Annotated in this window: 110 protein-coding genes (1 of these 110 only partly in view); 56 read left to right on the forward strand and 54 right to left on the reverse strand. The window is 68.1% G+C overall.

Annotated features, from left to right (window positions below; genetic code table 11):
- The first annotated feature begins 16 nt into the window (after positions 1-16).
- The gene (locus HWX14_RS23320) at positions 17-304 is read left to right on the forward strand and encodes a hypothetical protein (protein ID WP_244130311.1); all 288 of its coding nucleotides are present in this window, start codon (positions 17-19) and stop codon (positions 302-304) included.
- Positions 305-325: 21 nt separating this feature from the next.
- Here HWX14_RS23320 and HWX14_RS23325 read toward each other — a convergent pair whose 3' ends face one another.
- Together HWX14_RS23325 and HWX14_RS23330 are read right to left on the reverse strand one after the other, a co-directional pair.
- The gene (locus HWX14_RS23325; RefSeq protein ID WP_175884744.1) at positions 326-2,551 is read right to left on the reverse strand and encodes a LamG-like jellyroll fold domain-containing protein; all 2,226 of its coding nucleotides are present in this window, start codon (positions 2,549-2,551) and stop codon (positions 326-328) included.
- 242 nt (positions 2,552-2,793) lie between these two features.
- Positions 2,794-2,976, reverse strand: a complete 183-nt coding sequence (locus tag HWX14_RS23330; RefSeq protein WP_175884745.1) for a hypothetical protein — start codon at positions 2,974-2,976, stop codon at positions 2,794-2,796.
- Positions 2,977-3,666: 690 nt separating this feature from the next.
- Here HWX14_RS23330 and HWX14_RS23335 point away from each other — a divergent pair.
- Positions 3,667-4,080 carry a DoxX family protein gene (locus HWX14_RS23335; protein ID WP_059241206.1) on the forward strand — a complete coding sequence of 138 codons (414 nt, stop codon included), beginning with the start codon at positions 3,667-3,669 and terminating at the stop codon, positions 4,078-4,080.
- A 98-nt stretch (positions 4,081-4,178) separates the two neighbouring features.
- Here the strand turns inward: HWX14_RS23335 and HWX14_RS23340 are convergent, their stop codons facing one another.
- Positions 4,179-4,361 carry a hypothetical protein gene (locus HWX14_RS23340; protein ID WP_175884746.1) on the reverse strand — a complete coding sequence of 61 codons (183 nt, stop codon included), beginning with the start codon at positions 4,359-4,361 and terminating at the stop codon, positions 4,179-4,181.
- A 51-nt stretch (positions 4,362-4,412) separates the two neighbouring features.
- Between HWX14_RS23340 and HWX14_RS23345 the strand changes: the two genes are divergently transcribed.
- The 12 genes from HWX14_RS23345 (at position 4,413) to HWX14_RS23400 (ending at position 17,079) form a co-directional block, all read left to right on the forward strand.
- A complete protein-coding gene (locus HWX14_RS23345; RefSeq protein WP_175884747.1) occupies positions 4,413-5,378 on the forward strand; it encodes an SDR family oxidoreductase in 966 nt (321 codons plus the stop codon).
- A gap of 125 nt (positions 5,379-5,503) precedes the next feature.
- Positions 5,504-6,487: a succinylglutamate desuccinylase/aspartoacylase family protein gene (locus tag HWX14_RS23350; protein WP_175884748.1), complete on the forward strand. Its 984-nt coding sequence runs from the start codon at positions 5,504-5,506 to the stop codon at positions 6,485-6,487.
- A gap of 490 nt (positions 6,488-6,977) precedes the next feature.
- On the forward strand, positions 6,978-7,838 hold the full coding sequence (locus tag HWX14_RS23355; RefSeq protein ID WP_175884749.1) for a transporter substrate-binding domain-containing protein: 861 nt from the start codon (positions 6,978-6,980) through the stop codon (positions 7,836-7,838).
- Between the two features lie 92 nt (positions 7,839-7,930).
- Entirely contained in the window at positions 7,931-8,653 is a 723-nt protein-coding gene (locus HWX14_RS23360; RefSeq protein WP_175884750.1) for an ABC transporter permease subunit, read from the forward strand.
- Positions 8,654-8,665: 12 nt separating this feature from the next.
- Positions 8,666-9,412, forward strand: coding sequence for an ABC transporter permease subunit (locus tag HWX14_RS23365; RefSeq protein ID WP_175884751.1), 747 nt, complete (start codon positions 8,666-8,668; stop codon positions 9,410-9,412).
- Between the two features lie 27 nt (positions 9,413-9,439).
- Positions 9,440-10,231: an ATP-binding cassette domain-containing protein gene (locus HWX14_RS23370; protein ID WP_175884752.1), complete on the forward strand. Its 792-nt coding sequence runs from the start codon at positions 9,440-9,442 to the stop codon at positions 10,229-10,231.
- 7 nt (positions 10,232-10,238) lie between these two features.
- Positions 10,239-11,732 (forward strand): histidine ammonia-lyase, encoded by a 1,494-nt coding sequence (hutH, locus tag HWX14_RS23375; RefSeq protein WP_175884753.1) that lies wholly within the window; start codon positions 10,239-10,241, stop codon positions 11,730-11,732.
- Between the two features lie 50 nt (positions 11,733-11,782).
- Complete coding sequence (hutC, locus tag HWX14_RS23380) at positions 11,783-12,538, forward strand: histidine utilization repressor (RefSeq protein WP_175884754.1); 756 nt, start codon at positions 11,783-11,785, stop codon at positions 12,536-12,538.
- A 205-nt stretch (positions 12,539-12,743) separates the two neighbouring features.
- The gene (locus tag HWX14_RS23385) at positions 12,744-13,316 is read left to right on the forward strand and encodes an Osa protein (protein WP_175884755.1); all 573 of its coding nucleotides are present in this window, start codon (positions 12,744-12,746) and stop codon (positions 13,314-13,316) included.
- 253 nt (positions 13,317-13,569) lie between these two features.
- Complete coding sequence (locus HWX14_RS23390; protein ID WP_175884756.1) at positions 13,570-14,919, forward strand: reverse transcriptase family protein; 1,350 nt, start codon at positions 13,570-13,572, stop codon at positions 14,917-14,919.
- A 297-nt stretch (positions 14,920-15,216) separates the two neighbouring features.
- Positions 15,217-15,546, forward strand: coding sequence for an H-NS histone family protein (locus tag HWX14_RS23395; protein WP_050016590.1), 330 nt, complete (start codon positions 15,217-15,219; stop codon positions 15,544-15,546).
- 285 nt (positions 15,547-15,831) lie between these two features.
- Positions 15,832-17,079 (forward strand): MFS transporter, encoded by a 1,248-nt coding sequence (locus HWX14_RS23400; protein ID WP_175884757.1) that lies wholly within the window; start codon positions 15,832-15,834, stop codon positions 17,077-17,079.
- Positions 17,080-17,337: 258 nt separating this feature from the next.
- Here HWX14_RS23400 and HWX14_RS23405 read toward each other — a convergent pair whose 3' ends face one another.
- Positions 17,338-18,318, reverse strand: a complete 981-nt coding sequence (locus HWX14_RS23405; RefSeq protein ID WP_175884758.1) for a helix-turn-helix domain-containing GNAT family N-acetyltransferase — start codon at positions 18,316-18,318, stop codon at positions 17,338-17,340.
- A gap of 177 nt (positions 18,319-18,495) precedes the next feature.
- Here HWX14_RS23405 and HWX14_RS23410 point away from each other — a divergent pair, with 177 nt between their 5' ends.
- Entirely contained in the window at positions 18,496-18,978 is a 483-nt protein-coding gene (locus HWX14_RS23410; protein WP_244130312.1) for a sugar ABC transporter ATPase, read from the forward strand.
- 22 nt (positions 18,979-19,000) lie between these two features.
- On the opposite strand, the gene HWX14_RS23415 is transcribed toward HWX14_RS23410, so the two are convergent.
- The 5 genes from HWX14_RS23415 to HWX14_RS23435 form a co-directional block, all read right to left on the reverse strand.
- Positions 19,001-20,176 carry an ABC transporter ATP-binding protein gene (locus tag HWX14_RS23415; protein ID WP_175884759.1) on the reverse strand — a complete coding sequence of 392 codons (1,176 nt, stop codon included), beginning with the start codon at positions 20,174-20,176 and terminating at the stop codon, positions 19,001-19,003.
- Positions 20,173-20,826, reverse strand: a complete 654-nt coding sequence (locus tag HWX14_RS23420) for an ABC transporter permease (protein WP_175884760.1) — start codon at positions 20,824-20,826, stop codon at positions 20,173-20,175. The genes HWX14_RS23415 and HWX14_RS23420 overlap by 4 nt, the downstream gene beginning before the upstream one ends.
- 10 nt (positions 20,827-20,836) lie before the next feature.
- Entirely contained in the window at positions 20,837-21,748 is a 912-nt protein-coding gene (locus tag HWX14_RS23425) for a glycine betaine ABC transporter substrate-binding protein (RefSeq protein WP_175884761.1), read from the reverse strand.
- Complete coding sequence (locus HWX14_RS23430) at positions 21,745-22,461, reverse strand: ABC transporter permease (protein WP_175884762.1); 717 nt, start codon at positions 22,459-22,461, stop codon at positions 21,745-21,747. The genes HWX14_RS23425 and HWX14_RS23430 overlap by 4 nt, the downstream gene beginning before the upstream one ends.
- A gap of 585 nt (positions 22,462-23,046) precedes the next feature.
- On the reverse strand, positions 23,047-24,141 hold the full coding sequence (locus HWX14_RS23435) for an AraC family transcriptional regulator (protein ID WP_175884763.1): 1,095 nt from the start codon (positions 24,139-24,141) through the stop codon (positions 23,047-23,049).
- A 251-nt stretch (positions 24,142-24,392) separates the two neighbouring features.
- Between HWX14_RS23435 and HWX14_RS23440 the strand changes: the two genes are divergently transcribed.
- From HWX14_RS23440 to HWX14_RS23450, 3 genes are read left to right on the forward strand one after another with little or no spacing between them, the layout of a single operon-like run.
- Positions 24,393-25,781, forward strand: coding sequence for an APC family permease (locus tag HWX14_RS23440; protein ID WP_175884764.1), 1,389 nt, complete (start codon positions 24,393-24,395; stop codon positions 25,779-25,781).
- A gap of 50 nt (positions 25,782-25,831) precedes the next feature.
- A complete protein-coding gene (locus tag HWX14_RS23445; RefSeq protein ID WP_175884765.1) occupies positions 25,832-27,229 on the forward strand; it encodes an aspartate aminotransferase family protein in 1,398 nt (465 codons plus the stop codon).
- A 30-nt stretch (positions 27,230-27,259) separates the two neighbouring features.
- Positions 27,260-28,699, forward strand: a complete 1,440-nt coding sequence (locus HWX14_RS23450) for an aldehyde dehydrogenase family protein (RefSeq protein WP_175884766.1) — start codon at positions 27,260-27,262, stop codon at positions 28,697-28,699.
- A gap of 59 nt (positions 28,700-28,758) precedes the next feature.
- On the opposite strand, the gene HWX14_RS23455 is transcribed toward HWX14_RS23450, so the two are convergent.
- Complete coding sequence (locus HWX14_RS23455; RefSeq protein WP_175884767.1) at positions 28,759-29,616, reverse strand: FCD domain-containing protein; 858 nt, start codon at positions 29,614-29,616, stop codon at positions 28,759-28,761.
- Positions 29,617-29,845: 229 nt separating this feature from the next.
- Between HWX14_RS23455 and HWX14_RS23460 the strand changes: the two genes are divergently transcribed.
- The 8 genes from HWX14_RS23460 to HWX14_RS23495 all read left to right on the forward strand — a co-directional run bounded on the left by HWX14_RS23460 (position 29,846) and on the right by HWX14_RS23495 (position 38,623).
- Positions 29,846-31,054, forward strand: coding sequence for an ABC transporter substrate-binding protein (locus HWX14_RS23460; protein WP_175884768.1), 1,209 nt, complete (start codon positions 29,846-29,848; stop codon positions 31,052-31,054).
- A 70-nt stretch (positions 31,055-31,124) separates the two neighbouring features.
- Positions 31,125-31,985, forward strand: a complete 861-nt coding sequence (locus HWX14_RS23465; protein WP_027808159.1) for a branched-chain amino acid ABC transporter permease — start codon at positions 31,125-31,127, stop codon at positions 31,983-31,985.
- Positions 31,982-33,025, forward strand: a complete 1,044-nt coding sequence (locus HWX14_RS23470) for a branched-chain amino acid ABC transporter permease (RefSeq protein WP_175884769.1) — start codon at positions 31,982-31,984, stop codon at positions 33,023-33,025. The genes HWX14_RS23465 and HWX14_RS23470 overlap by 4 nt, the downstream gene beginning before the upstream one ends.
- Positions 33,022-33,789, forward strand: coding sequence for an ABC transporter ATP-binding protein (locus HWX14_RS23475; protein WP_175884770.1), 768 nt, complete (start codon positions 33,022-33,024; stop codon positions 33,787-33,789). Before HWX14_RS23470 ends, HWX14_RS23475 begins: the two co-directional genes overlap by 4 nt.
- On the forward strand, positions 33,786-34,487 hold the full coding sequence (locus tag HWX14_RS23480; RefSeq protein ID WP_050013633.1) for an ABC transporter ATP-binding protein: 702 nt from the start codon (positions 33,786-33,788) through the stop codon (positions 34,485-34,487). Before HWX14_RS23475 ends, HWX14_RS23480 begins: the two co-directional genes overlap by 4 nt.
- A 32-nt stretch (positions 34,488-34,519) precedes the next feature.
- Positions 34,520-35,809, forward strand: a complete 1,290-nt coding sequence (locus tag HWX14_RS23485) for a Zn-dependent hydrolase (RefSeq protein WP_175884771.1) — start codon at positions 34,520-34,522, stop codon at positions 35,807-35,809.
- Positions 35,806-37,308, forward strand: coding sequence for a M81 family metallopeptidase (locus HWX14_RS23490; RefSeq protein ID WP_175884772.1), 1,503 nt, complete (start codon positions 35,806-35,808; stop codon positions 37,306-37,308). The genes HWX14_RS23485 and HWX14_RS23490 overlap by 4 nt, the downstream gene beginning before the upstream one ends.
- 127 nt (positions 37,309-37,435) lie before the next feature.
- Positions 37,436-38,623 (forward strand): beta-propeller fold lactonase family protein, encoded by a 1,188-nt coding sequence (locus HWX14_RS23495; RefSeq protein WP_175884773.1) that lies wholly within the window; start codon positions 37,436-37,438, stop codon positions 38,621-38,623.
- 135 nt (positions 38,624-38,758) lie between these two features.
- Here HWX14_RS23495 and HWX14_RS36790 read toward each other — a convergent pair whose 3' ends face one another.
- Positions 38,759-38,893 (reverse strand): hypothetical protein, encoded by a 135-nt coding sequence (locus tag HWX14_RS36790; protein WP_006767081.1) that lies wholly within the window; start codon positions 38,891-38,893, stop codon positions 38,759-38,761.
- A gap of 393 nt (positions 38,894-39,286) precedes the next feature.
- On the opposite strand from HWX14_RS36790, the gene HWX14_RS23500 reads away from it, so the two are divergent.
- Both HWX14_RS23500 and HWX14_RS23505 read left to right on the forward strand, forming a co-directional pair.
- Positions 39,287-39,778 (forward strand): hypothetical protein, encoded by a 492-nt coding sequence (locus HWX14_RS23500; RefSeq protein WP_175884774.1) that lies wholly within the window; start codon positions 39,287-39,289, stop codon positions 39,776-39,778.
- Between the two features lie 70 nt (positions 39,779-39,848).
- Entirely contained in the window at positions 39,849-40,670 is an 822-nt protein-coding gene (locus tag HWX14_RS23505) for an alpha/beta hydrolase (RefSeq protein ID WP_175884775.1), read from the forward strand.
- Between the two features lie 55 nt (positions 40,671-40,725).
- Here the strand turns inward: HWX14_RS23505 and HWX14_RS23510 are convergent, their stop codons facing one another.
- The 3 genes from HWX14_RS23510 to HWX14_RS23520 are packed head-to-tail and all read right to left on the reverse strand — an operon-like array spanning position 40,726 to position 44,812.
- Complete coding sequence (locus tag HWX14_RS23510) at positions 40,726-42,714, reverse strand: DUF4034 domain-containing protein (protein WP_244130313.1); 1,989 nt, start codon at positions 42,712-42,714, stop codon at positions 40,726-40,728.
- A gap of 14 nt (positions 42,715-42,728) precedes the next feature.
- Positions 42,729-43,511, reverse strand: coding sequence for a DUF1266 domain-containing protein (locus HWX14_RS23515; protein ID WP_175884777.1), 783 nt, complete (start codon positions 43,509-43,511; stop codon positions 42,729-42,731).
- A complete protein-coding gene (locus HWX14_RS23520; RefSeq protein WP_175884778.1) occupies positions 43,505-44,812 on the reverse strand; it encodes a hypothetical protein in 1,308 nt (435 codons plus the stop codon). The genes HWX14_RS23515 and HWX14_RS23520 overlap by 7 nt, the downstream gene beginning before the upstream one ends.
- Before the next feature lie 609 nt (positions 44,813-45,421).
- Here HWX14_RS23520 and ampC point away from each other — a divergent pair.
- Positions 45,422-46,591, forward strand: coding sequence for a class C beta-lactamase (ampC, locus tag HWX14_RS23525; RefSeq protein WP_175884779.1), 1,170 nt, complete (start codon positions 45,422-45,424; stop codon positions 46,589-46,591).
- A 114-nt stretch (positions 46,592-46,705) separates the two neighbouring features.
- On the opposite strand, the gene HWX14_RS23530 is transcribed toward ampC, so the two are convergent.
- A complete protein-coding gene (locus HWX14_RS23530; protein WP_175885545.1) occupies positions 46,706-47,050 on the reverse strand; it encodes a DUF4148 domain-containing protein in 345 nt (114 codons plus the stop codon).
- Between the two features lie 331 nt (positions 47,051-47,381).
- On the opposite strand from HWX14_RS23530, the gene HWX14_RS23535 reads away from it, so the two are divergent.
- Positions 47,382-48,401, forward strand: a complete 1,020-nt coding sequence (locus HWX14_RS23535) for an aldo/keto reductase (protein WP_175884780.1) — start codon at positions 47,382-47,384, stop codon at positions 48,399-48,401.
- 17 nt (positions 48,402-48,418) lie between these two features.
- On the forward strand, positions 48,419-48,835 hold the full coding sequence (locus HWX14_RS23540) for an SRPBCC family protein (RefSeq protein ID WP_175884781.1): 417 nt from the start codon (positions 48,419-48,421) through the stop codon (positions 48,833-48,835).
- Positions 48,836-49,066: 231 nt separating this feature from the next.
- Here the strand turns inward: HWX14_RS23540 and HWX14_RS23545 are convergent, their stop codons facing one another.
- The 5 genes from HWX14_RS23545 to HWX14_RS23565 form a co-directional block, all read right to left on the reverse strand.
- The gene (locus HWX14_RS23545) at positions 49,067-49,978 is read right to left on the reverse strand and encodes a LysR substrate-binding domain-containing protein (protein ID WP_175884782.1); all 912 of its coding nucleotides are present in this window, start codon (positions 49,976-49,978) and stop codon (positions 49,067-49,069) included.
- Positions 49,979-50,056: 78 nt separating this feature from the next.
- Positions 50,057-50,839: an ABC transporter substrate-binding protein gene (locus HWX14_RS23550; RefSeq protein WP_175884783.1), complete on the reverse strand. Its 783-nt coding sequence runs from the start codon at positions 50,837-50,839 to the stop codon at positions 50,057-50,059.
- A gap of 40 nt (positions 50,840-50,879) precedes the next feature.
- Positions 50,880-52,316 (reverse strand): (2Fe-2S)-binding protein, encoded by a 1,437-nt coding sequence (locus HWX14_RS23555; protein WP_175884784.1) that lies wholly within the window; start codon positions 52,314-52,316, stop codon positions 50,880-50,882.
- Positions 52,313-52,612, reverse strand: a complete 300-nt coding sequence (locus HWX14_RS23560; protein ID WP_175884785.1) for a (2Fe-2S)-binding protein — start codon at positions 52,610-52,612, stop codon at positions 52,313-52,315. Before HWX14_RS23560 ends, HWX14_RS23555 begins: the two co-directional genes overlap by 4 nt.
- Entirely contained in the window at positions 52,605-53,729 is a 1,125-nt protein-coding gene (locus HWX14_RS23565) for an FAD-dependent oxidoreductase (RefSeq protein ID WP_175884786.1), read from the reverse strand. Before HWX14_RS23565 ends, HWX14_RS23560 begins: the two co-directional genes overlap by 8 nt.
- A 149-nt stretch (positions 53,730-53,878) precedes the next feature.
- Here HWX14_RS23565 and HWX14_RS23570 point away from each other — a divergent pair, with 149 nt between their 5' ends.
- Positions 53,879-54,793 (forward strand): LysR substrate-binding domain-containing protein, encoded by a 915-nt coding sequence (locus HWX14_RS23570; RefSeq protein ID WP_175884787.1) that lies wholly within the window; start codon positions 53,879-53,881, stop codon positions 54,791-54,793.
- 91 nt (positions 54,794-54,884) lie between these two features.
- Here HWX14_RS23570 and shc read toward each other — a convergent pair whose 3' ends face one another.
- Complete coding sequence (shc, locus tag HWX14_RS23575) at positions 54,885-56,945, reverse strand: squalene--hopene cyclase (RefSeq protein WP_175884788.1); 2,061 nt, start codon at positions 56,943-56,945, stop codon at positions 54,885-54,887.
- Between the two features lie 53 nt (positions 56,946-56,998).
- Here shc and HWX14_RS23580 point away from each other — a divergent pair, with 53 nt between their 5' ends.
- The gene (locus HWX14_RS23580; RefSeq protein ID WP_175884789.1) at positions 56,999-57,682 is read left to right on the forward strand and encodes a TetR/AcrR family transcriptional regulator; all 684 of its coding nucleotides are present in this window, start codon (positions 56,999-57,001) and stop codon (positions 57,680-57,682) included.
- Positions 57,683-57,884: 202 nt separating this feature from the next.
- Here the strand turns inward: HWX14_RS23580 and HWX14_RS23585 are convergent, their stop codons facing one another.
- Positions 57,885-58,787, reverse strand: a complete 903-nt coding sequence (locus HWX14_RS23585) for a LysR family transcriptional regulator (RefSeq protein ID WP_175884790.1) — start codon at positions 58,785-58,787, stop codon at positions 57,885-57,887.
- 130 nt (positions 58,788-58,917) lie between these two features.
- On the opposite strand from HWX14_RS23585, the gene HWX14_RS23590 reads away from it, so the two are divergent.
- From HWX14_RS23590 to HWX14_RS23600, 3 genes are all read left to right on the forward strand, one after another.
- Positions 58,918-59,328: a cupin domain-containing protein gene (locus HWX14_RS23590; RefSeq protein ID WP_175884791.1), complete on the forward strand. Its 411-nt coding sequence runs from the start codon at positions 58,918-58,920 to the stop codon at positions 59,326-59,328.
- A gap of 205 nt (positions 59,329-59,533) precedes the next feature.
- Entirely contained in the window at positions 59,534-60,235 is a 702-nt protein-coding gene (locus tag HWX14_RS23595) for a carboxymuconolactone decarboxylase family protein (protein WP_244130315.1), read from the forward strand.
- 81 nt (positions 60,236-60,316) lie between these two features.
- Positions 60,317-60,544, forward strand: a complete 228-nt coding sequence (locus HWX14_RS23600; protein WP_023476728.1) for a tautomerase family protein — start codon at positions 60,317-60,319, stop codon at positions 60,542-60,544.
- 87 nt (positions 60,545-60,631) lie between these two features.
- Here the strand turns inward: HWX14_RS23600 and HWX14_RS23605 are convergent, their stop codons facing one another.
- Together HWX14_RS23605 and HWX14_RS23610 are read right to left on the reverse strand one after the other, a co-directional pair.
- Positions 60,632-61,687: an aldo/keto reductase gene (locus tag HWX14_RS23605; RefSeq protein ID WP_175884792.1), complete on the reverse strand. Its 1,056-nt coding sequence runs from the start codon at positions 61,685-61,687 to the stop codon at positions 60,632-60,634.
- Positions 61,688-61,761: 74 nt separating this feature from the next.
- Positions 61,762-62,352, reverse strand: coding sequence for a flavodoxin family protein (locus HWX14_RS23610; RefSeq protein WP_175884793.1), 591 nt, complete (start codon positions 62,350-62,352; stop codon positions 61,762-61,764).
- Between the two features lie 116 nt (positions 62,353-62,468).
- Here HWX14_RS23610 and HWX14_RS23615 point away from each other — a divergent pair, with 116 nt between their 5' ends.
- On the forward strand, positions 62,469-63,374 hold the full coding sequence (locus tag HWX14_RS23615) for a LysR family transcriptional regulator (protein ID WP_175884794.1): 906 nt from the start codon (positions 62,469-62,471) through the stop codon (positions 63,372-63,374).
- A 57-nt stretch (positions 63,375-63,431) separates the two neighbouring features.
- Here the strand turns inward: HWX14_RS23615 and HWX14_RS23620 are convergent, their stop codons facing one another.
- Complete coding sequence (locus HWX14_RS23620; protein WP_175885547.1) at positions 63,432-64,325, reverse strand: LysR substrate-binding domain-containing protein; 894 nt, start codon at positions 64,323-64,325, stop codon at positions 63,432-63,434.
- Positions 64,326-64,474: 149 nt separating this feature from the next.
- Here HWX14_RS23620 and HWX14_RS23625 point away from each other — a divergent pair, with 149 nt between their 5' ends.
- From HWX14_RS23625 to HWX14_RS23640, 4 genes are all read left to right on the forward strand, one after another.
- Entirely contained in the window at positions 64,475-65,005 is a 531-nt protein-coding gene (locus tag HWX14_RS23625) for a sugar ABC transporter (protein WP_175884795.1), read from the forward strand.
- Entirely contained in the window at positions 64,998-65,324 is a 327-nt protein-coding gene (locus tag HWX14_RS23630) for a hypothetical protein (protein ID WP_175884796.1), read from the forward strand. The genes HWX14_RS23625 and HWX14_RS23630 overlap by 8 nt, the downstream gene beginning before the upstream one ends.
- A gap of 18 nt (positions 65,325-65,342) precedes the next feature.
- Entirely contained in the window at positions 65,343-66,188 is an 846-nt protein-coding gene (locus HWX14_RS23635) for an MBL fold metallo-hydrolase (protein WP_175884797.1), read from the forward strand.
- A gap of 410 nt (positions 66,189-66,598) precedes the next feature.
- The gene (locus HWX14_RS23640) at positions 66,599-68,164 is read left to right on the forward strand and encodes a methyl-accepting chemotaxis protein (protein ID WP_175884798.1); all 1,566 of its coding nucleotides are present in this window, start codon (positions 66,599-66,601) and stop codon (positions 68,162-68,164) included.
- Between the two features lie 9 nt (positions 68,165-68,173).
- On the opposite strand, the gene HWX14_RS23645 is transcribed toward HWX14_RS23640, so the two are convergent.
- Complete coding sequence (locus tag HWX14_RS23645; RefSeq protein ID WP_175885548.1) at positions 68,174-68,581, reverse strand: DUF3224 domain-containing protein; 408 nt, start codon at positions 68,579-68,581, stop codon at positions 68,174-68,176.
- A gap of 235 nt (positions 68,582-68,816) precedes the next feature.
- On the opposite strand from HWX14_RS23645, the gene HWX14_RS23650 reads away from it, so the two are divergent.
- Both HWX14_RS23650 and HWX14_RS23655 read left to right on the forward strand, forming a co-directional pair.
- Positions 68,817-69,734: an acetoacetate decarboxylase family protein gene (locus tag HWX14_RS23650; RefSeq protein WP_175884799.1), complete on the forward strand. Its 918-nt coding sequence runs from the start codon at positions 68,817-68,819 to the stop codon at positions 69,732-69,734.
- A 43-nt stretch (positions 69,735-69,777) separates the two neighbouring features.
- Complete coding sequence (locus HWX14_RS23655) at positions 69,778-71,034, forward strand: saccharopine dehydrogenase NADP-binding domain-containing protein (protein ID WP_175884800.1); 1,257 nt, start codon at positions 69,778-69,780, stop codon at positions 71,032-71,034.
- A gap of 49 nt (positions 71,035-71,083) precedes the next feature.
- Here the strand turns inward: HWX14_RS23655 and HWX14_RS23660 are convergent, their stop codons facing one another.
- Positions 71,084-71,968 (reverse strand): LysR substrate-binding domain-containing protein, encoded by an 885-nt coding sequence (locus HWX14_RS23660; RefSeq protein WP_175884801.1) that lies wholly within the window; start codon positions 71,966-71,968, stop codon positions 71,084-71,086.
- Positions 71,969-72,101: 133 nt separating this feature from the next.
- Here HWX14_RS23660 and HWX14_RS23665 point away from each other — a divergent pair, with 133 nt between their 5' ends.
- Entirely contained in the window at positions 72,102-72,734 is a 633-nt protein-coding gene (locus HWX14_RS23665) for an NAD(P)H-dependent oxidoreductase (RefSeq protein WP_175884802.1), read from the forward strand.
- A 63-nt stretch (positions 72,735-72,797) separates the two neighbouring features.
- Here the strand turns inward: HWX14_RS23665 and HWX14_RS23670 are convergent, their stop codons facing one another.
- Positions 72,798-73,415 (reverse strand): LysE family transporter, encoded by a 618-nt coding sequence (locus tag HWX14_RS23670; RefSeq protein WP_175884803.1) that lies wholly within the window; start codon positions 73,413-73,415, stop codon positions 72,798-72,800.
- 67 nt (positions 73,416-73,482) lie between these two features.
- Between HWX14_RS23670 and HWX14_RS23675 the strand changes: the two genes are divergently transcribed.
- On the forward strand, positions 73,483-74,406 hold the full coding sequence (locus tag HWX14_RS23675; RefSeq protein ID WP_175884804.1) for a LysR family transcriptional regulator: 924 nt from the start codon (positions 73,483-73,485) through the stop codon (positions 74,404-74,406).
- 443 nt (positions 74,407-74,849) lie between these two features.
- Positions 74,850-75,182 (forward strand): cupin domain-containing protein, encoded by a 333-nt coding sequence (locus tag HWX14_RS23680; RefSeq protein ID WP_175884805.1) that lies wholly within the window; start codon positions 74,850-74,852, stop codon positions 75,180-75,182.
- A 179-nt stretch (positions 75,183-75,361) separates the two neighbouring features.
- On the opposite strand, the gene HWX14_RS23685 is transcribed toward HWX14_RS23680, so the two are convergent.
- Complete coding sequence (locus HWX14_RS23685) at positions 75,362-75,661, reverse strand: H-NS histone family protein (RefSeq protein WP_027786420.1); 300 nt, start codon at positions 75,659-75,661, stop codon at positions 75,362-75,364.
- A 227-nt stretch (positions 75,662-75,888) separates the two neighbouring features.
- On the opposite strand from HWX14_RS23685, the gene HWX14_RS23690 reads away from it, so the two are divergent.
- Positions 75,889-76,377: a RidA family protein gene (locus tag HWX14_RS23690; protein ID WP_175884806.1), complete on the forward strand. Its 489-nt coding sequence runs from the start codon at positions 75,889-75,891 to the stop codon at positions 76,375-76,377.
- 45 nt (positions 76,378-76,422) lie between these two features.
- Here HWX14_RS23690 and HWX14_RS23695 read toward each other — a convergent pair whose 3' ends face one another.
- Positions 76,423-77,412, reverse strand: a complete 990-nt coding sequence (locus tag HWX14_RS23695; protein ID WP_175884807.1) for an AraC family transcriptional regulator — start codon at positions 77,410-77,412, stop codon at positions 76,423-76,425.
- Positions 77,409-78,467 (reverse strand): NAD-dependent epimerase/dehydratase family protein, encoded by a 1,059-nt coding sequence (locus HWX14_RS23700; protein WP_175884808.1) that lies wholly within the window; start codon positions 78,465-78,467, stop codon positions 77,409-77,411. Before HWX14_RS23700 ends, HWX14_RS23695 begins: the two co-directional genes overlap by 4 nt.
- Before the next feature lie 195 nt (positions 78,468-78,662).
- On the opposite strand from HWX14_RS23700, the gene HWX14_RS36795 reads away from it, so the two are divergent.
- The 4 genes from HWX14_RS36795 to HWX14_RS23715 all read left to right on the forward strand — a co-directional run bounded on the left by HWX14_RS36795 (position 78,663) and on the right by HWX14_RS23715 (position 81,840).
- Positions 78,663-78,785, forward strand: a complete 123-nt coding sequence (locus HWX14_RS36795) for a hypothetical protein (RefSeq protein WP_279611833.1) — start codon at positions 78,663-78,665, stop codon at positions 78,783-78,785.
- A 104-nt stretch (positions 78,786-78,889) separates the two neighbouring features.
- Entirely contained in the window at positions 78,890-79,942 is a 1,053-nt protein-coding gene (locus HWX14_RS23705; protein ID WP_175884809.1) for an ankyrin repeat domain-containing protein, read from the forward strand.
- 362 nt (positions 79,943-80,304) lie between these two features.
- Positions 80,305-80,556, forward strand: coding sequence for a hypothetical protein (locus HWX14_RS23710; protein WP_175884810.1), 252 nt, complete (start codon positions 80,305-80,307; stop codon positions 80,554-80,556).
- 198 nt (positions 80,557-80,754) lie between these two features.
- Positions 80,755-81,840: a helix-turn-helix transcriptional regulator gene (locus HWX14_RS23715; RefSeq protein ID WP_244130317.1), complete on the forward strand. Its 1,086-nt coding sequence runs from the start codon at positions 80,755-80,757 to the stop codon at positions 81,838-81,840.
- 35 nt (positions 81,841-81,875) lie between these two features.
- On the opposite strand, the gene HWX14_RS36575 is transcribed toward HWX14_RS23715, so the two are convergent.
- Positions 81,876-82,070 (reverse strand): hypothetical protein, encoded by a 195-nt coding sequence (locus tag HWX14_RS36575; RefSeq protein ID WP_244130318.1) that lies wholly within the window; start codon positions 82,068-82,070, stop codon positions 81,876-81,878.
- 90 nt (positions 82,071-82,160) lie between these two features.
- Complete coding sequence (locus HWX14_RS23720; protein WP_175884812.1) at positions 82,161-84,314, reverse strand: glycosyl hydrolase family 28 protein; 2,154 nt, start codon at positions 84,312-84,314, stop codon at positions 82,161-82,163.
- 570 nt (positions 84,315-84,884) lie between these two features.
- Here HWX14_RS23720 and HWX14_RS23725 point away from each other — a divergent pair.
- The 5 genes from HWX14_RS23725 to HWX14_RS23745 all read left to right on the forward strand — a co-directional run bounded on the left by HWX14_RS23725 (position 84,885) and on the right by HWX14_RS23745 (position 90,679).
- Entirely contained in the window at positions 84,885-85,871 is a 987-nt protein-coding gene (locus tag HWX14_RS23725) for a TRAP transporter substrate-binding protein (RefSeq protein WP_027805969.1), read from the forward strand.
- A complete protein-coding gene (locus HWX14_RS23730) occupies positions 85,868-86,425 on the forward strand; it encodes a TRAP transporter small permease (protein ID WP_175884813.1) in 558 nt (185 codons plus the stop codon). The genes HWX14_RS23725 and HWX14_RS23730 overlap by 4 nt, the downstream gene beginning before the upstream one ends.
- Before the next feature lie 4 nt (positions 86,426-86,429).
- Positions 86,430-87,782 (forward strand): TRAP transporter large permease, encoded by a 1,353-nt coding sequence (locus HWX14_RS23735; RefSeq protein WP_126366246.1) that lies wholly within the window; start codon positions 86,430-86,432, stop codon positions 87,780-87,782.
- A gap of 99 nt (positions 87,783-87,881) precedes the next feature.
- Positions 87,882-88,973, forward strand: a complete 1,092-nt coding sequence (locus HWX14_RS23740) for a beta-propeller fold lactonase family protein (protein ID WP_175884814.1) — start codon at positions 87,882-87,884, stop codon at positions 88,971-88,973.
- Positions 88,974-89,119: 146 nt separating this feature from the next.
- Positions 89,120-90,679 (forward strand): methyl-accepting chemotaxis protein, encoded by a 1,560-nt coding sequence (locus tag HWX14_RS23745; RefSeq protein ID WP_175884815.1) that lies wholly within the window; start codon positions 89,120-89,122, stop codon positions 90,677-90,679.
- 245 nt (positions 90,680-90,924) lie between these two features.
- Here HWX14_RS23745 and HWX14_RS23750 read toward each other — a convergent pair whose 3' ends face one another.
- The 21 genes in view from HWX14_RS23750 to HWX14_RS23850 are tightly spaced (at most 58 nt apart) and all read right to left on the reverse strand, a layout consistent with a single transcriptional unit that may run on beyond the window.
- Complete coding sequence (locus HWX14_RS23750) at positions 90,925-91,176, reverse strand: hypothetical protein (protein WP_175884816.1); 252 nt, start codon at positions 91,174-91,176, stop codon at positions 90,925-90,927.
- Positions 91,177-91,208: 32 nt separating this feature from the next.
- Complete coding sequence (locus HWX14_RS23755; RefSeq protein WP_175884817.1) at positions 91,209-92,636, reverse strand: FAD-binding oxidoreductase; 1,428 nt, start codon at positions 92,634-92,636, stop codon at positions 91,209-91,211.
- 2 nt (positions 92,637-92,638) lie between these two features.
- Positions 92,639-93,181: a permease gene (locus tag HWX14_RS23760; RefSeq protein ID WP_175884818.1), complete on the reverse strand. Its 543-nt coding sequence runs from the start codon at positions 93,179-93,181 to the stop codon at positions 92,639-92,641.
- A 47-nt stretch (positions 93,182-93,228) separates the two neighbouring features.
- Positions 93,229-94,308, reverse strand: a complete 1,080-nt coding sequence (locus HWX14_RS23765; RefSeq protein ID WP_175884819.1) for an ABC transporter permease — start codon at positions 94,306-94,308, stop codon at positions 93,229-93,231.
- Positions 94,301-95,314 (reverse strand): ABC transporter ATP-binding protein, encoded by a 1,014-nt coding sequence (locus HWX14_RS23770; RefSeq protein WP_175884820.1) that lies wholly within the window; start codon positions 95,312-95,314, stop codon positions 94,301-94,303. The genes HWX14_RS23765 and HWX14_RS23770 overlap by 8 nt, the downstream gene beginning before the upstream one ends.
- An 11-nt stretch (positions 95,315-95,325) precedes the next feature.
- Entirely contained in the window at positions 95,326-96,399 is a 1,074-nt protein-coding gene (locus HWX14_RS23775) for a TauD/TfdA family dioxygenase (protein ID WP_175884821.1), read from the reverse strand.
- 3 nt (positions 96,400-96,402) lie between these two features.
- On the reverse strand, positions 96,403-97,065 hold the full coding sequence (locus HWX14_RS23780) for a class I SAM-dependent methyltransferase (protein ID WP_074808097.1): 663 nt from the start codon (positions 97,063-97,065) through the stop codon (positions 96,403-96,405).
- A 28-nt stretch (positions 97,066-97,093) separates the two neighbouring features.
- The gene (locus HWX14_RS23785; RefSeq protein ID WP_175884822.1) at positions 97,094-98,344 is read right to left on the reverse strand and encodes a citrate/2-methylcitrate synthase; all 1,251 of its coding nucleotides are present in this window, start codon (positions 98,342-98,344) and stop codon (positions 97,094-97,096) included.
- Between the two features lies 1 nt (position 98,345).
- Positions 98,346-100,196, reverse strand: coding sequence for an acyl-CoA dehydrogenase (locus HWX14_RS23790; protein ID WP_175884823.1), 1,851 nt, complete (start codon positions 100,194-100,196; stop codon positions 98,346-98,348).
- Positions 100,196-101,290, reverse strand: coding sequence for a hypothetical protein (locus HWX14_RS23795; protein WP_175884824.1), 1,095 nt, complete (start codon positions 101,288-101,290; stop codon positions 100,196-100,198). The genes HWX14_RS23790 and HWX14_RS23795 overlap by 1 nt, the downstream gene beginning before the upstream one ends.
- A complete protein-coding gene (locus HWX14_RS23800) occupies positions 101,287-102,864 on the reverse strand; it encodes an acyl-CoA ligase (AMP-forming), exosortase A system-associated (protein WP_175884825.1) in 1,578 nt (525 codons plus the stop codon). The genes HWX14_RS23795 and HWX14_RS23800 overlap by 4 nt, the downstream gene beginning before the upstream one ends.
- 16 nt (positions 102,865-102,880) lie before the next feature.
- Entirely contained in the window at positions 102,881-104,056 is a 1,176-nt protein-coding gene (locus HWX14_RS23805; RefSeq protein WP_175884826.1) for a PLP-dependent decarboxylase, read from the reverse strand.
- Positions 104,046-105,035, reverse strand: a complete 990-nt coding sequence (locus HWX14_RS23810) for a 3-oxoacyl-ACP synthase (protein WP_175884827.1) — start codon at positions 105,033-105,035, stop codon at positions 104,046-104,048. Before HWX14_RS23810 ends, HWX14_RS23805 begins: the two co-directional genes overlap by 11 nt.
- A 1-nt stretch (position 105,036) precedes the next feature.
- The gene (locus HWX14_RS23815; protein WP_175884828.1) at positions 105,037-106,020 is read right to left on the reverse strand and encodes a ferritin-like domain-containing protein; all 984 of its coding nucleotides are present in this window, start codon (positions 106,018-106,020) and stop codon (positions 105,037-105,039) included.
- Between the two features lies 1 nt (position 106,021).
- Entirely contained in the window at positions 106,022-106,651 is a 630-nt protein-coding gene (locus tag HWX14_RS23820) for a hypothetical protein (protein ID WP_175884829.1), read from the reverse strand.
- A 1-nt stretch (position 106,652) separates the two neighbouring features.
- Positions 106,653-107,528, reverse strand: a complete 876-nt coding sequence (locus tag HWX14_RS23825) for a hypothetical protein (protein WP_175884830.1) — start codon at positions 107,526-107,528, stop codon at positions 106,653-106,655.
- A 7-nt stretch (positions 107,529-107,535) separates the two neighbouring features.
- Positions 107,536-107,790 carry an acyl carrier protein gene (locus tag HWX14_RS23830; RefSeq protein ID WP_011350104.1) on the reverse strand — a complete coding sequence of 85 codons (255 nt, stop codon included), beginning with the start codon at positions 107,788-107,790 and terminating at the stop codon, positions 107,536-107,538.
- Between the two features lie 58 nt (positions 107,791-107,848).
- On the reverse strand, positions 107,849-108,934 hold the full coding sequence (locus tag HWX14_RS23835; protein WP_175884831.1) for a hypothetical protein: 1,086 nt from the start codon (positions 108,932-108,934) through the stop codon (positions 107,849-107,851).
- 13 nt (positions 108,935-108,947) lie between these two features.
- On the reverse strand, positions 108,948-110,294 hold the full coding sequence (locus tag HWX14_RS23840) for a hypothetical protein (RefSeq protein WP_175884832.1): 1,347 nt from the start codon (positions 110,292-110,294) through the stop codon (positions 108,948-108,950).
- On the reverse strand, positions 110,284-111,027 hold the full coding sequence (locus HWX14_RS23845) for an outer membrane lipoprotein-sorting protein (protein WP_175884833.1): 744 nt from the start codon (positions 111,025-111,027) through the stop codon (positions 110,284-110,286). The genes HWX14_RS23840 and HWX14_RS23845 overlap by 11 nt, the downstream gene beginning before the upstream one ends.
- Positions 111,024-111,543: the final stretch of an FtsX-like permease family protein gene (locus HWX14_RS23850; protein ID WP_175884834.1), read on the reverse strand. Its footprint extends 698 nt past the window's final position; 520 of the gene's 1,218 nt are visible here — the last part of the coding sequence; its start codon lies off the right edge, out of view — the gene reads right to left on this strand; the stop codon is at positions 111,024-111,026. Before HWX14_RS23850 ends, HWX14_RS23845 begins: the two co-directional genes overlap by 4 nt.

A 111,543-nucleotide genomic window follows, 5' to 3' on the forward strand; every position in this document is an offset into this window, starting at 1 on the left:
CACGACCTTCACGTCGGTGGATGCGCCGGGGCTGATCTACGACGCGATCACGGTCGCGCCGACGTGCCTTGCCGCGCGCGGGGCCGACTGGACGCACGACATGATCGAAAACGGCCATCGCCTGTTTTCGGATGACCTGAATGCGCCGGAGGGTCCCGGGCTCGACGCGGCCTGCGAACGCGTGTGCACGGCCCTGGATGACTGGTTGCCGAGTTGCGTCGTGCCGCTCAGCCAGGCGACGTTCTTAGCGGATCCCGAATCGCCAACTTCGCACAGTCCCCGCCGGCATTGCCGGCAGGGATGAGCGATGTAGCATCACATCACATCACATCACATCGCGGGCCAGCGCTGCAACTTCCGCGGCACTCAATGCGCCTGCGTACACGCGGAAGCCCTGGATGCGGCCGTTGAACGATGGATGCGCCCAATTGCGGCCCAAAAAAGTGACCTGGTCGCCAACCTGGCGCGGCGACAGCAGGATTTCGTCGGATTTCCCGGCCTTGGTACCGTCGACGTACAGGCGGCAGGTATTGCCCTGCAGCGTGACCGCGAGATGGACCCAGCGGCGAATCGGCAGAGCCCACGGCGCCGCCACCACCTGTGCATCCTTGAATGTCGCGCCAAAGATCGAGAAGCACAGCGTGCCTGAGCCGGTCTGGGGCGCGATGCACATCGCTGCGTTCGCGTCCAGCCCTGCGTAGAACACGCAGCTGTCCCAGTGCAACCCATTCGCGTAGACCCACAAGGAAAGGCTGAAGTCGTCGAGGTCGCCGAACACGCCCGACGGCAGCTGCAGGCCGGCCTTCTGACCGTCGAACACGATGGCCTTGTCGTTGCGGCGCCCGTCGCCCCAAGTCGCGCCGTCCAGCAGCTTGCCCTCGATCAAGGTCACGGTGCCAGCGGCGGTTCGCAGCATGCCGTGCGTGCCGGTGCCGTTCGGGTTGTTCAGCGGCAGGGACAGGCGGACCTCGCCGGGAACGGCGATACGAACCACATTGGAGCCGGTTCCCGGGGCGCCGGCGCCCTGCGCCGTGATCTGGTAGAACCAGACGCCGTTGGACGGTATATCGCTGTAGGTGAGCACCTCGCTCGCCGAAACCGTGCCCAGCAGGTTGAAGGGGCCGTTGGCCCGGCTTGCGCGCTTGATCTCGTACGAGGTCGCGCCGACGCTGCCCCACCACGACAGCACGACGCGGTTGCCGCGCAGGTAGGCCGTGAGGCCGGACGGCGGCTTCATGGAGCCGGCATAGTCCGGGCGGCGATGGATCAGCGTCGGCCACCAGACGTCGTCGCTGCTGCCCCCGTACTTCGGCTCGCACAACTTCACCATGCGCGCGACGTTCGGCGCCGCCAGCCCCAGGCGGTTGACGTAGTGGTTGTAGATGGGCTCCCAGCAGTTGCGGCCCATCTGACCATAGTTCACTTGCGTCCAGAAAGACGGGTGGGGCTGGGACGGATTGTTCTCGCGCACATAGGGCATCGGGTAGTTCTTGCCGTTCTCGGCGAGCAGGTTCGAGCGCGCCACATACTCTGCCGCTGCGAGGAAGCGGTTGTTGTATAGCCCGTAGAGATCGTCGCCCTGGTTCCAGGCGATCTCCAGCAGGTCGCCGCCCAGCGACATGCCCAGCGTGGCGTGGCCCTGGTCGCGGCCGCTTTCCTCCCACTGCCCAAAATGGCCCGGGTGCATGAAGTACACGCCATGCCCGATGGCGCCATTGCCGAAGTTCCGGAGCTTGCCGTGGTTGTTGCCCGCATAGCAGTCGCAGGCCAGCCGGTACAGGTCGGGCTTGTCGCAGAACACGCCGATGGCCATGGCGCCCACCATCGAAGCCATGTCCCAGTTGGCATGGGACCCGATGCGCCCGTCGCCGAGGAACCACGACGATATCGGGGCGAAGACGTTGAGCAGCATGTCCTGGAATCGCTTCAGGCTCGCCGGCGCCCAGCCCGAATAGGTGCGCAGGACTTCGCCGATCTGCGCCCACTGGTGGCCTTGTATACCGGCCAGGATGATGAAGGTGTGGTCGTCATGGGCGGTCGAGCCGGGAGGCACCGTTCCGACCACCTTCAGCGTGTTCGCCCAGGCGTCCACGAACTCCACGGCCTTGTCGGCATAGCGGTTGTCCTGCGGGTCGGACAGCTTCCATCGCAGGACCAGGGTCCAGGCGCGCCAGATGTCGACGTACATGTCCCGCGAGCTGCCATCGGCCCGGTAGACGCCCGCCAGCGGGAAAGGCCGGGCGTCAAGGGAAGCGAAGCGCTCGGCGCACAGCGTGCTCCACCAGTGCGTCCACGGCTCCTGGCCGGCTTTGATGAGCGCGCGGATGCGGGTGAAGTCGTCTTCGGTGACCAGCAGTCCCGGGTGACGGAAGACGCCACTCTCCGAAGCCGGCGCGCGCGCCGTACCTGCAAGAGCGGCCCGTGCCGCCTGGACTCCGAGTCCCGGCAGCAGCGGCAGCATAGGGAATAGCCCCAGGCCCAGCGACAACGCCCGACGCGCAGGATTCGGCAACTCCTCGAGGCCGGCACGCTCCACGAACCGTTTCGACATCTTTATTTCCTCTGTCGTCTTGTTGAACTGCGCAACAGTATGGATTGCGCGAGCCGCATCGGTGTCGACCTCCAAGTGACATATTTATTGCGCAATGGTGACAACTTTATTTCGGCCTACGGGTGCAGACGGGTTTCCGCCACCCTGCTGGCACCAGATTCGTTGAGCCCGCTGAACGAAAGCCAGCGGGCTTTTTACTTGGTCGGCAGGATCTAAACCACTTTTTAATAGACCACCCTTTTCTACAGGGCGTCTATTTCCTTGGCGATCTGGGCAACGGTTGCGCCGATAAATTTTCCGAGCTCCTCTCCATTTTTGGCAGGGTCCGTAAACCATCGGTCACCAGTGGCTGGTGCGACTAAACCGGATGCGAGTGCTGTTTTGACGAGTTCGACGGCCTGCTCTGTTGCTCGTGCTGTAGTCATTCATGCTCTCCTGTGTGCACTTATTAGGCTGGTGACCGCAATCGCTCTTTACGCTCGCGGCCATGCAGATATTGCGTTAATTGATTACTTATAGTCAATGTCGCTGAATTATCGCGATCGTTTCATTATTTGAATAATATTCACGGAATTAATTAGAGTGTTTCATTATTCGAATCAAATCGCAGATCTTGCAAAATGAGGGGATCTGCTGCGCCGGCTGGTCAAGCAAGCTCGCAGCACTCGCGTGGCTTGGCTTGTCGCGCAAGATACAGAGTTATGAAAGAGATTTATTTTCCTTGGCATGGCGAATATGGCGCCGGCATGGAACGGCTTTCTTTGCTCAAAAGGCCGTGGAACAAGTTTGTTTGCGTCAGTTCAAATTTTGTTTGCGATGAACCCCAGCCGTCGGAATGAGGGGCCGCTCTTTCCTAATTGTCCACTCAATCGAGACAGCGAATCATGTTTTGAAGGATTGATGATTATTGGCGGGACAGTAGACTGCACCCGTGCTTTGCCAGAACCGATCCGGCGTACGCCGCCAGGCGCGGCGTCACCTGACGGATTCTTCGGCGGCGGGCCATGCGGCTTGCCGTCCGATCGTGCGAAGAGTGGTCCGTTGCCGGCATCGCGCGCCGATTCGGTGCGCAGCGGCACTGGCTGCATCAAACCGTCAATTCAAGGGTGATTGTTATGCGTTACGTTTCGCTGGAATCGAAGAAGGACGAGCTGCTGCTGGCAGCTCGCGTGCTGATGATGATCCTGTTCGTGCTGTTCGGCTGGCAGAAGCTGAACGGTTTTTCGGGCACGGTCGCGTATATGGCGTCGACCGGGAACCCGGCGCCCGAGCTGGCGGCCGCGATCGCGGTGGCGGTCGAACTGGTGGGCGGCGTGCTGATCGCGATCGGCTTCTATACGCGTCCGCTCGCGCTGGCGTTCGCCGCCTATACGCTCGCGACCGCGCTGATCGGCCATCGCTACTGGGCGCTGCAAGGGATGGAGCAGTACATGGCGATGATCAACTTCTACAAGAACGTAAGCATCATCGGCGGGCTGCTGTTGCTCGCGCTGAGCGGGCCGGGGCGGTATTCGGTTGACCGGAAGTAACGCGGACGGCGTGTCCGTTCGGTATCGGGAGCCTGGTGCGCGCGAGCGTGCCGGGTTTTGCCTTTTGCGGGCGATGGACAGATCGGTGCGCGCGCCGATTACAGAACCGGTGTCGTGCCGAAGTACCGTGCGCGGCGCATGCGTTCGCGGCCGGCATCCGCACCGCGGATCACGCACTGCACGAAGCCGTTGACCGGCGCGAAATGGGCGAACGACGGGTCGATCATGTTGGCGACCGGATGCGAGCAGGCAGAGCGAAGCGTTGCGCGGCGATCGTTCATGTTATCCAATGGGCCTGATATTCCGTTCGTTTCCGTGATTGATCGCCACCCATGCCAAACCCATCCCCGTCGACCGTACGTCAAACCGTCCTCGTCATCGGCGCCTCCGGCCTGCTTGGCCGCGCGGTTGCCGCGTCCTTGTTTCGCGAACCGTCGTTGACGCTGCTCGCGACGATCCGGACCCCGCAAGGCGCCGGCGCGAAACTTCTCGCGTTACCGCCGCATAACATCGCCGAGCTCGACGTTCTCGACCAGCCGTCCCTCGAGCGCCTTTTCGAAACCCACCGGCCGGCTGCCGTCATCATTTGCGCTGCCGAACGCCGCCCCGACGTCTGCGAACGCGACCCGGCCGCGGCCCGCGCGATCAACGTCACCGCGCCGGCCCGCATCGGCGCGCTCGCCGCGCGATACGGCGCCTGGACGCTCGGCATCTCGACTGACTACGTGTTCGACGGCAAGGCCGCGCCGTACAGCGAAGACGCGACCCCGAACCCGCTGAACATCTACGGCCGCACCAAACTGGAAGGCGAGGCCGCGCTCCTCACCGCCTCGTCGCTGTCGTGCGTGCTGCGCCTGCCGCTGCTCTTCGGCCCGATCGCAGACTGGAGCGAATCGGCGGTCACGAGCCTCGTGCCGGCCGTCGTCGCGTCGGCGCGGCCGGGCGCCGACGCGGTCGGCATGGACGCATGGGCGATCCGTTACCCGACCTGGACGCCCGACGTCGCGCAGGTCATCCGCGACCTGACGCTGCGCCATCTCGCGGGTGAATCCGTCACGGGCATCCGCCATTGGTCGAGCGAGGAACCGATGACGAAGTACGACATCGCGCAGCGAATCGCGGCCGCGCTCGGCATCGACGCGTCGCTCGCACGGATCGACCAGCCGACCGACGCGACGCCGCGCCCGTACGATTGCCATCTGGACGCCGCGCGCGTGCGCGCGCTCGGGATCGACCATGCGACGCCGTTCGATACGGCGCTGCGGACCGTGCTGCGCGATGCGCCGCAGGCGCGGTAGGATCGACACACGCCGCGGCTCGCGGCGCCACGCCGGCCAGCCAAGCCGCCGCGCACGAACCCGATTCCGGCGCGGCCGGCCGCCGCCCGCCGCGCCTTCCCCGAACCCCGACGAATCCTTCCGACATGACCACGCTTGAAGCCATCCGCGCCGCGCTGCCCGCCTATCCGATCGAAGTGGACTTTCCCGACATCGCGCGCTGGCGCGCGGGCAACACCGGCATCGACTATCTGCACACGTTCGACAGCGGCAAGCCCGGCCGGCACGTGATGATCCTCGCGCTGACGCACGGCAACGAGGTGAGCGGCGCGATCGCGGTGGACGCGTTGCTGGCGGCCGGGCTGCGCCCGGTCGCGGGCCGGCTGTCGCTCGGCTTCGGCAACGTCGGCGCGTACGAGCATTTCAGCGCGGAGAACGCCGACGCGACGCGCTATCTCGACGAAGACATGAACCGCGTGTGGACGCCGGCCGCGCTCGACGGCACGCGCGACAGCCGCGAGCTCGCGCGTGCGCGGGCGATGCGGCCGCTGCTCGACACGGTCGACCTGCTGCTCGACATTCATTCGATGCACGAAGCATCCGTACCGCTGATGATGACGGGGCCGCTCGACAAGGCGATCGCGCTGGCGGCCGCGATCGGCACGCCCGAGCACGTGATCGTCGATCGCGGCCATGCGAACGGCACGCGGCTGCGCGACTACGGTGGCTTCGGCGATCCGGCGAGCGCGAAGAACGCGCTGCTGATCGAGACAGGCCAGCACTTCGCCGCGAGCGCGCGCGCTGTCGCGCTCGACAGCGCCGCGCGCTTCCTGCTGCACGCGGGCGTCGTCGCGCGCGACGATGTCGCGGCGTTCCTGACGCAAGTTGCGCCGGTGCGGCAGAAGTTCATCGAGATCACGGAGCCGGTCGTCGCGCGCTCGATGGATTTCCGGTTCTCGCAGCCGTTCACGGGGCTCGAGGTGATCGCGAAGGCGGGCACCGAGATCGCCCGCGACGGCGACGACACGATCGTCACGCCGTACGACAACTGCGTGATCGTGCAGCCGTCGATGCGCCATCTCGGCGTGAACGTCACGATGATGCGGCTGGGGCGGCTGCTCGAACGCTGAACCGGGCTGCCGGGTGCCGGCCCGTACCGGCATGTCGCGCGGCGGCGGTTGCGTGGGCCCAAGCGAGCGCGAATGGGGCGCCCCGTACAAAAACGGGCCGAGACGGCGTGTGTTCATGGCGATGCGACGGGAAACGCATTCGTGTGGGGATTGCGCGCCGCGAGCGGCCGCAGCACTCCGCCCGGACGAACCCGCGGAAATCGACGCGTGCGAGAGACGCGAACGGCGTAACCCGCAGACGCAATCGAATTCAAAATTTGTCTAGTCATCCTTGGGAATCGGCCACTCGAATTGCACCAAACATGTGCCGGAATTCCCCGTAACGATGCGCGCTAGACCCCTGAAATTAGGGGATTTCCCGCGTTTCCACGGTTTTTATTGATCACTGCTTGTCTCGCTGTTTTTCTTCTTGCATGCTTGTATAGACAAATTCCTGAGGCGGCTTGCTGCACCGAAGGGATGGCGAACCCTCAACGCAAGGAGAAATCTCGTGAACGGCAAGCGCATCAAGTGGGCAATCGGGACGATCGGCGTCATCGCGGCTGCGGCGGCCACGCTCGCGGCACCGGTACAGGCAAAGGAATGGAAGACGGTGACGGTCGCGCTGGAAGGCGGCTACGCGCCGTGGAACCTCACGCTGCCGGGCGGCAAGCTGGGCGGTTTCGAACCGGAGCTGCTCGCCAACGTGTGCGAGCGCATCAAGGTGCAATGCAACATGGTCGCGCAGGATTGGGACGGGATGATTCCCGGTCTGCAGGCCGGCAAGTTCGATGTCCTGATGGATGCGATTTCCATCACGCCGGAGCGCGAAAAGATTCTGCTGTTCTCGCGTCCGTATGCGGCGACGCCGGCGACGTTCGCCGTCACCGATACGAAGATCCTGCCGAAGGCCGCGCCCGGCGCGCCGATCGTCAAGCTCACAGGTGACGCCAATGCGGACAAGCCGACCGTCGACACGCTGCGCAAGCAGCTGAAGGGCAAGACGATCGGGATCCAGTCGGGCACCGTCTACACGAAATTCATCAACGACAGCTTCAAGGACATTGCGTCGATTCGCGTGTACAAGACGTCGCCCGAACGCGATCTCGACCTGGTCGCCGGGCGCATCGATGCTTCGTTCGACGACGTCACGTACTACGCGGCGAACAACACGAAGAAGGACACCGCATCGATCGTGCTCGCGGGGCCGAAGCTCGGCGGCCCGATCTGGGGGCCGGGCGAAGGGCTCGCATTCCGCAAGCAGGATGCCGACCTGAAGACGAAGTTCGATACGGCGATCGCCGCGGCGCTCGCGGACGGCACCGTGAAGAAGCTCGCCGACAAGTGGTTCAAGACCGACGTCACGCCGTAAGCGCGCGTTCGGCCGCCGCCGCGTGAGGTCGTCGAACGACGCGCGGCGGCACGCATCCAGCGGATTCAATCAACGCATGCAGGGAGGCACGCATGGAGATTCTTGAAATGCTCGGCTTCGGTACCGAAGGCTGGGGCGGTGTGCTGCTTCTCGCCGCATTGATGACGGTCGCGCTGACGCTCGCCGCGCTCGCGGTCGGCGCCGTGATCGGCGCGGCGATCGCGGCGGCGAAACTGTCGCGCTACCGCAGCCTGCGCCTGCTCGGCGATCTATATACGACGGTATTTCGCGGCGTGCCCGAACTGCTCGTCATCTATCTGTTCTACTTCGGCGGCTCGACGCTCGTGACGGCCGTCGGCCAGTGGTTCGGCGCGGAAGGCTTCATCGGCGTGCCGCCGTTCGTGGTCGGTGCGCTCGCGGTCGGGATGATCTCGGGCGCCTATCAGGCCGAGGTCTATCGCGCGGCGGTGCTCGCCGTGTCGAAAGGCGAGCTGGAAGCGGCGCGCTCGATCGGCATGCCGCGCAGCATGGTGCTGCGGCGCATCCTGGTGCCGCAGGTGCTGCGCTTCGCGCTGCCCGGTATCGGCAACGTGTGGCAACTGAGCCTGAAGGACTCCGCACTGATCTCGGTCACCGGTCTTGCCGAGTTGCTCCGCACGAGCCAGATCGCCGCCAATTCGACGCACCAGTACTTCGTGTTCTTCGTCGCGGGCGGTGCGCTGTATCTGCTGATGACGGGCTTGTCGAACCGCGTGTTCAACCGGGCGGAAGCGATCGTCGGCCGGTCGTTCCGCCGCAATTTCGCGCGCAACTGACGGGGAGCGTATATGTCCATCGATTTCGGTTTTCTCGTCGATACGCTGCGCCAGCTGCTCGCGGCCGTGCCGACCACGCTCGGCTTGTTCTTCGCATCGCTCGTGCTCGGCGGCCTGCTGTCGCTCGTGATCGTCACGATGCGCGTGTCGCCGCACTGGCTGCCGAACCGCTTCGCGCGTGCCTACATCCTCGTGTTTCGCGGCTCGCCGCTGCTGATCCAGATGTTTCTCGTGTACTACGGGCTCGGCCAGTTCGGCGTGATCCGTGAAAGCTTCATGTGGCCGGTGCTGCGCGAGCCGTACGTTTGCGCGGTGCTGTCGCTTGCGCTGTGCACCGCCGGCTACACGGCCGAAATCCTGCGCGGCGGGTTGATGGCCGTCCCGGTCGGGCAGATCGAGGCCGGGTATTCGATCGGCCTGTCGGGCTTCGCGCTGCTGCGGCGCGTGATCGGCCCGATCGCGCTGCGCCAGTGCCTGCCCGCGTATTCGACCGAGGCCGTGCTGCTCGTCAAGTCGACCGCGCTGGCGAGCCTCGTCACGGTGTGGGAAGTGACGGGCGTCGCGCAGCAGATCATCCAGCAAACCTACCGGACGACCGAGGTGTTCGTCTGCGCGGCCCTCATCTATCTGGGCCTGAACTTCATCGTCGTGCGCCTGCTCGGCGCGCTCGAATGGCGACTCTCCGGGCACCTGCGTGCGCCGAAGCCGTCCGGTGCGCCCGCCGCGGCGACGCGCAATGCCCAGCGCGTCGCTTCCTGAGCGCGCCATTCTTTCCAGGAGAATTCGATGAACACCGCTGCTCCCGTTGCGCTGTCGGTCAGAAACATTCACAAGTCGTTCGGCGATCATCATGTGTTGAAGGGCATTTCGCTCGACGCGCACGAGGGTGACGTCATCTCGATCCTCGGCGCGAGCGGGTCGGGCAAGAGCACGTTCCTGCGTTGCCTGAACCTGCTCGAGACGCCCGACGACGGCTCCGTCGCGCTCGCCGGGGAGGAACTGGCGATGAAGCGCGCGCGCGACGGCAAGCTGCATCCGAGCGACCGGCGCCAGGTCGACCGGATCCGCTCGCAACTCGGCATGGTGTTCCAGAACTTCAACCTGTGGTCGCACATGACGGTGCTCGACAACCTCGTCGAAGGGCCGCTGCGCGTGCAGAAGCGCAGTCGCGCGGAGGCGGTGGAGGAAGCCGAGGCGCTGCTCGCACGCGTCGGTCTCGCGGACAAGCGCGGCTACTATCCCGCGCACCTGTCGGGCGGCCAGCAGCAGCGTGTCGCGATTGCCCGCGCGCTGGCGATGCATCCGAAGGTGATGCTGTTCGACGAACCGACGTCGGCGCTCGACCCGGAGCTGGTCGGCGAGGTGCTGCGCGTGATGCGCTCGCTCGCGGAAGAGGGGCGCACGATGCTGGTCGTCACGCACGAAATGGGTTTTGCGCGCCACGTGTCGAATCGCGTGATGTTCCTGCATCAGGGCGAAGTCGATACGGACGGGAGTCCCGACGAAGTCTTCGGCGGGCAGACCTCCGAGCGCTTCCGGCAATTCGTGTCGAGCCACCACGACCGCACCACGAACTGAGGCTGCCATGACCGTATTCCGTGCGGCGCAGCCGCTCGACTGGCGACAGGTTGCGGCGGTGGCGGCCGGCGAGCCGCTGGCGTTGGCCGACGAGACGCGCGCGCGCATCGTGGCCGCTCGCGAACTCGTCGACGAGATCGTCGCGCGCGGGATTCGCGCCTACGGCGTCAATACCGGCGTCGGCGCGCTGTGCGACGTGATCGTGTCGCCGGCGCAGCAGAGCACGCTGTCGCACAACATCCTGATGAGCCACGCGGTGGGCGTCGGCATGCCGCTCGGCGCGGCCGAAACGCGCGCGATCATCGCGGCCGCGATCAACAACTATGCGCACGGCCATTCGGGCGTGCGTGCCGACGTCGTCGACCAGCTCGTTGCGCTGCTCGAGCACGATTGCCTGCCCGAAGTGCCGGCGCACGGCTCGGTCGGGTACCTGACCCACATGGCGCACGTCGCGCTCGTCTGCGTCGGGCACGGCCATGCGCGCCATCGCGGCGAACGCATACGCGGCGACGAAGCGCTGCGGCGCATCGGCCGCGAACCGCTCGTCCTCGGCGCGAAGGAAGGGTTGAGCCTCGTCAACGGGACGCCTTGCGTCACGGGGCTGGCCGCGTTCGCGCTGGCCCGTGCCGAACGGTTGCTCGACTGGGCCGACTGGATCGCGGCGATGAGCTTCGAGAACCTCGGCGGCCAACTCGCCGCATTCGATCCGGCGTCGCTCGCGCTGCGGATTTCGCCCGGTATCGGGCAGGTCGGCGCCCGGTTGCGTGCACTGCTCGCGGACAGCGGCATGCTTGCCGCGGCGAGCGGCCGGCATACGCAGGATCCGCTGAGCCTGCGCACGATTCCGCACGTGCATGGCGCGGCGCGCGACGTGTTCGACGTCACGTCGGAGGTCGTCGATCGCGAGCTTGCGTCCGTTACCGACAATCCGATCGTGGCCGGCACGCGAGAGGCGCCGGCCGTGCATTCGCAGGCGCATGCGGTCGGCGCGGGCATCGCGCTCGCGATGGACAGCCTCGCGGCGGCGATGGCTCAGGTCGCGGCGATCGCCGAGCGGCGTCTCGACCGGCTCGTGAATCCGCTCGTCAGCGGGCTGCCGGCGTTTCTCGCCGCGCCGGGCGGCAACTGTTCGGGTTTCATGATCGCGCAGTACACGGCGGTCGCGCTGGTCGCGCAGAATCAGCGGCTTGCCGCGCCGGCGAGCCTCGACGGCGGCATCACGTCGGGGCTGCAGGAAGATCACCTGTGTCATGCGACGCCGGCCGCGCTGAAAGCGCTCGACATCATCGAGAATACGACGCGCGTGCTCGCGATCGAGCTGCTGGCCGCCGTGCAGGCGTACGATCTGCAGCCCGGCGAAACGGGGCGCGCCGCATCGACCGACGCGCTGTGGCGGCACGTGCGCGAACGCGTGCCGGCGTATCACGACGACCGGCCGCTCGCGGACGATATCGCGATCGCGGCCGGCATCGTCGCCGGTGTGCCGCCGTCGTTGCAGTGACGACGGTCGAGGACGGGCCGATCACCCCACATTCATCCGGTCGAGGGCGCATGAGCGAAACGGAACGCAGACTTTCCGCCCGGCAGGCGTTGGCATCGGCCGACGCCGTGCCGGCGCGGGCATTGCCGGCCTATCAGCAGATCAAGCGTTACGTCGTCGAGCGGATCGCGAAGGGCGACTGGAAGCCCGGCGGCGCGATCCCGACCGAGGCGGAACTGGTCAAGGAATTCGGCGTGGCGCGGATGACGGTGTCGCGCGCGCTGCGCGAGCTGACGGCCGAGCGCGTGCTGACGCGCATCCAGGGGGCCGGCACGTTCGTCGAGCGCCGGCATTACGAGTCGACGGTGCTGGAGATCCGCAACATCGCGGACGAAATCGCCGAGCGCGGCCATCGGCACAGTGCGCGCGTGCTGCTGATCGAGCGCAGCGTCGATCCGGACGCGATCGATGCGCTCGGCCTGCGCGCCGGGCCCGTGTTTCATTCGCGTATCGTGCATTACGAGGAGGACGAACCGATCCAGTTCGAGGATCGCTACGTCAATCCGGCCTTGTTTCCCGCGTATCTGGAGCAGGATTTCACGCTCGAGACGCCGAATCATTACATGGTGCGACTGGCGCCGATCCAGCGCGCGGAGTTCCGGATCTACGCGGAAAAACCCAACGCGCAGGTGCGTCGGCATCTCGTGATGGAAATCGGCGAACCGTGCCTGCTGCTGCGACGCCGCACGTGGGTCGGCGAGCAGGTCGCCACGTCGGTCAGGCTGTGGCATCCGGCGTCGCGGTTTCATCTGGCGGGCAACATGTAGGGAAGCAGGGCGGCTGGGCGAAGCGGCTGTTTGCCGCGTCAGCCGGCGCTGGCCGGCGCCGCCGTATCGGCCGTGATGGACCTGCATCGAAAGGCGATACACTGCGCGGGTTCCCGATTCGGTCGGGAGCGTCGGGGAACCGGGCAGCCGCATCGCGCCACGGCCCCTGATTCATTCGAAAAAAATCGAGAGAAAGAGAGGGCCCATGCTGACACGTCTGCGTAACGGCATCCTGCGTGCACAAGACCTGCGCGACTCCGGATCCGCTTCATCCATCCAGCTCCGGCCGATGGCGTGCGAACTGGTCGACCTGAGCGCGAAGCGCGCGATGTGGCGCGTTCCCGTGCCGAACCAGGCGGACTGCTATCTGAAGGCCGAACCGGGTGGCGTGGAGCGTTTTGTCGTCCATATCGACGCGGAGAGGTTCTATCGCCGCTGGCTCGAGACGAGCCCCGCGTTCCCGAAACAGGATTCGCAGGACTGCGTACCGCGCCGGGCCATGTCGCTCGACAGCAAGTTCGCGACGGCTGCCGCGGCATTCAGGAGCGGCCGCGACGCACCGGTGACGCTGCCGTCGGTCGGCTACTGGGCGGCGACAAGCGGCTACGAGGTCGCGATGAGCGACGGCATGACGCGCACCTTCTGGCTGCTCGCTCATCGCGTGCGGTCGTTTCCCGTCAGCGTGGCCGACGCGAGCTGGGCGACGATACTGAACGGCATGACCGGCATCGGCGTGGCGCCGATCGCGTTCAGCGAACTGTTCAGCCGGCGCGCATAAGCGCGACGCCGCCGCGCAGCGCGCATCGTCCGGCTCGATTTGACACGTCGCGTCGCCGCCGATTAAAGTCGCGACGCGGGGCGGCGGGTCAAGCACACGCCCGGAACAGGCAGCCGATGTTCCAGGACTACGGGGCTACCCCGTGGATCAGATCGATACGCCGATGCGTCGCAAGCGCGCATGTTGCGCGTTGCGCAACGACTGCGCTCGCAGCACCAGCCACGTTGACTCATCGTCCCGCCCATCTTCGTCCATGCACGCATCCCTGCGCGACACCACCCGCACGATTGCCGACGCGATGCTCGCCGGTTCGCCCGACCGCGGCGGCATCGTCGCGCGGATGGCCGCCGTGCTCGGCGAAGCGCCGCCATGGACGCACGAATGCGCGGACGCCGCGCTCGTGCGCTTCGGCGCGAACTGGGCCGATACCGACACCGACGCGCTCGCGGCGGTGCTGGCCGAGGCGCCCGCGTTCGTGCGTGCATGGTATGGCGACCGTCGGCCTGCGGTGATCCGCATCGTGCGGCGGCCGCTGGTTCAGCGACCGCCGCCTTCGCCGCTCGCCGGCTGCGACCTGCCGCAGTGGCCGACGCCCGGCGATCTCGCCGGCTGGCTCGGCGTGAGCCCGCCGGAACTCGACTGGCTGGCCGATCACTGGCGCGTCGACGCAGGCAGCAGCGCCACGCCGCTGCATCACTACACATACGTCGCGCTCGACAAGCGCAGCGGCGGGTGCCGGCTCGTCGAGATCCCGAAGGGGCGCTTGCGCGAAGCCCAGCGCCGCATCCTGCACGGGCTGCTCGATCGCATTGCGCCGCACGGCGCGGTACACGGCTTTCGCAAGGGGCACGGGATCGTGTCGTTCGCGGCGCCGCATGCGGATCGCGATGTCGTCGTGCGCTTCGATCTCGCGGATTTCTTCGTGTCGGTGCGCGCCGCGCGCGTGCATGCGCTGTTCGCGACGCTCGGCTATCCGGCCGAAGTCGCGCGTACGCTCACCGGGCTGTGCACCAATCGCGTGCCGTCGGCGCGGCTGCTCGCACCGGACCTGCGCGACCGGTTCGACTGGATCGGCCGCCAGCGCTACCGCGAACGGCATCTGCCGCAGGGGGCGCCGACGTCGCCGGCGCTCGCGAACCTGTGCGCGTTCCGGTTCGACATGCGGCTTGCTGCGCTCGCGCGTTCGCTCGGTGCGACCTACACGCGCTATGCGGACGATCTCGCGTTTTCCGGCGGCGGCGCGCTCGCGCGCGACATCGAACGGCTGCGGATCCGGGTCGCCGCGATCGCACTCGAGGAAGGCTTCGCGCTGCAATTGCGCAAGACGCGTGTGATGCGCCGCGGCACGCGGCAGCAACTGGCCGGCGTGGTCGTCAACCGTCATCCGAATCTGGCGCGCGACGAATTCGATCGCCTGAAGGCCATCCTGACCAATTGCGTCCGGTGCGGCCCGGCGTCGCAGAATCGCGACGCGCATCCGGATTTCCGTGCGCATCTGGCCGGACGCGTCGCGCATGCGACCGCGCTGAACGCGGCGCGCGGCGCGAAGCTGCGCGCGCTGTTCGACCGGATTGCGTGGGATGCCGGCGGCGAAGACTGCTGAACCGCCGGGCCTGCATCGGCCCAGGTCTGCGACTTCTGCAACACGACGCCGCGCACTGCTATCATTCGCGCCATGCCGCGCCCGTGCCATGGCGAGGCGATCACTTGTCGCCGCCGCCGTCCGTTGCCGGCGCGGCCCTGTCTGTCAGTGACGCACGACGTCGACTAGTGCGCATCGCGCAAATCATGTCGGCTCAGATGGACGATTCACGTATTTGACAGCCCCGATCGGCGGAACTTCGTGGTAGGTTCGGCCATCGGAGTTTTTTGCAAAAACATGCCCAAAGAGGATGAATACATGACCCAGGCCCTGCAGGAACTCGAAGCACAACTTCGGGACCTGAACATCAAGCTGTCAGAGGCGAAGCAGAAGGAGAAGCAAGCCGCGCTCGCGGCTTTCAAGGAACAGGTCGAGCTGTTGGGCATTTCGCAGCAGGAAGTGTTGAGCGCGCTCGGCTACATCGTCCAGCGCAAGCGCAAGGCGCCTGCCAAGTACTACGATCCGTCGACCGGCCGCTCATGGTCGGGGCGCGGCCCGCGGCCGAAATGGCTCGAAGGCAAGGATCTCGATACGCTCGCCGTCGACCGCGAGGCCAGGACCTGGTGGCCCGGGGACGATCAGGGCTGAAGCCCGCCGCGCCGCAAGGCCATCCGGCGCCGTCCGGTTCGCGCACGCGGGCCGGCCGGCAATCCCCCGCCAGCCTGCTGTCTTTCATCCGGTGTCCGGCCTGATCGCGACATCGCCGGCCTCGCCGCCGCACCGGATCGACGTTTTTTCTTTCTCTTTTCCGTTTCCGCGCATTGCCCGCCGTTTCCCGCCCGCCGTCCGGCCAGCGCGGGCCGGCGCGCGTCCGCCTCCGTCGTTCGCGGGCACTGGCCTTAGAATGTCGCCGGACATTCGTGGCAGGACATCATGGCGGCAAACATCAAATCTTCGACGCTCGGCGGCCCGTCGGCCCCGCGCGTGGAGCAGGTCGACGCGTATGCGTGGAAAGCGCTGGCCGGGTCGGCGATCGGCTATGCGATGGACGGCTTCGACCTGCTGATCCTCGGCTTCATGCTGCCGGCGATCACGGCGGCGCTGCACCTGACGCCCGGGCAGGGCGGCGCGCTGGTCACGTGGACGCTGATCGGCGCGGTCGCGGGCGGCATCGTGTTCGGCGCGCTGAGCGACCGCTACGGGCGCGTGCGCGTGCTGACCTGGACGATCCTGCTGTTCGCGATCTTCACCGGCCTGTGCGCGTTCGCGCGCGGCTTCGAGGATCTGCTCGTCTATCGCACCATCGCGGGCATCGGCCTCGGCGGCGAGTTCGGGATCGGCATGGCGCTCGCGGCCGAAGCGTGGCCGGCCAGCAAACGCGCCCGCGTGTCGTGCTACGTCGCGCTCGGCTGGCAGGCCGGCGTGCTGCTGGCCGCGCTGCTGACGCCGTTTCTGCTGCTCCACATCGGCTGGCGCGGCATGTTCGTGGTCGGTGTGCTGCCGGCGCTGCTCGCCTGGGTGATGCGCAACAGGCTGCACGAGCCGGAAGCGTTCGTGCAGCGCGCGACGCAGCCGAAGTCCAACGCGTTCCGCATGCTCGTCGCCGACGGCCGCACCACGCGCACGAGCATCGGCATCGTGATCCTGTGTTCGGTCCAGAATTTCGGCTACTACGGGATCATGATCTGGCTGCCGACCTTCCTGTCGAAGCAGATGGGCTTTTCGTTGACGAAATCGGGGCTGTGGACGGCGGCGACCGTCGTCGGGATAATGATCGGCGTCTGGGTGTTCGGCCAACTGGCCGACCGCATCGGCCGCAAGCCGACGTTCCTGCTGTACCAGCTCGGCTCGGTCGTGACGGTCATCGCGTATGCGCGGCTGTCGGACCCGACGGCGATGCTGTGGGCCGGCGCGCTGATGGGGATGTTCGTCAACGGGATGGTCGGCGGCTACGGGACGCTGATGTCGGAAGGCTATCCGACGGCCGCACGCGCGACCGCGCAGAACGTGCTGTGGAACATCGGCCGCGCGGTGGGCGGCTTCGGCCCGGTCGCGGTCGGCGCGCTCGCCGCGCACTACTCGTTCCAGACGGCCATCGCGCTACTCGCCGGCCTCTACGTGCTCGACATGGTCGCGACGCTGTTCCTGATTCCCGAGCTCAAGGGCGTCGAGCTGGAATGAGCGCGCTGCGCGCACGCGCCGCCACGATTTCGCCGGAAACCACGATGCAGCGGAACAGCAGACCGTCGGCGCGATCGGCTCGGGCAAGGAACCGTGGCTCGCGTTTTCGGAACCGCTCGGTGTGCGGCGCGCGCAGGCCGGGTTCAACCTGCTGACGGGCGGCGGGTTGGCGATGCGGTTCGGCAGCGCCCGTATCGGGCTCGCGAGCGTCGCTGCGGGAACGACGGCGACCTGCGCGGCGACGGCTGGCCGCCGATCTCAACCGCCCGCCGGCCCGGCCCGGCTGAAGCGCTGCTCGACCACCTCGGTCCCCCACTGCGTGCCCGCGGACTCGCTCGTCAGCGCAAAGCCGAACGACTCGTACAGATGGCGCGCGGCATCGAGGCCCTTGAAGGTCCACAGGTAGGTCTCGCGAAACCGGTGTTCGTCGACGAAACGCATCGCCAGCGTCATCAGCTGACGCCCGACGCCCGAGCCGCGCAACGCGTCGTTGACGATGAACCAGCGCAGGTGCGCGACGCCCGTCGCCGGGTCGCCGTCGATCGCGAGCGACGCGAGCGTCCGGCCGTCTTCCTGGCACAGCCAGAGCGCCTTGCCGTCGGCCGGCAGCGCGCCCGCGAACGCAGCCAGCTCGGTCGCCACGCGCTGCTCGAAGAAGGCGCCGAAACCCCAGTGTTCCGCATAGAAGCGTGCATGCAGGCTCGCGATGTCGCCGATGCAGCCGGGCTGATAGCCCTCGCGAATCGACGGTGCATCGGCGGGCGCGACGCTCGCCCTGGCCGCGTTGTCCTGCGCGAGCGCATCGGCATACAGCGCGAGCGAACGCAGCAGCGCCTGCTGGTCGGCCGGGATCATGCGGCGTAGCGCATTCGACACCTGGTCGGTCGCGAACGTGTCGATGCGCTTCTGCAGCTTTTTGCCTTCGGCGGTCAGGTACAGCTCGATCGCGCGCGCATCCTCGCTCGACACGCGCCGCTCGACGACACCGGCCGCTTCGAGCCGCGCGAGTTGCCGGCTCGTGTTCGACTTGTCGAGCCGCAGGATCGCGCCGAGATCCTTCGCGTTGATGCCGGGCGCCATCCCGATCTCGAGGATCGCGTGCACGGCCGACGGCGCCCAGTCGCTGTCGGCCAGCGTCGCCCGCATGAAGCCGAGCTCGCGCACCAGTTTGCGCGAGAAGTCGCGCAGCTCGAGGATGGTCGCGTCGCGCGGCTTGGCCGGTGCGTCGATGAGATCCATGGTTGTTCCCGAAAGGTTGCGTATCGCAAGCAATAATAGTTGCGAGTCGCAACTTGAGCAAGGCGGATTTTCACGGGGGTCGATTGTTTCGGGGTGGGGCTTCCATGCGGCCGATGCCGGAGCGGGCGAGACACGGGGGCGAACGGGGATGGCGGGGCGCGACTGGTATTGAAGCGGATGGCCGTGCGCGGCGAAGCGGCCGCATACTGGGCGGCGCTGGCCGGCCCGCGGGCAGGATGTCGATCGATCGCCGATCGACGACCGCGGACCATGGAGATCACCATGAACAAGCTGCTGCCGATGACGATCGCGTTGCTTGCCGGGAGCGGCATCGGCGCGCCGCCGCTCCACGCGGCCGGCACCATGGATGCGCCGCCGTGCAGCGCCGCGCATGCGGCGGATCAGGGCGGCGGGAACGCCGCGATGCCGGGTGCGTCGGTCCGCAGCTTCTCGACCGCCGGCTGCTCGGGCGCGGTATTGCAGGGCGACCGGGCCACCGCGACCGTCAACGGCGACAGGGTCGAGTTGCGCGACGGCGTCGTCTACGTGAACGGGCAATCCTACGGCACGGTCACGCCTGCGCAGATGGTCGAATACGAGGCCGCGCGCGAGCGGCGCACGTTGAAGGTCGACGGAAAAATCCGCACGCCGCTGCGCTGATGCGTGCCGGCCCGGGCGCGACTCAGGACGTGGCGACCGCGGCCGCCGCGTCGGCCGGGCTGCCCGGCGGCTGGCCCGTTTGCCGGCGCGACCGGCCGGAGCTGAGATACGCGGCGATCGAATCCTGCGTGATCTCGCCGAGCCACGCACCGTCGGGGTCGAGCACCGGCATCCACGACGCACTGTACTGATACATCTTCGACAGCACGATGCGCAGGTTGTCGTCCGCCGCGACGCCGGCCGGGAACGGCGTCGCGCGTTCGCCGCACACGCCGCCGTCGGTGCGTGCCGCACGGCGCGTCACGTAGCCGAGCGCCCGGCCCGCGTCGTCGAGCACGGTCAGGTAGCGGCAGTCGGTTTCGTCCATTACCGCCAGCGCGTGCGCGAGCGGCGTATCGACGCGCGCCGTTTCGGGCTGCGTGGCGGCGTCGCCGGCCTTCACGAGCAGCAGGCGCTTGAGCGTGCTGTCCTGACCGACGAACTGCGCGACGAACTCGTCGCGCGGGCGGGCGAGCAGCGTGTCGGGGTGATCGTACTGAACGAGCTGGCCGCGCCGGAACACGGCGATGCGATCGCCCAGCTTGATCGCTTCGTCGATGTCGTGGCTCACCATGATCACGGTCTTGTTCAGTTGCCGCTGCATCTGGAAGAACTCGTTCTGGATCGACTCGCGATTGATCGGATCGACCGCGCCGAACGGCTCGTCCATCAGCAGCACGGGCGGATCGGCGGCCAGCGCGCGAATCACGCCGATGCGCTGCTGCTGACCGCCCGACAGCTCGCGCGGATAGCGTTTCAGGTACAGCTTCGGATCGAGCGCGACCATCGACATCAGGTCGCGCGCGCGCCCGGCGCAGCGCTTCTTGTCCCAGCCGAGCAGGCGCGGCACGACGGTGATGTTCTCCTCGATCGTCATGTTCGGGAACAGCCCGATCTGCTGGATCACGTAACCGATGTGGCGCCGCAGGTCGACTTCGTCGAGCTGCGCCGTATCCTCGCCGTTGATCAGCACGCGGCCCGATGTCGCGGCGATCAGCCGGTTGATCATCTTCAGCGTAGTGGTCTTGCCGCAGCCCGACGGGCCGAGGAACACGCAGATTTCCCCTTCGGGCACCGACAGGCTCACGGAGTCGACCGCGCGCACGGCCTGGCCGTCTTTCCGCGTGAAGGTCTTGGTCAGTTTGTCGAGTTCGATCATGTCTTCTGCACTCCCTTCGGTGTCAATGCACGTCGCAGCATCTGCAGCAGCCGGTCGGCGACGATCGCGAGCAGGCTCACGAGCACCGCGCCCACCAGCAGTTTCATCATGCTGCTCTGTCCGATCGCGCGCAGGATCAGCGTGCCGAGGCCGCCCGCGCCGATCACGGCGGCGATCGTCATCACGCCGATGTTCATCACGACCGCGGTGCGCACGCCCGCGAGAATCACGGGCACCGCCAGCGGCAGCTCGACGAGACGCAGGCGCTGCCACGACGTCATGCCGATGCCGGTGCCGGCTTCCTTGATCCCCGCATCCACGTTGTGCAACGCGAGGTAGGTGTTGCGCATGATCGGCAGCAGCGAGTAGAGGAACACGGCCGTGATCGCGGGCGCGGCGCCGATGCCCTGGCCGAAGCGCGAGAAGAACGGGATCATCAGGCCGAACAGCGCGATGGACGGCAGCGTGAGCACGAGCGTCGCGAGGCCGAGCAGCGGCCCGGCGAGCCAGTCGTGGCGATTGATCAGGATGCCGAGCGGTACGCCGGCGACGATCGCGCAGCCCACGGCGATCGCGACGAGCCACATGTGCTGCAGCGTGAGCTGCAGCAGCTCGGGCCAGCTCGAAGCGAGATAGTCGAATACGTTCACCGGTTCTCCTTCAAGGTAGCGGGTGGGTGCGCAGGAACGCATCGGCGACGTCGCGCGGCGATTGGCCGTCGAGGTCGACCGCCTTGGCCATCGCCTGCATCGCGTCGTTGTCGAGCGCGGCCGACAGCGCATTGAGCTGCGTCGCGAGCTTCGGATTGCTTTCAAGCGTGCCCTTGCGGACCACGGGCGTCGCGTTGTACGGCGGGAAGAATTGCCTGTCGTCCTCGAGCGGCACGATGCCGAAGCCCTTCACGCGCCCGTCGGTCGTGTAGACGAGGCCGATCTTCAACTGGTTGTTGTGCAGGGCCGTATAGACGAGCCCCGGATCCATCTGCTTCAGTTGCGCGCGGCTGAACTGCATGCCGTACGCGGCGAGCAGCGGCTTCAGGCCGTCGGGGCGATTCGCGAATTCCGCGTCCATGCCGAATACATAGTGCTTCGCGGCCGGATTGTTCTTCAGGTGCTCGGCGAGCTGCGACACCGTGCGGATGCCGGTGGCCTGCGCGAGCTCGCTCGGCAGGCCGATCGCGTAGGTGTCGTTGAGCGGCGACGCGTCGAGCCACACGAGCCCGCGCGGCACGTCGAGCGCCTTGACGCGCCGGTACATTTCGTCGGGCGACAGCTTGTCCTGGATCTTGTTGTAGACGAGCGCCGCGGTGCCCGTGTAATCCCACATCAGGTCGAACTGGCCGTTCTCCAGTGCGCTGCGCGCGAGCGTACTGCCGAGCCCGGCGCGGACTTCGACGTCGTAGCCGCGCGAGCGCAGGTATTGCGACGTGAGTTCCGCGAGCACGTATTGCTCGGTGAAGTTCTTCGCGCCCAGCACGAGCTTCGCGGCGAATGCGGGGGTGCAGGCCGCGATGCACAGTGCGCCGGCGGCGCCCGCGCGTGCGAGCGATCGAAGGAAGCGTTGAAGCGTCATGCGGCACCTCCGTGGCGTGCGAGCCAGTGACGGCTGCCGGCCGCGACGACGCCGTCCAGCGCCAGCGCGAGGATCGCGGTGAGCGATGCGCCGAGCAGCAGCAGCGGCTGGTTGTCGAGGTAGATGCCGGGGAAGATCAGCGAGCCGAGACTGTCCGCGCCGATCAGGTACGCGAGCGGCGCCGTCCCGACGTTGATCGCGAGCGCGGTGCGCACGCCCCCGACGATGATCGGCAGCGCGTTGGGCAGTTCCACGCGCACCAGCGACTGCCAGCCCGTCATGCCGATGCCCTTCGCGGCTTCGCGCAGCGCGGCCGGCACGTTCTTCATGCCTTCGTACGCGTTGCGCGTGACGGGCAGCAGCGATGCGAGGAACAGCGCGACGATCGCGGGCACGTCGCCGATGCCGAAGATGCCGAGCGCGATGGCCAGCACGGCGAGCGACGGGATCGTGTTGCCGATGTTGAAGACCTGCATGAAACGCTCGGCCTGGTGCTGGAAGCGCGGCCGGTTCAGCAGCACGCCGGCCGGCACGCCCACGGCGATGGCCAGCGTCATCGAATAGGCGACCAGCAGCATGTGCTGGCCCGCGTAGTAGGCGAGATCGTCCGAGCGCTGATGGAACGTGTCGGCGCCGATGCCGCGGGCCAATGCCCATCCCGCTGCGATGATTGCCACCAGGCTGCCCACCAGCTGGACAGTGCGTCGAGTCATGAAGATACGCCTCCTCGATTCGGTGCGGCGCGCGCAGGCGCACGCCGCGATGACGCCAATGGCGTCGCGATGGAAGTTCGTGATCCCGGCATGGCCGCGATTGAACTGACGGAAACAGTGCTGCCGGCTGCACCGAGGTGCGGCTGGCGGTCGGGTGAACGCTGCGACGCGTTCGTCTGATTGTCAGGTTCAGCCCGGCGGCGCCGTAACAACGAGGCGCGTTCGGGCAGGGCACCGTCCTGTGAAGACGGCATGGATGCGGACGGCTGGCAGCCGACCGCTGGGGCCGGTGGCCCCTTTGACGTGGCGAAACGGATGCATGCGCAACGAAGTGCGAAATGACATCACGTTGCGCGCGAGATCATGCGTTTTGTGATGAAGTTGACGCGAGTATAGAGCAATCGATTAATCGCGTCTACCCGGCGGACGATCGCGGCGATGCGTCGCCGGGCGTGCGGCAGCGAAGCACGGGGTGCGTCAAAATTGATTCGAAGACCGAATCAATCGGCAAAACCGTCGTCATCGCGCGCTCGTGCCGAACACGTGGTCGGCACGAGCGTGATCGCCGAATACCGCGCAGCGGATTCACGCGTCGGGGTCGGACTCCGCGCGCGGCGTCCTGCCGGTCCAGCGTCGGTACGCATGACGAAAGCTGCGCGGCTCGCTGTAGCCGAGCCGCTCCGCGATCGCGGCGACCGTCAGCGTGTGATCGTCGAGCAATCGCACGGCTTCGTCGCGTCGCACGTCGTCGAGCAACGACTGGAACGTGATGCCGTCCTTGTCGAGCCGGCGGCGCAGCGTGCGTTCGGTCAGGTGCAGCGCGTCGGCGAGCGCCGTCATCGACTTGAAGCGCACGAGGTCGCGCGCCATCAGCTCCTTCGCGCGATCGGCGAAGCGCGTGCCGACCGACGCGGCCCACTGCCGTTCGAGTATCTCGCACTGACCGTGCAATGCATTGAAGCTGACTTCGTTCGCGAGCCGCGGCGCTTCCGTGCCGTTCACCGACGTGAACACGAGCCGGTTGTCGTCCGCATTGAAGACGACCGGGCAGCCGAAGTGGCGCGCATAGTCGGCCGCGTTGCGCGGCGTGCGGCGCGCGAGCTGCACCTGTTCGGGCCATACCGGCTTGCCGACGAGATCGGACACGATCAGCCGCAGGCTCGACAGGCACATGTCGGCCTGGAATACCTCGAGATCGGGCTCGCCGTTGTAGCGGCCGATGGACACGCTCATGCCGCCCGCGTGCGTGTCGACGCGCACGTCGAAATACAGCCCCATGAACAGCGGAAACTGGCCCATGCAGCGGAACGCCTGCATGACGGAACCGCTGATCAGCATCGCGTAACCGGCGAGCCCCAGCGTCGACACATGCAGCCGCGCGCCGATCGACAACCCGATCGACGGCACGCCGCTGCGGCGCAGCAGGTTGCGGAAGCAACGTTGTTCCTGGCCGCGGTTCACGTGCAGGTTCGGCGACGCGACTTCGTCCGCGCCGAGCCCCGTGCCTTCGAGCAGCGCGGCGCCGTCGATGTGCCGCACGCGGCACTCGTCCAGCGCGACCGCGATCGCGTGGACCGTGGCGGGAATGTCTTCCTGGCGCCCGGCCGGGCGCGCGAGGCCGAGCGCCGAACGCAGGCTGCGTTCGGCCCGGCTCTGGTTTCGTGGGGAACGGCTGTCCATGGTGCCGAGGCGGTGACGGGGTCGCGTAGAACATAGCCGGAATGTCCGCAAAACGCCAGTGCGGCACAGCAGCATGCAAGGCCGGACGGCACGATGCACGACCACGTGTCCGGAAATATCCCTCGATTACGTCCGTTTTTCTCATTCGTTCTCGATTTTTTGACGCACCACACTTTCTTCCAGTCGTGCCCCGTCGATAGCGCCGGACGCACGCGTGTTGAAGTCATGGACGCCACCCACGTGAGGACAGCATGGACAACGACAGGCCAGGTCGACCCGCATCAACCGCCGCGACGCGAGACTTCGGCGAGACCACGCCGCGCAGCGACACGGACGCACGCAAGCCGCACCTGCTCGGGCTCTCGACGCTGGTGATCTTCGGCCTCGCGTACATGCTGCCGATGACGGTGTTCACGACCTACGGCCTCGTCACGAGCGAGACGAACGGGCATCTGACCGCCGCGTATGCGGTCACGCTGATCGCGATGCTGTTCACCGCGCGCAGCTACGGCCACATGGCGCGGCTGATGCCGAGCGCCGGATCGGCCTATACGTTCGCGAGCCGCAACTTCGGCACGTCGGCCGGCTTCATGGTCGGCTGGGCATTGCTGATGGATTACCTGTTCATCCCGATGATCAGCTACCTCGCGATCGGCATCTACATGAAGCAGATCTTTCCGGCGGTGCCGGCCAGCGTGTGGATCGTCGGCAGCATCGCGCTGGTCACCGGGCTGAACATCGTCGGCATCCGGCTCGTCAATCGCGTGAACCTGATCCTGATCGCGAGCCAGCTCGTGTTCATCGCGGTCTTCGTCATCGCGTCGGCGCACGTCGCGGCCGGCGAAGGGCTGTCGATGGCCGTCGCATGGCCGTCGTCCGGCGATGCGCGCGCGATCTTCGCCGGCTCCGCGATCCTGTGTCTGTCGTTCCTCGGGTTCGATGCGGTCACCACGCTGTCGGAGGAAACGCGCGAGCCGCGGCGCACGGTCCCGCGCGCGATCCTGCTCTGCACGCTCGCGAGCGGCCTGCTGTTCATGCTGATCGCGTATGTCGGTCAATGGGTGTTTCCCGACTGGCACGCGTTCAAGGATCTCGATTCGGCGAGCCTCGACCTGATGCGGCGGGTCGGCGGCCGCACGCTGTCGGCGTTCTTCGTCGCGGTGTACGTGGCCGGCTGCTTCGCGAGCGCGATGGCGGGCCAGGCGAGCGTGACGCGCGTGCTGTTCGCGATGGGCCGCGACCGCGTGCTGCCCGAATGCGTGTTCGGCCATCTGCATGCGCGGCTGCGCACGCCGGTGCGCGCGACGCTCGCGGTCGGCGTCGTGTCGCTGTCCGCGCTGTTCATCTCGCTCGATCTCGCGTCGACGATGATCAGTTTCGGCGCGCTCGTCGCATTCGCGATCGTGAACCTGTGCGTGATGCGCAGCTATCTGGGCCGGCCCGAGCATCGCGATGCCGCAGGCTGGATCGCGTACGGCGTACTGCCGGCGATCGGCTTCGCGATGAACGTGTGGCTCTGGTCGGGGCTGTCGCGCCAGACGTTCTACGTCGGCATCGGTTGGCTCGCGCTCGGCCTCGGCCAGCTCGTGTGGCTGACGCGCGGCTTCACGCGCCCGGCGCCGACGCTGTCGATGAACTGAATGGCCGGCTGCACGATGCCGGTTCTGAAACCCTGAAGGAGGAGTGATCCATGAACGCTGTTGACGTCAATCTCGAGGCGGACCTGCAGGCGCTCGGCAAGCGCCACCTGCTGATGCACTTCACGCATGCCGATGCATACCGCGAGAACGCGCTGACCGTGTTCGACCGCGGCGAAGGCTGCTGGCTCGTCGATCGCAACGGCAAGCGCTATTTCGACGGGCTGGCCGGGCTGTACTGCGTGCAGGTCGGCTACAGCCACGGCGCGGAGATCGGCGACGCGATCCGCGAGCAGATGGCGCGGCTGCCGTTCGCGACCAACTGGGGCGTGGGCCACGAACCGGCGATCCGGCTTGCGCACAAGCTCGCTGCGCTCGCGCCGGAAGGCTTGAACCGCGTGTTCTTCACGTCGAGCGGCTCGGAGTCGAACGAATCGGCGATCAAGCTGGTGCGCCAGTATCACCAGTCGCGCGGCGAGCCGCAGCGGCGCAAGTTCATCGCGCGGCGCGTCGCGTATCACGGCACGTCGTTCGGCGCGCTCGCGCTGAACGGGATGACGAACTTCCGCAAGCATTTCGAGCCGCTGATGTCGGGCGTGCGGCACGTAAGCAACACGAAGCGCTACGGCCGCCCGGTGGGCGAGACGGAAGCGCAGTTCACGCGCCATCTGCTCGACGAGATCGAATCGCTGATCGTGCAGGAAGGGCCGGACACGGTCGCCGCGATCGTCGTCGAGCCGCTGCAGAACGCGGGCGGCAGCCTGACGCCGCCGGCCGGCTACGCGGCCGGGCTGCGCGACATTTGCGACCGGCACGGCGTGCTGCTCGTGGCCGACGAGGTGATCTGCGGGTTCGGCCGGCTCGGCGAATATTTCGGGTCGGCGCGCTACGGGCTGAAGCCGGACATCATCACGTTCGCGAAGGGCATCGCGTCGGGTTACGTGCCGCTCGGCGGCGTGATCGCGAGCGACGCGGTGGTCGACACGGTGCTCGATGGGCCGCAGCAGATGTTCCTGCACGGCGCGACCTACGGCGGTCATCCGGTCGCGTGCACGGCCGCGCTCGCGAACCTCGCGATCATGGAGCGCGAAGGCGTGCTCGCGAACGTCCGCGACAACGAAGCGGTGTTCCGCCAGGCGCTCGACGCGCTGCTCGAACTGCCGTGCGTTGGCGACGTGCGCGGCGACGGCTATCACTATTCGCTCGAACTCGTGACCGACAAGGCCGCGCGCCGCTGGGCGGCCGGTATCGGCGCGCAGGCGTTCGTGTCGACGCTGCTCGCGCCGGCGATCTTCGACGCGGGGCTGCTGTGCCGCGCGGGCGTCGACCACGAAGGCACGCCGATCGTGCAGTTCTCGCCGCCGCTCGTGATGTCGCGCGACGAGATCGTGTGGTTCGTCGCGCGGATCCGCGACATCCTCGTCGAGTCCTATGCACGGGCGACGCGCTGAGCGCGCCAACCTTCCTTTCAGGAGCATTCGATGCGAACGTCACAACAGTCTTATATCGACGGCCAGTGGCTCGATCCGGTCGATGCGCGATCGATCGACGTGATCGATCCGGCTACCGCGCGGCCGTATGCACAGCTTGCGATCGGCGATGCGGCCGATGTCGATCACGCAGTCGGCGCGGCGAAGCGGGCCTTCGATACGTATGCGCGTTGGTCGGTGGAAGAGCGCGTCGCGTTGCTGACGCGCGTCCTCGAGATCTACCGGCGTCGCTACGAAGAAGTCGCGCAGACGATCAGCCAGGAGATGGGCGCGCCGATCGCGTTCGCGCGCGCGATGCAGGCCGCGGTCGGCACCGCGCACCTCGAACAGACGATTCGCGCGCTGCAGTCGTTCCGCTTCAGCACGCAGACCGGTTCGCTGCTGGTGTCGCACGAGCCGATCGGCGTGTGCGCGCTGATCACGCCGTGGAATTGGCCGATCAACCAGATCGTGTGCAAGGTCGCGCCGGCGCTCGCGGCCGGCTGCACGATGGTGCTCAAGCCGAGCGAGATCGCGCCGTTCAGCGCGATCCTGTTCGCGGAGATCCTGCACGAGGCCGGCGTGCCGCATGGCGTGTTCAACCTCGTGCACGGCTACGGACATGAAGTGGGCGATGCGCTGTCGCGGCATCCGGAGGTCGACATGGTGTCGTTCACGGGCTCGACGCGCGCGGGTGTGGAGGTCGCGAAGGCGGCGGCCGATACCGTCAAGCGCGTGCACCAGGAGCTCGGCAGCAAGAGCCCGAACCTGATCCTGCCCGACGCGGACATCGAGGATGCCGTCACGCGCGGCGCGCGCAGCTGCTTCAGCAACAGCGGGCAGTCGTGCAACGCGCCGACGCGGATGCTCGTGCACGTCGATGATCTGGCTCGGGCCGAGCAGGCGGCGCGCCGGGAAGCGGAACGCACCGTCGTCGGCGATCCGCGTTCGACGGAAACCGGCATCGGGCCGGTGGTCAGCCGCACGCAGTTCGATCGCATCCAGCACTTCATCCGGCTCGGGATCGATGAAGGCGCGACGCTCGTCGCGGGCGGCCCCGGCCGGCCGGAGGGGCTCGCGGACGGGTTCTACGTGCGGCCGACGGTGTTTTCGAACGTCACGCCGGCCATGACGATCGCGACCGAGGAGATCTTCGGGCCGGTGTTGTCGATCATGACCTACCGGACCGAGGACGAGGCCGTCGCGCTCGCGAACGATTCGGTCTACGGGCTCGCGGCCTACGTGCAATCGACGGATCTCGAACGCGCGCGCCGGATCGCGGCGCGGTTGCGCGTCGGCAACGTCCACATCAATTACCCGGCGTGGAACCCGGCCGCGCCGTTCGGCGGCTACAAGCGTTCGGGCAACGGGCGCGAATATGCAGAGTTCGGCCTCGTCGAGTATCTGGAAACGAAGGGGACGACCGGGTACACGGAAGGCGGCGCGCGATGACGGCCTGATCGCCCGGATGAATCGCGGCGCGAGTGCATCCGCGCCGCGCATGCCGCCGCTCAGCGTTCTTCCGGATCCGTTGCGGCCGCATCGAATCCCGTAACGGGCGCGGCGGCGGCCCGCCTGCGGATCTCGGAGTCGAGGATCAACCGCCCGCGCAGCTTGCCCTTCATCCGCTTCACGTGCTTGGGCGCCTCGGTCATGTGCTCGACCATCAGCGCACGGACGCGCTCGGCATCGCGCTCGCGCGCGGCCTGCAGGATCGCCTTGTGGATCGACACGTTCGCCTCGCCGAAGCGCTTGTGCTCGGCGAGCGGCGTATCGTTCCGGAACTCGATCAGCTGCCGGATCATCTCGTTGATCAGTTCGCAGCTGAAGCGCAGGAACGGATTCGGATTCGCGGCCGCGAGGATGTCGTGGAATGTCGTATCCTCCTGCCGCTGACGCAGCATGTGGCCGCGATCGTGCACGCCCGACGCGCCGTCGCAGCACGCGATGTTCGCTTCCAGCGCCGCGAAGTCGCGCTCCGTCAGGTGCGGCACGGCGCCGGCGGCCAGCTCGGGTTCGAGCAGCTTGCGAACCGTATAGATGTCGTCGATCGTCACGTCCTTGAAGAACAGGTAGTTCTGCAGCAGCTGAAGCGTGCGGTCGAGCGGCACCTCGACGACCATCCCGCCGCCCGACGGCCCCGTCGTGACCTTGATGAGCCCCTGCACCTCCAGTGACTTCAGCGCCTCGCGGATCGTGCTCTTGCTCACCGCGTAGAGCTGCTGCAGCTCGGCTTCGCGCGGCAGGCGGTCGCCCGGTTTCAGGTCCTTCTCGGTGATCAGCCGCTTGATCTCCTCGGCGACGAGGTCGGCCCGCTTCGGCTGCTTGATTTCGACCGCGAGGCCCGCCCTGGCTCGGTCCATGACCATCTTCACGACTCCTTTGTGTGGCTGCGCGCCGCGTCATCGTCGACGACCGGTCCCGGCGCGGGTACGGAATTTTGCCTGATTGACACCAATTTTGATCAACTCTAGCATCAGGTTCATTCTATTTATCATGATAAATAGGATCAACCGGCGGCGCGCATCCAGACATGGCGTGGGCACGGTTTGGCAGTCGGTCGTATCGCGTGTGTCCCCCATGATGAGGAGCGTCAACTTGAATCGCCGAGAACTGTTGAAACTGGCCGCGCTGTCGGCCGTGCCGGGCGCGCTCGGCAGCATGTCGTCCCGGGCCGCGTTCGCGCAGGGCTCGCCCATCCAGCTCGCATGCCCGGTGCCGATGTCCGGCCCGTTCGCGGCCAACGGCAAGTACGCCGATCTCGGCATGCAGCTCGTCGTCAAGCAATACGGCAAGGTGCTCGGCGCGCCGCTCGCCTATACGGCGCTCGACACCGAGGGCAAGCCCGCGACCGCCGTGCGGCGCGTGCAGGAAATTGCGCAGCAGAAGGGCGTGCGCTTCTTCGCGGGCGGCATCCTGTCGTCCGAATCGCTGGCGATGGGCAAGGAAGTCCAGAAGGCGGACGGCGTGTTCATCACGACGGCCGGCGCGGACGAGATCACCGGCAAGGATTGCAACGCGTCGACGTTCCGCTGGTCGGTGCCGACCTTCGGCGCGATCGAGCAGACGGTGCGCCCGTTGATCCAGATGCTGCCGAAGGCGAAGCGCTGGTACACGATCACGCCGCAATACGTGTTCGGCGACGGGCTGCTGTCGGCCGCGAAGGCGGTGTTCAAGGAGAAGGGCATCGAGCACGTCGGCAACAGCTATCACTCGCTCGCCGAGAAGGAGTTCAGCGGCTACCTGACGAATGCGGCGGCCGCGCAGCCGGACGTGCTGCTGATCCTGAACTTCGGTTCGCAATCGTCGGACACGCTGCGCCAGGCCGTCAGCTTCGGGATGAAGCGCAACTGCACGATCCTGCTCGCGTGGGCATCGGGACTCGAGCAGTTCGAGGCGCTCGGGCCGGACATCTGCGACGGCGTGTATTTCGGCGCGCAGTACTGGCACGGCATCGATTCGCCGCTGAACCGCGATCTCGTGAAGCGCGCGAACGCCGCGTTCAAGGCGAACCCGAACTACAGCCTCGCGGGTTCGTACATCTGCTCGAAGATCCTGATCGACGCGATGGTGAAGGCCGGCAGCGCCGATCCGAAGAAGGTCGTCGCGGCGATGGAAGGGATGAAGTACGACGGCCTCACGGGCCCGGAGGAAATCCGCAAGGGCGATCACCAGGTGCTGAAGAACTACTACCTGCTGAAGGGCAAGCCGAAGAGCCGGATGAAGAACGCGGACGACTACGCCGACATCGTCAGCTCCGGGCAGTCGTTCCTGCCGCTCGACAAGACGGGCTGCAAGCTCGCGTGACGCCGTGCATGCGTTCGCGGCGCCACGCGCGCCGCGGGCGTCCGTTACCTTCCTTTCCGACATGGAAGCCATGAACGTCTATCTGCTGCAGATCGTCAACGGCATCGGCGTGGGCATGCTGTATTTCCTGCTCGCCGTCGGCCTGTCGATCGTGTTCGGCCTGCTGCGCTTCGTGAATTTCGCTCACGGCGCGTTCTATCTGCTCGGTGCGTATCTCTGCTACCAGGCACTGCAATGGTCGGCGAATTTCTGGGTCGCGCTCGCGGTCGTGCCGCTCGTCGTCGGCGCGTTCGCATGGATCGTCGAGAAGCTGGTGCTGCGCCACGTGTACGCGCAGCAGCACGAATTCCACATCCTCGCGACGGTCGGGCTCGCGCTCGTGCTGCAGGAGTGCGCGATCCTCGCATGGGGGCCGCTCGGCGACAACGTGCCGCCGCCCGACGCGCTGAATGGCGTCGTGATCTGGGGCGGCTTCGTTTACCCGAAGTACCGGCTGTTCGTGATCGCGTTCACGGCCGTGCTCGCCGCGTTGCTGTGGTGGGTGCTCGAAGGCACGCGGCTCGGCAGTACGGTGCGCGCGGGCAGCGAGTCGACGGAGATGGTGTCGCTGCTCGGCATCAACGTGACCCGCGTGTTCAGCCTCGTGTTCGCGCTCGGCGCGGCGACGGCCGCGCTGGCTGGCGTGCTCGCCGCACCGATCCGCGGCGTCGATCCGTTCATGGGGATCGAGGCGCTCGGCGTCGCGTTCGTCGTGGTCGTCGTCGGCGGGATGGGGAATTTTCTCGGTGCGCTCGTCGGCGGGCTGCTGGTCGGCATCGTGCAGAGCCTGATGAGCACGCTGTGGCCGGAAGGCGCGCGGCTGATGATCTACGTTGCGATGGCGGCCGTGCTGCTGCTGCGTCCGAACGGTTTGCTGGGGAGGGCCGCATGATCGATTCGTCGAAACCGCTGCCGCCGGGCGCGGCGACGTCGCAACGCTCGCGGCCGTGGCGCGGCGTGCTGCAGCGGCCGGAAGGCTGGCTCGCGGTGGTGGCCGCGTGCGTGTTGCCGCTCGTGCTGAGCTCGGGCTCGCTCGCGACCGAAGTGCTGGTGTTCGCGCTCGCCGCGCTCGGCTGCAACCTGCTGCTCGGCTACACGGGGCTGCTGTCGTTCGGGCAGGGGATCTTCTTCGGGCTCGGCAGCTACGCGGCGGGGCTGGTGCTGACGCGCGGCGTCGCATCGGTGAGCGTCGCGCTGCTTGCGGCGGCGGTGCTCGGCGCCGTCGCGGCCGCACTCGTCGGCTGGTTCTCGATCCGGCAGCGCGGCACCTATTTTGTGATGCTGACGCTCGCGTTCGGGCAACTGTTCTATTTCCTCGCGTATACGACGCCGGATGTGACGGGCGGCGACAACGGGTTGCTCGACATCCCGCGCCCGGCGCTCGCCGCGTTCGGGCATCCGCTCGTGTCGCTCGATTCGCCGTGGCGCTACTACGGCTTCGTCGCGGTGCTGTTCGTCGCGGTGTTCTGGCTGCTGCTGCGCGTGTCGCGCTCGGTGTTCGGCCGCACGCTGCTCGCGATTCGCGACAACGAGGCGCGCGCGGCGGCGGCCGGCTACGACGTGAAGCGCTTCAAGCTCGCGGCGTTCGTGATCTCCGGCGCGGTCACGGGCCTGGCGGGCGCGCTGCACGCGTTGATGACGGGCATCGCGCCGCTGTCGAACATCGACTATCACACGAGCGAAATGATCCTCGTGATGACGGTGATCGGCGGCACGGGCAACCTGTTCGCGTCGGTGCTCGGCGCGGCGTTCTACGTGCTGTTCGCGGACTGGCTATCGACGCTGTGGCCGCGCTGGCTGCTGCTGCTCGGCCTCGTCCTGATCGCGGTCAGCCTGTTCATGCAGCGCGGGTTGTGGGGGCTGGGCGAACGCATCGTGGCGTCGCTGCGGCGTGGCGATCGCGCGGCGGCCACGGTCAAGGAGCGGCAATGAGCGAAGCGATTCTCGAAGCGCGCGGCATCGTCAAGCGCTACGGCAAGTTCACGGCGCTGGGCGGCGTCGATCTGCGCATCATGCCGCGCACCGTGCATTCGGTGATCGGCCCGAACGGCGCGGGCAAGACGACGCTGTTCCATACGCTGACCGGCACGCTGCCGATCACGTCGGGCTCGATCCTGTTCGACGGTCACGACGTGTCGCACGAACCCGATCACAAGCGCGTGCGGCGCGGGATCGCACGCTCGTTCCAGGTGACGAGCCTGTTTCCGAACCTGAGCGTGCGCGAGAACCTGCGCGTCGCCGCACAGGGCGTCGAATCGCGGCGGGCGCTGAATCCGTGGACGCCGCCGCGCGGCGCGCTTGCGCATGGCGGCATCGTCGACGACGTCCTCGAGCGGCTCGGCCTGCAACGCTTCGCCGACACCGTGGCCGGCGTGCTGTCGCATGGCCAGCAGCGCCGGCTCGAAGTCGGCATGGCGCTGGCGGCGCGGCCGCGCGCGATCTTCCTCGACGAGCCGACGTCGGGCATGGGCATCGACGATCTCGACGACATGAAGACGCTGATCCGCGGCCTGCGCGACGATTACACGGTCGTGCTGATCGAACACAACATGGGCATCGTGATGGACATCTCGGACACGATCACGGTGATGCAGCAGGGGCGCGTGCTGGTCGAAGGCAAACCCGACGCGATTCGCGGCGACGCGCGTGTGCGCAGCGCGTATCTCGGCAACATGATCACCGGAGGCCGTGCATGATGCTCGACGTGAAAGAGGTTCATGCGTGCTACGGCAAGAGCCACGTGCTGCAGGGCATTTCGCTGAACGTGAACGAAGGCGAGACGGTGACGCTGCTCGGGCGCAACGGCGCGGGCAAATCGACGACGCTGAAGACGATCGCGGGCGTCGTCGCGCCGACCGGCGGCACGGTGACGTTCGCGGGCCGGCCGGTGTCCGGGCAGCCGGCGCACCGCATCGCCGCGCGCGGCCTGTGCTTCGTGCCCGAGCATCGCGGGATTTTCCGGCTGCTGTCGGTCGAGGAAAACCTGCGGCTCGGCGCACGGCGCGATTCGCCGTGGCAGCTCGACGATATCTACCGGATCTTTCCGCGCCTGAAGGAGCGCCGCCGCAACGGCGGCGCGCAGTTGTCGGGCGGCGAGCAGCAGATGCTCGCGATCGGCCGCGCGCTGATGAATCATCCGCGGCTGCTGATGCTCGACGAGCCGGTCGAGGGGCTCGCGCCGGTGATCGTCGAGGAAATCGTCGAGCAGTTGAAGCGGATCAAGGCGGCCGGCGTCGCGATCCTGCTCGTCGAACAGAACCTCGAAGTGTGCACGCAGCTCGCGGATCGCCACTTCGTGATCGAACAGGGCGTGATCGTCTACGAAGGCAGCAACGCGGCGTTCGCGGCCGACCATGACGTGAAGGACCGGTACCTGGGCGTCGGCGTGGCATGAGCCGTGCCCTTTCAATGCGAGGAATGGCAACGATGCAAGTACAGGATTCGACTCCGGGCGTCGCGGCGTCCGGCTTGCGCGTCGACGGCGCGCGGCTGTGGGACAGCCTGATGCGGCTCGCGCGGATTGGCGCGACCGACAAGGGCGGCGTGTGCCGCCTCGCGCTCACCGAACTCGATCGCGACGCGCGCGACCTGTTCGTCGCATGGGCGAAGGACATCGGCTGCACGGTGCGCGTCGATGCGATCGGTAATATCTTTGCGCGGCGCGCGGGCGAACGGGACGACCTGCCGCCCGTCGCGACGGGCAGTCATATCGACACGCAGCCGACCGGCGGCAAGTTCGACGGCAACTACGGCGTGCTGGCCGGCCTCGAGGTGCTGCGCACGCTCGACGACGCCGGGGTGCGCACGCGCGCGCCGCTCGAGGTGGCCGTCTGGACCAACGAGGAAGGGTCGCGCTTCGTGCCGGTGATGATGGGTTCAGGCGTGTTCGCGGGCGCGTTCACGCTCGATCATGCACTGGCGCAATGCGACCGCGACGGCGTGTCGGTGCGCGATGCGCTGGCCGCGATCGGCTATGCGGGCAGTGCGGACGAGGGGCGCGGCGCGCATCCGGTCGGCGCGTATTTCGAAGCGCATATCGAGCAGGGGCCGGTACTGGAGGCGCACGACACGACGATCGGCGTGGTCGAGGGCGCGCTCGGACAGCGCTGGTACGACGTGACCGTCCACGGGATGGAGGCGCATGCGGGCCCGACGCCGATGGAACTGCGCCGCGACGCACTGCTGGTCGCAGCCGATCTCGTGCGCAAGGTGAATGAGATCGCGCGTGCGCATCCGCCGCATGGGCGCGGCACGGTCGGCTGGGTCGACGTGCATCCGAATTCGCGCAACGTGATTCCGGGCCGCGTGACGCTGACCGTCGACCTGCGCGCGGCCGACGACGCGACGCTGACGGCGATGGACGCGCAACTGCGTGCGGCATGCGCGGATCTGGGCGCGGCGGCCGGGATGCGGATCGACATCGAGCCGGTCGTGTACTTTCCGCCGCAGCCGTTCGATCCGGCGTTGGTCGAGCAGGTCCGCGCCGGCGCGCATGCGCTCGGGCTGTCGTCGATGAACGTGATCAGCGGTGCGGGCCACGACGCGGTGTATCTCGCGCGCGTCGCGCCGACCGCGATGATCTTCGTGCCGTGCAAGGACGGCATCAGCCACAACGAGATCGAGGACGCCGATCCGGTCCATCTGGAAGCCGGCTGCAACGTGCTGCTGCATGCGATGCTGGGCGCGGCCGGCATCGCGGAGGGCGCTGCGCGATGAAGATCCTGATTGCCCGGATGAACCACGAGACCAACACGTTCTCGCCGGTGCCGACGCCGCTCGCCGCGTTCGGCCGTCATGGCCCCGACTGGGGCGACGACGCGTATCGCGCGAATCGCGGGATGCGCACCGCGATGGCCGCGTTCATCGATGCGGCCGAACGCGAAGGCGCGGACATCGTGACGCCGGTATCGGCGGCCGCGAACCCGAGCGGGCCAGTCGCGGCCGACGCGTATGCGGCGATCTGCGATGCGATCGTTGCGGCCGCACCCGGTTGCGACGCGGTGATGCTCGACCTGCACGGCGCGATGGTCGCCGAGCAGAGCGCGGACGGCGAGGGCGACCTGCTCGCGCGCGTGCGCGCGGCGCTGCCCGATGTGCCGATCGCGGTCGCGCTCGATCTGCACGCAAACGTCACGCAGAAGATGGTCGACAACGCAGACGTGATCGTCAGTTTCAAGACCTATCCGCACGTCGACATGTATGAGACCGGCGAGCACGCCGCGCGGCTGCTGCTCGACCGGCTGCACGGCCGCGCGCAGCCCGTGCTCGCGTGGCGGCAGCCGCCGCTGATGACGTCGACGCTGCGCAGCGCGAGCGCCGAAGGCGCGATGCGGCGCGCGGTGGAGGCCGCGTTGGCGGCCGAGGCGGACGGCATGCTCGCGGTGTCGATCCTGCCCGGCTTCTCGCTCGCGGATATTCCCGCGCCGTGCATCAGCGTGGTCGTGGTGGCCGACGGCGACCGCGCTGCGGCCGATGCGGTGGCCGAGCGCATCGCGCGGCAGATCTGGGACGCGCGCGACGACTTCGTCTATCGCAGCGCGCCGCTCGCGGAGTCGGTCGCGCAGGCCGCGGCGCTCGCCCGCGGCGCGGACCGCCCGGTGCTGATGCTCGATCACGGCGACAACTGCATGTCGGGCGGCCCGTGCGACACGATGGACCTGCTCGAAGCCGCGCTCGCGCACGGGCTCGACGGGATCGTCAGCGGGCCGTTGTGCGACCCCGAAGCCGTCGCGGCGCTGATCGACGCGGGCGTCGGCGCCACCGTCACGGTGCCGGTCGGCAACCGGCTGCCGTCGCACGGCGGCGTGCGGCGCGAACCGTTTCGCGCGACGGGCATCGTGCGCGCGATCACCGACGGCGAATACGTGATCACCGGGCCGACGTACACCGGGCAGCGTGCGTACATGGGCCGCGCGGCCGTGCTCGATATCGGCACGGCCACGCTCGTCGTCACCGAGCGCACGCAGGAGCCGTGGGATCTCGGCGTGTTCGAGAGCGTCGGCGTCGATCCGCGCCGCGCGCGCTTCCTGCTGCTGAAATCGCGGATGTATTGCCGGCCGGTGTTCGTGCCGATTTCGTCCGCGCTGGTCGAATGCGACAGCCGCGGCGTGACCGGTTCGGACTTCGGGCTGTTCCGCTACGAACGGCTCGCGCGGCCGGTGTATCCGCTCGACGATATCGGCGAGTGCTCGGCGGGCACGCGACGCACGAATTGACGGAGCGGAACCGGGCGCGAGACGCCGGGTCGGCCCGCTTTCGGGCATCATCCGATGGCGCCGGCCCGTCGGGCAGCAGGGTCGGTCAAGCCATTGCGTCCGCAACCGATCCGGAGAACCGACCGCCATGCAATCGAATCCCTTCCGCCTGCGCAGCGCGCGCCTGCTCGCCGCGCTGACTCTCGCCACGACGGCCGTTGCCGTGCACGCCGCCGACTGGATCGTGTCCGGCAACGACGGCAAGTACCAGCGCGTCGAGGGCCGCGACACCTATCTGCCTTCTCCGCCCGCCGACACGCTGACGCTGCTCGACGCCAGCACGTTCCCGCCGAAGGTCGCGTTGCAGGTCGACGTCGAGAACGGCATCCAGGGGCCGCCGCAGGCCGTCGCGATCACGCCCGACGCGAAGCTCGCGCTGGTCGGCGCGCCGACGCGCTACGACACGGCCGCGAAGCAGCTCGTGTTCGATACGTTCCTGCAGGTCGTGAATCTGGACACCGCGCCGCCCGCGATCACGCGCATCGAGCTCGGCACGCATCCGCAGGGGATCGCGATCGACCGCTCGGGCCGGCTCGCGCTCGTCGCCAACGTCGACGGCAGCGTGTCGATCCTGCGCATCGACGGCACGCAGGTGACGCTCGACGGCAGCCTGAAAATCGGCAAGAAGCGGCTGGCGGGCATCAGCTTCACGCACGACGGCAAGCATGCGCTCGTGTCGCTGCGCGACGAGCAGGGCATCGCGGTGCTGAACGTCGACGACGGCAAGGTGACCGACAGCGGGACGCGCCTGAGCACGGGCGTCGCACCTTACACGATCGACGTGTCGAGCGACAACCGCTGGGCCGTCGTCAGCAACGTCGGCCTCGCGGGGCTGCCGGGCTATACCGGCACGCTCGCGGGCGACGCCGATTCGGTCGCGCTGATCGACGTGTCGCGCGTGCCGTTCCGCACGGTCCAGTATTTGACGGTGCCGTCGCTGCCGGAAGGCGTCGCGATTTCGCCGAACGGCAAGTGGATCGCAGTGCAGGCGATGGACGGCTCGAACCTGACGGCCGACAACCCGGGCCGCCACAAGATCGGCAAGGTGCTGCTGTTCGAGATCCGCGACGGGCAGGCGGTGAAGGTGAGCGAGGCGCCGGGCGGCGAAGCCGCGCAGGGCATCGTGTTTACCGCCGACAGCCGGCACGTGATCGTGCAGTTCAACGTCGAGCGGCAGCTTGCGTTGTATGCGGTCGAGGGCGGCAAGCTGCGCGATACGGGCAAGCGGATCGCGCTGACGGGCGGGCCGTCTTCGTTGAGGACGTTGCCGCGCTGACAGGCGAGGCGGGCGTTGTTCGCGGCTTGCGCGCTCCTTCAAGGGATGAAGGCGTAGGCGAATCGGCGGCGCGCTCGCGAGGATGCACGCGGAAAGAAGCGCCCGGTGCGGCCGCACCGGGTCGCACGCCCGCAGTTACGGACGCAGCAGATCGAACCCGCCGAACACCACGACACCGCTGAGCACGATCATCGCGACGGAGTGCTGGCCGAAGTAGAGAATCGCGGCGGCGAGCCACGTCGTGATGCAGAAGGCGCCGATGCGGGCCATCGTGTGTTCCTCGAATGTACGATGAGTTGAATGCATGCCGCGCGCGGCGTTGGCCGCTCGAACGGTGAACGGGGCACGCATGCAGGCGGACGGAAAAGGCGACTCGGAGGCTGAGAGGGCGTCGTTGGCATACGTTGCATGCCGCGCCTCGAAAGTCCGCGAGTCGGAGCCGGCGGTATCGCGCGATCGGGCCGAACGAGGCGTCCGACGTGCGCATACAGCCGGCGAAGCGGCGATTTTACCAGCGCCGTCATGCCGCCAATCTGGCCCTTTCGCGATCAATTGCGGTCATCGCCGGGCAATCCACCCGGCCCCGATATTCAAGTTTCGTGTGACGAATGCCGTAAACGTGCTGGAAGGCGATTCCCGCCCCTGTCAACACGGACCGACACGATGCAGATCGATTTCTCCACGACCACGCGCGCGCCGCTCGCGGACAGCGGCGTGACCGCGAACCCGAACCCGCCCGCCGCGACGTCGTCCACTGGCGGTACGACAGATGCCGCGGGCACGACGAGCACAACGGGCACCCCCGGCACCACCGCGGCGACCGGCACGTCGAGCACCACCGGCACGAAGGATTCGACCGGCGCCACCGGCGCAACGTCCGGCGCATCGGGCGCATCGGCGGAAGACCCGGCGGTCGCCCAGTTGAAGGCGCTGATCGAGCGGCTGCAGAAGCAGCTCGCGACACTGGAGCGGCAGATGGCCGCCGCGGCCCAGCGCGCAAAGGACGACCCGGCCGCGGCCGTCGAACAGCAGTCGCTGAGCGCGGAAGCCAGCGCGATTTCAGCCGCGCTCGCGACGGCGATCTCGCAACTCGCCGCGGCGCTGGAAAAATCCGGCGGCTCGCAGGCGGGCGGGCTGGTGTCGACGCAGGCCTGAGCTGTCACGGCGGCGTCTGCCGCCCGCATTACAATTGCCAGCTCGTCTCCCTCTCAAGGATGGCTGAACGATGAATGCGGAACTCGACGACGACGAACTCGTTCGCTTCGACGCGCACGGCGGCACGCCGCTGCCGGCAGCCGATGCCGAAGGATGGCTCGACCACGACGGCGCGCGCATCTGGCACGCGTCGTTCGGCCAGGGGCCGGCGGTCGTGCTGCTGCACGGCGGCCTCGGCCACGGCGGCAACTGGGGTAACCAGGTGCCGGCGCTGCTCGCGGCCGGTTACCGCGCGATCGTGATCGACAGCCGCGGGCACGGCCGCAGCACGCGCGACGATCGCCCCTATTCGTACGAACGCATGGCATCGGACGTGCTGGCCGTGCTGGCCGTGCTGGACGCGCTGCACGTCGACCGTGCACGCTTCGTCGGCTGGAGCGACGGCGCATGCATCGCGCTCGTGCTGGCCGCGCGCGCACCGGAACGCGCGGCCGGCGTGTTCTTCTTCGCGTGCAACATGGATCCGGGCGGCACGAAGGAGATGGTGCCGAGCCCGCTGATCGACCGCTGTTTCGCGCGGCATCGCAAGGACTACGCACAGCTGTCCGCGACACCGGGCCAGTTCGACGCGTTCGTCGCGGCCGTCAGCGAAATGATGCGCACGCAACCGAATTACACCGCGCAGGATCTCGCGGCGATCGCCGTGCCGGTTGCGATCGTGCAGGGCGAGCACGACGAATTCATCCGGCCCGAGCATGCGGCGTACCTCGCGCGGACGATCCCGGGCGCGACGCTAACGATCCTGCCCGACGTGAGCCATTTCGCGCCGCTGCAGCGGCCCGCGCGGTTCAACGCGGCGATGCTGGCGTTTCTCGACCGGCTGCCGGGGTGATGCGCGGGCAGGACGCACGGCCCGCCGCCGAGCGGGCGCGTGAGTCGGCCCGCGTTCAGACCATCGCGTTGTCGGCGCCGGGAATCTCGTGCGCCTTGATTTGCTTGCGCTGCAGCTTGTAGCGCAGCTTCCCGAGCATGCCGTCTTCGTGGCTGACGCGCGTGATGTTCAGCACGTATTCGTCGTCCGGCGCGATCGCCTGCGCGCCCATGATCCACCGCACGCTTTCGCGATAGTCGTACAGCGACTTGTCGTTGATGTCGGCAAGGAAGAACGACAACGCGGCCATCGCGGCCGGGTGGCCGCCTTGCGCATGTCGGCGCAGTTCGTCGACGTAGCGATGGCGCGACGGATAATCTTCGATGTCGCCGATGAACATCAGCATGCACTCGAGGCCGTCCGTATGCCCCATCTCGTGCGCCTTGCGCGCGGCCTCGACGGCCTCGACCTGCATGCGCACGCGTTCGGCCCGGTCCGTGCTGGTCTGCCCGATGTGATGGTATGTGTAGCCGAGCCGGTACGCTGCCATGTTGCCGCCGGCTTCCATCGATTCGCGGAAGTAGTGGGCGGCGCGGTACGGGTCGGCCTCGACATGCATGCCGTCCTTGTAGAAGCAGCCGAGCAGGTAGTCGCACGAATCGCCGCCCGCCTCGTAGCCGAGCTGGCAGATGGCGAGGGCATCGGCGGGGCGCCGGTTTTCATACTCGAATGCGGTGGCGATCTGGTTCCAAGCGAGCGAGCCGGGCTCGTTCTCGCGCGCGGCTTCGAGCCAGGCGTCGCCGCGCGCGTCGTCCTGCGCGAAACCGAACGTGCCCGTGCGGTGTCCGTAGCCGCGCAGGATCATCGCCGACGTGCATGCACGTGCGTCCGATGCACGCTCGATCGCGCGGGTCAGCCAGTCGCCATGCGGATCGAGGCCGAGGGCCAGCCGCACACCCATCGCCATCGCGCGGTTGTCGTCGATCGGCTCGTTGCGCTCGGCTTCCTGCAGCCGCGCGTAGGCCTGTTCGTACTCGCTGCGCTTGAAGTGGCTGTACGCGAGCCAGTGCAGTGTCTCCCAGCGGTGATACGGATGCAGCGCGGCCTGCGCACGCGCGAGCGTCGCGGTCATTGCGCGGCGTGCGTCGTCTTCGTCGTCATCCGCGTCGAGCGTGTTGCCGGCGTAGTCGTCGCGCCAGATCTCGTGCAGCAGCCGGTCCTTCTCGACCGCATCGAGGTGCGCGCATGCGTCGGACGCGACGAACGCGCGGATGTGATCGTGCGAGCCGCCCCAGCGCGGCTGCATGTACCAGATGAACGTGCGCATCGGGAAGAACAGCGCCGGGTGGATGTGCAGCGTCGCTTCCATCCAGTACCACTTCTCCTTGCGCAGCTTCTTGCCCTGGACCGGGCCGGGCAGCGCGTCCGGAAATTCCGGCGGGCAGGCGACCGGCACGTCGGGGTTCAGCCCCGAACGCGCGAACATGTGCTGCAGTTCGGCGCGCGTGGCTTCGTCTTCCGCGCCGGCGTTCAGATGCAGTTCGGTGACGGGCCAGCGGCGTTCGCGCACGAGCCGCGTGAGCCACTCGGGTTCGCCGAACGACGACACGCTCGTGAAGATCACCATCGGCGCGCTCCACATCGTCGGCGCGAGCACCAGCGCGCGCAGCGCGGCGACGAGCGTCAGCGTCGCGCATGCGTGCGCGCCGATCCAGCCGGCTTCGGTCACCGTTTCGGCCCAGCCGCTGCCGCGGTACTCGTAGGCCCAGTGGTGCCAGTAATGCGCTTCGCACAGCCACGCGTGCGCGGAGCGCGGGTTCGCGGCCTGCCACGCGCGCAGCCGCGCGAGGCCTTCGGCGCCGGCGTCGATGCACGGCTGCACGTCGGCCGGCAGCGCGTCGGCGTACCGCGCCTCGGCGGTGCGATCGGCGAAGCTGGCGGCGAGCGCGGCATCGAGTTGCGCGTCGAGCGCGGCGAACTCGCCTGCGCGCAGCAGCGCGTCGACGTCGCAAATGAACCAGCGGGATGGCGCGGGCGGAATCAGGTCGGCGCAAGCGGAGGACATGTCGGTATCGGCGGTCATGGCGAAACGGGTTGGGGATCGAAGATGCGGTAGCGCTTCCACGGCAGCGAAAGCCAGTTTCCGGACGGATTGCGCAGGTATTCGCGCACTTCCTGCGTGGCGCGCGACGACGCGGGACCATCCTGGCCGCTGCCGCGCAGCCACTGTTGGCGCGCCCGCGCATACGCGAGCCCGAAGTCTTCCCAGCTGTCGAAGCTGTCCTGCGCGCGCTGCGCGTTGAGCAGCAGCACGATCCACGCGTGCTGTTCGGACGTCCAGCCGAGCAGCGCGATGCAGCGCACGAGAAACGCGGTGCGCGCGCAATCGAACGCGAGTGCGTCGCGCACGCGCCCCACCGCGGCGAGCTGTTCGTAGAAGCCGTCGTGCGAGCGGCCGACGCCGCGGATCCAGCCCGCGAGAATCGTCGGCACGCGCTGCACGATCTGCCACTCGGGCAGATCGGCCGGCAGGTCGAGTTCGCGCCGCACCTGGCGCGCGAGTTGTTCGCGCTGCGAATCGGGCAGCGCATGGACGAGGTCGTCGCAATCGCAGCGCAGCCCGTTGCGGATCAGCAGGATGTCGGCCAGCGCGAGCGCCCAGCGGCGGCGGTTCGGCGGCGCCTGCTCGGCCTGCGTATGCGCGAGCCGGACGGCCATGGTTTGCCGCACCGGCACCGCGCTGTCGGCGCCCGCGGCCTGGTCGGCGTCGACTTCGCGCACCATCCGCGCGGCGACCCGGAACGAGCGCCACACGTACCACGCGAGCCACAGCACGACCGCGCCAAGCAGCAGTTTCAGCATGACGGGCTCCCGTCCGCCGGCGCAGGCCACGCGAACGCCGTGCACAGCGCGGGATCGATCGCGATGCCTTCGATCTCGAATGCGGCCGTGGCCGGCGGCGCGTCGGATGCGCGCGCGGCCGGCAGCGCATCGGCCGGCAATGCATGGCGCGCGGCCGCCGCGACGGCCGGATCGATCTGCCGCAACTGGCCGAGCGCATAGGGCGCGTTGCGCAGCAGCAGCCATTGCAGCACGGCCGGCGGCTGCTCGAAATGCTCGATCAGGTGGAAGTTGGCGCTCATCACGCTCAGCAGATGGTCGGGCGAGCGCACGTCGGTGACGAAGGTCCACGCGCCGGTGGTCGCGCCCGGCGCATCCGGTTCGAACACGAGGCCCATGCCCTCGCAATCGGGATGACGCTCGCCGCGCGGCGCGAGCGCGCGCAGGAACTGGCGGACGTCGTCGGCATAGCGTCGCACCGGATGGCGATTCTGCTTGCCCTTGATCTGGTCGATGCGCAGGCGGTCGCCGCTTGCCTGCAGGCTGATCGTCACGTGCGGCTGGTTGCCCGCGCCGCGCAGCGTGAACAGGCGCAGCCGGCCGTCCTGAACGGCTTGCGCGTACTGCTCGCCATAGCCGCCGCGCAGCCGGCGGCGATCCGCGAACTGGCCGAGGCAGTGCTGCATGCAGTACGACTCGTACGCGAGTTCCTCGCGCAGCGCCGCATGATCGCCGACGAATTCGAACACGATCCCGTTCGGCGTGCGCAGCACCTCGCGCAGCGCGAGGCCGCTGCTCGGCACCCAGCCCTTGTCGCGGCGCGCCTGCATCCGCTGGTGCTCGCGCTCCCACATGTCGAGCGCCATCGCGCAGGTGATGCGCTGCAGTTTCTGCGCGAGCCGCGTGCCGGCGCGCGAGCGCAGGAATTCGACCAGCACGCGTTCGCGGTCGATCAGCAGCATGTGGTCGGGATCGATGAAGTAGAGCGGCGCCGGTTCCGCGGCGGACGGCGGCGCCGCATCGGGCGTCCGGCCGGATGCCCCAGATGCCCCAGATGCCGGTTGCGCGCGGAACCGGCGCACGAGCCATTCGGGCGCCGGCCGATCGGCGCCGGCGAGCGCGCGGTAATCGGCGAGCGAATCGAGCGGCTGCGCCTGCTCGAACGCACCGACGACCCAGCGGAAGAAATGATTGCCGAGCCACGCGAGGATCTCGGCCGGATCGCCGCGCTCGGCGCTGCGGCGGGCGATGGCCGCCCTGATGTCGGGCGCATTGACGACGTCGCGCGGCCGATAGGCCGACGCGGCCACGGTTTCGGTCACGGGCTCATTCTCCGGTCGGGCAGGGCGTGCGCGGGCGGTGCGCGCGGGATCCTGGCAGTTCTTTTGGCTCAACGGCGAAACGGCGAACGTGCGCGCGCAGAAACGCGGCGGCGTCGCGTATTTCGGTTCAGGTCGGTCGGTGCGTGAAAATCACGCGACCGCGCGGGAGCCGATGACGCGGGAGCGGGCGATCGGGAAATGACGATTCATTGTTTCTCTCAGGTCAGATTTTATTTTTGGCTTCCGCGAGTCTACTTCGATCCATACGGATGAATCAATCGCGCGGCTGGCCGGCGCGCGCGGATCTGACAAGACTTATCTCTTTTTCGTCGATGGTCGACGCGACGCCATTCGGCCGCCGGATTCGATGCTGTTGAAACCGACAGGTTTTCCGGCAAACGGACGAGTGGCTTCGCAATGGCGGCACCCCCATCCGGCATGTCGCGTATCTCATAAGTTTTTCTTTCGGCTCGCGCAACATATCGTCGATTGTTGGCGGCCGGGCGGTAGCGGATAGTCCTGCTTCGACAGGCCGGCCACCGCCCTCCGCGCGCGGGGCGGCCGGATCTGTTGTCCATGCAACCATCAGGAATAGAAGGAACCGCACCCATGCGATTCAACGCGACACGCTTCGCCGCGACCCTGTTCGTCGCCGCATGCGCGACCGCCACGGCCGGTCGCGCGGCCGCCGTCACGCAGGACGACCTCCGCGACACCGTCACGGGCCATATCGCGCCGCTGATGAAGCAGTACGCGATTCCCGGCATGGCGATCGGCATCGTGGCCGACGGCAAGCCGTACGTGTTCGACTACGGCGTGATGTCGAAGCAGACCGGCCAGCCGGTGACCGGCGACACGCTGTTCGAGATCGGCTCGGTCAGCAAGACGCTGACCGCGACGCTCGCCGCGGACGCGCAGGAGGGCGGCGAACTGTCGCTCGCGGACCCCGTGGCCAGATATCTGCCCGAGATGCAGGGCAAGCCGTTCGGCGTCGTGACGCTGCTCCAGCTCGGCACCCACACGCCCGGCGGCACGCCGCTGCAGGTGCCGGGCAGCATCCGCGACGACGCGGGCCTGATCCGCTATCTCGACGCGTGGCGGCCGGAATATGCGCCGGGCACGCACCGCAAGTATTCGAACGTCGCGATCGGCATGCTCGGCTGGCTCACCGCGAAGGCGATGCACCAGGATTTCGCGACGCTGATGGAGCAGCGGCTCTTTCCCGCGCTCGGGATGACGCATACGTACATCGACGTGCCCGCCGCACGCATGGCCGACTACGCGCAGGGCTACACGAAGGACGGCAAGCCGGTCCGGATGACGGAAGGCATGCTGTGGCAGCCGGCATACGGCGTGCGGACCACGGCCGCCGACCTGTTGCGCTTCGTGCAGGCGAACATGGGGATGATCCAGACGGCGCCGCGCCTGCAGCGCGCGATCGAACGCACGCACACCGGCTATTTCCGCGCGGGGCCGCTGACGCAGGATCTGATCTGGGAACAGTATCCGTACCCGGTCGCGTTGCCGACGCTGCTTGCGGGCAACGCGCCGAAGATGCTGTTCGATGCGGTGCCGGCCAGCGCGATCCAGCCGCCGCTCGCGCCGAATCCCGCGACCTGGATCAACAAGACGGGTTCGACCGGCGGCTTCAGCACGTACGTCGCGTTCGTTCCCGCGAAGCGGCTCGCGATCGTGATGCTTGCGAACGGCAACGTGCCGATCGAGGACCGCGTGAAGGTCGCGTACCGGATTCTCGGGTCGCTCGGCGGCGCGCGGTAACGTCGGCATGCCCGCCCGTCGGGAAATGCTCATGAGGGGCGGACAATCCGGTGCGCGGCGAGCGTGTACGCGTATCGAGCGTCAGGCTCGCTTGCGCGCCGACGCGACTCGGACTCAATGACCGCGATAGATCGAGTCGCGGCCGTTGATCATCGTCGCGCGGCCGGATTCGCTGACGCTGCGGCCTTCGCTGCCGTAACCGGTCTTGTCCGCGGCCGGTGCGGCGTGCGGCGCTGCCTGCGCGACGGCGTCTTCGCTCACGCGCTTTTCGGCGGCAAGGATCGCGGCCGGATACTGGTTGTGGTCCATCGCCGGGGTGTAGCCGACGGCCGCGAGGCGGGCCATTTCCGCCTTCACTTCGGCGCGGGTCAGAGCGTGGTCGGCCTGTTGCGCGAACGACAGCGCCGGTGCGGAAAGGATCAGTGCGGCAAGGGTGGAGGAAACGAGCGTTTTCATCATGAGGACCTGTCTGGTTGAGTGCGCTGCAACCAACGTCGACCACGTCGATATCGTTGCGCGTGCAGCCAATATAGGTACGGCGCCGCCCGGGAAAAACGGCTGCCAGGCCAAATCATTTTTGATTCCGAGTCACTAATCGATCGGCAATTCGGTCGACAGCCTTGCCGGCCGGGCGTCCCGCCCGAACCGGGCGCCGGGGCCGGTGCTCGAAACAGGCCGCCGGTCAGCCAATCAGACCTCCAGGGACTCAAGTGTGTCGAATTCCGTCTTGGACAGACTTAACCTGCGTCCCTAGACTGAACTCGCTTTCCATCCTTCCCTGGAGAAAATCATGAGTCTCAAAGACAAGCTGCCCGGCAACAAGATCCTCGGTTTCGGTACCGCCCCGCTCGGCAACATGTTCCGCAACATCCCCGACGCGGAAGCCGCGGCCACCGTCGAAGCCGCGTGGCAACACGGTATCCGTTATTTCGATTCGGCCCCGTTCTATGGCGCCGGCCTCGCGGAAATCCGCCTCGGCGACGCGCTGGCGAACCATCCGCGTGACGAATACGTGCTGAGCACGAAGGTCGGCCGCGTGATCCTCGACGAAATCGAAGACGTGTCGGCGCGCGATCTCGGTGAAAAGGGCGGCCTGTTCGAACACGGCCGGCCGAACCGCATCGTCAACGACTACACGGCCGACGCGACGCTGCGCTCGATCGAGGACAGCCTGAAGCGCCTGCGCACCGACCGTCTCGATATCGTGTGGGTGCATGACATCGCGCAGGATTTCTACGGCGACGAATGGCTCGCGCAATTCGAAGTGGCGCGCAAGGGCGCGTTCCGTGTGCTGAGCAAGATGCGCGAAGAAGGCGTGATCAACGCATGGGGCCTCGGCGTGAACCGCGTCGAGCCGATCGAACTGGTGCTCGACCTCGCCGAACCGCAACCGGACGGCATGCTGCTGGCCGGCCGCTACACGCTGCTCGATCACGAGCGCGCGCTGCAACGCGTGATGCCGGCTGCGGCCGCGCAGAACGTCGGGATCGTCGTCGGTGGCCCGTACAGCTCGGGCGTGCTCGCGGGCGGCACGCACTTCGAATACCAGAAGGCTTCGCCGGACATCCTCGCGAAGGTCGAGCGGATCAAGGCGATCGCCGCGCGTTACGACGTGCCGATCAAGGCCGCCGCGCTGCAGTTCTCGATGTCGCATCCGGCCACCGTCGCGGTGATTCCGGGTGCGAGCCGTCCGGAGCGGATCGCGGAAGACCAGGCGGCGCTGAACGTCGCGATTCCGGCCGACTTCTGGCGCGAGATGCGCGAACAAGGTCTGATCGCGGCCAATGCGCCGCTGCCCACCGATCGTTGATCCTGACAGGTGGCGACATGGCACAGGCTCATGCAGGTATCGAGATCGCGGCGTCGGCCGATACGGTCTGGCAACTGATCGGCGGCTTCGGGTCGCTGCCCGACTGGCTGTCGTACATTCCGGCCAGCGAGCTGAGCGAAGGCGGGCGCGTGCGGCGTCTCGCGAATCCGGCGGGCGACGCGATCGTCGAGCGGCTGGTCGCGTTCGACGAAGCGGAGCGCAGCTATACGTATGCGATCCTCGCGGCGCCGTTCCCGGTCGTTGACTATCGCTCGACGCTGCGCGTGCGCGAGCACGGCCCGAACACTGCGAAAGTCGAATGGTCGGGCACGTTCACGCCGCACGGCGCGACCGACGAGGAAGCCGTCCGGCTGTTTCGCGGGATCTACGAAGACGGTCTCGCGGAGCTGGCGAAGCGTTTTGCGTCGGCTTGACGGCGGCACGCTGCATCGTGTGAGCACGAGCCTGGCGATATCGGGCTCCGTCAGCGCCTTCGTCGCGGGCTTCGGCCCGCTGCGAAGGCGTTGGCGCATCTGCGGTGCGCGTCGATCACAAGTCGTGCGCTATCCAAAGAAGATCAGGATTGCGAAGCAATCGGCACAACAGTCAGTCGCTGGTGGCGCGTAAGGCGTCGCGATACAACGACGCCCCGCGCGTTCATCGATTCACTTTCCGACTGCCGCGACGACGTCCTCGCCGGTCAGGATCTCGCGGAAGATGCCGACCAGCGGCCGCAGGTTGACCTTGTGCCATGCGGCCCACAGCGGCGTGCGGTAGCTGAACCACGGCAGCTCGCGCAGCACGACGCCTTCCGGCACCTGGTGACGCAGGCTCTGCTGGATCATCGTCACGCCGAGCCCGGCGGCGACGAGGCCGAGCGCGGCGAGCGGCTCGGTTGCTTCCACCGAAATGTCCGGCGAAAAACCGGCCTTCGCGCAGGCCGCGACGAACGCGCCGTGACGCGGCGCGCTTTCCTGCTGCGTGACGCCGATCCACGCCTGCGCGGCGAGATCGTCGGCCGCGAGTGTCTTCTTTTTCGCGAGCGGATGCCCGTCGGGCAGCGCAAGCAGCATCGGGTCGTTCAGCACCATCATCGAATCGAGTTCGGGATCGTCCGGCGCGGGCGGCTCGGTGACGAGCGCGATGTCGAGGCTGCGCTCGCGCAAGCCTTCGAGCTGCGCGGCGGATTGATAGTTATACAAAGCGATGTGAACGGACGGGCGCTCGACGCGCAGCGTTTTCAGCGCACGCGGCAGCACGCCCGAGTGCGTGGCCGTTTCGAGGTAGCCGATGCAGAGGCCGCCTTCGTCGCCGCGGCCGAGCCGGCGCGCGAGCGATTCGAGCCGGTTCGCATGGCGCAGGAACGCGTGCGCTTCGCTGAGGAACGTGCGCCCGTCACGCGTCAGACGAATGCGCTGCTGGCTGCGTTCGAACAGCGTGAGGCCGAGCTTTTCCTCGAGCTGCGCGATCTGGCGGCTGAGCGGCGATTGCGAAATATGCAGGCGTTCGGCCGCGCGGCCGACGTGTTCCTCTTCCGCGACCGCGATGAAATATTGAAGCTGGCGGATGTCGAGCATGTAAGACCTTCCGGGACTCAAGTTTTATGAATTATGTCCCGGAGAGACTTATTTGTCCAACCGTCATTTGTGCAACGGTCAATTCCCGTACATGTCGAAGTCGAAGTATTTCGACTGGATCTTGTCGTACGTGCCGTCGCTGCGGATCTGCGCGATGGCGCGATTGAGCGCGTCGCGCAGGTCGTTGTCGGCCTTGCGCACGCCGGCCGCGTCGCCGTTGCCCATGATCTTCGCGTCGTACACCACGCCGCCCGCGAACGAGAAGCCCTTGCCGCGCGGCGTCGCCAGGAACCCGAGCTGGCCTTGCACTGCGTCCATCAGCACACCGTCGACGCGCCCGGTGACGAGATCCGCATACGCCTGGTCGTAGCTCGGATACGGCACGACCTCGACCTTCGCAGCCGCCCACTTCTCGCGCGCATAGGTTTCCTGCACCGTGCCCTGTTCGACCGCGACGCGCTTGCCGGCGAGCTTCGCCGCGTCCGGCAGCAGCCCCGACCCGGTACGCGCGATCAGCCGCGTCTGGTTGCGGTACAGGCGATCGGTGAAGTCGATCTGCTGGCGCCGCTGTTCGGTCGCGGCCATCGACGACAGGATCACGTCGAACTTGCGCGCCTGCAGCCCCGGAATCAGCCCGTCGAAACTGCTCGACACCCACACGCATTTCGCGTTCAGCTTCGCGCACAGCGCGTTGCCGAGATCGATGTCGAAGCCCTTCACGCTGCCGTCGGTCGCGGTCGACTCGAACGGCGGGTAGGTCGGATCGACGCCGATGCGGATGGTCGTCCATTCCTTCGCCGACGCCATCGACGCGAAGGCCATCGCGGCGGCGGAAAGGAGAATCGTGAGGCGCGTCTTCATGGTCAGGCTCCGTTCGTGTGGGGAAGAGTGGGCGTGCGCGTCAGCTCGGAAATTCGCCGCGCTGAAAATCGTTCGACAGTTCGAGCGCGTCGGCCATGTCGTCGACGGTGACCGGCTTGATCGGCGCGCGGATCCGGTAGTGACCGACGTCGCCGACGCCGCGCTGCTGCACGTCGGCGATCAGTTCGCCGACCGTCGTGCCGCACCAGCGTCCCTGGCACGGGCCCATCCCGCAGCGCGTAAATGCCTTCATCTGGTTCGGCCCCTGGCAACCGAGCGCCGCGAGCTGGCGGATTTCGCCGGCCGTGACTTCCTCGCAGCGGCACACGATCGTGTCGTCGTCGGGGCGGCGCAGCGCGGCGGGCGGCGTGTACAGCGCATCGAGCAGCGGGCGCACCGCGAGGTGGCGGCGCAACGCGCGCAGCACCGGGCGTTCGCGTGCGGCCTGCCGTTGCGCGTCGAGCGCACCGAGTTGCACGGCGATGTCGAGCGCCGACACTTCGCCGGCGAGTGCGGCCGCCCGCGCGCCGCCGATGCCCGCGCCGTCGCCCGCGATCCACACGTGCGGCACGCTGCTGTGGCCGCGCGCGTCGCAGCGCGGCCGCCAGCATGCCGACGGTTCGTCCCATTCGTGTGCGCAGCCGAGCGAGCGCGCGAGCTGCGTCGACGGAACGACGCCTTGGTGCAGCAGCACGAGCGACGTATCGAGCGTCTGCACGACGCCTTCCGTGTCGCGAAAGCGAATGCGTTCGGCGCGTTTATCGCCGTCGATGCGGATGTCGGTCGCGCCGCGATACACCGGAATTCCGGCGTCGCGCACCGCGCGCAACATGCGCCAGCCCTTGATCAGATAGTCGGCACCGCGCAGCGCCGGCAGCGCATGCGGGAGCGCGCGGCGCCACGCGTCGCGCGGTGTCGTATCGATCAGCGCGCGCACGCGCCGGCCGGCATTCAGCAACTGCGCGGCGAACAACCACAGCAGCGGGCCGCTACCCGCGAGCACGGCGTCGGCGGACGGCGCGAGACCCGACGCTTTCAGCAGCGTCTGCGCGGCGCCGACGCCCATCACGCCGGGCAACGTCCAGCCGGGCACCGGCCACGGCCGCTCCTGCGCGCCGGTCGCGATCAGCACCCCGCGCGCGCCGATTTCGAGCGTGCCGCGCGACGGGCCGCTTTGCGTGAGCATCGCGACGGGCGACGGCTCGAACGCGATTTGCCACACGACGCTGCGCGGCAGGTAATGCGCGCCGCTGGCGAGCAGGTTGTCGACGAGCGGGCGGCCGGCCGTGTAGTCGGCGCCAAGCCATTGCGCGAGCGGCGCGGGCGCATCGGCCACGTTGCGGTAGATTTGGCCGCCGGGCGCGCGGCCTTCGTCCGCGACCACGACCGACAAGCCGGCCGCACGCGCGGCGGCCGCCGCCGCCATCCCGGCCGGCCCGGCGCCGACGATCAGCAGGTCGCACTGGCGGCGCGTCATGCGAGCCTCGCCTTGCCGTGCATCGTGCGCACCTGCATCCCGTCGGAAACGGGCGTCATGCAGCCTTGCACGTTCGGCACGCCGTCGATGTCGACGAGGCAGTCGAAGCACACGCCCATCATGCAGAACGGGCCGCGCGGCGCGCTGCTCACCGCGCTCGTGCGGCACGCGGCCGAACCGGCGGCGAGCATCGCGGCCGCGACGCTGTAGTGCGCGGGCACGTCGTGCGGCGTGCCGTCGATATGGATGCGCACGCGTTCGAGCGTCGCGGCGGCGGGAACGAGGGATTCAAACATGCCGGGCTTCCGTGGGCGCGGCGAAGCGCGCGGTGGTAAAGGCGGACAGGTCGGCCGGTGCGGCGCCGCCGGCGATCCACGGCGCGACGAGATCGGCGTGGGTCGCCGCGAGCGTCACGCCGCTATGGCAGATCGCGATGAACGCGCCGGGATACGTGGCCGACGCTTCGTAGACGGGCAGGCCGTCGGGCGTCATGATGCGCAGCGCCCCCCACGCGCGCACGATGCGCGCATGGGCCAGCGCCGGGAACGCGGTGCGCGCACGGCGCGCGATGTCGACCATCGCCGGGCGCGTCTGGCCGTCGTCGAAGCCGACGTCTTCGGCCGAATCGCCGAGCAGCACCGAGCCTTCCGGCGTCTGCCGGACGACGAGCGTCGGATAGTCGAGAAACGGCGCGAGGCGCTCGGTGACCATGATCTGGCCGCGCAACGGCGAGATCGGCGCGCGCAGGTCGACCATCGGTGCGAGCCGCGCGTTGTCGAGGCCGGCCGCGAGCACCACGCGCCCGGCTTCGAGCTGCGTGTTACGCGTGTCGATTTCGAAGCGCCCGGCGCGCGGGCGAATCTCGGCGACTTCGCTGCGCGGCAGGTAGACGCCGCCGCACTGCTGGAATGCCTGCAACATCGCGCGCAGCGTGGTGAGCGGATTCGCGTGACCGTCGTTCGGCGACCACAGCGCGCCGGCCAGCGACGGCGATGCCGCGGGAACGAGCCGGCGCAGCGCCGCCGGATCGAGCACTTCATACGACAGCGCGGCATCCTGCCGATGCAGCGATTCGAGCAGGTCGGTCGCGCCGTCGAGTTCCGCGCGATGCTCGAACAGCTCGATGCCGCCCGGACGTTCGAACGCGCAGTCCACGCCCGTTTCGCGCTGTAACTGCGCGGCGAATGCGTGCCAGCGCGCCGACGATTCGCACGACCAGCGCGCATACGGCAGGCAGCGGCCGCCCTTGCCCTGCACCCACACGAGCCCGAAATTGCCGCGCGCCGCGCGAAACGCGATGTCGTCGCCGTCGCACACCGCGACGCGTGGGCCGAGCCGCGCGATGCCCCACGCAATGGCCATGCCGACGAGGCCGCCGCCGGCCACGACGACGTCGAAGCGGCGCACGGTCATGTGCGGCTCCGGTGTCGCGGGTGAGGCGGTTGCGTGTTATATCCCATGGCGGCGCGGCTCCTTGCTTTCAATACGTTGCGGAACCGATGTTCGGACAGGCAAAATGGGCTGTCCAATACAGCTTGATCAACGATCCATAATCCAGTGTTATGACCACGCCCTCGCTCAGGATTCGCCAGATCGAAGCATTTCGCGCGGTGATGCAGCGTCATACCGTCACGCGCGCGGCGCGCGATCTTCATATCTCGCAGCCGGCCGTGAGCCGGCTGATCGCCGATCTCGAGGAGCGGGTCGGCTTCGTGCTGTTCGAGCGGCAGCAGGGGCGCTTCACGCCGACCGCGCAGGCGCGCGTGCTGTACGAGGAGGTCGAGCGCGCGTTCGTCGGCCTCGACCGCGTCGCGCAGGCCGCCGAGCAGATTCGCGCGATGCGGCGCGGCACGCTGCGCGTGGCCGGCTCGCCCGCCGTCGCGCTCGATCTTCTGCCGGAACTCGTCACGCGTTTCTCGCACGCGCATCCGGGCGTCGACATCACGCTGCTCGCGCACAGCGCGTCCACCGTCGTCGACAAGGTCGCGTCGGGGCAATGCGACGTCGGGCTGATCGCCGAACCCGTCCCGCATCCGGCCGTGCGCGGCGAGCGGCTCGCGGAAAGCGCGATGCGCTGCATCGTGCCGCGCGGGCATCGGCTCGCGCGCAAGCGCCTCGTGCAGCCGGCCGACCTGCGCAACGAATCGTTCATCTCGTTTCCGCCGAGTTTCGAGGCGCGCAGCGCGATCGACCGCGTGTTCGTCGAAGCCGGCGTGTCGCGCGTGCTGTCGATCGAGGCGCAACTGTCGCAGACGATCGTCGCGTTCGTCGCGAACGGCGCCGGCGTCGCGCTGATCGATCCGGTGACGGCCGCGTACGCGGGGCATCGCGTGGCCGTCAAGCCGTTCGAGCCGGCCGTGCCCGATCACTTCTATCTGGTGACGTCCGCGTCGCAGCCGCTGTCGATGATCGGCGACGCGTTCTGCGCGGATTTGCGGGATGCGTTCGCGCGGATGCGGGCGCCGCGCGACGCGTAAGCAGGAAGGGGACGGGAGTCGCTTTGAGCGCGCCGGACGCCGTCAGGCGTGCCGGCGCATTGCCGTTTCGGCCGGGGGCCAGGGTTCCGGCTCAGGCGAGGGCGCTGTCCGTTGCGCGTGTGGCGCGTACGCCGGACGCGGGCGACATGGTTGCGCCCGCATCCTTCGCGCCCGCCAGCCGTCGATAGCGCGCGAGCGCCCACAGCGGGAAGTACGCGGTATAGCCGTGATACTTCAGGTAGAAGATGCGCGGGAAGCCCGGCGCATTGTGCGAGCGGTGCCACCAGAAGCCGTCTTCCTGCTGCACCGACTGCAGATACGCGATGCCTCGCTTCACCGAATCGGATTCGCAGTCGCCGAACGCCATCTGCGCGAGCAGCGCCCACGCGGTGCAGTTCGACGTGCTCTCGCCGCCGTTCGTACCGGCCAGCTTCGGGTCGATGTAGCTGTCGTTCGTCTCGCCCCAGCCGCCGTCCGCATGCTGACGGGCGCGCAGCCAGTCGAGCGCGCGAGCGATATAGGGCTGCGACTTGTCTTCGCCGGCGAGCGCGAGGCCGGCCAGCACGCTCCACGTGCCGTAGAGGTAGTTCGTGCCCCAGCGGCCCCACCAGCTGCCGTCGGGCTGCTGCGTGCGCTTCACGTAGTCGATCGCGCGGGCGAGTGAAGCACGGTCGTCCGTGCGCTTCGTCACGCCGAAGCACAGCAGCACGCGGCCCGTTACGTCCTCGGTCGGCGGATCGAGCAGCGCGCCGTGATCGGCGAACGGAATCGCGTTCAGGTACAGGCGGTCGCAGTCGGCATCGAACGCCGCGAAGCCGCCGTTGCGCGATTGCAGCCCGCGCATCCAGTCGAGCGCGCGTGCGACGCGCGGCGCATACGGGTTCGTGCCGTCCGCATGGCGATGCATGCGGCCGCGGCGATCGAGCATCGCGGTGACGAGCGCCGTGTCGTCGATGTCCGGGTAGTACGGGTTCGCGTACTGGAATGCCCATCCGCCCGGTTCGACGTCGGCCGGGACGTTCTCGATCCAGTCGCCGCGCAGGTCGTTCACCTGCCGCTCGGCGAGCCAGTCATACGCGCGGGCGATGCGTGCATCGAGTTCGCGCAGCGCGCCGGCCGCTTCGTCGGTTTCCGGCGCCGCGACACCGCGCGCCTGCTCGAGCGCCATCGTGCTCCACGCGGTGTCCCACACCGGCGACAGGCACGGCTGGCAATACACGCTGCCGTCCGGCCGCGTCACCAGCAGCTTCTCCAGCGCGTTCTCGCAATCGCGCCGCAGCGGATGGTCGTCCGGATAGCCGAGCGCCTGCATCATCTGGTAGCTGTACACGATCGGCGGGAAGATGCCGCCGAGCCCGTCCTCGCCGTTCATCCGTTCCGCGCACCACGTCTCCGCATGCCGGATCGCGCGCTGCCGCAAACGCTTCGACAGCAGCGGCTCGACAGGGCGGACCATGCGATCGAGCGCGAGGAACAGCCGGCGCATGCCGCGCGCGGGCGGGAAGTACCGGCGTTCTTCTTCCGGCGGCGTGACGAACAGCTCGCGGATCGACACGTTGCGCGGATTGCGCGCACGCGCCTTCAGCGAGCACAGCACCAGCAGCGGCACCATCGTCGTGCGCGCCCAGTACGCGACCTTGTACATCGAGATCGGCACCCACTTCGGGAACAGCACGAATTCGATCGGCATGAACGGCGCCGCGCGCCACGGCACCTGGCCGAACGTCGCGAGCAGGATGCGGGTGAACACGTTAGAGCGTGCGGCGCCGCCGAGCTTCAGGATCGCGTCGCGCGCGCGGATCATGTGCGGCGCCTGTTCGCTGTCGCCGGCCGCTTTCAGCGCGAAGTACGCCTTCACGCTGCACGACACGTCCGGCGCGCCGTCGACGTACAGATCCCATGCGCCATGCGTGTCGAGCCGCTGATTCGCGCGCAGGTAGCGCGCCATCTTTTCCTGGCGCACGTCGTCGATCTTGTCCATGAAATGCATCATCAGGATGTATTCCGCGGTGATCGTCGCGTCGGATTCGAGTTCGAAACACCAACTGCCGTCGGGCTGCTGAAGGCGTACGAGTGCGTCGCGTCCACGGGCGATCGCCGTGTCGAGCGCGGACCAGGGAGAGGGGGCCGGTTTATTCATGCGGCGGATCATACCATCCAGACGGAATGTTTATCCGAAGACATCCGGGTGCTACCATCCGCACCATGAAAAAACGCCTCGAACCCACGCCGCGCGACGTGTCCGCGCCTGTCGAACCGGCTGGAAAGCCCGATACACGGGCCTCCGAAGGATCATCGGCGCCGGCCGCAGCCGTGGCCGGCGTGCGCCGAAAAAAAGCGCCGGAGCAGGTGCGCGCGCAATTGCTGGCGGCCGCGTCGGAGATCGCGACGCATCACGGCGTGGCCGCGTTGACGCTCGATGCGGTGGCCGAACGGGCTGGCGTGACGAAAGGCGCGCTGCAATATCATTTCGCGAACAAGCAGGGGCTGCTGGATGCGCTGTTCGGGCAGGCGACCGAGCGGTTCGGCGCGCAACTGGCCGCGCGGATGGCGGCCGATTCCAGCGGCGACGGTGCGGCGGCGCGCGCGTATCTGCATGCGGTGCTCGATGCGGCCAATCCTGCCGCGAGTATCGAGGTGCTGCGCGTGCTGGTCGCATCGATGATCACCGAGCAGGACACGCGTGCGCGCTGGTCGGTGCCGATGCGCGAATGGACGCGGCCCGATCCGGTGCCGCTCGAACAGGCCGCGACGCTGATGATCTGCCGGCTCGCGGCCGACGGGTTGTGGATTTCGGAACTGCTCGACAGCGTCGAGGTATCGGCCGAACTGCGTGCGGAAATCGTTCGGCAGCTCGATGCGATGAGCAAGGGCGTGTTTCCGAAGTGATGCGCGAGCGTGGACGATGTCGCCAGGCGAGATCCTGTCGCTCGACGGTGTTGTCCGACGTACCCCGCGTATCGGGGGCGTGATGGCCGATCGCGTCTGCCCGTGACTCGACGCAGTTCCGTTCAATCCCGTGGCGGCGTGCGCAGGGCCACGGCATTTCGAATGCTGTTGGCGGTCGACGCGTTGGCGTGACGGCCCGTGCTCACCGCGTGTTGCGTTGATACCCGGCCCGGAGCGCGTCGACCACGAGTTCGACGGCCCGCGACGACTTGCGCCGGCTCGGGTAATAGACGTGGTGTCCGACGAACGTCGGAAACCAGTCCTCCAGCACCCAACCGAGCCGGCCAGCTTCGACGTGATGCGCGACCAGGTCCTTCGGCACATAGGCGAGCCCGAAGCCGGCAAGCGCCGCGTCGACCATCTGATAGACGTTGTTGAACGTCAGCTGCCCTTCGACGCGCACCTGCAACTCGCGCCGCCCCTTGCTCAACTCCCACGACAGCAGCGCGTTTCTGGTCGGCAGCCGAAGATTGATGCAGTTGTGTTGCGTCAGATCCTGAGGCGTTTTCGTCGTGGGTCGGGACGCAAGGTAATCGGGAGAACCGACGATCGACATCGTCATGTCCGGCGCGATGCGCTGCGCGACCATGTCCTTGGCGACCTGGTCGCCGAGCCGCACGCCGATGTCGTAGCGGCCGGCGACGAGATCGGTCAGACCATAGTCGTTCACCAGCTCGACCTTGAGCGCCGGATACCGGCGCAGCAGCGGTTGCAGCCGCGGCCACACGTACTCGTTCGCCGCATAGTCCGTCGCGGTGATGCGGACGTTGCCGGCCGGCTGCGCCGTCATCGCGCGTAGCGCTTCCAGCTCCGCCTCGATTTCCTGAAAGCGCGGGGCGATCGATTCCAGCAAGCGCTCGCCGGCCTCGGTCGGCGATACGCTGCGCGTCGTGCGCGTCAGCAACGGAATGCCCATGCGCGTTTCCAGCGCACGCACCGTTCGACTCAGCGCCGATTGAGACACGCCGAGCTGCGCGGCCGCCCGCGTGAAATTGCGCTCGCGCGCGACGGCCATGAACGCCACCAGATCGTTGAAGTCTTCCATTGATTCATGCACCACAGCATAGGCCTATGCCGATTTTGCCACCTAGTCGCATGAATCGCGAGTCATTAAAGTGGGACGACTGGCCGCTGGAACGCTCCATGCGGCACCCTTTTCGGTAGAGGACGACATCATGGAACTGAAGCGCGCGGGCTCGCAGCCCTCGATCAAGGGCCCCGACGAATGGTTCACCGGCACGGTCCGGATCGACCCGCTGAACGCACCGCCGCCGCCGGCGCGCGTATCGTGCGCCAGCGTGACGTTCGAGCCGGGCGCACGCACCGCGTGGCATACGCATCCGCTCGGCCAGACATTGATCGTGACCGCCGGCTGCGGCTGGACGCAATGCGACGGCGAGCCGCGCGTCGAGATCCGCGCGGGCGACGTGATCTGGTGCCCCCCGGGCCACAAGCACTGGCACGGGGCGACGTCGACCACCGCGATGACGCATATCGCGATTCAGGAAGCGCTCGACGGCAAGAACGTCAACTGGCTGGACAAGGTGACGGACGAGGAATATCTCGGTGGCGGCGAACAGCAATGAACGCACGCGGCTGCGGCGGCGGATGTCGCGCACGTCGTGCTTCAGGAGGCGCTCGATGAGACCGACGTCAACTGGCTCGAACACGTCATCGATGCGCAGTACGACGCGCATTGACGATCGCACGCGTCGCCCGTTGCGACTCGTCGCCGCGACGAGCCTGGCACTGCTTGCCGCCGCGTGCGCCAACATGCAAAGGAGCGACACCATGCAGGAACCCCTGTCTCCCAATGATTTGAAAGCGGTTGCGCCGGCCTTCGAGCGCTATACAGCGCGCACCGTGTTCGACGGCTTGTGGAAGCGACCACAACTGTCGCCGCGCGATCGCAGCATCGTGACGCTGTCGGTGCTGATCGCTCGCGGCCAGACCGTCGAGATGCCGCTTCATGTGCGTCTCGCGCTGGATCACGGCGTGAAGCCCGCGGAAATATCGGAAATGATCGCGCACCTGGCCTTTTACGCGGGATGGACCAACGCGAGCGCCGCGTCGATCGTCGTCAAGCACGTCTATGACGAACGCGGCATCGGGCCCGATCAGCTCGCGCCCGCGGACGTCACGCCGCTGCCGCTGAACGAGGCGGCCGAGGCGCAGCGCGCGCGGACGGTCGCGGACAACTTCGGCGCCGTCGCGCCGGGCGTGGTCGAGTACACGACCGATGCGCTGTTTCGCGACTTGTGGCTGCGCCGGGGCCTCGCGCCGCGCGACCGCAGCCTCGTGACGGTGAGCGCGCTCGTCGCCAACGGCCAGGTCGCGCAGATCCCGTATCACCTGAACCGGGCGATGGACAACGGGCTTACGCAGGCCGAAGCGTCCGAGACGTTGACGCAACTGGCGTTCTACGCGGGATGGCCGAACGTCTTTTCGGCGATGCCGGTGTTCAAGGACGTGTTTTCACGGCGCGCGGCGTGACCGGCGCCCCGGCCAACGAGTCAGGCGTATTGAGCGCGGCCGCGCGCACGCCGTCATTGTTGAACTCTGGAGAAAGATGTCATGCCCCACGTCATCGTCAAAGCCTGGCCCGGGAAGACCGAGGAACAGAAGCAACGTCTCGCGGACGCCATCACGCGCGACGTGATGGACATACTCGGTTATGGTGAGGAATCCGTTTCAGTCGGTTTCGAGGAAATTCCGGCGGATAGATGGAAGGAGGAAGTCTATCGTCCGGATATCGACGCGCGTTCCGGGACGCTGTACAAGAAGCCGGGCTACCGGATGTAAGCGCGCATCGCACGCGCGCCTGGTTCGACACGAGCCGCTTCGCCACCGCCCGCGTCGAACCGCCGATGAGATGAAGTGCCGCCGTTCCTATTGCGACGCGGTGCGCGTGAACGGCCCGGGAATCCTGCCCGCTTCCTGACGCGCGATCATCCAGCCGGGATAGCAGGGCGGCAACGCGCTCACGGCATCGAGACGCGCCAGTTCGTCGTCGGTCAGGACGACATCGACCGCGCCGAGATTGTCGTCGAGCTGGTCGATCCGCTTGGCGCCGATGATGACGCTCGTGACCGCTGGCTTCGCGAGCAGCCACGCGAGCGCGATCCGCGCGACCGACACGTCGTGCGAGTTGGCGATCGCGCGCATTTCCGCCACGCACGGCCAAGCCCGATCCAGGTCGACCGGCGGAAAATCGAAATGGCCGCGCCGCGATCCCGCTTCGGTCGATGCACCAGGGCCGAACTTGCCTGACAGCAAGCCGCCGGCGAGCGGCGACCACACGAGCAGCCCCATCTGCTCGTCGACGGCGAGCGGAACGAGTTCGCGCTCCACGTCGCGCCCGGCGATCGAGTAGTAGGCCTGCAGCGTCTCGAAGCGCGTGGCGTGCAGCGCGGCACTCAGGCCGAGCGCCTTGCCGATCTTGCCCGCGCGCCAGTTCGACACGCCGACGTAACGAATCAGCCCCTGTCGCGTCAGATCGTCGAGCGCGCGCAGCGTCTCCTCGATCGGCGTGACGGGGTCGCTCGCGTGAATCTGGTACAGGTCGATATGGTCGACCTGGAGCCGTTCCAGGCTGCGCTGCACCGAATCCATGATGTGACCGCGCGACGCGCCCTGGTCGTTCGGGCCCGCGCCCATCACGCCGGCCGTCTTCGTCGCCAGCACGATCTCGTGGCGCGGAACGCCGAGATCGCGCAGCGCCTGCCCGACCACGCGTTCGGCCTGGCCGAACGCGTAAATATCGGCGGTGTCGATGAAGTTGATGCCTGCGTCGAGCGCGCGGGCGATCAAACGGTTCGCGTCGTCCTGGCCGACCGCGCCGATCGCCGCCCACATGCCGGCATCCGCATTGCCGCCCATCGTCATCGTGCCGAGACACAGCTCGGACACATAGAGGCCCGTGCGGCCCAATTGCTTGTATTTCATTTCGGCGCCCTTCAGAATCGGCCGGACACAATGCTGGGCGTCGGCCGGTGGCGCCCCGCATGAACATGGGAATGTCAGTTAGCGCGTGATTGGCCGGCCCGCAACTGCCCGGCAATCGCCGCGACGCGCGCGCCGTAGCGGCGGGCCGTTTCGAGATCGCCCGGTGACATTTCTTCCGGCGACGCATCGGCTGGCGTCTGCGCCATCGGCGCGATGTAGGCGCCCATGCGGTTCAGGTCGTCACGCGTCGATGCTTTCAGATTCGCCGGCTTGATGTCCATGCTGACCCAGATGCCGCCGTGCTGTCCGGCGAGCAGAAAGAAGTATTCGAGCGTATTGAGCTTGTCGCCGTTGATGCTTGCGCTATTGGTGAAGCCGCCGAAGATCTTGTTCTGCCATCCGCTTTCGAACCAGACCTTCGATGACGCGTCCGCGAACTTCTTGAACTGCCAGCTCGGGCCGCCCATGTAGGTCGGCGAGCCGAACAGGATTGCGTCGGCGCCGGCCAGCGTGTTCCACGCGTCGTCGGCGAGGTTGCCGTCGGCATCGATCGCGACGAGTGCGGCGCCGGCGCCGTCCGCGACAGCGGCGGCCATCCGTTGCGTATGGCCGTAGCCGGAGTGGTAGACGACGACCGTTCTCACCGGCGGGTTGAGTTGATCCATGAGGGTTTCCTTTCGTTCGGGTTGTCATTCAGACGACGTGGGAAGCCACTCTACCGAGCCGCAATCGGGTTATAAACGACGACAGATTGAACGTTCTGTTACTTTCCGGATGAACAATGCAGAACCTTGACGCGCTTTTGATTTTTGCCCGTGTCGCCGAAATGGCGAGCTTCACGCATGCCGCCGAAAGCCTCGGTATTCAGAAAGGACGGGTATCCACGGTTATCCGCGCGCTCGAACGGGATATGGGCGTCGCACTGCTGCACCGGACCACGAGACGCGTGCAGCTCACCGAAGACGGACGCGCGTTCTATGCGCGCGCAACCGATCTGCTCGCCGAAGTGCAGGAATTGCAGTCGATGTTCTCGGGGCGCGGTACATCGCTGCGCGGCAGGTTGCGCGTGGACATGCCCACGGAACTCGCGCGCAGCGTCGTGGTGCCGGCGCTGCCGCAACTGATGGCCGCGCATCCGGACCTGGAGCTGGAGCTTTCGAGCACCGACCGGCGTGTCGATCTCGTTCGGGAAGGGTTCGATTGCGTGATCCGGCTGGGCCCGATCGCCGACGAGACGCTGATTGCGCGGCCGCTGGGCAAGCTGCGCATGACGAATGCGGCGAGCCCCGACTATCTGGCGCGGCATGGCGTGCCGCATACGCTCGCCGATCTGCACAGCCAGGGGCACAGGATGATCCACTACACGCTGACGCTCGGCGCGCGGCATCCCGGATGGGAATACCCGGACGGCGACGGCTATGCGTGGCTGCCGTTGCCGAGCGCGATGCAGGTCAACAGTGTGCAGACCTATCACGCAGCGGGCCTCGCGGGCATCGGGCTGATCCAGGCCGGCTATTCGGCGCTCGCGCATCACATCGAAAGCGGCGCGCTCGTGGAGGTGTTGCCGGACTTGCGGCCCGAGCCGCTTGCCGCGTCGCTCGTCGTCGCGCATCGGCGCAATCTGTCGCCGCGCGTGCGGGCTTTCATGGACTGGATCGGGGGTGTGTTGGAGCCGTATCTGGATTAGTGGAGCGGCGGAGCAGGCCCTTCCGAATCCGTGTCGCGATGAACATCGGGCGCGGCATCAACGTACCCCATCTCGCGCCTCGCCCAGCACCCACTCCGCAAACGCCCGCACCGGCGCCGCGCTCAATTCGATCGGCTCGGGCATCACGAGGCAGAAGTTTTTCGTCACCGCTTCGCCGTCCGGCCAGGGCGCGACCAGACGCCCTTGTTCAAGCTCGGTCCCGATGTAAAGACGTGGCACCAGTGCGACGCCGAGGCCGGCCAGCGCGGCCTCGATCAGCATCGAATGGAGATCGTATCGCGGGCCGACCGCCGAATTGGTCAGCGCGATGCCGGTCTCCTCTGCATAGCGCTGCCACGCATCCGGATTCTGCCGCCGGTGAAGGCGCGGCAGCGCATCCAGCGACGGGTTCGCGCCCTCGCGTTCGAGAAGCGCCGGACTGCAGACCGGCACCAGCACCTCTTCCAGCAGCGGATGCACATGCATGCCGGCCCAGGCCGGATGCGCGAAATGAATGGCCGCGTCGAAGCCGCTGCCGGCCAGGAGGAACGGTTCCATCCGTTCGGCGATATGCACGGTGACGTTCGGATGGCGCGCCTGAAAGCGCTTCAGCCGCGGGATCAGCCAGCGGGTCGCGAAGGTCGGAATCGCGGCGATATCGATGCTCGCGCCTTCGACGGGCTGCCCCATCAGATACAGGCTGTCCCGTTCGAGCCGATCCAGAATTTCGCGCACCTGCGCCGCGTATCGCGTGCCGTTGGGCGCCAGCCGCACCCGGTTGCCGACGCGCTCGAACAGCGTCACGCCGAGAAACGCCTCCAGCCGGCCGATCTGGCGACTGACCGCGCCTTCGGTGCGCGCCAGCTCGTCGGCGGCGCGGGCGAAGCTGCCGTGTCGCGCCGCCGCCTCGAAGGCCAGAAGCGCGGAATTGCTCGGGATCTTGCGTCGCATCGGGATCTCGCCGGTCGGGGTGGGTTCAACGGTCAGCTTGATCAAATATCACTGAAGGCTGACTTTAAGTCGATTTCTACGCGGGAAACAGCAGATTAGCATTACGTCACTGCACCGAATATCCTGCATTCGAAGCCAAGGACAAGCCGATGATCTATACCGTGGAATGCAGCTTCGCCGACCTGGCCAGCGAAGCCGAATGGAACGACTTCTACAGCCTCGACAAGCTGCCGGCCCTCATCTCGGTGACGGGTTTCCACACGTCGCAGCGGTTCAGGGCGATCAGCGACGGCTGCCCCGTGTATCTGGCCGTTCACACGATCGACGGCCTCGACGTGCTGACCGGCGATGAATATCGGCAGAAGGGCGGCGGCAATTTCGCGCGGTGGCAGCAGCACATCACCGACTGGCACCGCAATCTCTATAGCGCTATCGGTCGTGCGCCGGCGGTCGATGCCGATGAACTGCTCGTGTTGAGCGCAAGCGGGCCCGACTCGCTGATCGAACTGGGCCTGACGCCGCTGGCCATGCAGGCCGTGGCGCTGGAGCAGTGTCCGGCGCGCCGCTGGCTCGCGGTCCTCCCGCGGCGCGATGCGCCGCTTGCCGGGAACGTGCCGGCCGGGCTTTACCTTTACGCACCGATGACCGAACAACTGACGAAGGCGGCCCGCGATGCCTAACGTGACTTTCCATATCGATGCGGAACGCATGCCGCAGGATGAGCGCCTTGCCGAATTGTCCGGCGACTGCATCGCACTCTGTACGGATGTCCTTCAGGCAGAACCGAGGAACGTGCATGTCATTTACGTGGCGGTTCGGCATGGATGCGGGCATCCCGTTTTCGCGGAAATCCAGTATCGCGTGGCGTCGTCTCGACCACCGGCGGTCATGAATGCGTTCATGGAAGCGCTGGACCAGGCGATCGTTCGCCGCACGGGGCTGACGGCACGCATCCGTTGCTTCGGTCATGCCGCGCCGACCCTTCACGCCAGAAACTAGCCGCTCCGGAGAAGCACGATGTCCAACGTTACGTTTCCCGGCCGGCGTGTCGGAGATTTCACGATCACCGCGATCAGCGACGGCTACCTCACGGCCAGCCTCGATTTCCTGTCGAATATCGACGTGACCGACGCTGCCGGGATGCAGCGTGCGGCCGGGCAGCAGGAGCCGTCCGCCGTGCATATCAACTGCTACGTGGTGCGCGGCGCGGGCCGCACGATTCTCATCGATGCCGGGGCCGGCGGCATCAGGCACTGGGGCGGCCGCCTGATGGACAATCTGCGGCTTGCCGGCATCGATCCTGTCGCGATCGACACCGTGCTGCTCACCCACGCGCATCCCGACCACGTCGGCGGGCTGGTGAATGCCGCCGGGCACGTTGCGTTTCCGAATGCGGAACTGGTCGCGCATCGACGCGAGGTCGCGTTCTGGCGGGACGACGGCAACCTGAGCCGCGCCAGCGAGCGCGCGCGCGGCAATTTCCGGTTCGCGCGTCAGGTATTCGATGCTTACGGCGATGCGCTGCGGACCTTCGACGAAGGCGAGGTGCTGCCGGGAATCGCTGCCGTGCCGCTACCGGGACATACCGACGGGCACACCGGCTATGTGCTCGAATCCGGCGATCAGGGCCTGCTCGTGTGGGGCGACATCGTGCATTTTCCGCACATCCAGATCAAGCGGCCGGACGTATCGATTGCATTCGATCAGGATGCGTCGCAGGCGGCGGCCACGCGTGCGCGGCTGCTCGACCGGGTCAGCGCGGAAGGGTTGTTGATCGCCGGCATGCATCTGGGCGAACCGGGGTTCGCGCGAATCAGGCGAACGAACGGCGAATACGGCCTGTTTTACGAGACCGACGCGTGATGCGATGCCGGCGTTTCCGTACATGCATGTCGACGGCGCCGATTCGACTTGCCGGTGGGCGCTCGCCGCGCAAGCGATCCCGCTGAAAGCGTCCGCCGCGATGCCGTCCGGCGACAGGCGGCCGATGGTGAAGGACGCGTACGGAAACGTTTGGCAGATCGCCACGCGCCCGCGCGACTGTCGGCCGACGAGCTTCGCGCCCGGCTCGGCGACGGCGATTAGCCGCGCTGTTTCCACTTCCTCTGTCGCAATCGTCAGGATTCGCGTCGCGTGCGGATAAAAGCCGCCCGTTCCCCGCGCCGTTAACTCGTTCGCAGCCCCGCGCCGCGTATCGCGTGATGGCGCGCGCCGTTCGTGTTCCGGAATTCACATCCGCCGCTGGCCGTGCCCGGCCGGCTCAAGGGAACGTCATGCGAAAACAACTCACTATTCGTGGTGGTCTTGTCGCGACCATCGCCGGCTATACCGTGCTGCTCGTGCTGGTGGTCGGCGCCTGCATCGCGGCCCTCTACGTCGGCAACGGCTCGCTCGAGGCGATGTACCGCGACGACACCGCGTCGCTGCTGCACCTGAAGACCAGCTCCGAGCGGATGCTCGTGCTGCGCGAACGGATGAGCGACGTCGCGCAGATCATCAGCGCCGGCCAGCCCGCGAAGGACGAAGTCGCGCAACTGCACATGCTGCTCAAGCAGAGCAACGACGAACTGGACGCGTACACGCGTCTGCACGCGCGCGACGCCGGCGAGCAGGCGCTGTTCGACACGCTGCAGAACCGCCGTCGCGCGCTGCTCGACCGCGTGTTCCTGAAGGCGCTATCGCAGCTCGACGGCGACGACGCGTTCAACTTCCTCGACACGCAGCGCACCGCGCCGCCTGCGTTGTTCGCCGCCTACCAGGAGGCGATCGACGCACTCGAATCGTTCCAGGTCACGCGCCAGAAGGCCCGCTACGATGCAGCCGGCGTCAATTTCCACCGGATCGTGTGGGGGATGGGGGCGGTCGCGGTGCTGGCGCTCGTCGTCGGGTTCGTGGCGCAGCGCGTGCTCGCGAAGGCGATCATCGAGCCGATCAACCTCGCGGTCGACCAGTTCGACAAGATCGCGAAAGGCGACCTGACCGGCGCCGTCGTCGTGCCGGGCGAGAACGAGATGGCGTATCTGCTGAATGCGCTGAAGCGGATGCAGGACGGCCTCGTCGATACCGTGAGCCAGGTGCGCGCGAGCACCGAGACGATCGTCGGCGACGTGCGCACGATCGCGAGCGGCAACGTCGATTTGTCCGCGCGCACCGAGCAGCAGGCCGTGTCGCTGCAGCAGGCGGCCGCGAGCGTCGAGCAACTGACGGCGGCCGTGCGCCAGAACGCGGACAACGCGCGCGATGCGCGCACGTACGTCGAGGGCGCGGCCGGCATCGCGTCGCGCGGCGGCGAAGCGATGCAGCGCGTCGTCGAGACGATGTCGGAAATCTCGAACAGCTCCACGCGCATCTCCGGCATCGTCGGCGTGATCGAGAGCATCGCGTTTCAAACGAACATCCTCGCGTTGAACGCCGCGGTCGAAGCCGCGCGTGCGGGTGAGCAGGGGCGCGGGTTCGCGGTCGTCGCGACCGAGGTGCGCGGGCTCGCGCAGCGCTGTGCGGCGGCAGCGAAGGAAATTCGCGACCTGATCGGCCATTCCGCGCGACGTGTCGAAGACGGCAGCGGCCTCGTCGCACTGGCCGGCTCGGCGATGGCCGAGCTCGTCGCGGCGGTCGAGCGCGTCAACGCGATCATGGGGGAAACCAGCCAGGCATTCGACGAGCAGTCGTCGGGCATCGAGCAGGTGAATGCCGCGGTGATCCAGATGGAGCAGACGATGCAGCGCAATGCCGCGCTGGTCGAGGAGGCGGCGGCCGCGGCACTGTCGCTCGACGAACAGGGTGCGCGGCTGAGCGCGGCGGTCGCGCAGTTCCGTCTGCGCGAAGCGGCGCTCGCGTGACGGGCGGGCTTACCGCGGCGAGTCGGGCAATGCGTAGTCGAAGCGGTACGCATGCTGGCCGTTGTCGATGTCGATGCGCATCGTGCCGGACAGCCCGAGCAATTCGTCCGTTCCGGAATCGGGCACGACCGTGATCGACTGCGTCGGTTGCCCGCGCGTCATGGTGGAGCTGTGCTGCAGCACGAAGCTGCCCTTGCGTCCGCCGAGCACGCCTTTGACGGTTTCCAACGCGACGTAGCCGGCCGAACCCTGAACGCTGCTGCGAAACGCGAGCATTTCGCCTTGGCTGACGGCTTCGAGATCGCCGTGAAAATGCTTGTCCAGCGACATGCGGCCGAGCCCGCTGTTTTCCGCAACGTGACTCAAGGGTTCGGGATTCAGCTTCACTTCGAACGGACCGCTGGCCTGCAGTTTCATACTGTTTCTCCTCGTTGAATGGGCAACCTGCACTATAAGCCAGCGCTGTCGATCCTTGAGCACGCGCGGCCCGAGGATCGTCACATGTGCGCCGCACCCCAAGTCCGACATATTCCTCTACTCGGCGCCTTGACCTTGAAGTTGACTTGAATCTTAGAGTGCTTGCCGACGACAGTGAATCGGCAGGCTTCGGGCGTTGCCTGCCACGGTCGACGATCGACGGGAGACAACGAACATGGACAGGCGTTTTACACAGGTCGAATTCGGGCCGCATACGGTCGACGTGCCGGAGGGCGGGTACTACGACCGGTTCCGAATGAATCCGGACCTGGACGCTGTGGCGCGCGATCCCGCCGCCGGGAACATCGATTTTTTCCGGCGGATTCCGAAGCGTCAGGTGATGTCGCGCGTGGGCCCGACGTGGGCGCCGAACTTCTACTATCGTTCCAGCAGCATTCAGCTGCTGTTTCTTGCGCCGCTCGACCGCCTGCGCACCATGCTGCCGGTTCCGCTCGAACCGCTGCGGGCGCTGCCCGGATACGGGCTCGTCGCGCTGACGTTCTTTTCGTATTCGGTGTGCGACAACGATCCGTATGACGAAGTATCGGTCGCGGTGGTGATCCGCCGGCCCGGCGCGAAAGGCTCGCACGCGCTCGAGCTGATCGACTCGATGCGGCGCCGCAGCTTCTTCGCGCACGTGCTGGCGCTGCCGGTCACGACGGAAATCGCGCGGGTGCGCGGTGTCCACGGCTATCAGTTGCCGAAGTGGCTCGCGGATATCGACGTGAACATCGGCGCGACGGCGCGCGCGCGTATCGCCGGCCCGGGCGGGCGGCCCGATCTGAGCCTGAGCGTGCCGCTGCCGGCGCTGACCAGCGTGCCGTCGCAATCGCACATGGGCACGACGACGATGATCAACCGCATCGACGGCGCATGGCATCAGGCGTCGGTGCAGACCAACATGCTGTCGTTCGCGCAGCGCCTGTTGCCGCGCAACGTCGAGCTCGTGCGGCACGGTGGGCCGCTGAGCCAGTTGCTCGACGGGCTCGGCGCGTCCACAATCATGCGTCTCGACGTGGTCAAGGATGCGCAACTGGTGCTGAATCTGCCGACGCCGTTGACGGCCTTCGATGAACCCGGAAAGCCACGCTAACGATACGGATGCGTGCGACGTGCGCGCGCCGAAGGAGTCGTCCATGCCCCAACCGACCTACGATCTCGTCGTATTCGGCGCCACCAGTTTCGTCGGGCAGATCCTGGCCCGCTATCTGTCCGACTATCTGTCTTTGTCGGACGCCGGTGCCGGCGAGACGCTGCGCTGGGCGATCGCGGGCCGGTCCGACGCGAAGCTCAGGCAGGTCAGGGATACGCTCGGCGCGGCCGGGCAGGCGGTCCCGATCATCGTCGCCGACGCGGCCGACGAAGCGCAGCTGCGGGCGCTGTGCGCGCAAACGCGGGTGGTCGTGTCCACCGTCGGCCCCTACGCGCTGTACGGCGAGCCGCTGGTCCGGGTCTGCGCGCAAACCGGCACCGACTATTGCGATCTCACCGGCGAGACGCAGTGGATCAAACGGATGATCGACAAGTACGAGCCCGCGGCCCGGCAATCGGGTGCGCGCATCGTGCATTGCTGCGGCTTCGATTCGGTGCCGTCCGACATGGGCGTTTTCTTTCTGCAGCAACAGGCGCGGCAGCAGTGGGGCATGCCGGCCGCTCACGTGAAGATGCGCGTGAAAACGCTGAAGGGCGGCGCGTCGGGCGGCACCGTGGCCAGCGTGATCAACGTCGTGCGCGAAGCGGCGGCCGATCCGGCATTGCGCCGGGAACTGCTCGATCCTTATTCGTTGTGTCCGCAACGACATGGCTTCACGGCGCGGCAGCATGCGGTTCGATCCGCCGAATTCGATCGCGACTGCAACGCGTGGATCGCGCCGTTCGTGATGGCGGCGATCAACGAGCGCGTCGTGCACCGCTCGAATGCGCTGGCGGACAATGCATACGGCAGCCGCTTTACCTATGACGAAGCCGTGATGACGGGCACGGGCCTGAAGGGGCGCGTGACCGCGCTGACGATGGTGGCGGGCCTCGGCGCATTCATGGTCGGTGTCCTCATCGCGCCGGTGCGCGGCCTGATGGAGCGCTTCCTGCTGCCGAAGCCCGGCGAGGGGCCGAGCGTCGAAGCCCAGCAGGCTGGCCGCTACGATTTGCGCTTCTTCGGCCGCGCCGACGACGGGCGCACCTTGCGCGTGAAAGTCACCGGTGACCGCGATCCCGGCTATGGCTCCACCGGCAAGATGCTCGGGCAGGCCGCGATCGGTCTCGCGCTCGATTGCAGCCGTGACGGCGTGAAGACCGGGCGCGGCGGCGGTTTCTGGACGCCCGCGACGATGTTCGACGAACGCTATATCGAGCGTCTGGTTCGCCATGCGGGGTTGCGTTTCGAGGTGGTTTGAACGCAGTCTCCGTCAGGTGTTCGAGCCGGGCGAATACGCTCGCCGTGCGCTACCGCTGCACTCGGCCGTGCTTGCCCGCGCCCGTGCGGGCAGCCGTCTCGTCCAGAATCATCGCGGCGAATTCGGCGGCCGCCGGCATCCGCGCGTCATGCATCATCACGAATTCTGCCACCGGTAGCGCCGGCAAACCTTCGGACACACCCAATTCGCGCAGCGTGTCGTCGATCGCGCTGCGCGGCACCGGCGCGATCGCGATGCCGGCTCGTGCGAAGGTCCGGATGCCGGTCACGCTCGGGCTTTCGCACGCGATCCGGTAGCGCATGCTGGCCAGCGCGAGCGCCGTGATGGCGGCGCCGCGATACGGGCATGGATCGGGGAAACACGCGAGCGGCACGTCGCCTTCGGGAAGCGGCTCGTGGCGCGCGAACGCCCAGACGAGCGGCTCTTGCCACAGCGTCGCGCCGTGGCCCGCGTGCGAGCACCGGCTGCCGATCACGACGTCGAATTCGCCGTTGGCGTGCCGTCGAAACAGGTTGTCGCCGATGTCGACGACCAGATCGAGCCGCAGGCCGCGTCGCGCGGCGCCATGGCGGCGCATCAGGTCCGGCAGCCAGCCGCCGGCGAAGTCCTCCGACACGCCGATCCGCAGCTTGACGTCGACGGCGTCACCCGTGCCGAGCCTGGCCCGCGCTTCCTCGCTCAGATTGAGCATCGCGCGCGCGTAGCCGAGCAGCGTCTCGCCATGCCCGGTGAGCGTGACGCTGCGCGTGTTGCGCACGAGCAGCGCCTGGCCGACCTGTTCTTCGAGGCGAACGATCTGCGCGCTGACCGCGGACTGGCTGAGGTTCAGCCGGCGCCCGGCGCCGGTGAAGCTGCGCACGTCGGCGACCGCGACGAACGTATGAAGCAATGCCGTGTCGAGGGGAGGATTCATTTATCACCAATCCAGGTTAATTTGATCAATTAATATCGTTTCCGGATTATAGGCCGCCCCGATAGGCTGTGAAGCACGGTGGGCGAGCGCGCATGGGGCGCGCCGCCGTCACCCCCTGGCAAGGACCGGCGCCATGACACGCGTGCTCTATATCGAAGGCTCAGCCAACAAGGCCTATTCGGCATCCATCGAGGTGTGCGAGGCATTTCTCGACGCGTACCGGCAGGCCCATCCCGATCACGAGATCCGGAAGATCGATATCTGGGATCTGCCGCTGCCCGAATTCGACGGCGCCGCGTTGGCCGCGAAATATGCCGGACTGGGCGGCACGGCGTTGACGCCGGAGCAGGCGGCGGCGTGGCGGCAGATCGAGCGGCTCGCGGCGCCGTTCCACGAAGCGGACAAGTTCCTGTTCGGCGTGCCGCTGTGGAATTTCAGCATTCGGTACAAGCTCAAGCACCTGATCGACGTGATCTCGCAGGAGGACGTGTTGTTCACGTTCGACGCCGCGGGTTTTACCGGCAAGCTGGTCGGCAAAAAGGCGGCGGTCGTCTACGCGCGCGGCCTCGCCTATCAGTCGCCGGGGTCGTTTACGCCGGCCGCCGAGTTCGATCTGCAGCGCCCTTACATGGAAACGTGGCTCAAGTTCGTGGGCGTGACGGACATCACGGGTATCGTCGTCGAGCGCACGTTGTTCGGCCCGGACGGGAAGGTCGATCGGAGCCGGGCGATCGACGAAGCACGCGCGATCGCACCGACGTTCTGACGTTGCCGGCGCGGGGCACCCGGCGTGGGGCGTCCGACGCCCTGCATCCGCGCGGGTCGAGCGTCAGCGCCCGCCGCGCGCGATGGCGAGCGCGACGCCGAAGCCCACCAGCAGGCATCCGAATGTGCGATCGATCCAGTGCCGCAGCGACAGCAGGCGATCGCGCACCGCCGTGGCCGAGAAACAGATCGCCACGAGGCTGAACCAGCCGGCATGCGCGGCCGCGATGAATGCGCCGTAGCCGATCTGCACGGCCAACGGCGTGTCGGGCCGGACGGCCTGCATGAACAGGCTGACGATGAACACCGTGGTTTTCGGATTCAGCACATTGGTCAGGAAGCCAGTGCGCAGCGCGGCGAGATCGGACAGCGGCGCCACGCGGGTGTCGGCTTGCACGCCGCCGGCTCTCGTCATGAGCATCTTTGCGCCGAGGTAGACCAGGTAGATCGCGCCGATCAGCTTGACGGCATTGAAGAGCCACAGCGACTGGCGGATCAGCAGCCCGACGCCCAGCAGCGTGTAGCTCACGTGGACCGTGACGCCGAGCCCGATCCCGCATGCGGTGAGCACGCCGGAACGACGCGACAGCATCAGGCTGTTGCGCGTGACCATCGCAAAGTCCGGCCCCGGGCTGATGACGGCCAGCAGCGTAATGGTGACTACGACTATCAGTTCGGTCATGGCGTTTCTCCTGCGACGGATACGTTGATGGCACAATCGTATCGATTACGCTTCATCAGGAAAAACGATGATTTCTGACCAGAATGGTGAGTCTGAATCACAATCGATTCGGACGAACCTGCCGTCGCTGATGGCGCTGCGCTGTTTCGAGGCGGCGGCGCGTCACGAGAATTTCAGTCGCGCGGCCGACGAGCTGTGCCTGACCCACGGCGCGGTCAGCCGCGCGGTGCGTCTGCTCGAGGACGATCTCGGCGTGGCGCTGTTCGAGCGACGCAGCCGTCGCGTGTTCCTGACCGATGGGGGCCGCACACTCGCGCAGGCCGTCCATGACGGTCTGGGCCTGATGCGTCACGCCGCCCACGCGCTGCGCACCGAGGCCGCCCGTGCACGGCGTTCGGTCCTGTCGTGCGAGCCGACGCTCCTGATGCGCTGGCTGATCCCGCGCTGGCCGGATTTCCAGGCACGGCATGCGGGCGTCGATATCCATCTGGCCGCCGCGGGCGGGCCGTTCTCGTTCGACAGCGGTATCGACATGGCGATTCGTCGCAACGATTTCGCATGGCCGGCGCGGTATCACGCCGAGCGTCTGTTTGCCGAGCGGGTGGGGCCCGTTTGCCGGCCGGACAAGGCCGGCGCGTGGTTTGCGTCGCGTCGCGGCGGCCGCACGTTGAAGCCCGACGCCGCGCTGCTGCATACGCGGACCCGGCCGGACGCATGGAACGCGTGGGCGGTGGCGGCGAATCAGCCGGCCGCGAACGGGCGCGGGCAGAGGTTCGATCACTTCTACTTCAGTCTGCAGGCGGCCGTCGCGGGGCTGGGCGTAGCGATCGGGCCGTGGCATTTGGTGCGCGACGATATCGAAAGCGGTGTGCTGGTTGCGCCGATGGGGTTCGTCGAGGATGGATCGGATTACTACCTGTTGACACCGGCGCCGGTCGTGGACGGGAGTGCGCAGGCGGCGTTGTTGGAGTGGTTGAAGGAGATGGTCTGACAGAGGTTGGTGGGCGGGATTTCAAATGACCGGCGAAGACGCGTGTGCGGATGCGCGACGCGCCATGCGATCCTGCGTGCCGCAAGGGCCGGTACTTCGCCGGCGCTCGCATCGATATGGACGACCCGGACAATATTGTCGCTCATCGGGCAAACGCAACCTCGAATCGAAACAAAGAAAGAATGGTCTTGCCGGTGCTTGCTCACGCCAGCCAGCGAACGGAAAATGCGTCGATCGAGGCGCGTGCGTCGCTAAAAGAATGCCGATGCGTGCTTTATCGCCGCAGCGAATGAGCACCGGTGAAGTCACCGCTATTCTTCATCTTTTTGACACGGTTTTTAACGATGTACGTGCAAACCAGGGCGACGTCAGGCTGCAGCGAACATTTTCCGTCGCCTTTAAATCCGCATCCCTTACCCGAAGATCCACGACGAGGCGAAGCCATGCAACTTCAAACCGGTAATTTATTCGACGTCGAAGGGCGGCGCGGCGGCGACGAGCGAATCGACATGCTCGTCACGGGCCCGCGCGTGAACGTCGAGCGAATCGTATCGATGGGGCATGCGAGCCCGGACGGGTTCTGGTATGACGACCCGCGGGCCGAATGGGTCGTGCTGCTGTCCGGCGCGGCCGTGCTCGAATTCGAAGAGAATGCGACGCGGCTCGATATGCGCGCCGGAGATTACGTGCTGATCGAGCCGCATTGCCGTCATCGTGTCGCATGGACGCATGACGAAGTGCAAACCGTATGGCTTGCAATCTATTACGAACGCTGAAGAAAGGATCGGCGTGCGGCACGATCGGTGGATTGACTCGTGCGCGACACGCCGATCGGGCAAAACTTCGTCAACCGGAGCGGCTCTGGAATACCGCCGGTATCGAGTATCGATGCCCCACTCAATGCCCACATTGCCGGACTGCGCGTCGAACCGCGCACCGGACCCTGCCGGGATGCTTATTCCTGGATCAGGAATCGATTGCGATTCTTCGCATCCTTGATCCATGCGGGCGCGCGACCGCGGCCCGACCAGGTCGCCCCGGACTTCGGATCGCGATACTTGGCCTGCACGGGGGCGCCCGCCTGTTTGGCCGGCCGACCGCGGCGTGTACCGAAAATGTCTTTTTCGGTAATGCCGTATTCCGCGACTTTGGTGCGGATGTCGTCGACGATCGCCTGGAATTCAGCGGCGCGCGCTGCTTCGGCTTTCTCGGCCAAAGCATCCATTTGGGCTTTCAGTTCCTTGTAAGTTGCCATATATCACTCTTCAGGTTGTGTCCATACATGATAGCGGTTTCAACCGGAAATGACGAAGAAAATTGCTCCGACTACGAATTCCATTGTCGATATGGCAATGCGCGACTACTTCGAACACCTGAGAAGTGGCTTGGCGGGATCGTTTGTGTCCGATCTTCTCGTGCGGGACAAGCTTCGGAGACTCAATTATTCTTTATCTTTTTTCAGAGGGATTGGGGAATTCACTGATGAACAGGGATGACAAACTGAAACAGGTCGCCGCCGAATTCGGATTCGATCCGGACGAAACGATCCGGATCGGCGGAAAGTACACGCCGGTCCTGATCGACGGAAGCACGGCCTACATTGCCGGCCAGATCCCGCGAATCGGGGAAGTCGTGCATTTCGTCGGCATCGTGGGCGAATCCGTTTCGCTGGACGACGGCCGCCGCGCGGCCGGCATTTCCGCGCTGCGCGCGCTGTCGCTGATCCGCAAGCATTGCAGCACGCTCGACGCGATCGCGACGGTGCCGCGCATGACCGTGTACGTGCGAAGCGCGCCCGGCTTCACGATGCAAAGCGAGGTGGCCGACGGCGCGTCGGATGTGTTGGTCGCGGTACTCGGCGACGCCGGCGTCCATACGCGTTCGTCGGTCGGCGTGCTGCAATTGCCGAAGGGCGCGTCGGTCGAAGCCGATTTCGTTTTCGGGCTGAATCGCAGCGGCGCGGCCGGTTGATTCGGGATCACTGCGGCGACGGGACAGCGGGCGGCGTTGCGTTGATCAACGCAACGTGCGCGAGCGAGCGGCTTCGGGCGTCATCCCGGTCCATTCGTTGAAGGCGCGGAAGAACGAATTCGGATCCTGGTAGCCGAGCAGGAAAGCGATCTGGCTGTAGGGCAGGTCCGAGCGATCGAGGTAATGCCACGCGAGCTTCTCGCGCACCTCCGCCAGCAGGTTCTTGAAGTTCGCGCCTTCGTCGCCGAGCCGCCGCTGCAGCGTCCGCTTGCTGATCGCAAGCGTTTGCGCGACGCCGTCCGCGGTCGCGAGCCCGCCCGGAATCAATTCGAGCAGCGCCGCACGCACGCGCTCGACGATGCCGGCCTCGGCCGACAGCGCGTCGAGACGGCGGCGCAGGTCCGGTTCGAAAATCTGCCACATCGCGTGGTTCGCGGTCACGAACGGGCGTCGCGCATCCTGCAGCGCCACGCTCACGGAGGGCGCATCGCCGTACCGCGGCGTCACGCCGAAAAAGCGCGCATAGCCGGGATGGGGGCTGACGTCGCGCGGCAGCGTGACGGCGCGCGCCGGCAGCTCGGTGCGGGTCGCCAGCCGCGCGAGTTTCACGAAGAAGCCGAGTTCGGCCGCGACCAGCATGCCGGGCGGCGGCACGTCGCGCTCCAGGAAGTCGACGGCGAGGGTCAGCGCGTCGGCCTCGTGCGACACGCGCAACCGGACCGGGCCGATCAGCGGTTTGAACTGGCTGATGCGCCGGATCGCGATCTCGAAGTTGGGGCTGCACAACGCGGCGAACAGCGGCGGATCGAAGGTTTCGACGGAGAGCAGATCGAGAATGCGCAGCGCGACGGCCGGCGCATTCGCCATGTCTTCCATCGCGCGCCACAGGCCGAAGTATTCGCGGGTCGTCAGCCCGTTCTCCGGCCGCGTGAACAGATCGGCGGGCAACTGCGCGCGCCGCAGCAGTTCGTCGACGCGCAGGCCGAGGTCGACCATCACGACCTGCCAGCCCGGCGAAATCGCGAAGCGGTTCATTTCCGCAACTGCCCGGTTTCGACGAGCTGCTGAAAGAAGTCGTTCATCGACTCGGCGAGCGGGCGATAGCGGATGCCCAGTTCGTTGCGGCTGCGACTATTGTCGGCGCGCCAGGGTAGCCCGACGTTGCGCGCGATCACGCGGCGCGTCACGCTCTTGTTCGCGACCGGACCGACCAGCCACACCAGCCACTTCGGCAGGATGCGCCGCGGAATCGGGTAGTCGGCGCCATACCGTTCCAGCAGCGTGGCGGCCATCGCCGGCAGGCTCGTGTCGTGCGCCGACACGATGTAGCGGCCGTTCGCGTCCGGCAGGAACGCCGCGCGCAGATGCGCGTCGGCCACGTCGCGGACATCGACCGCGCCCATGCCGAGATCCGGCACGCCGATCTTCATCGTGCCGTTGCCCATCTGCCGCACGATCTCGAAGCTTTCCGACGTCGCGTACGGGTTGATGCCGGGCCCGATCACGAGCGACGGATTGATGGTGACGAGATCCCAGCGTTGCTGTCCGCGGGCGATTGTCCACGCTTCGCGCTCGGCGACCGTCTTCGAATACGAATAGGGCTGATGGGTCAGCGACGAACTGGTGTTCCAGATCGCTTCGGTGAACACACCATCGGGCGTCGCGGCGAGATCGGCGTTGTCGCCGTAGATCGCCGCGCAACTGCTGGTCAGCACGACGCGCCGCACCGACGGCGTGCGGTTGGCCGTCTCGAGTACGTTGCGCGTGCCGAGCAGCGCCGGATCGACCAGCTCCTTCTGCGGATCGTGAACGGTGACGGTGAACGGCGACGCGGTATGGAACACGGTGCCGCAACCCGCCATTGCGTCGGCGTACGACCCGGGCTCGAGCAGGTCGGCGCGGAAATAGCGGATCGTGCCGGGCTTGCCGGCCGCGATGCGCTGGAGATGCGCGAGCTTGTCCGGGCTGTCGGGGTCGCGCACGGCCGCGTGGACCGTCAGGCCGGCCTCGAGCAGCCGCTGCACGAGCCAGCCCGCGACGTATCCGGTCGCGCCGGTCACCATGACGGGGAGGTCGGTATCGATATTCATGGAGGGGATTCCATTGCAGAAGTGATGCGCCATGATGCCGCCTTTTGCGCGCCACTTCACTCGCAAAGCGCGCCAATCGACATGCAGGCGGCGACAGGCGGCGCGATGCCGGCGGCGCGCGGCGATGCCCGGGATCGCTGACGGATGCGGATACGCCGAACGGGCCACGCGCCGGTTTTGCCGACGGCCATTGACGTGTCGCCCGGCCTCCGATTACGCTCGTTCGCGATTCACGATGCCGCACGCTGGAACATCACGAAGCTCGGCGGCGCATCCGGCCGCCCGGCCGGGCTGGAGGCGCTGGAGCCGCTGGACTGACCGGTGCCGCGGGCGGCACGCGCACCGGCAACGGATGCACGGCCGCGTTATCACATTGACGAATCGCCGACGATACGGACTCGATCGAAGGCAGGAGAGCCGCCATGCCGAAAGCAAAAAAGAAACTGCTGCCGAAGGACTTCGACGCGCTGCTCGACGAAGGCGACGTCGCGAAGCTTCAGGCGGTGTTCGACACCTGCGACGTGAATGCGCGCGGCGGGCCGAGCAAGCGGACCGCGCTGTCGTTCGACCGGTGTCCCGACGATCTCGCGCGCTGGCTCGTCGCGCAGGGCGCGGATATCGGCGCGGCCGACGCATACGGCAACACGGCCTTGCACGTGCGGGCCCGCAGCCGGCGCAGCCGCTTCGACGTGTTGCTCGAACTCGGCGCGGACGTTCACGACGACGGCGCGTCGATCGGCACGCCGCTGCATGCGGCGGCCGATTCGCGTCATGCGCTTGCCGCGCGCCTGCTGCTGGAGCACGGCGCGCGGGTCGACGCGTTGAACCGGGACGGGCAGACGCCGCTCGAGCGGGCATTGCGCACCTGCGGCAATGCGGATCTCGAGCACATGGCGGCGCTCGCCGACGTGCTGCTCGACGCCGGCGCGGCGAAGACGCCGCAGATGCAGGCCAGCGTCGCGGAAATCGGCGAGCGTTTCGAGTTCATGCGCGAGCGCTACAACCCGCAGTCGGTCGACGCGGCGAGCGCTGCGCTGGACCGCCTCTACACGCTGTTCGACGTGCCGCCGGCGCCGCGTCGTCGGTTGCACGACGGCCGGTCGCCGATCGTCGTCGCGGCCGGCACCTGGCAGGAACAGCATCAGGCGTTGTGGACGCAACTGGTGCCCGGAACGGGGCACGCGGCGACCGTGCAGGGCGAACTCATCCGGATCTCGGGCCGCATCGCGCATGAACTCGAGCACAACGGCGGCTGCAACTGGGACGCCGATTTCAGGAAGATGGCCGATGCATTCGCGGCGATCGTGCGCACCGGCACGTCGCTGCCGGCGGCCGATTTGTCAGACATGGAAGCCGTCGTGCAGGACGTCAAGCGGCAAGCCGGCGACCCGGCGCACCTGTGCCGGCTCGCGGTTGCGTGGGTGCGCCTGAACCCCGATCCGCTCGAACTCGCGCCGCCGCCCTATCGTCGGTAGCGCGCGGCGGCGGCGTCGTCTCGACGTGCGGCGCCGACCGGCAACCCCATGCCGGCCGTTCCGGCGCTCCGTCGTTTCCGGCAGCGATCACCCGACCCCTATCGGCCGGCATCCCCACTTTTGGGGATGCCGGCGCCGAGCGGTACGCCTACGATGGTCAACAAGGTACCGGGTCGGATGTCGCCAGAACAATCGAACAGGCCGGTCGTTCCGTGTCGATCGCTGTGGGCGTCCGCACAGTCGATCGACACGGTCGTCACGTACGCTGATGCGTAACGTCTGCGGTGCGTCGTCGGCGCCGCGAATGACGACGCGTCGATGACGGCAGGCCTGATGTCGTATTTCGGGGAATTTCAATCACCATGCTCGCACGAGACTATGTGGAACGGGAGCTCTCTCACATCCAGCGAATGGTCGCGCTGCTGGACACCGAGACGGCCGTCGACGATGTGTCGATGTCGGGCGCGGGGCGCGTCAGGCATCCGAGATACTGGCGCGGGCGCATCGAGGAACTGCTGTCGACGCCCGACGTGCCGCGTCACGTCAGAAAGCTGAGCGAAGCGGTGCTCGCGAAGATCGACGAGATGGAAGCGCGGTTCGCGACGATGAAGTAAGTGCATCGTCGGACCGGCCAGCGACACGCGTTCCGATTGCGTCGCATTGCCAAAAACGACCGTTACGTCTGACGAGAAACGGTAACAAACGTGGTATTTCGATCAAACCTGCATCGGCGATTTGAACAATCAGACCGATTGACTAAGATGCCCGAACGGCGTTCGACAAAACGCACCGCGCGGGGTGGCCAGATGCAGATGAACGGGTTGATTCCATCGGCATGGATCGATGACGTCTACGCTGCGGCACTGGGCGATCAACGATGGGAAGCGGTGCTGGACGGGCTGCGTGTGTCGGTCGGCGTACGCATGGCCACGCTGCTGTCGTTCGACGACGCGGCGAGGCTGCCGGCGATCGAGCAGGCGGCCGGCGACGATCCGTCATGGGTGGCCGCGTGCCACCGCAGCTACAACACCGAGTTCTACCTGTACGACCCGGTCGTGCCGGTCGCCGCCGACTGGCAGGCAGGGCGCTGGTTCGAGGACGTCAAGCACCTGTCGGTGCGGCAGCGCACCCATGGCGTGTTCTATCGGGAATTCATGCAGCCGTTCGGACTCGGCAGCATCTCGGGCCTGTACATCCATCGCGGCGAGGGCGCCGGCGCTTTCCTGAGCGTACAGGGCGGCCCCGAATCGCAAGGGCTGTCCGACGATCAGCGCCGCACCATCGAAATCATGGGCACCCACATCCATCGCGCGCTGCGCATCCATGCGCGCATCGGCGAACTCGAAGCGCGCGTGGCCGCTGCCGAATCGGCGCTCGATGCGGTGCCGGTGCCGGTGTTCCTGCTCGGCGCGCGGCGCGAACTGCGCTATACGAACCGCGCGGCCGATCAACTGATCGCCGCCGAACCGGCGCTGCGGATCGTCAACGGCCGCTTCGCGCCGGAAGGCTGTGTCGACGATGCGCAGTGGCGGCATGCATACGCACGCGGCGGGCTGTTGCTGCGTCGTGCGACGGGCGAGCCGCTGCCGCTTGCGCTGATCCCCGTTCCCGAACAGTCGCGCCTCGCGCGCGAACGGCCCGGCGTCGCGGCGCTGATGACGGCCGCCGACCTGCGTTCGCCGTCGGCGCGCGCGCAGCGCTTGCGGGTGTTCTACGGGCTGTCGTCGGCGGAAGCCGAACTTGCGGTGCTGCTGTGCTGCGACGGGCGCTCGCCGCAGGAATGCGCGGCGCTGCGCGGCGTGTCGATCGGCACGGTGCGCGCGCAGATCAAGTCGATCTACACGAAGACGGACGTGGCGCGCGCCGCGCAACTGACGTCGCTGGTCATGCAGACCTGAGCGATCGAGGTGTGCCGGCGCGGCTGCCTTTTTACCTATCCGCCGCCGATTCCTTGCAGTATCTTGCCGGTCCCGCCGCAGACGACGCAGGGCTGGCCCTCGACCCGCCCGGTGCCGCGGCAGACGCGGCACGTGTCCTCGCCGATGCCCGGCGCGTCCGCCGGGCCTTCGTCGCCGGCAGTCGGCGAAGTAGCCGGGTCGGGGGTCGCTGATGGCTTCGTGGTCGACATCACTGGCTCCTTTCGCGTATCACGCTGTCGCGGCGAGCATCGCGCGTGCCCGCCAGGCGGCACGCGCGACGACGACGGATCAGCCGCGCGCTACAGCGCCGGCGCCCACGTCGACCCGAACGGATTCGACTGGTCGATGCCCGGGAAGTCGACGAACGCCTTGCTGCAGTCGAGCACGCTGGCCGGATCGATCGTACGGACGGCCGTGCCGTTGACGACGACCCGGTTCGCGCTCGACGGGAACACCGGCAGGTTCACGTTGTGCAGCGTGAGGTTCGCGTCGGACGCGATCGTCGCGATGCTGTCGGGCGTATCGGCCACCACGTCGGTCAGCGACATCACGAGCGGGAACGCGGCCTCGCCGTAGCCGCCGGTGTTCGCCTCGAACCCCTGCAGCTTCACGCCGGCCGCGCCCTCGATCACGACGTTCGCGAGCGAGATGTCGTGGAAGTTCGGATACAGCGGGCCGCTCGCGGGCACGGCCTTCGTGCTGTAGTACGGCGTGAACAGCAGCGCGTTCTTCGCGTCGCGGATGCAGATGTTCGCGTAGTGGATGTTGCTCACTTCGCCGCCGCGCGCATAGTCGGACTTGATGCGCAGCCCTTCCTCCGAATCGCGGAAGGAATTGTCGTACACCTGAACGTGGGTCACGCCGCCGTTGGTCTCGCTGCCGATCGAGATGCCGTGCCCCCAGTAGATGTGGTTGTGCGCGATCACGACGCCCCATTTGCGATCGGCGCGCACGTCGCGATTGCCGTCGATGCCGAACAGCCCCGAGCCGGCGGGGGCCGGGTTGTTGCTGCCCTTGAGCGCGATGTCGTCGTCGCCGGTGCTCACGTAGTTGTACGCGAACACGAAGTTCTTCAGGTAGCCGTCGAACGAGATCGCCGCGGCGGACGTCGTCGTGCTGCCGGTCGACAACGCCGCCGACGTCGGCTTCGCCGCGGAGCCCGGGTCGAACGCGTCGGTGTTCTTCACGTTGTCCGCGTTGAAGGTCTGCCCGTTGTACAGCGGGTTGCCGTTGCCGGCCGGGTTCGCGAACGCGGCGAGCGTCGGCGTCTGCACCTTCACGTTCCAGATCGTCAGCCCGTCGACGCCGCTCGGCACCACGTGGAAATTCGGGCTGTTGTTCAGCGTGATGCGGTACAGCGTGAGGTTCTTCGCATAGTTGAACACCATCAGCCGGAAATTCGACTGCGAGCCGAAGCCGGTCGTGCCGTTCTGCACCATGTTGCCGAGATACGCGAGATCCCACCACGTCATGTTGCGCACCGTCGATTTCGAATCGACGACGGTGCCGCCGTCGTCGCACGCGGTGCCGTCGGGCGCCACCGTGCCGCTCTTGTAGGCCGCGTAGGTGTTCGAGCAGGTCAGGTCGACCTTCATCAGCGGGTATTTCGCATCGGACGTCACGAGCTCCGCATAGCCGCGGCCGTCGATCCGGCCGTCGCCGACCACCGCCGCGTTGACGAGATTGGTGCCGGTGATCAGCGCCGCGCAGTTCGACGAGCTGCCGGCTTTCGTCGCGCTGACGGCCGTGTTGCCGCAGTACGGGCCGGCGGCGTTCGGCGCATACGCCTTCACGTCGCGCGACGCATACAGCGTGACGCCCTTGTCGATCCACAGCGTGACGCCGGACGGCAGCGTCAGCGGCCCGCTGATGAAGCCGTTGCCGGGCCCCGCGTGATTGACGACGAGCCGCACCGCGAACTTGCTCGCGCGGTACTTCGGCTTCGCGAGTTCCTCGCCGGACGCGCCGGCGAGGTTCACGTTCGGCGCGGCGGCCGCCTTCTGCGCGGCGGTGGCCGCGGCGTCCGCCGCCGCGATCGTCGCGCCGACCTCGGCGTCGACCGCCGCGCCGCACGCGTCGAGCGCGGCCTGGATGCGCGCCTGGTCGGGGTTGGCCGTCGCGGCCGACACGGCCTTGCCGACGCCGGCCGTCGACGGGTCGGCCTCCGGCGGCAGCGAGCCGTCGGGGCGGCTCACGAGCGTGTTGGCGGCTTCGAGCGTGCTGCACACCTGCGTATCGGCGGGCAGCGCCGGTTCGGCCGGCAGGTTCGGGTCGACGGTCGTCGTGCCGACCTGGAACACGCTGGTGGCAGGCGGCGCGGTGGACGCCGTGCCGCCGCCGGTGCTCGAATCGTCGCCGCCGCACGCGGTGAGCGCCGCGGCGGTCGCGAGCAGCGCGGCCAGCAGGCCGAGCGCGCGCGGGCGCCGGTACGGCCGGGAAACGGGGAATGTCATGACGGAGATCTCCTGAAAAGGCATCGGTCGCGCGATGCCGGGTTGGTATCGGGTCGTTCGGGCCGCGTGCGTCGCCGTGCCGCGCGGGTTGGACGCGCTGCCGGCAAGGCTGAAACACAGCGGATGCGGCCGCCGGGCGGGTCGTCGGGGCGGGCGCCCCCGGCGCGAAGCGCGTCGCGCGGGAGGGGGCAGTGCGTGCTCGTGGCGTCGCACCGGGATGATGATGTCGTGGTCAGTCATCCTATAACGACGGCAATCGAAGCGAAAGAAGGCCGTCGGGTGTCGGAAAACTGCGACGGCAGCGCCCGATTCGACGGCCGACCCGTTTCCGGAAAACGTTTCGAGGAAAAGTACGTAAACAGAGAACGCGATTCCCTGATTCCCGCCTAAAGCCATTGATGGCGGCGGTTATAGGGGTATGCACCAAGTGAGTTAAACGGTTAACCGACGTACATTCGCTCAACACGTCATACGACGTATGACTCTGCGGTTCGAGGAAGCGCATCGGCGATGCCCGCGCGGGCCGACGGATCGCCGCACAACAACGATCGACCATCAAGGAGACTCACCATGAAGCACCGATTCACCGGCTCCCGTACCGCCCTGGCCGTCGCCTTGATGGCCGGCTTCGCGATGTCCGCGCAGGCGCGCGTGTTCCGCTCGGCGGACGTGCACGGCGACAACTTCCCGACCAACATGGCCGTGAAGTTCATGGGCGACGCGCTGTCGAAGCAGACGGGCGGCAAGGATTCGATCAAGGTGTTCGGCAACAGCGCGCTCGGCTCCGAGAAGGACACGGTCGACCAAGTGCGGATCGGCGCGATCGACATGGCGCGCGTGAACGGCGCGTCGTTCAACGAGATCGTGCCGGAATCGCTGATCCCGTCGTTCCCGTTCCTGTTCCGCGACGTCGACCATTTCCGCAAGGCGATGTACGGCCCGGCCGGCCAGAAGATCCTCGATGCGTTCACCGCGAAGGGGATGATCGCGCTGACGTTCTACGAGAGCGGCGCGCGCTCGATCTACGCGAAGCGCCCGGTGCGTTCGCCGGCCGACATGAAGGGGCTGAAGGTGCGCGTGCAACCATCCGACCTGATGGTCGACGAGATCCGCGCGATGGGCGGCACGCCGACGCCGATGCCGTTCGCCGAGGTGTACACGGGCCTGAAGACGGGCCTCGTCGATGCGGCGGAAAACAACCTGCCGTCGTACGAGGAAACCAAGCATTACGAAGTGGCGCCCGATTACTCGGAAACGCAGCACGCGATGACGCCGGAAGTGCTGGTGTTCTCGAAGAAGATCTGGGACACGCTGTCGCCGCAGGAGCAGGCGGCGATCAGGAAGGCGGCGGCCGATTCGGTGCCGTACTACCAGAAGCTGTGGACCGCACGCGAGGCGTCCGCGCAGCAGCTGGTGACGAAGGGCGGCGCGAAGATCCTGCCGGCCGCGCAGATCGACCGCGCGGCGTTCGTGAAGGCGATGCAGCCGCTGTGGACCAAGTATGAAAAGACCCCGCAGATGAAGCAGATCGTCGACGAGATCGAGGCCACCAAGTGACGCATCGTACTTCCCTGGACAGCGCGTCGGCCGCCGCCCCGGACGGCACGCCGCCCGCGCGGCCGCACGCCGCGCCGCTGCTGCGCCGCGTGAACGACGTGCTGTTCCGCGTGCTCGCCGTGATCGCGTCCGCGTGCCTCGCAGTGCTCACGGTGCTGGTGTTCTACGCGGTCGTGATGCGCTACGTGTTCGAGAACGCGCCGGATTTCGTCGAGCCGATCGCGCTGTTGCTCGTGATCGTGATCGCGATGTTCGGCGCGGCGATGAAGGTGCGCGACGGCGGCCATATCGGCCTCGATTCGCTCGTGCGCCGGCTGTCGCCGAAGGCGCGCACGGTCGTCATCGCGATCCAGCATCTGAGCCTGATCGCGTTCGCGATCATGATCATGATCGGCTGCGGCAGCATGGCCGCCGAGACGATGGGCGACCGCATCCCGATCATCGGCCTGCCCGAAGGCGTGCGCTACCTGATCACGATGCCCGCGGCGGTTGCGATCATCCTCTTCTCGCTCGAGCACCTGCTCGCGCTTCGTCGTTCTTCGTCGGGACAATAACGCCATGGAACTCGCGATCCTGTCCGTCAGTTTTCTGATATTCCTCGTGCTCGGCGTGCCCGTGTCGTTCGCGCTCGGCATTGCGTGCGTGCTGACCTACATGGTCGAAGGCCTGCCGATCGCGACCGCGATGCAGGCGATGATCTCGGGGATGAACGCGTTCTCGTTCCTCGCGGTGCCGTTCTTCATCTTCTCCGGCGAGCTGATGCTGCATGGCGGCATCGCGGACCGCATCCTGCGCTTCGCGCAGGCGACCGTCGGCCACTTCCGCGGCGGCCTCGGGATGGCGAACGTCGTCGCGTGCACGCTGTTCGGCGGCGTGTCGGGCTCGCCGACCGCCGATACGTCGGCGATGGGCGGCGTGGTGATTCCGCTGATGAAGCGCGAAGGCTACAGCGCCGCGTACGCGGTCAACGTGACCACGCATGCGTCGCTCGCCGGCGCGCTGATGCCGACGTCGACCAACATGATCATCTACGCGTTCGCCGCGCAGGGCATCACCGGGATGCTGCACGGCCAGCCGGTGAGCGGCGTGTCGATCGGCGACCTGCTGTTCTCGGGGCTCCTGCCGGTGTTGTGGGTGATGGGCTTCGTGCTGGCCGCCGCGTACTGGCAGGCCGTGCGTCACGGCTATCCGCGCCGCGAGGACGGCTCGTCCGCACTGCCGCGGTTTCCCGGCTGGTATGCGGTGCTGCGCAGCTTCGTCGGCGCGGTGCCGGGGCTGATGGTGATCGCGATCATCCTCGTGTGCGTCGCGAAGGGCATCGCCACCGCGACCGAAGCGGCCGCGATCGCCGTCGTGTATTCGCTGGTGCTGACCGCGGTGGTCTACCGCACGCTGACGGCCGAGAAGCTGCGCCGTGCGCTGTCGCATGCGGCGCGCACGACGGGCGTCGTGCTGCTGCTGATCGCGGTGTCCAACATGCTGCGCTTCCAGATGTCGTACCTGGAGATTCCGGATGCGATCGAAGGGCTGCTGAAGCAGTCGACCGCCGCGCCGTGGCTGATGCTGCTGTACATCAACATCATCCAGGTGTTCCTCGGCACGTTCGTCGACATGGCCGCGCACATCCTGATCACGACGCCGCTGTTCCTGCCGATCGCGATGGCGTGCGGCGTCGGGCCGGTGCAGTTCGGGATCATGCTGCTGCTGAACTGCTCGCTCGGCCTCGTGCACCCGCCGATCGGATCGGTGCAGTTCGTCGGCTGCGCGATCGGCAACGTGTCGATCGGCGAGACCACGAAGATGGCGTGGCCGTACTACCTCGCGATCTTCAGCGCGATCAACATCGTCACGTACCTGCCGTTCTTCTCGACGTGGCTGCCGAGCCTGATCAGCGGGCATGCGGTGTTCTGATCGCGCGCTTCGCCCGTCGCGGCGCCGGACGACCGAGGTTGTCCGGCGCCGCGGTCGTATCCACGGTTCCTTTTCCCCACTTCACGTCACTTCACTTCCATGAAAACGACTCTACTGCGGCACGCCGTGGCGGCCGTTGCGTTCACGCTGGCGGCCTCGTTCGCGCACGCGGCGACGTATGCGTACGTGTCGAACAGCGACAGCCGCGACATCTCGGTGTTCGGCGTCGATACGGCGAACGGTGCGCTGACCGCGATCGAAACCGTACCGGTCGGCGGCACCGTGATGCCGATGGCGCTGTCGCCCGATCATCATCGCCTGTACGCGGCATTGCGTTCGACGCCGTACCGCGTCGTCAGCTTCGCGATCAATCCGCTCGACGGGCGGCTGATCGAGCTGGGCCGCGCACCGCTCGCGGACAGCATGGCATACGTGTCGACCGACGCGTCGGGCCGCTATCTGTTCTCCGCGTCGTACGGCGGCAACCTGCTCGCGGTGAACCGGATCGGCGCGGACGGCGTCGCGGGCGACGTGCAGCAGACGGTGAAGACCGGCCCGATGGCGCATGCGATCCGCCAGTCGCCGGACGGCCGCTACGCGTTCGCGTCGGTGCTCGGCGCCGATGCGTGGCTGCGCTTGCCGTTCGATGCGTCGACCGGCACGCTGACCGACACGGGCGAGCCCGCGTATCGGCTGCCGGAGAAGTCCGGCCCGCGCCATTTCGTGTTCTCGTCGAACGGGCGGTTCGCGTACCTGATCGACGAACTCGACGGCAAGCTGCACGTGCTCGCGCTGTCGCACGGCGGCGCCGATGCGCGGCCGATCCAGACGGTGTCGATCCTGCCGCCCGATTTTCACGGCGACAAGCCATGGGGCGCCGACCTGCACCTGACGCCGGACGGGCGCTTCCTGTACGCATCGGAGCGCACGTCGAGCACGCTCGCCGCGTATCGCGTCGACGCGAAGTCGGGCACGCTCGCGCGAATCGGCACGTTCGCGACCGAGCCGCAGCCGCGCGGCTTTGCGATCGATCCGTCGGGCAAGTATCTGCTGGCGGCCGGGCAACTGTCGCCGACGCTGGCCGTGTACCGGATCGACGGCCGCACCGGGCGCCTCGACGCGATCGGCAAGTATCCGGTCGGCAAGGGCGCGAACTGGGTCGAGATCGTCACGTACGACGGGACGAACTGATTCGGCGTGCCGCCCGTCGCGCGAGCGGAACGCAAACACATTTGCACGCACTGCACGCTCGCACCACGAAATACCGGCCGATCGACTCAAGTTGGAGCAGTCGCCGTCGTTAACCGATAAAGGATAACTTCGGGAGTCGATTCGCCATGCGTGATCTGAAAGTGAAAAGCAGTCTGCTTGCCGTGCTCGCGGCGTTCGCCGCGATGATCGTCGTCGGCGGCATCGTCGGGATCGTCGCGCTCGGCGGCGCGAACACGAACGCGAAGCGCCTGCACGAAATCGCGACGCAAACGTCGCTCGTCAACGACGCGTACAAGGACAGCACGCGTACCCGCTCGGCGCTCGTCCGTGCGTATTCGGCGCTGAAGGAGCACGACGATCCGGCGCAGCGCGACTCGGCGCTGCAAAGCGCGCAACGCACGTTCGACCTGTCCGCGAAGGAAACGCAGGCGTTCGGGAATACCGCGCCGGTCGGCAACCTCGGCGCGGACCTGAAGCAGGCGCTGGTCGCGTCGTCGACGCATCTCGCGAGCGTGCTCGCACGCGCAGCCGACGCGCTGCGCAACGGCGACACCGCCGCGTATGCGGCGATCAACGACAAGGAGATCACGCTCGCCGGCCAGGTGTATTCGGCGAACGTCGAGAAATTCCAGCGCACGGCCAACCAGCTCGCGGAAGACACGATCGACACCGACAACGCCGCCTATACGCGCATCATCGCGATGGTCGGGATCGGCGTCGCGCTGGCGCTCGCGCTGATCGTCGCGACGCGCTTCGCGCTGCGCGCGATCGTGTCGCGGCCGCTCGCGAACGCGGCCGCGCTGCTCGACCGCATCGCGTCGAACGACCTGACCGTGAAGGTGCCCGCTGCCGGCCGAAACGAAATCGGCCAGTTGTTCGCGGCGATGAAGCGGATGCAGGCGGGGCTCGCGGCGACCGTCACCGGCATGCGCGACAGCAGCGATGCGATCCATACGGCCGCACGCGAGATCGCGGCCGGCAACCTCGACCTGTCGAGCCGTACCGAGCAGCAGTCGGCGTCGCTCGAGGAAACGGCCGCGAGCATGGAGCAACTGACGTCGACGGTGCGCCAGAACGCCGACAACGCGCAGCAGGCGAGCACGCTCGCGGCCAGCGCGGCGGACCTCGCGCAGCACGGCGGCGAACTGGTCGGCCGCGCGGTCGACATGATGGGCGTGATCAACACGAGCTCGCAGAAGATCGCGGAAATCACCGGGATGATCGACGGGATCGCCTTCCAGACCAATATCCTCGCGCTCAACGCGGCGGTCGAATCGGCCCGCGCGGGCGAACACGGGCGCGGCTTCGCGGTCGTCGCGGGCGAGGTGCGCACGCTGGCGCAACGCAGCGCGAGCGCCGCGCGCGAGATCCGGCAGCTGATCGGCGCGTCGATCGACGACGTGCGCGACGGCAATGCGCTCGTGACGCAGGCGGGGCACGCGATGGAAGAGATCGTGTCGTCGGTGCGGCGCGTGGCGACGATCATGACCGAGATCACGACGGCCACGGTCGAGCAGAGCGCGGGCATCGATCAGGTCGGCCAGGCGGTCACGCAGATGGATCAGATGACGCAGCAGAACGCAGCGCTGGTCGAACAGGCGAGTGCCGCCGCGACGGCGCTCGAGCAGCAGGCCGGTTCGATGCAGGTCGCGATGTCGGTCTTTCGGGTGGCGCGAGCGGGGTGAGCGGTCCCCGATTCGGCTGCGTATCCTCGGCTATCTCGCGGGGCGGGAAGGGCAGCGGTGTCGCGGCAGGCAGTCGGGGGACCGGCTCACCCCGCCTGCCGACGCAGCCGTGTCCGGCGCGACGTGTGAAGCGGTGTGGGCCATCGGCATCGGCGCCGGTAGCCGCCGTCCCGCTTGTATCGACATCGGCTACGACAACCTGCGCGGCCGCTCGTCACAACCGCACGAGCGACGCTCACGCTCACCTAACCCTGCGGTGCATCCCACTCGGCGTCGCCATCCGATGCGTCATCGCCCGACCGATCGTTGCGCCAGTGCGCAAGCTCGCGCCACAGCGCCGGCCGCGCGTGGTCACGCGGCGGCAACTCGATGACATACGCGACGCCGCGCACGTTGACCATCGCGCCGGAGTCGGGCAGCGCGGGAATGCCCGCGGACGACGGGGCGTCGTCCGGCTCGGCGGCGACGTCGGGACTGGGCGGGCGTGGCGACATCATATGAATTCTCCGTCGGGTGTCGAAGCGATGGATCAGTAACGGACCCGCCCGACCAGGCCGAGCGGATCCATCGCGTGCTGGACGGCCCCGGCGAGTTGCCGTTGCGCGGCCGACACGTGCTTGCGGTAGTACGCGATGTTGACGGGCCCGACGCCGTGTTCCGCGCTGAAGCAGCCGCCTGCCTGCACGACGCGGTCGTACAGCGCGCCGCGTAGCGCCACCTGCTGCAGCGCGCCGTAGCGCTGCGCCTCGGCATGCGGAATCGACACGACGAGATGGCAGCCGCCGTCGCCGAAATGGCCGAACGCATGACAGCGCAGCGCCGGATGCGCGGCGGCGAGCCACTGCTCGGCATCGGCGACGAAGCCGGCCAGCGCGCCGCGCGGAAACGATACGTCGAACGACAGCGGCACGCCGTCCTGCGCGACGGCGGCCGGCAGCGCGTCGCGAATCCGCCAGAACCGCTCCGCCGGCGCGCACGCCGCGTCGAGCACCAGACGATCGCCGGCCAGCGCGTCGAGCGTCGCGACCGCGCGTTCCTCGAGCAGCGCATCGAGCCCCGGCATGCCGGTCGCGATTTCGACGAGCGCGTAGCACGCGGCATCGCTCGCCTCGAACGGAATGCGCAACGCGGGAAACGCCGCCGCGACGCAACCGACCGCCGCCGCCGACATGAACTCGAACGCCGACAGCATCTCGCCGAACGCACGCTCGAACGCGAGCAGGCCGGCGAGCGCCGCGTCGTACGACGCGAACGCGACGAACGTCGCGCACGACGACCGTTCGAGCGGCGCGAGCGCGAACGACACGGCCGTCACGAGCCCGTTCGCGCCATTCGCGCCGATGAAGCACTGCGCGACGTCGAAGCCCGCGTTGCGCTTGCGCAGCGGCGCGAGCGCGTCGATCACGGTGCCGGCTTCGTCCGCGAGCACGGCCTCGACGCCGAGCACGTGACGGCGCACGTCGCCGTACTTGATCAGGCGACTGCCGCCCGCGTTCGCACCGACGAGCCCGCCGGCCGCCGGATCGCTGCCGAGGTCGATCGGCACGCAGAGCCCGGCTTCACCCGCCACGCGGTTGAGGTCCGACAGCCGCACGCCGGCGTCGACCGTGATGCTGCGGTTGGCCGGATCGAACGCGCGAACGGCACGCATCCGCTCGAACGACACCACGCATTGCGTGCCGCTGCGATCGGGCACGGCCGCACCGACGAGCCCGGTGCGCGCGCCCTGCGCGACGAGCGCGATCCGGTGCGCGACGGCGACGCGGGCGAGCGCGCGCACGTCGGCGGTCGAGGCCGGTCGCGCGACGCCGAGCGGCACGCCGCCATGCTGCACGACGTCGGTCGCATACGGCTCGCATGCCGCGCCTTCGAGCCAGCCGTCGCCGAGCGCCGCGGCGAGCGCGCGCCGTTGCGCGGCGTGTGCTGCGTCGGCTCCGTGTGCGGGCAGCGCGCTCATCGTCAGCTTGCCCGCGCGAGCTGCTTGCGCAGCCGGCCGCGCACGACGACCAGCGCGATCAGCGGCACGACGCCACCCCACAGCGGGCTGTGGCGCATCGCGATCGACACCGCGAGCGCGACGACGGTGACCGCGAGCAGCACGAGCGACAGCGAACGCGCCCGCGCGTGATCGACGAGCGTGCCGTCGACGAAGCCGCCGTCCGACCACGCGGTATGCACGATGCCGACCACCAGCACGCACACGAGCATCGCGGCCGGCCCGAGTTCCTCGCCCCACAGACGGCTACCTGTCGGCGACACGAGCGCGAGCACCGCGCCGATCACGAGGAACAGGTCGACGCCAAGCGCGATGCTGTTGCGCTCCGCGCGGCGGATCAGCCACGCGCCGTGCACGAGCGCGAGCACGCCGCCGATCAGGAACGCGTGCGTCCAGCGCAGGTCCGGCTGTTCCGGGCCGAGCCGGCCGTAGAACAGGAACACGATCGCCGGCAGGAAATTGCTCGCGTGCAGCAGGTAGTCGGTTATGGGATGGTTCGATTTCATCGAGGTTTCTCCTTCGTCGAAACAGCGTGGCGACGACGCGTCATGCGTCAAGCGTCGTGCCAGCGGAACAGCCGCGCGGCGGCGAACAGGAACAGCGCGGTACACACGGTCATGCCGAGCAGTTGCGGCGCGAGCTGCGCGTACGGCGCGCCGTCGACCAGCACGCCGCGCAGCGCGACGGCGAACTGGTTGGTCGGCAGGAACGCGAGCCCGGCCTTCAGCCATGCGGGCGCGTCGTGCATCGGGATCGTCAGGTCGCTGAAGAACAGCAGCGGGTAGTAGGTGACGTTGCACGCGAGTTCGGCCGCCGCGAGCGAGCGCGTGCGGCTCGCCAGCAGCACGCCGATGCTCAGCACCATCGCCGCGCCGAGCAGCACGATCGGCAACGCGCGCAGCCCGTCCGGCGTCGCGATCGGCAGCGCGATGCCGAACGCGACGCGCGCGACCGTCAGCAGCACGAGCGCCGACAGCGCCATCATCGCCATCCGCGCGACGATCAGCGCGGCGAGGAACACGCCGCGCGACACCGGGAAGCACACGTACAGCTTGAACGTATTGCGCTCGCGCAGCGCGGCGATCGCGGTGGTCGTCGAATTGAGGCCGATCGCCATGAACGCCATCACCAGGATGCCGGTCGCGAAGAACGCGCCATAGTCGAACGGGCGGCGCGTGGGCGCCGCGTTCTCGAAGCGCGCCTGCGCGGCCGGCAACCCGAGCCGCTGCGCGGCGCAGCGCGCGAGCGCGATCTCGACGACGCGCGACGCGGCCTTCACCGCGAGCGAGCCGTTGAAGTCGTAGCGGATCGTCGCCGGCGTGCGTTCGTCCGCGCCGAGCACGACGGTCACGCGATCGGCCGGCGCGCCGCGGCCGCCGAAGGTCGCCTTCACCGTGTCGCTGTGCGACAGGCTGGCGACGATCTGCGCCTTGCACGCCTGGTTGTACGGCGTCGCGCCGCCGGGCACGTCGAACGCGATGTCGGCCGTGCCGAGCGAGCCCGAGCCGCCGAACGCGAACAGCATCACGCTCAGCAGGAACACCGGGAACACCAGCGTCCAGAACAGCGACGAACGGCTGCGCAGATAGCCGAGCAGCTCGTTGCGCACGAGGATCAGGAACACCTTAGTCATGGGTCGGGCCCTCGGTGCACAGGCGCAGCAGGTCGCCCGGCGTGCTCGGCGCGAGCGCGAGATGCTGGATGCCCTGTTCGCCGACGATCCGGTGCACGTTCGGATGCAGCGTCGCATCGCCGAACGCCTCGACCACGTGCGCGGCCGATACGCGCACGCCGGTCACGCCCGGCAGCGCCGCGAGCCGCTTGCGCAGCGCACGCGCATCGGCTTCGTCGCGGCAATGCAGGACCGCGCGCGCAGCGCCGACGAGCTCGGCGCGCAGCGTGTCCTGGTCGCCCTGGTAGCGCACACCGCCGTCGCGCACCCACACGAGATCGTCGACCACGCTCAGTTCCTCCTCGGAATGGCAGATCATCGCGACGCTCGTGCCGCTCGCGCGCTGGCGCAGCAGGTCGATCACGACGCCCGCATAGCGGCGGTCGAGCCCCGTGAACGGCTCGTCGAGCACGGCCAGCTCGGGCCGGTGCGCGAGCGCGACGTAGAGGTCGACGCGCTGGCGCTGCCCCTTCGACAGCGCGCGGCACGGCTTGTCGAGCAGTTCGGCGATGCCGAGCGCGTCGGCGATCGCCGCATCGGTGTGCGCGTACATCGCGCGGTGCAGCGCGACGATCTCCGAGACGCGCAGGTGATCGGGATACTCGACCTTCTGCAATTGCGCGCCAAGCCGCCGCAGCGACCGCGAATCGCGCATGAAGCGTTCGGCCGGCACGTCGAGCACGCGCACGTCGCTGCCGCCGCGCCGGAAGCCGAGCAGCGTTTCGAGCAGCGTGGTCTTGCCCGAGCCGTTCGGGCCGACGATCGCGGTGATCGCGCCGAGCCTGAACCGCACGTGGCGGGCGGAGAAGCGGAAATCGCCGGCCGCGACGTCGATCGCGCGCGCGCCGAGCGCCGCGCCCGGCGCATGCGCGTCGGGCAGCGGCGGCGTGCCCGCGCGCTGCGGCCGGTCGAACGCGGCGGGCGGGCCGAACATCGCGCGCACGGACGCTAGAAACGAAACGCTCATCGTCGGCATCCTCAGTCGAACAGCATGACCTGCGTGTCGCGCGCGCCCCGGTACGGGTTGCGGCCGTGCGCGACCAGCATGTTGTCGACGACGAGCACGTCGCCGGCCTGCCACGGGAACGCGCACTCCTCGTCGTCGAGCGCGTCGTAGATCGCCACCAGGTCGTCGAACGGCATCGGCGCGCCGTCGCCGTAGCGGATCTCGTACGGGAACGCGGCGCGCGCGCCGTACATGCGCTGCAGATAGCGGTAGCTGAGCTCGCCCATCGAGCGCGGGTTCGGGTGTTGCGCGCTCGCCTGGTTGAACCACACCGTCTCGCCGGTGCGCGGATGCGTGCGCAGCGCGCTGCCGACGTGCGACACGGTCACGCTGCCGTCGTCGAGCCAATGGCAGCCGACGCCGCGCTCCGCGCACAGCCGCTCGACCGCGGCGCGCTCCGTCGTGCCGAACGCGTCGTCCCACGGCCGGTGGTACGCGGCGAACGGCAGGTTCGGGTTCGCCGCGAGGCCGTCCGCGCGATCGCCCGGCGCCGCGAAATTGCGCAGGTACATCACGCCGCGCTCGGCGAACCGCTCACGCAGCGCGGCCGGCACGCGCGCGGTCACGCGCCGCATGTCGCAGATCGGCGTTTCGCCGCCCGCGTCGGCCGGCTGCCGGCAGTAGAACGCGACGAGGCGCGGGAACGCGGGCATGTAGGCCATTTCCTGATGCAGCCCGATCCGGAACGGCGGCGGCATGCGGGTCGACTCGTAGACCTGGCCGTCGATCTGCTTGCGCGGCGCGGCGCCGGCCGTATAGCCGTTCGCGTGCGCCGGATACAGCGCGCCGAGGCGGCCGAACGCGGCGGTGTCGGGCACCGCGAAGCCGCGCCACAGCAGCGCGCCGCACGCGTCGAGCAGCGTGTCGATCGTGTCGAGCCGCGAGCGGTACCACGCGACGAACATCTCCGGCGACGTCGCGAGTTCGGCGCTGCGCGGCGTCACGCACAGCGGCAGCGTCGCGCCGGGCGCGACCGGCGCGCACTGCACGTCGTCGGCGCCGAGCCGCACGGCGGCATGCGCGGCGAGGAAGGCGAGATCGGTCATCGCTCAGGCCAGCGCCGGTTTCTTCAGCAGGATTTCGAAGCCGAGCGCGCCGAGCCCCATGCTCGGGCTGTAGATCGACGCCACCGCCGTCAGGCCGGCTTCGGCCACCAGCGCATGCGCTTCGTCGAGCGTGATCTTTTCCTCGACGTGGGTCGGCGGATAGTCGGCGGCCGCGCGCATCTCGGTGAAACGGTCGAGCAGGTGCTGCGGCGCGTCGCGGCGCATGTCGTGCACGAGCGCGATGCCGCCCGGCTCCAGCACGCGGTACATCTCGGTCAGGCTGAGCGCCTTGTCGGGCAGATGGTGCAGCGTCGCGCGGCCGACTGCCATCGTCAGCGTGCCGTCGTCGAACGGCAGCGCGAGCGCGTCGCCGACGCGCATCTCGATCGTGTCGTCGAGCCCGAGTTCGTGGATGCGCGGGCGGCCTTCGTCGAGCATCGCCGGATCGAGGTCGATGCCGACGTAGCGCCAGCCGCGCATCGCCGGATCGGTCGCGAGCCGCACCGGCACGACGCCGGTGGCCGTGCCGATGTCGGCGATCGTGCCGGCCGTCATCCCGCGCGCCAGCTGGCGGATGCGGCTGATGAACAGCAGGTCCCACGGTTCGAGCGTTTCGGTGGCGAAGCGATCGTAGTCGTTCGCCGGGCGCAGGTTCTTGAGCAGCATGACGTTCCTTGTGCGAGAGGGGGAGGGTTCACAGCCAGCCGACCGGCACGGCGGCCAGCAGCCGTCGCGCGGTCGCGCTGTTGACGCCGAACGCCGGGCGGCGGCGCCGTTCCACCGCATGCGCGGCCATTGCCGCGATGCGCGCGCCGAGCCCGACGCCGACGCCCCACGACGGCGCGGCGACGCCGAGTTCGAGCAGCGTCGCGGCGGTCAGGAAATCGATGTTCGGCCGCAGCGCGCGGCGCGCGTCGGCTTGTGCGCAGCACGCGTCGAACAGCGTCACGTATCCGCCGTCGAAGCCTTCTTTCATGAACCGGCCGCGCATGTGCGGCGGACGCGGATCGGCGACGAACAGCGGATGGCCGAAGCCGTACAGCGTGCGTTTCGCGTCGAGCGCCGCATCGATCGCCGCGCGCCCGGCCGCGTCGAGCGCGGCGGGCGGCGCGCCGGTGCCGCCCGGCACCGACCGCGCGAGTGCGGCAAGCCACTGCATCGCTTCGAGCGCCGCGCCGACGTGCGACGGCCCGCTCGCGAGGAAGCCGGAGGCGATCGCCTGCGTCAGCGTGACGCCGGTGCCGATCGCGACGCGCGGCGCAAGCACGGTCGGCGTGATGTAGCCGAAGCCCGCGTGCCACGCGACGAGCAGCATGTCCATCGCCGCTTGCGCGGGCGCGTCGTGGCGCGTCGCGCCGGTCAGCACGAGCATGCGTTGCGCGTGCGTCCGCGCTGCATCGAGCACGGTGCTGCCGCCGGCGTGCGTGCCGGCCGCGAACGGCCGGCCCTCGATCGCCGCATGCAGCAGGAACGGCGCGGCGGCCGCGCACAGCAGCATCGTGTCGAGATCGGCGTCGTCCGGCGCCGGACCGCGTACGCGTGCGACCACGTCGTCGAGGCCGCGCAGCAGGCCGGACGCGGCCGCGAACACCGGCGCGACGCCTGCCGCGCCGAGGTCGGCGGCGACCGATTGCGCGACGGAGCCCGGCGCGAGCGCGTCGGCGAACGCCGCGAGCCGTGCGCCGATCGCCGCGGCGTGCGCGCGATGGTCGGCACTGTCGGGCGCGACGTCGAACCACAGATGCGCGAGTGCGCCTTCGAACGTCGTCGCGCCGATCAGCGCGTTCAGGTCGAGATCACGCACGCGCAGCGCTTCGGGGTCGAGCGTCGCGCCGTCGATGTCGGTGCCGCGATGGCGCGTCGCCGGCCGGCCGAGCAGGTTGCGCGGCGCATCGCCGGCCGCGGTCGTGGTGGCTGAGGTACCGGAATCGAGTGTCGTATCCATGTCATTCCACCGCGGCGAGTTCTTCGCTGCTGACGCTGATCGCCGCGTGCGCCATCGCGGCGATCACGGCCGCGTGCTGGTCGACGACGGGCAGCACGTTCGCGAAGTAGTAGCGCGCGCTTTTCAGCTTGCCGCGATAGAACGCGAGTTCGGCCGGCGCGTCGGCGGTTTCCGGCGCATCGAGCCGGCGCGCGGCGATCGTCGCCGATTCGAGCAGCACCCACGCCGACGTGACCACGCCGAACATTTCCAGAAAGCGCGTGTAGAACTGGCTGCTGCGATGCGTGTGGCCGTCCTGCACGTCGCGCGCGATGTCGTCGAGCGCGGCGGCGATGCGGTCGGCGCCCGCGCGCAGCGCATCGAACAGCGGCCGCAGTTCCGCATGCGTGCCGGCGTGATGCTGCTGCGCGAGGAACGCGTCGAGTTCGTCGCGGTAGTACTGGATCAGCCGCGAATGGCGGCCGAAGCCGAGCTTGTCGCGCACGAGATCCTGCGCCTGGATGTAGTTCGTGCCTTCCCAGATCGACAGGATCTTCACGTCGCGCGCGTTCTGCTCGACCGGGCTCGCGTCGGTGTAGCCGAGCCCGCCGTGCACCTGGATCGCCGTTTCGCAGATCCGCCACGCCTGGTCGGAGATGAACGCCTTGCAGATCGGCGTCAGCAGCAGTTGCAGCTTGCGATGGCGCTCGATCTCGGCCGGGTCGGCGTCGGGCGTCGCCTCGAGCATCGCCGCGCGCGTCGCGGTTGCCGCGAGCTTGCCGAGCAGGCCGCGGCAGCCGTCGACGCGGCTCTTCATGTCGACCAGCATGCGCTGCACGTCCGCGTGCTCGACGATCGCGACACGCGCGGCGTGGGTGTTCGACGCGCGCTCGATCGGGCGGCCCTGCAGCCGGCGGCCCGCATACTCGACCGCGTGCAGGTACGCGCTCGACGCGACGCCGACGCCGAACATCCCGGTGCTCATGCGCGCCTGGTTCATCAGCGGCATCAGCTGCAGCAACCCGACGTTGCGCCGGCCGCCGAGCAGCCAGCCTTTCGTCGTGCCGTTCGAGCCGAACACGAGGTGCGTGTTCGCGCAGCCCTTGAGCCCCATCTTGCGCGGCAGGCCGATGCAGTCGACGTGGTTCGGCTGCAGCTCGCCGGTTTCCTCGTCCGGCCAGAAGCGCGGCACGACGAGGCACGACAGCGAGAACGAATCCGGCGACGCGGTATCGATGCGGCCGAGCACGAAATACAGCGTGTTTTCCGTCAGCTCGTGCATGCCGGCCGAGATGTACACCTTCTCGCCGTCGATCGCGTAGACGTCGCGTTCGAGCGGCGTCGCGCGCAGCGCGACCGCGGTGAGGTCGGTGCCGGCCTGCGGCTCGGTCGCGCAGAAGCACGCGTCCCAGCGGTACGCTTCGAGCGGCGGAATGAGCGCCTTCTGATGCGGCGTGCCGTGCATCTGCAGCAGCTTGATCGCCGGGCGCGTGAAGCCCCCGTACGTCATGAACGACGGATTCGCGCCCATGAACATCTCGTAGATCATCTGCGTGACGATCGGCGGCAGCCCGTGCGCGGTGCCGAACAGCGTGTTCGACCATTCGTCGCGAAAGCGCGCCCACAGCGCGTGGAAATGCGACGGAATCCGGACCTGGCCGTCGTCGAGCAGCGTGCAGCCCTCGACGTCGGCCTGCTGGTAGCTGCGGCCGAGGTCGAGCGCGAAATCGCGTGCGCGTTCGAGCAGCGCATCGATCGACGCGCGATCGTGCGTGCCGTACAGGCCGTGTTCCGTCAGGAACCGCTTGTCGGCCTCGAACAGTTCCCACAGAAAGAAGCGCAGCTCGCGCAGGCTCACCTTGTACGCGCTCATCATGCGTCTCCTTCGATATCGAGTGCGGCGTCGAGGCCGCCGGCCAGGTCGACGACGGCTGCTGCCGCCGCGCCGTGCAGCGCCGCGTCCCACACGAGCACCGTGCGGCGTTCGCCTTCGTCGAGCGCACCGGCGAGCCGGATCAGCGCGGCGGCCGATTCGGCCGACGACAGATGGCCCGAGCCGTCATGCTGGATGCGCGCGGCAACCGGGATCGACGCGGCGTCGGCCACGCGCGCCGCGAAGCCGGGATCGAAGCCGGGCGGCACGCACCAGTCGATCTGGTTCGCGCGCAGGTTGGCCTGCTCGAGCGCGCGGCGGATCGCGCGGGCGGCGATCGGCGCGAGCGTGTCGCGCAGCGTGGCCGGCGCATCGGCCCACGGGTCCGTGATCGACGGCCCGAATTCGAGCGCGACGGATCGCACGCCGCCCCATGCGGCCGGTTCCGTCGCGGGGCCCGCGCGCGACACGAGCAGCGCGGCGGCCGCATCGCCGTAGCCGACCAGGTCGCCGAACTGGCGGAAGAACGGGTAGAGCCACTTGTCGCTGAGGATCACGAGCGCCTGGTCGCCTTCGTCGCGCAGCAGCCCGTCGAGCAGCATCAGCGCCGAATACCAGCCGAGCGTACCGTTCTGGCCGAGCGCGAACGGCGTCACGCGCTGCAGCCCGAGTTCGTACTGCATGCGGCCGACGACCGAGTCGCCGATCCCTTCGTTGAGCGCGCAACTGGCGACGATCACGTGCGTCGTGCGGGCCAGCGCGCCGGAGCCGAGCTGGTCGCGCAGGTCGAGCGCTGCGTCGGCGGCCAGATCGGCGAGGCTGCGCCCCGGCGGCGCGACGCGCAGCGCGGGCCGGCCGCCCGGCGCGAGGCGCGTGCCTTCGTCGGGCGTCAGCGCGCCCATGCCGCGCGGCCGCGCGAAGCGCGCCTGCGGCAGCAGCAGGTGCCGGTAGCCGGGATGGCGCTCCTGCGCCTGGATCGCGCTGAACACGACGGCGGGCGGCAGCACCACGACGCCGCCGGACAACGCGAGCGTGCCGGGCGCGGCGACGCGCGGCGCGCCGACACAGGTTTCATCGAGCGTCGACAGGGTCATGCTGCGGTCTCCTCGAGGTTCGGGCGCGCGAACGCGTCGCGATACTGCGCTTTCAGCGCCGGTCGGTCGATCTTGCCGTTCGGGTTGCGCGGCAACGCCGGCAGCGGCTCGACGACGAGCGGGTTCATGTAGGTGGGCAACGCGTCGCGGCACGCGCGCGCGATGTCGGCGCGGCACGCATCGGCGTCGAGCGTCGACACGACGCACGCGGCGATCGCCTCGCCGAGCGCCGGGTGCGGAACGCTGAATACCGCGGCCTCGCGGATGTGCGGCAGCGCGAACAGCACGTCCTCGACCTCGGTCGGGCTCACGCGATAGCCGGACGTCTTGATCATGTCGTCGCCGCGCGCGACGAAGTACAGATAGCCGTCCGCGTCGCGCCGCACGATGTCGCCGGACCACACGGCGACGTCCGGGCGCGGGATCTCGCCGTGCCGGCGCGGCAGCGGGCGAAAGCGCTGCGCGGTCAGCTCGGGCCGGTTCCAGTAGCCGAGCGTGACGAACGCGCCGCGATGCACGAGTTCGCCGGGTTCGTCGGCCGCGCATTCGCTGCCGTCCGCGCGCAGCACGAGGATCTCCGCGTTCGGCACGGCCTTGCCGATCGACGTCGGGCGCAGCGCCGCGTCGGCCGGCGGCAGGTAGGTCGAGCGGAATGCCTCGGTCAGCCCGTACATCAGGTACGGCGAAGCCTGCGTGAACAGCGCCTGCAGGCGGTGCAGCAGCGGCGTCGCGAGGTGGCCGCCGGTGTTCGCGAAGCGGCGGATCCGCGTGCGCGCGGCGTCGCTCCAGCCGGCGGACGCGAGCTGCATCCACAGCGGCGGCACGCCGGTGATCGACGTGACGCCGAACGCGTCGCAATGGCGCGGCACTTCGGCCGGCTGCAGGAAGTCGAGCGGCGTGTAGCACGCGCCGGACGCCAGCGCGGTCGTGAGCTGGCTCAGGCCCGCGTCGAAGCTGAGCGGCAGCACGCCGAGCACGACGTCGTCTTCGGCGAGCTGCTGATACGCGGCGACGCTGAACGCACCCGACACCAGGTTGCGATGCGACACGACGACGCCCTTCGGCTTGCCGGTCGAGCCCGACGTGTAGAGCAGCGCAGCGGGATCGTCGTCGACCGGGCGGCCGGTAACGGGCAGTGCCGGCGCGTCGATGCCGGCCGCTTCGATCGCATCGGCCAGCACCTCGATCAGCAGCGTGCGTTCGCCGACGAGCGCGGCGAGCGCCGGCAGGCGTTTGAGCCGCTGCGCGCCGGTCACGAACAGCGCGGCGCCGCTGTCGGCGACGATGTGTTCGATCTGCGCTTCCTTCAACTGCGGATTGACCGGCACGAAGATCGCGCCGAGTGCGTTGGCCGCGAGCATCGCGACCACGGTTTCGATGCGCTTCGGCGCGTAGATCGCGACGCGTTCGCCGCGCTGCACGCCGCGCGACGCGAGCGCGGCGGCGGCGCGCCGGACCGCGCGGGCGAGCTGGTCGTAAGTCAGGGTGCCGCCGCCGTCGGCATACGCCGGACGATGCGGCCAGCGCTCGGCGCCGTGTTCGAGCAGGTCGGCGATGCTGATCAATGCGTTCATGATCGGCTCCTCGGGTTCAGGCCGGCCGCACGTACACGTGCGCGGCTTCGTGGGACAGGAAATGCGCCATCGAGTACGTGCGGTGATACGCGCCGCAGCGCGCGAACACCGCGATGTCGCCGACCTGCGGCGGCGCGCCCGCGTCGTCGCGGCCGATCACGTCCGCGCGGCTGCAGGTGCTGCCGACGTAGAGCGTCGGCACGCCGCGCGGCGGCGGCGCGGGCCCGCGGCGCACCAGTGACGGCGCGGCCAGGCGGCGCATCATCGTTTCGGTCTGCGCGAGCAGGAACGCATGCGACAGCCCGCCGTCGCAGACGGCGATCGTGCGGTCCTGCCACGTCTTCACCGCGACGACGCGCGTCGCGAACACGCCCGCATCGGCGAAGATCGCGCGGCCGGATTCGTGCGCGAGCGAATACGGGCCGGCCAGCGGCGCGAGCGCGGCGGCATAGCGTTCGAACGCAGCGTCGCCCGGATGATCGTCGGCAAAACCGCCGCCGAGGCTCAGCGACGCGAGCGGCGCACCGTTGGCGGGCGCGAGATCGCGGGCGAGCGCCGCGAGCAGTTCGGGCAATACGAGCGTGTCGGGCTGCGTCGGGTCCTGGCGGATGAACGAATGCGGGCCGGAGAACACGTGCAGCCCGGCGACGGGCAAGCCCGCGGCCGCGAGCGTGCGCACCGCGTCGTGCGCCTCGTTCGGCGTCATCCCGAAGTGGTCGTGCCACAGCGCCCGTGCGTGAACACCCGCCAGCGCGCCGGCGTTCACGCGCAGCAGCACGGCGCCCGGCGTGCTGCCGCCGGCCGCTGCTTCGCGAGCGAGCGGCACGAAGCGCGCGACCGCGTCGGGGTTGTCGAGCACGAAATGGCAGCGCGACGCGAGCCCCGCGCGCATGAACATCTCGTCCATCGACGGATTGTTCAGGTAGCGCGGCGTCTTGATCCGGCCGATCACCGCGTCGAGTTCGCCGCGGCTCGCGAGTTCGACGCCGTCCTCGTACGCATGCGCGCAGCGCGCGAGCATGTCCTGGTTCGGGTTCGCCTTCAGCGACACGATCAGCCGCGTGCCGAGCCGCGCCTTCAGCGACCGGTAGCGGGCGATCGCGACGTCCGGCTCGTACACGTAGCACGGCGTGCGCAAGTCGGCGATCCACGCGTGATCGGCGGCGGGCGGAAGCGGGCGCTCAGGCGTCATGGCGGCTCACCGGATGGAGCGTGGCGGCCGCGTACGCGCCGCAGTTCGACTGCATCACGCCGAGCACGCGCCGGCCGTGCGCGAGCGCATCGAGCCCGACGTCGGCCAGGTTGATCGGAAAATCCGAACAGCACGCATGGCCGCGCGCATGGATGTTGTCCGCATAGAGCCGCTCGGCCGGCACGCGCATCGCGCGGCACAGCGCGTTCCAGCCGGGCAGGTCGGCGTTGTGCGGCAGCACCAGCTCGTATGCGTCGAGCGCATGCGGTTCGAGCGCGACCGCCGCGTCGATCGCGCGGCGCGTGTACGGCCACTCCATCATGATCAGGTCGGCCTCGTTCGCGGCGACGGTGTCGGAACCGCGATGCCATTTCGCGTGCGTCTCGATCGCGATGCCGCCGAGCCGGTTCTTCGTGCTGTTGCGCGCGATCAGCATCGCGGCCGCGCCGTCGCACTGCACGCCCGTCATCTGCCGCATCCGGTAATCCTCGCCGTACACGCGGTCGGACGACACGATGAGCGCCGCATCGAGCTGCGGATGGCGGCGCATCAGCGCGCGCACGGTTTCGATGCCGGCCGCGACCGACACGCAGTTCAGTTGCGCGACGGAGCCGAGCCACAGCGGCTCGATGCCGAACCGCGCGGCCACTTCGTGCGGCAGGCTGCGCGGCGCGGGCGGCACGCTGAACTGCTGCGTGTGCACGTGCACGATCGCGCCGACGTCGGACGGATGCACGCGCGCGGTGTCGAGCAACCGGCCGACCGCCGCGATCGCGAGGTCGGTCTCGCTCGTGTCGAGCGCCATGTGGAAATAGCGGCTGCCCGACTGCGCGATCGCGGCCGCCCGCTGCGCCGGGTAGTCGCGTTCGGCGGCCCAGGCCTCGATGTCGACGGGCGGGCCCGGCAGCTCGTAGGCCACCGCGTCGATGCCGATCCAGAAGCCGGCGTCGCGGGATGCGTGGGAGGAGGGCATCGTCATGTCAGTTGAGCGGCATCGCCGCGTAGTCGAGGACGTCGAGCTTTTCGAAGGTCGCCTGCACGGTCGGCGTGAGCAGGCCCATCTCGCGGATCGTCGGCACCAGGCGCCGGAAGATCGAGCGGCGGATCGAGCTCGACACCGGCGACTCGCGCACCATCGCGCTGCATTCGCGCTTCGACAGCCCCATCGGTTCCCAGATGTCGTCCGCGCACAGGTGCTCGTACAGCACGGCCGCGCCTTCGCAGATGAACTCCTCGCGCTCGCGCAGCTCGTGCGAGCTCATCTCCGCGTACACGCGGCACAGCGTGATCCGGCCGACCGCGAAGTGGCGCGCTTCGTCGCGCTGGATCCGCAGGAACAGGTCCTTGATGAACGGGTCGGTGCTGTACGCGACGACGCTCTGGAAGATCGACAGCGCGATGCCCTCGACCAGCACCTGCATCCCGAGGTTCGTCATGTCGAGCGCGCTGCTCGTGATCGTGTCGTGCAGGAGCCCCTTCAGCGAGCGGCTCATCGGGTAGCTGACGTCGAGCTTCTCGTTCACGAGCTTCGCGTACGCCTCGACGTGACGCGCTTCGTCCATCATCTGCGCGGCCGCGCACAGCCGCGCGCTCAGGCCGTTCTCGGCCGATGCGAGCTTCGACGCGCAGATCAGCGCGGCCTGCTCGCCGTGCAGAATCTGCGACAGCAGCCAGCCCTGCGCGTGATGGCGCACCTCGCGCTTGTCGGCGTCGGCGAGCTTGCCCCACAGCTCGGTGCCGTAGATCAGCAGCGTCGGGTCGGGCATGCCGAGCGGGTTGGTCGGGTCGAGATCGTGGCTCCAGTCGACGTCGGTCGCGACGTCCCACTGCGCGGCCTTCGCCTTCTCGTACAGCCGGTTCAGCGCCTCTTCGCGCAGCGTGTAGTCGTTCGACATCAGCGCGTCGACGGGCATCGACCAGCGGATATCGGCCGTGTCCTGCATCACGGTAAGCGTGTCATTCATGTCAGGGTCTCCCCGGCCGCGCGGCGGCGCCGGAATGATGGGCGGAATCGGTGAACGGAGCGGCGGCGCGCGACGCGCCCGGGTGCGGTTCGAGGCGGATCGCGAACGACGGCCACGCGCCGCGCAGTTGCGCGTCGAATGCATCGGCGAGCCGCGCGGGCCAGATCGCGCAGCACACGCGGTTGTCGCCGGCGAATTCCGCATCGCGCAGGATGCGGTCGCCGATCCACACGACCGGCGCGCCGCGCGCGGCATCGCGCAATGCTTCGTCGTACAGGTGCACGCCGAGCAGCACGTGCGGCGCGAGCAGTTCGGCCGGCAGCGCGCCGAAATACGGTGCGCAGACTTCGATGAACAGGCGGGCGTCCGCGTGCACGGCGTCGCGAATCCGCGCGGTGACTTCGGCGAGGAACGCGAAATACTGGACGTGGTCGAGCAGCACACGGCGCTCGCCGCCGGCCACGTCGGACGGATTGCCCGCGTCGTACGCATCGCCGGCCGCTTCCGCGAGCGCGGCGCGTGCGTAATCGGCCGGCGTGTCGAGCGGCATCCGGTACGCGCTGGCCGCGACCGCGACCGGCTGCCGCGCGTCGCGCTCGATCCGGTAGGTGAAGTGAACGGGCCGCACCATGTCACGCCTCGCCGTCGAGAGAGAACGTCGCGTCCGGCGCGAACGCGACGTCCGCGATCGCGTAATAGCCGTTCAGCGCGAGCGAGCAGACGGCCGCGCGGCGCGGCGTGTCGCCGTCGCGGTGCGCGAGCAGCACCGACAGCCACGGATCGCTGCCGAACGCATGACCGAACACGCCATGGCCGTCCGGCAGCAGCGGCGTCTTGCCGACCGACGCGAGCAGCGCGCGGCGCGACGTGGCCGGAAAGAACGGCAGCGCCGCGTGCAGGCCCGGGCGGGCCGTGCAGAACGTGCGGATGTCGCGGCCGAGCCGCACGACCGCGCTGGCCGGCGGCGCAGCGTCCGCGATGACCGACTGCGCCGGTTCGCGGCCGACGTCGACGAGCAGCGTGCAGACGCCGAAGCCCGAACGCCCCCAGGCGGGATTGCCGTGCCAGTACGTATAGCCGTGCACGTCGATGTCGACGATCTGCAGCAGCAGCGTGCGCGGCCCGGTTTCGGCCGCGGTCGCGAGCGCGCGGCGCAGCACGTAGCCCCAGCCCGCGCACTCGTACGAGCAGGTCATCCAGTCGGGCGTGTAGTCGTTCGCGCCGGCGAGCGCCTGCGCGAACACGCGATGCTGCGGCGAGTCGTTCATCAGCAGCATCGACAGGATCGTCGAGCTGACCACGTAGTCGTCCGCGCCGACCGCGCCGCACAGCCGCTCGCGCTCGGCGCACGCGAGCGTGCCGATCGCGTGCGCGGTGTCGTCGAGCGGCACGGCCGCGCCGTCGCGCGACGGCGCGACGCGCCGGTACGCGAGCGCCTGCACGGTCAGCGCGGTCGCCGGGGCCGGCTGGACGGCGGCGGCCGCCACGGGGGCAAGAGGCGCGAGCATCGTCGTATCAGGCGGCGTGCTGCTGGCGGCGCAGTTGCGCGTCGAGCTGCTGCAGCGTCGTGTACTGCGTGATGTTCAGCGCTTCCGGGTCGATCGAACCGTAAAGCTGTTCGCAGAACACGATCAGCTCGACGATGTTCAGCGAATCGATGCCGAGTTCGCCGATGCCGGCGTCCGTGTCGACGGTTTCGACGTTGAGGATCTTCGCGACTTCGCGGGACAGGATGTCGAGCGCGTCGGCCGGAACGTTCTGGGTCGTCATGAGGGGAGCTCCTGGAGTTGAGTGGATTTGATCGGGATCGATCGGCCTGTCGCGTGGATCAACTGCCGGCTTCGCAGCGCAGGCTCTTGCGAAGCTCGTGATAACAACGGTACGAACTGCCTTCCATCTTCGAAAACGCCAGCAGGTCGCGCTGGTCGTCGAACAGCGGCACCTTGCCGTCGCGCACGAGCGCGCTCAGGAACTCGTTCGACAGCAGCTTGATCGCGAGCACGCGCTGCACCTTGCCGAAGCTGTAGTGCGCGTCGTCGGTCTGGCTGCGCGCGGCGTCCGCGATGAAGCGGTGCACGGCGCGCGCGTCGGCGTCGAGTTCGACGCGGCCGGTCCGTTCGAGCCAGCCGACGTGCGCCATCAGCGCGCGGACGAAGTACGGGCGCACGACGGTCAGGTATTTGTTGAACACGGTCGGGCCGCCGATCCGCAGGCGATCCTCGGCGGCGACGCGCACCTGGCCGCCGACGTTCGCGAGCTGCAGGTTGCCCGCGAGGAACGGCGCACCGCAGGTCGTGCGTTTCAGTTTTCGGTATTCGTCGGGCCACACGAGGTAAGCGGCCGGGAACATCACGCCAGGCAAGCGCGCGGCGACGACGGCCATGCAGTCGCGATGCGCCTCGATGCCCCACACCTTGTCGACGGTCAGCGCGAGCACGTTGTCGTCGCTGCGCACGACGGTGCGCCACGCAGCCAGCGTCGGACCGCCGCCGTCGCTCATCAGGAACGCGAAGTTATGGCCGGCATCGATGCATTCGCATGCGCGACGGTTCTGGTCGTCGGAGAAGAACAGCCCGAACATGATGCGGATGAACGCGCGCATGAACGGCTTGAACAGGTGATGAAACCCTTCGCCGCCGATCTGTTCGAGCAGCGCTTCGGTGAGCGGCGCTTCGTCGTGCCGCAGCGGGGTCGATGCGGACGCGTCGGGCAGCACGTCGGGCGTGGCGGCGCGCAGCGCGATCACCATCTCGCTGTCGAGCAGCCGCACGGCGGCGGCTTCGACGAGCCGGGCCGCCGCGCGCGGCGGCGTGCCGATCGCGTCGAGGTGGCGCAGCACCGGATACGCGGCCTGGTCGGCCACGCGCAAGAGCAGCGGCGGTGCGACCGGGGCGGGGGCGGAAAGCGTGGACATGGCAGGGTTCCTGTCAGAAGCGCACGCGCACGGCGGCGTCGATGCGGGTGCCGAGACCGACCATCCGGTACTCGGACTGGCTGTCGGAGAAAGCGTGGGTGAGCGCGACATCGACGCTCACGCGTTGGTTCACGTCGGCGACGACCTGCGCGATCGCGAGCAGGCCCTTGTCCTGCGGCGAATAGACGCCGCGCAGCGAATACTCGACGCGGCCGACCTTCTTGCCGAGCCGGGCGAACAGGTAGTCGCGCAGGCTGCCGTCGACGCTCACGAAGTTGGCCGTGCCGCCGAGGCCGGCCAGCGCGGCGCCGGGCGCGACGGGCAGCAACGCGTTGTTCGCCTGCACCGCGCCGACCATCCGGCGCCACTGGCTCGCGTCGTAACGCGCTTCGTCGTGCGACCACTCGACGATCAGCGACAGGTTGCCGGGCAGCGCGCTCTGCATGCCGAGCGCGCTGCGCCACATATATTGGCGATCGTTGCGGCGGTCGACGGCGTCGTAGGCGGCCGCCGAATCGAGCGGCGTGCCGTTCGCGATGAAAGCCGGCAGCGGCCGCGTCGTGCCGCGTTCGAGCCACGCGCTCGCATAGACGGTGTTCGAGCGCGCGACGTCGAACGACAGCGTCGCGCCCGCACCGCCGCGGCCCGCGTGACGGCCCGCGAGCAGCGCGGCCGAGCCGCCCGACCAGTTGTAGGCGCCGCGCACGAGCTGCGTCGCGCCTTCGACGTCGCGGTTGTCGACGTCGTTGCGCAACGTGCGGTTCTCGCCGGCGATGAACTGCAGCGTGGTCTGTTCGCCGGCCCATTTCGCTTCGACGAGCGGCGTGCCTTCGACGTCGCCGTAGCGATCGTAGATGTCGGCCGTCGCGGCCCGTTTCTGGAAGAAGCCGAGCGGGAAGAACGCCTGCGACGTGTCGAGCGTATCGATCCGCTTGCCGGCCGTGAGCGTGATGCCGTTGTCGAACGCGTAGCGCACGCCCGCTTCGTTGAAGCGGCTCGCCTGCGCGCCGAGCGAATGGTTGCTGGCGACGACGCGCGCGTTCACGAACAGGTTCTCGCCGTCGATGCGCGCGAGCAGCCCGGCTTCCTGCTGGTTGCGCGGCGAGTCGCCGATCAGGCGGCCGAGCAGCGCGCGGCCGTCCATGCTGTCGACGGAGCGTGCGTAGCCGATACCGTTGAGCGTGCCGAGCTGATCCATCAGCGAATCTCCGTGCGCGAGCGTGCAGCCGAGCGCGAGCGGGACGGCGAGCGCGACACCGGGCCACGCGCGCTGCACGCGGCACCGGCGGCTTGCGCGGCCGGGCGATGAACGGAGGCGATCACGATGAGCATCGGCATCGGCGTCGTACTCACTGACCATCGGCGAGCGTGTCGGGATTGAACCAGCCCGACGGAATCTTGCGCGGCTGGCCGTCGAGGATGTCGACGACGCTCGCGCGCTGCTTCTCGACCTCGTTGCGATAGGTGATTTTGCGGATCACCTTGCGGCCGTTCGCGTCGACCGGCGCGGAGAAATCGGCGCTGCGGAACAGCAGGCCGCTCGCCAGGAAGAACTGCGCGCGCACCGGCACGTCGGTATCGGGCGTGACCCACAGCTTGATCGTCGGGTAGACGTTGTCGGGATCGGTCGCGGTCAGGTCGAGCTCGGTGGCCGGCTTGCCGGCGATCGGCGTCGTGCCGGGCGCGGCCGTCGCGCGATAGCTGTCGGCCCAGTGCGTGCGCGTGATGTCGCTGATCACGACTTCGCCTTGCAGCCGCTGCATCCCGTTGATGCGCACCGCGCTGCGCGTGTTCGGCACGTAGAACCAGTGCCCGCGCGTCGTCGCGAGGTACTTCTGGCCGTCGTTCTCGCCGCTGCGCGTGAGCGCGAGCGTGTCGCCGTTGCCGCGCGTGTAGACGAGATAGCGGGTCGCGTCGCCGGACTGCCCGCCGACCTCGTTGGTGATCTGGATGTTCGTCTGCGTATCGGCGGCCGTGCTGCGGTAAGCGTCGGCGCGCGCGAGCATGGTCTGCGCGCTCGGCGCGTCGGCCGCGTGGGCGGCGAGCGGCGCGCACGCGACGAGCGCGGCGAACGTGAGGCGAATGCGGGTCATGGGGCGAGTCCTTCGAGGATGTTGCGTTTCGCGAGCCCGATCGTCGCGAGCAGCGCCGCGGCCACGCCGAGTACGACGAACGCGGCTTCGACGGCGGCCACGGCGACGGGCGACACGGCGAATTCGAGCAGGATCGGTTTCACGCGGCCGGGCGGCGCGGGCAGGTGGATCTGCGCGTGATTGAGCGCGACCATCGTCAGCAGCGCGAGCGCGATGCCGGCGGCCGCGCCGAGCAGGCCGAGCAGCGCGGTTTCCTGGATCAGCACGCCGCGCACCGTCGCGGCCGGCACGCCGAGCGCGCGCAGCGTCGAGATCTCGCGGCGCCGCTCGACGATGCTCATCAGGATCCAGTTGCTCATCGACAGCAGGATCGTCACGCAGAGAATCGCGCCGAACACCGAGAACTGGTTCTTGTACAGCGCGACGATCTGGTGATAGAGCGACACGAGCTGATCCCAGGTCTTCACGTCGAGCTTCGGCAGCGCGGTGCGCAGCGTCGCGGCGGCGGCCGGCGTG

It is taken from the genome of Burkholderia sp. BCC0044, assembly GCF_902832955.1.
GTDB lineage: Bacteria > Pseudomonadota > Gammaproteobacteria > Burkholderiales > Burkholderiaceae > Burkholderia.

Excerpts from the sequence above, each read along its gene's own strand:
- HWX14_RS23325 (WP_175884744.1), bottom strand. The coding sequence starts at position 2,551 with ATGTCGAAACGGTTCGTGGAGCGTGCCGGCCTCGAGGAGTTGCCGAAT.
- HWX14_RS23330 (WP_175884745.1), bottom strand. The coding sequence starts at position 2,976 with ATGACTACAGCACGAGCAACAGAGCAGGCCGTCGAACTCGTCAAAACA.
- HWX14_RS23335 (WP_059241206.1), top strand. The coding sequence starts at position 3,667 with ATGCGTTACGTTTCGCTGGAATCGAAGAAGGACGAGCTGCTGCTGGCA.
- HWX14_RS23340 (WP_175884746.1), bottom strand. The coding sequence starts at position 4,361 with ATGAACGATCGCCGCGCAACGCTTCGCTCTGCCTGCTCGCATCCGGTC.
- HWX14_RS23345 (WP_175884747.1), top strand. The coding sequence starts at position 4,413 with ATGCCAAACCCATCCCCGTCGACCGTACGTCAAACCGTCCTCGTCATC.
- HWX14_RS23350 (WP_175884748.1), top strand. The coding sequence starts at position 5,504 with ATGACCACGCTTGAAGCCATCCGCGCCGCGCTGCCCGCCTATCCGATC.
- HWX14_RS23360 (WP_175884750.1), top strand. The coding sequence starts at position 7,931 with ATGGAGATTCTTGAAATGCTCGGCTTCGGTACCGAAGGCTGGGGCGGT.
- HWX14_RS23365 (WP_175884751.1), top strand. The coding sequence starts at position 8,666 with ATGTCCATCGATTTCGGTTTTCTCGTCGATACGCTGCGCCAGCTGCTC.
- HWX14_RS23370 (WP_175884752.1), top strand. The coding sequence starts at position 9,440 with ATGAACACCGCTGCTCCCGTTGCGCTGTCGGTCAGAAACATTCACAAG.
- hutH (WP_175884753.1), top strand. The coding sequence starts at position 10,239 with ATGACCGTATTCCGTGCGGCGCAGCCGCTCGACTGGCGACAGGTTGCG.
- hutC (WP_175884754.1), top strand. The coding sequence starts at position 11,783 with ATGAGCGAAACGGAACGCAGACTTTCCGCCCGGCAGGCGTTGGCATCG.
- HWX14_RS23385 (WP_175884755.1), top strand. The coding sequence starts at position 12,744 with ATGCTGACACGTCTGCGTAACGGCATCCTGCGTGCACAAGACCTGCGC.
- HWX14_RS23390 (WP_175884756.1), top strand. The coding sequence starts at position 13,570 with ATGCACGCATCCCTGCGCGACACCACCCGCACGATTGCCGACGCGATG.
- HWX14_RS23395 (WP_050016590.1), top strand. The coding sequence starts at position 15,217 with ATGACCCAGGCCCTGCAGGAACTCGAAGCACAACTTCGGGACCTGAAC.
- HWX14_RS23400 (WP_175884757.1), top strand. The coding sequence starts at position 15,832 with ATGGCGGCAAACATCAAATCTTCGACGCTCGGCGGCCCGTCGGCCCCG.
- HWX14_RS23405 (WP_175884758.1), bottom strand. The coding sequence starts at position 18,318 with ATGGATCTCATCGACGCACCGGCCAAGCCGCGCGACGCGACCATCCTC.
- HWX14_RS23410 (WP_244130312.1), top strand. The coding sequence starts at position 18,496 with ATGGCCGTGCGCGGCGAAGCGGCCGCATACTGGGCGGCGCTGGCCGGC.
- HWX14_RS23415 (WP_175884759.1), bottom strand. The coding sequence starts at position 20,176 with ATGATCGAACTCGACAAACTGACCAAGACCTTCACGCGGAAAGACGGC.
- HWX14_RS23425 (WP_175884761.1), bottom strand. The coding sequence starts at position 21,748 with ATGACGCTTCAACGCTTCCTTCGATCGCTCGCACGCGCGGGCGCCGCC.
- HWX14_RS23430 (WP_175884762.1), bottom strand. The coding sequence starts at position 22,461 with ATGACTCGACGCACTGTCCAGCTGGTGGGCAGCCTGGTGGCAATCATC.
- HWX14_RS23435 (WP_175884763.1), bottom strand. The coding sequence starts at position 24,141 with ATGGACAGCCGTTCCCCACGAAACCAGAGCCGGGCCGAACGCAGCCTG.
- HWX14_RS23440 (WP_175884764.1), top strand. The coding sequence starts at position 24,393 with ATGGACAACGACAGGCCAGGTCGACCCGCATCAACCGCCGCGACGCGA.
- HWX14_RS23445 (WP_175884765.1), top strand. The coding sequence starts at position 25,832 with ATGAACGCTGTTGACGTCAATCTCGAGGCGGACCTGCAGGCGCTCGGC.
- HWX14_RS23450 (WP_175884766.1), top strand. The coding sequence starts at position 27,260 with ATGCGAACGTCACAACAGTCTTATATCGACGGCCAGTGGCTCGATCCG.
- HWX14_RS23455 (WP_175884767.1), bottom strand. The coding sequence starts at position 29,616 with ATGGTCATGGACCGAGCCAGGGCGGGCCTCGCGGTCGAAATCAAGCAG.
- HWX14_RS23465 (WP_027808159.1), top strand. The coding sequence starts at position 31,125 with ATGAACGTCTATCTGCTGCAGATCGTCAACGGCATCGGCGTGGGCATG.
- HWX14_RS23470 (WP_175884769.1), top strand. The coding sequence starts at position 31,982 with ATGATCGATTCGTCGAAACCGCTGCCGCCGGGCGCGGCGACGTCGCAA.
- HWX14_RS23475 (WP_175884770.1), top strand. The coding sequence starts at position 33,022 with ATGAGCGAAGCGATTCTCGAAGCGCGCGGCATCGTCAAGCGCTACGGC.
- HWX14_RS23480 (WP_050013633.1), top strand. The coding sequence starts at position 33,786 with ATGATGCTCGACGTGAAAGAGGTTCATGCGTGCTACGGCAAGAGCCAC.
- HWX14_RS23485 (WP_175884771.1), top strand. The coding sequence starts at position 34,520 with ATGCAAGTACAGGATTCGACTCCGGGCGTCGCGGCGTCCGGCTTGCGC.
- HWX14_RS23490 (WP_175884772.1), top strand. The coding sequence starts at position 35,806 with ATGAAGATCCTGATTGCCCGGATGAACCACGAGACCAACACGTTCTCG.
- HWX14_RS23495 (WP_175884773.1), top strand. The coding sequence starts at position 37,436 with ATGCAATCGAATCCCTTCCGCCTGCGCAGCGCGCGCCTGCTCGCCGCG.
- HWX14_RS36790 (WP_006767081.1), bottom strand. The coding sequence starts at position 38,893 with ATGGCCCGCATCGGCGCCTTCTGCATCACGACGTGGCTCGCCGCCGCG.
- HWX14_RS23500 (WP_175884774.1), top strand. The coding sequence starts at position 39,287 with ATGCAGATCGATTTCTCCACGACCACGCGCGCGCCGCTCGCGGACAGC.
- HWX14_RS23505 (WP_175884775.1), top strand. The coding sequence starts at position 39,849 with ATGAATGCGGAACTCGACGACGACGAACTCGTTCGCTTCGACGCGCAC.
- HWX14_RS23510 (WP_244130313.1), bottom strand. The coding sequence starts at position 42,714 with ATGTCCTCCGCTTGCGCCGACCTGATTCCGCCCGCGCCATCCCGCTGG.
- HWX14_RS23515 (WP_175884777.1), bottom strand. The coding sequence starts at position 43,511 with ATGCTGAAACTGCTGCTTGGCGCGGTCGTGCTGTGGCTCGCGTGGTAC.
- ampC (WP_175884779.1), top strand. The coding sequence starts at position 45,422 with ATGCGATTCAACGCGACACGCTTCGCCGCGACCCTGTTCGTCGCCGCA.
- HWX14_RS23530 (WP_175885545.1), bottom strand. The coding sequence starts at position 47,050 with ATGATGAAAACGCTCGTTTCCTCCACCCTTGCCGCACTGATCCTTTCC.
- HWX14_RS23535 (WP_175884780.1), top strand. The coding sequence starts at position 47,382 with ATGAGTCTCAAAGACAAGCTGCCCGGCAACAAGATCCTCGGTTTCGGT.
- HWX14_RS23540 (WP_175884781.1), top strand. The coding sequence starts at position 48,419 with ATGGCACAGGCTCATGCAGGTATCGAGATCGCGGCGTCGGCCGATACG.
- HWX14_RS23545 (WP_175884782.1), bottom strand. The coding sequence starts at position 49,978 with ATGCTCGACATCCGCCAGCTTCAATATTTCATCGCGGTCGCGGAAGAG.
- HWX14_RS23550 (WP_175884783.1), bottom strand. The coding sequence starts at position 50,839 with ATGAAGACGCGCCTCACGATTCTCCTTTCCGCCGCCGCGATGGCCTTC.
- HWX14_RS23555 (WP_175884784.1), bottom strand. The coding sequence starts at position 52,316 with ATGACGCGCCGCCAGTGCGACCTGCTGATCGTCGGCGCCGGGCCGGCC.
- HWX14_RS23560 (WP_175884785.1), bottom strand. The coding sequence starts at position 52,612 with ATGTTTGAATCCCTCGTTCCCGCCGCCGCGACGCTCGAACGCGTGCGC.
- HWX14_RS23565 (WP_175884786.1), bottom strand. The coding sequence starts at position 53,729 with ATGACCGTGCGCCGCTTCGACGTCGTCGTGGCCGGCGGCGGCCTCGTC.
- HWX14_RS23570 (WP_175884787.1), top strand. The coding sequence starts at position 53,879 with ATGACCACGCCCTCGCTCAGGATTCGCCAGATCGAAGCATTTCGCGCG.
- shc (WP_175884788.1), bottom strand. The coding sequence starts at position 56,945 with ATGATCCGCCGCATGAATAAACCGGCCCCCTCTCCCTGGTCCGCGCTC.
- HWX14_RS23580 (WP_175884789.1), top strand. The coding sequence starts at position 56,999 with ATGAAAAAACGCCTCGAACCCACGCCGCGCGACGTGTCCGCGCCTGTC.
- HWX14_RS23585 (WP_175884790.1), bottom strand. The coding sequence starts at position 58,787 with ATGGAAGACTTCAACGATCTGGTGGCGTTCATGGCCGTCGCGCGCGAG.
- HWX14_RS23590 (WP_175884791.1), top strand. The coding sequence starts at position 58,918 with ATGGAACTGAAGCGCGCGGGCTCGCAGCCCTCGATCAAGGGCCCCGAC.
- HWX14_RS23595 (WP_244130315.1), top strand. The coding sequence starts at position 59,534 with ATGCAGGAACCCCTGTCTCCCAATGATTTGAAAGCGGTTGCGCCGGCC.
- HWX14_RS23600 (WP_023476728.1), top strand. The coding sequence starts at position 60,317 with ATGCCCCACGTCATCGTCAAAGCCTGGCCCGGGAAGACCGAGGAACAG.
- HWX14_RS23605 (WP_175884792.1), bottom strand. The coding sequence starts at position 61,687 with ATGAAATACAAGCAATTGGGCCGCACGGGCCTCTATGTGTCCGAGCTG.
- HWX14_RS23610 (WP_175884793.1), bottom strand. The coding sequence starts at position 62,352 with ATGGATCAACTCAACCCGCCGGTGAGAACGGTCGTCGTCTACCACTCC.
- HWX14_RS23615 (WP_175884794.1), top strand. The coding sequence starts at position 62,469 with ATGCAGAACCTTGACGCGCTTTTGATTTTTGCCCGTGTCGCCGAAATG.
- HWX14_RS23620 (WP_175885547.1), bottom strand. The coding sequence starts at position 64,325 with ATGCGACGCAAGATCCCGAGCAATTCCGCGCTTCTGGCCTTCGAGGCG.
- HWX14_RS23625 (WP_175884795.1), top strand. The coding sequence starts at position 64,475 with ATGATCTATACCGTGGAATGCAGCTTCGCCGACCTGGCCAGCGAAGCC.
- HWX14_RS23630 (WP_175884796.1), top strand. The coding sequence starts at position 64,998 with ATGCCTAACGTGACTTTCCATATCGATGCGGAACGCATGCCGCAGGAT.
- HWX14_RS23635 (WP_175884797.1), top strand. The coding sequence starts at position 65,343 with ATGTCCAACGTTACGTTTCCCGGCCGGCGTGTCGGAGATTTCACGATC.
- HWX14_RS23640 (WP_175884798.1), top strand. The coding sequence starts at position 66,599 with ATGCGAAAACAACTCACTATTCGTGGTGGTCTTGTCGCGACCATCGCC.
- HWX14_RS23645 (WP_175885548.1), bottom strand. The coding sequence starts at position 68,581 with ATGAAACTGCAGGCCAGCGGTCCGTTCGAAGTGAAGCTGAATCCCGAA.
- HWX14_RS23650 (WP_175884799.1), top strand. The coding sequence starts at position 68,817 with ATGGACAGGCGTTTTACACAGGTCGAATTCGGGCCGCATACGGTCGAC.
- HWX14_RS23655 (WP_175884800.1), top strand. The coding sequence starts at position 69,778 with ATGCCCCAACCGACCTACGATCTCGTCGTATTCGGCGCCACCAGTTTC.
- HWX14_RS23660 (WP_175884801.1), bottom strand. The coding sequence starts at position 71,968 with ATGAATCCTCCCCTCGACACGGCATTGCTTCATACGTTCGTCGCGGTC.
- HWX14_RS23665 (WP_175884802.1), top strand. The coding sequence starts at position 72,102 with ATGACACGCGTGCTCTATATCGAAGGCTCAGCCAACAAGGCCTATTCG.
- HWX14_RS23670 (WP_175884803.1), bottom strand. The coding sequence starts at position 73,415 with ATGACCGAACTGATAGTCGTAGTCACCATTACGCTGCTGGCCGTCATC.
- HWX14_RS23675 (WP_175884804.1), top strand. The coding sequence starts at position 73,483 with ATGATTTCTGACCAGAATGGTGAGTCTGAATCACAATCGATTCGGACG.
- HWX14_RS23680 (WP_175884805.1), top strand. The coding sequence starts at position 74,850 with ATGCAACTTCAAACCGGTAATTTATTCGACGTCGAAGGGCGGCGCGGC.
- HWX14_RS23685 (WP_027786420.1), bottom strand. The coding sequence starts at position 75,661 with ATGGCAACTTACAAGGAACTGAAAGCCCAAATGGATGCTTTGGCCGAG.
- HWX14_RS23690 (WP_175884806.1), top strand. The coding sequence starts at position 75,889 with ATGAACAGGGATGACAAACTGAAACAGGTCGCCGCCGAATTCGGATTC.
- HWX14_RS23695 (WP_175884807.1), bottom strand. The coding sequence starts at position 77,412 with ATGAACCGCTTCGCGATTTCGCCGGGCTGGCAGGTCGTGATGGTCGAC.
- HWX14_RS23700 (WP_175884808.1), bottom strand. The coding sequence starts at position 78,467 with ATGAATATCGATACCGACCTCCCCGTCATGGTGACCGGCGCGACCGGA.
- HWX14_RS23705 (WP_175884809.1), top strand. The coding sequence starts at position 78,890 with ATGCCGAAAGCAAAAAAGAAACTGCTGCCGAAGGACTTCGACGCGCTG.
- HWX14_RS23710 (WP_175884810.1), top strand. The coding sequence starts at position 80,305 with ATGCTCGCACGAGACTATGTGGAACGGGAGCTCTCTCACATCCAGCGA.
- HWX14_RS23715 (WP_244130317.1), top strand. The coding sequence starts at position 80,755 with ATGAACGGGTTGATTCCATCGGCATGGATCGATGACGTCTACGCTGCG.
- HWX14_RS36575 (WP_244130318.1), bottom strand. The coding sequence starts at position 82,070 with ATGTCGACCACGAAGCCATCAGCGACCCCCGACCCGGCTACTTCGCCG.
- HWX14_RS23720 (WP_175884812.1), bottom strand. The coding sequence starts at position 84,314 with ATGACATTCCCCGTTTCCCGGCCGTACCGGCGCCCGCGCGCGCTCGGC.
- HWX14_RS23725 (WP_027805969.1), top strand. The coding sequence starts at position 84,885 with ATGAAGCACCGATTCACCGGCTCCCGTACCGCCCTGGCCGTCGCCTTG.
- HWX14_RS23735 (WP_126366246.1), top strand. The coding sequence starts at position 86,430 with ATGGAACTCGCGATCCTGTCCGTCAGTTTTCTGATATTCCTCGTGCTC.
- HWX14_RS23740 (WP_175884814.1), top strand. The coding sequence starts at position 87,882 with ATGAAAACGACTCTACTGCGGCACGCCGTGGCGGCCGTTGCGTTCACG.
- HWX14_RS23745 (WP_175884815.1), top strand. The coding sequence starts at position 89,120 with ATGCGTGATCTGAAAGTGAAAAGCAGTCTGCTTGCCGTGCTCGCGGCG.
- HWX14_RS23750 (WP_175884816.1), bottom strand. The coding sequence starts at position 91,176 with ATGATGTCGCCACGCCCGCCCAGTCCCGACGTCGCCGCCGAGCCGGAC.
- HWX14_RS23755 (WP_175884817.1), bottom strand. The coding sequence starts at position 92,636 with ATGAGCGCGCTGCCCGCACACGGAGCCGACGCAGCACACGCCGCGCAA.
- HWX14_RS23760 (WP_175884818.1), bottom strand. The coding sequence starts at position 93,181 with ATGAAATCGAACCATCCCATAACCGACTACCTGCTGCACGCGAGCAAT.
- HWX14_RS23765 (WP_175884819.1), bottom strand. The coding sequence starts at position 94,308 with ATGACTAAGGTGTTCCTGATCCTCGTGCGCAACGAGCTGCTCGGCTAT.
- HWX14_RS23770 (WP_175884820.1), bottom strand. The coding sequence starts at position 95,314 with ATGAGCGTTTCGTTTCTAGCGTCCGTGCGCGCGATGTTCGGCCCGCCC.
- HWX14_RS23775 (WP_175884821.1), bottom strand. The coding sequence starts at position 96,399 with ATGACCGATCTCGCCTTCCTCGCCGCGCATGCCGCCGTGCGGCTCGGC.
- HWX14_RS23780 (WP_074808097.1), bottom strand. The coding sequence starts at position 97,065 with ATGCTGCTCAAGAACCTGCGCCCGGCGAACGACTACGATCGCTTCGCC.
- HWX14_RS23785 (WP_175884822.1), bottom strand. The coding sequence starts at position 98,344 with ATGGATACGACACTCGATTCCGGTACCTCAGCCACCACGACCGCGGCC.
- HWX14_RS23790 (WP_175884823.1), bottom strand. The coding sequence starts at position 100,196 with ATGAGCGCGTACAAGGTGAGCCTGCGCGAGCTGCGCTTCTTTCTGTGG.
- HWX14_RS23795 (WP_175884824.1), bottom strand. The coding sequence starts at position 101,290 with ATGACCCTGTCGACGCTCGATGAAACCTGTGTCGGCGCGCCGCGCGTC.
- HWX14_RS23800 (WP_175884825.1), bottom strand. The coding sequence starts at position 102,864 with ATGAACGCATTGATCAGCATCGCCGACCTGCTCGAACACGGCGCCGAG.
- HWX14_RS23805 (WP_175884826.1), bottom strand. The coding sequence starts at position 104,056 with ATGACGCCTGAGCGCCCGCTTCCGCCCGCCGCCGATCACGCGTGGATC.
- HWX14_RS23810 (WP_175884827.1), bottom strand. The coding sequence starts at position 105,035 with ATGACGATGCCCTCCTCCCACGCATCCCGCGACGCCGGCTTCTGGATC.
- HWX14_RS23815 (WP_175884828.1), bottom strand. The coding sequence starts at position 106,020 with ATGAATGACACGCTTACCGTGATGCAGGACACGGCCGATATCCGCTGG.
- HWX14_RS23820 (WP_175884829.1), bottom strand. The coding sequence starts at position 106,651 with ATGGTGCGGCCCGTTCACTTCACCTACCGGATCGAGCGCGACGCGCGG.
- HWX14_RS23825 (WP_175884830.1), bottom strand. The coding sequence starts at position 107,528 with ATGCTCGCGCCTCTTGCCCCCGTGGCGGCCGCCGCCGTCCAGCCGGCC.
- HWX14_RS23830 (WP_011350104.1), bottom strand. The coding sequence starts at position 107,790 with ATGACGACCCAGAACGTTCCGGCCGACGCGCTCGACATCCTGTCCCGC.
- HWX14_RS23835 (WP_175884831.1), bottom strand. The coding sequence starts at position 108,934 with ATGTCCACGCTTTCCGCCCCCGCCCCGGTCGCACCGCCGCTGCTCTTG.
- HWX14_RS23840 (WP_175884832.1), bottom strand. The coding sequence starts at position 110,294 with ATGGTCAGTGAGTACGACGCCGATGCCGATGCTCATCGTGATCGCCTC.
- HWX14_RS23845 (WP_175884833.1), bottom strand. The coding sequence starts at position 111,027 with ATGACCCGCATTCGCCTCACGTTCGCCGCGCTCGTCGCGTGCGCGCCG.